The 115,343-nt window shown below is 43.9% G+C and carries 90 protein-coding genes and 2 rRNA genes (2 of these 92 only partly in view); 44 read left to right on the top strand and 48 right to left on the bottom strand.

Annotated features, from left to right (window positions below):
• A protein-coding gene (locus COR50_RS09090) for a 5'-nucleotidase, lipoprotein e(P4) family (protein ID WP_098196157.1) crosses the window boundary here: on the bottom strand, positions 1 to 115 show its beginning. 701 nt of this gene lie to the left of the window's left edge; 115 of the gene's 816 nt are visible here — the first part of the coding sequence; it begins with the start codon at positions 113 to 115; its stop codon lies off the left edge, out of view.
• An 82-nt stretch (positions 116 to 197) separates the two neighbouring features.
• On the opposite strand from COR50_RS09090, the gene dprA reads away from it, so the two are divergent.
• The 8 genes from dprA to COR50_RS22290 all read left to right on the top strand — a co-directional run bounded on the left by dprA (position 198) and on the right by COR50_RS22290 (position 11,314).
• Positions 198 to 1,298 carry a DNA-processing protein DprA gene (gene dprA / locus COR50_RS09085; protein ID WP_098193696.1) on the top strand — a complete coding sequence of 367 codons (1,101 nt, stop codon included), beginning with the start codon at positions 198 to 200 and terminating at the stop codon, positions 1,296 to 1,298.
• 113 nt (positions 1,299 to 1,411) lie between these two features.
• Positions 1,412 to 2,887, top strand: coding sequence for an IMP dehydrogenase (gene guaB / locus COR50_RS09080; protein ID WP_098193695.1), 1,476 nt, complete (start codon positions 1,412 to 1,414; stop codon positions 2,885 to 2,887).
• A gap of 110 nt (positions 2,888 to 2,997) precedes the next feature.
• Positions 2,998 to 4,617: an apolipoprotein N-acyltransferase gene (gene lnt, locus COR50_RS09075; protein ID WP_098193694.1), complete on the top strand. Its 1,620-nt coding sequence runs from the start codon at positions 2,998 to 3,000 to the stop codon at positions 4,615 to 4,617.
• Positions 4,610 to 5,419, top strand: a complete 810-nt coding sequence (locus COR50_RS09070) for an alpha/beta fold hydrolase (RefSeq protein ID WP_098193693.1) — start codon at positions 4,610 to 4,612, stop codon at positions 5,417 to 5,419. Before lnt ends, COR50_RS09070 begins: the two co-directional genes overlap by 8 nt.
• Positions 5,420 to 5,440: 21 nt before the next feature.
• Positions 5,441 to 8,023: a PKD domain-containing protein gene (locus COR50_RS09065; RefSeq protein WP_157760711.1), complete on the top strand. Its 2,583-nt coding sequence runs from the start codon at positions 5,441 to 5,443 to the stop codon at positions 8,021 to 8,023.
• A 125-nt stretch (positions 8,024 to 8,148) separates the two neighbouring features.
• Entirely contained in the window at positions 8,149 to 10,080 is a 1,932-nt protein-coding gene (locus COR50_RS09060) for a T9SS type B sorting domain-containing protein (RefSeq protein ID WP_098193691.1), read from the top strand.
• 63 nt (positions 10,081 to 10,143) lie between these two features.
• On the top strand, positions 10,144 to 10,908 hold the full coding sequence (locus COR50_RS09055) for an SDR family NAD(P)-dependent oxidoreductase (protein WP_098193690.1): 765 nt from the start codon (positions 10,144 to 10,146) through the stop codon (positions 10,906 to 10,908).
• Between the two features lie 250 nt (positions 10,909 to 11,158).
• Positions 11,159 to 11,314: a hypothetical protein gene (locus COR50_RS22290; protein ID WP_157760709.1), complete on the top strand. Its 156-nt coding sequence runs from the start codon at positions 11,159 to 11,161 to the stop codon at positions 11,312 to 11,314.
• 287 nt (positions 11,315 to 11,601) lie between these two features.
• Here the strand turns inward: COR50_RS22290 and sov are convergent, their stop codons facing one another.
• The gene (sov, locus tag COR50_RS09050; RefSeq protein WP_098193689.1) at positions 11,602 to 18,843 is read right to left on the bottom strand and encodes a T9SS outer membrane translocon Sov/SprA; all 7,242 of its coding nucleotides are present in this window, start codon (positions 18,841 to 18,843) and stop codon (positions 11,602 to 11,604) included.
• A gap of 47 nt (positions 18,844 to 18,890) precedes the next feature.
• Positions 18,891 to 19,517 (bottom strand): Holliday junction branch migration protein RuvA, encoded by a 627-nt coding sequence (gene ruvA, locus COR50_RS09045; protein ID WP_232516322.1) that lies wholly within the window; start codon positions 19,515 to 19,517, stop codon positions 18,891 to 18,893.
• Between the two features lie 148 nt (positions 19,518 to 19,665).
• On the opposite strand from ruvA, the gene COR50_RS09040 reads away from it, so the two are divergent.
• A complete protein-coding gene (locus COR50_RS09040) occupies positions 19,666 to 20,670 on the top strand; it encodes a beta-ketoacyl-ACP synthase III (RefSeq protein WP_098193688.1) in 1,005 nt (334 codons plus the stop codon).
• Between the two features lie 66 nt (positions 20,671 to 20,736).
• Here COR50_RS09040 and COR50_RS09035 read toward each other — a convergent pair whose 3' ends face one another.
• A complete protein-coding gene (locus COR50_RS09035) occupies positions 20,737 to 21,009 on the bottom strand; it encodes a hypothetical protein (RefSeq protein ID WP_098193687.1) in 273 nt (90 codons plus the stop codon).
• A gap of 547 nt (positions 21,010 to 21,556) precedes the next feature.
• Between COR50_RS09035 and COR50_RS09030 the strand changes: the two genes are divergently transcribed.
• Positions 21,557 to 22,897 (top strand): TIGR00341 family protein, encoded by a 1,341-nt coding sequence (locus COR50_RS09030; RefSeq protein WP_098193686.1) that lies wholly within the window; start codon positions 21,557 to 21,559, stop codon positions 22,895 to 22,897.
• Positions 22,898 to 22,975: 78 nt separating this feature from the next.
• Here the strand turns inward: COR50_RS09030 and COR50_RS09025 are convergent, their stop codons facing one another.
• Together COR50_RS09025 and COR50_RS09020 are read right to left on the bottom strand one after the other, a co-directional pair.
• Positions 22,976 to 23,671, bottom strand: coding sequence for an NUDIX hydrolase (locus COR50_RS09025; protein ID WP_098193685.1), 696 nt, complete (start codon positions 23,669 to 23,671; stop codon positions 22,976 to 22,978).
• Positions 23,672 to 23,737: 66 nt separating this feature from the next.
• Positions 23,738 to 24,235, bottom strand: coding sequence for a DinB family protein (locus tag COR50_RS09020; RefSeq protein WP_098193684.1), 498 nt, complete (start codon positions 24,233 to 24,235; stop codon positions 23,738 to 23,740).
• Between the two features lie 110 nt (positions 24,236 to 24,345).
• On the opposite strand from COR50_RS09020, the gene COR50_RS09015 reads away from it, so the two are divergent.
• Both COR50_RS09015 and COR50_RS09010 read left to right on the top strand, forming a co-directional pair.
• On the top strand, positions 24,346 to 25,566 hold the full coding sequence (locus COR50_RS09015) for a trans-sulfuration enzyme family protein (protein ID WP_098193683.1): 1,221 nt from the start codon (positions 24,346 to 24,348) through the stop codon (positions 25,564 to 25,566).
• Between the two features lie 5 nt (positions 25,567 to 25,571).
• Positions 25,572 to 26,030, top strand: coding sequence for a GNAT family N-acetyltransferase (locus tag COR50_RS09010; protein WP_098193682.1), 459 nt, complete (start codon positions 25,572 to 25,574; stop codon positions 26,028 to 26,030).
• 59 nt (positions 26,031 to 26,089) lie between these two features.
• On the opposite strand, the gene COR50_RS09005 is transcribed toward COR50_RS09010, so the two are convergent.
• Together COR50_RS09005 and mqnB are read right to left on the bottom strand one after the other, a co-directional pair.
• Positions 26,090 to 26,881 (bottom strand): 1,4-dihydroxy-6-naphthoate synthase, encoded by a 792-nt coding sequence (locus COR50_RS09005; protein WP_098193681.1) that lies wholly within the window; start codon positions 26,879 to 26,881, stop codon positions 26,090 to 26,092.
• A 44-nt stretch (positions 26,882 to 26,925) separates the two neighbouring features.
• Positions 26,926 to 27,603, bottom strand: coding sequence for a futalosine hydrolase (mqnB, locus tag COR50_RS09000; RefSeq protein WP_098193680.1), 678 nt, complete (start codon positions 27,601 to 27,603; stop codon positions 26,926 to 26,928).
• A 125-nt stretch (positions 27,604 to 27,728) separates the two neighbouring features.
• On the opposite strand from mqnB, the gene COR50_RS08995 reads away from it, so the two are divergent.
• The 4 genes from COR50_RS08995 to COR50_RS08980 all read left to right on the top strand — a co-directional run bounded on the left by COR50_RS08995 (position 27,729) and on the right by COR50_RS08980 (position 30,415).
• Positions 27,729 to 28,142 (top strand): 6-pyruvoyl trahydropterin synthase family protein, encoded by a 414-nt coding sequence (locus COR50_RS08995; protein ID WP_098193679.1) that lies wholly within the window; start codon positions 27,729 to 27,731, stop codon positions 28,140 to 28,142.
• 66 nt (positions 28,143 to 28,208) lie between these two features.
• Positions 28,209 to 28,805, top strand: coding sequence for a GTP cyclohydrolase I FolE (gene folE / locus COR50_RS08990; protein WP_098193678.1), 597 nt, complete (start codon positions 28,209 to 28,211; stop codon positions 28,803 to 28,805).
• 211 nt (positions 28,806 to 29,016) lie between these two features.
• Entirely contained in the window at positions 29,017 to 29,907 is an 891-nt protein-coding gene (fabD, locus tag COR50_RS08985) for an ACP S-malonyltransferase (RefSeq protein ID WP_098193677.1), read from the top strand.
• Positions 29,908 to 29,995: 88 nt separating this feature from the next.
• Positions 29,996 to 30,415, top strand: a complete 420-nt coding sequence (locus tag COR50_RS08980) for a hypothetical protein (protein ID WP_098193676.1) — start codon at positions 29,996 to 29,998, stop codon at positions 30,413 to 30,415.
• Positions 30,416 to 30,423: 8 nt separating this feature from the next.
• Here the strand turns inward: COR50_RS08980 and COR50_RS08975 are convergent, their stop codons facing one another.
• From COR50_RS08975 to COR50_RS08935, 9 genes are all read right to left on the bottom strand, one after another.
• Positions 30,424 to 31,752 (bottom strand): cryptochrome/photolyase family protein, encoded by a 1,329-nt coding sequence (locus COR50_RS08975; RefSeq protein ID WP_098193675.1) that lies wholly within the window; start codon positions 31,750 to 31,752, stop codon positions 30,424 to 30,426.
• A 17-nt stretch (positions 31,753 to 31,769) separates the two neighbouring features.
• Positions 31,770 to 32,600 (bottom strand): aminotransferase class IV, encoded by an 831-nt coding sequence (locus COR50_RS08970; protein ID WP_098193674.1) that lies wholly within the window; start codon positions 32,598 to 32,600, stop codon positions 31,770 to 31,772.
• Positions 32,601 to 32,666: 66 nt separating this feature from the next.
• Positions 32,667 to 33,323, bottom strand: coding sequence for a 3-oxoacid CoA-transferase subunit B (locus COR50_RS08965; RefSeq protein ID WP_098193673.1), 657 nt, complete (start codon positions 33,321 to 33,323; stop codon positions 32,667 to 32,669).
• Positions 33,324 to 33,327: 4 nt separating this feature from the next.
• A complete protein-coding gene (locus COR50_RS08960) occupies positions 33,328 to 34,020 on the bottom strand; it encodes a CoA transferase subunit A (protein WP_098193672.1) in 693 nt (230 codons plus the stop codon).
• A gap of 162 nt (positions 34,021 to 34,182) precedes the next feature.
• Entirely contained in the window at positions 34,183 to 34,830 is a 648-nt protein-coding gene (locus tag COR50_RS08955; protein WP_098193671.1) for a DUF4296 domain-containing protein, read from the bottom strand.
• Positions 34,831 to 34,881: 51 nt separating this feature from the next.
• Complete coding sequence (gene porD / locus COR50_RS08950; protein WP_232516321.1) at positions 34,882 to 35,835, bottom strand: type IX secretion system protein PorD; 954 nt, start codon at positions 35,833 to 35,835, stop codon at positions 34,882 to 34,884.
• Positions 35,825 to 37,042 (bottom strand): bifunctional phosphopantothenoylcysteine decarboxylase/phosphopantothenate--cysteine ligase CoaBC, encoded by a 1,218-nt coding sequence (gene coaBC, locus COR50_RS08945; RefSeq protein WP_098193669.1) that lies wholly within the window; start codon positions 37,040 to 37,042, stop codon positions 35,825 to 35,827. The genes porD and coaBC overlap by 11 nt, the downstream gene beginning before the upstream one ends.
• Positions 37,043 to 37,111: 69 nt before the next feature.
• Positions 37,112 to 37,453: a DNA-directed RNA polymerase subunit omega gene (locus COR50_RS08940; protein ID WP_098193668.1), complete on the bottom strand. Its 342-nt coding sequence runs from the start codon at positions 37,451 to 37,453 to the stop codon at positions 37,112 to 37,114.
• A complete protein-coding gene (locus COR50_RS08935) occupies positions 37,422 to 38,255 on the bottom strand; it encodes an outer membrane protein assembly factor BamD (protein WP_098193667.1) in 834 nt (277 codons plus the stop codon). Before COR50_RS08935 ends, COR50_RS08940 begins: the two co-directional genes overlap by 32 nt.
• A gap of 412 nt (positions 38,256 to 38,667) precedes the next feature.
• Between COR50_RS08935 and mraZ the strand changes: the two genes are divergently transcribed.
• From mraZ to ftsZ, 14 genes are all read left to right on the top strand, one after another.
• A complete protein-coding gene (mraZ, locus tag COR50_RS08930) occupies positions 38,668 to 39,135 on the top strand; it encodes a division/cell wall cluster transcriptional repressor MraZ (RefSeq protein WP_098193666.1) in 468 nt (155 codons plus the stop codon).
• A 13-nt stretch (positions 39,136 to 39,148) separates the two neighbouring features.
• Positions 39,149 to 40,057, top strand: coding sequence for a 16S rRNA (cytosine(1402)-N(4))-methyltransferase RsmH (rsmH, locus tag COR50_RS08925; protein ID WP_098193665.1), 909 nt, complete (start codon positions 39,149 to 39,151; stop codon positions 40,055 to 40,057).
• Positions 40,058 to 40,164: 107 nt separating this feature from the next.
• A complete protein-coding gene (locus COR50_RS08920) occupies positions 40,165 to 40,521 on the top strand; it encodes an FtsL-like putative cell division protein (protein WP_232516320.1) in 357 nt (118 codons plus the stop codon).
• Between the two features lie 147 nt (positions 40,522 to 40,668).
• On the top strand, positions 40,669 to 42,771 hold the full coding sequence (locus COR50_RS08915) for a penicillin-binding protein (RefSeq protein WP_098193664.1): 2,103 nt from the start codon (positions 40,669 to 40,671) through the stop codon (positions 42,769 to 42,771).
• Positions 42,771 to 44,237 (top strand): UDP-N-acetylmuramoyl-L-alanyl-D-glutamate--2,6-diaminopimelate ligase, encoded by a 1,467-nt coding sequence (locus COR50_RS08910; protein WP_098193663.1) that lies wholly within the window; start codon positions 42,771 to 42,773, stop codon positions 44,235 to 44,237. Before COR50_RS08915 ends, COR50_RS08910 begins: the two co-directional genes overlap by 1 nt.
• Before the next feature lie 23 nt (positions 44,238 to 44,260).
• Positions 44,261 to 45,511, top strand: a complete 1,251-nt coding sequence (mraY, locus tag COR50_RS08905) for a phospho-N-acetylmuramoyl-pentapeptide-transferase (RefSeq protein ID WP_098193662.1) — start codon at positions 44,261 to 44,263, stop codon at positions 45,509 to 45,511.
• Between the two features lie 21 nt (positions 45,512 to 45,532).
• Entirely contained in the window at positions 45,533 to 46,909 is a 1,377-nt protein-coding gene (murD, locus tag COR50_RS08900) for a UDP-N-acetylmuramoyl-L-alanine--D-glutamate ligase (RefSeq protein WP_098193661.1), read from the top strand.
• A gap of 21 nt (positions 46,910 to 46,930) precedes the next feature.
• Positions 46,931 to 48,136, top strand: a complete 1,206-nt coding sequence (locus tag COR50_RS08895; RefSeq protein ID WP_098193660.1) for an FtsW/RodA/SpoVE family cell cycle protein — start codon at positions 46,931 to 46,933, stop codon at positions 48,134 to 48,136.
• A gap of 101 nt (positions 48,137 to 48,237) precedes the next feature.
• Entirely contained in the window at positions 48,238 to 48,468 is a 231-nt protein-coding gene (locus COR50_RS22285; RefSeq protein ID WP_157760707.1) for a hypothetical protein, read from the top strand.
• Positions 48,459 to 49,556 (top strand): undecaprenyldiphospho-muramoylpentapeptide beta-N-acetylglucosaminyltransferase, encoded by a 1,098-nt coding sequence (gene murG, locus COR50_RS08890; RefSeq protein WP_098193659.1) that lies wholly within the window; start codon positions 48,459 to 48,461, stop codon positions 49,554 to 49,556. The genes COR50_RS22285 and murG overlap by 10 nt, the downstream gene beginning before the upstream one ends.
• Positions 49,537 to 50,940 (top strand): UDP-N-acetylmuramate--L-alanine ligase, encoded by a 1,404-nt coding sequence (murC, locus tag COR50_RS08885; RefSeq protein WP_232516319.1) that lies wholly within the window; start codon positions 49,537 to 49,539, stop codon positions 50,938 to 50,940. The genes murG and murC overlap by 20 nt, the downstream gene beginning before the upstream one ends.
• 2 nt (positions 50,941 to 50,942) lie before the next feature.
• Positions 50,943 to 51,923, top strand: coding sequence for a cell division protein FtsQ/DivIB (locus COR50_RS08880; protein WP_098193658.1), 981 nt, complete (start codon positions 50,943 to 50,945; stop codon positions 51,921 to 51,923).
• A 33-nt stretch (positions 51,924 to 51,956) separates the two neighbouring features.
• Entirely contained in the window at positions 51,957 to 53,369 is a 1,413-nt protein-coding gene (ftsA, locus tag COR50_RS08875) for a cell division protein FtsA (protein ID WP_098193657.1), read from the top strand.
• Between the two features lie 225 nt (positions 53,370 to 53,594).
• Complete coding sequence (gene ftsZ / locus COR50_RS08870; protein WP_098193656.1) at positions 53,595 to 55,322, top strand: cell division protein FtsZ; 1,728 nt, start codon at positions 53,595 to 53,597, stop codon at positions 55,320 to 55,322.
• Positions 55,323 to 55,457: 135 nt separating this feature from the next.
• Here ftsZ and COR50_RS08865 read toward each other — a convergent pair whose 3' ends face one another.
• The 3 genes from COR50_RS08865 to COR50_RS08855 form a co-directional block, all read right to left on the bottom strand.
• A complete protein-coding gene (locus COR50_RS08865; protein ID WP_098193655.1) occupies positions 55,458 to 57,221 on the bottom strand; it encodes a DUF4091 domain-containing protein in 1,764 nt (587 codons plus the stop codon).
• A 159-nt stretch (positions 57,222 to 57,380) separates the two neighbouring features.
• Positions 57,381 to 59,342 carry a KUP/HAK/KT family potassium transporter gene (locus COR50_RS08860; RefSeq protein WP_198405814.1) on the bottom strand — a complete coding sequence of 654 codons (1,962 nt, stop codon included), beginning with the start codon at positions 59,340 to 59,342 and terminating at the stop codon, positions 57,381 to 57,383.
• 207 nt (positions 59,343 to 59,549) lie between these two features.
• On the bottom strand, positions 59,550 to 61,094 hold the full coding sequence (locus COR50_RS08855; RefSeq protein ID WP_098193653.1) for an OmpA family protein: 1,545 nt from the start codon (positions 61,092 to 61,094) through the stop codon (positions 59,550 to 59,552).
• 260 nt (positions 61,095 to 61,354) lie between these two features.
• Here COR50_RS08855 and COR50_RS08845 point away from each other — a divergent pair, with 260 nt between their 5' ends.
• Positions 61,355 to 62,320 carry a polyprenyl synthetase family protein gene (locus tag COR50_RS08845; protein WP_198405813.1) on the top strand — a complete coding sequence of 322 codons (966 nt, stop codon included), beginning with the start codon at positions 61,355 to 61,357 and terminating at the stop codon, positions 62,318 to 62,320.
• A 29-nt stretch (positions 62,321 to 62,349) separates the two neighbouring features.
• Positions 62,350 to 64,059: a single-stranded-DNA-specific exonuclease RecJ gene (gene recJ, locus COR50_RS08840; protein ID WP_098193650.1), complete on the top strand. Its 1,710-nt coding sequence runs from the start codon at positions 62,350 to 62,352 to the stop codon at positions 64,057 to 64,059.
• Positions 64,060 to 64,085: 26 nt separating this feature from the next.
• On the opposite strand, the gene COR50_RS08835 is transcribed toward recJ, so the two are convergent.
• The 3 genes from COR50_RS08835 to htpG form a co-directional block, all read right to left on the bottom strand.
• Positions 64,086 to 64,871, bottom strand: a complete 786-nt coding sequence (locus COR50_RS08835; RefSeq protein ID WP_098193649.1) for a carboxylesterase family protein — start codon at positions 64,869 to 64,871, stop codon at positions 64,086 to 64,088.
• A gap of 58 nt (positions 64,872 to 64,929) precedes the next feature.
• Complete coding sequence (locus COR50_RS08830) at positions 64,930 to 65,748, bottom strand: carboxylesterase family protein (protein ID WP_198405812.1); 819 nt, start codon at positions 65,746 to 65,748, stop codon at positions 64,930 to 64,932.
• A 290-nt stretch (positions 65,749 to 66,038) separates the two neighbouring features.
• On the bottom strand, positions 66,039 to 67,871 hold the full coding sequence (gene htpG / locus COR50_RS08825) for a molecular chaperone HtpG (protein WP_098193648.1): 1,833 nt from the start codon (positions 67,869 to 67,871) through the stop codon (positions 66,039 to 66,041).
• 326 nt (positions 67,872 to 68,197) lie between these two features.
• Between htpG and rpsF the strand changes: the two genes are divergently transcribed.
• The 4 genes from rpsF (at position 68,198) to COR50_RS08805 (ending at position 70,637) form a co-directional block, all read left to right on the top strand.
• Positions 68,198 to 68,554 carry a 30S ribosomal protein S6 gene (rpsF, locus tag COR50_RS08820; RefSeq protein ID WP_232516318.1) on the top strand — a complete coding sequence of 119 codons (357 nt, stop codon included), beginning with the start codon at positions 68,198 to 68,200 and terminating at the stop codon, positions 68,552 to 68,554.
• 4 nt (positions 68,555 to 68,558) lie between these two features.
• Positions 68,559 to 68,825 carry a 30S ribosomal protein S18 gene (rpsR, locus tag COR50_RS08815; RefSeq protein ID WP_095841341.1) on the top strand — a complete coding sequence of 89 codons (267 nt, stop codon included), beginning with the start codon at positions 68,559 to 68,561 and terminating at the stop codon, positions 68,823 to 68,825.
• Between the two features lie 6 nt (positions 68,826 to 68,831).
• Positions 68,832 to 69,278 (top strand): 50S ribosomal protein L9, encoded by a 447-nt coding sequence (gene rplI / locus COR50_RS08810; RefSeq protein ID WP_098193647.1) that lies wholly within the window; start codon positions 68,832 to 68,834, stop codon positions 69,276 to 69,278.
• A 174-nt stretch (positions 69,279 to 69,452) separates the two neighbouring features.
• Complete coding sequence (locus COR50_RS08805) at positions 69,453 to 70,637, top strand: hypothetical protein (RefSeq protein ID WP_098193646.1); 1,185 nt, start codon at positions 69,453 to 69,455, stop codon at positions 70,635 to 70,637.
• Positions 70,638 to 70,710: 73 nt separating this feature from the next.
• Here the strand turns inward: COR50_RS08805 and COR50_RS08800 are convergent, their stop codons facing one another.
• The 20 genes from COR50_RS08800 to COR50_RS08705 all read right to left on the bottom strand — a co-directional run bounded on the left by COR50_RS08800 (position 70,711) and on the right by COR50_RS08705 (position 91,816).
• Positions 70,711 to 71,985, bottom strand: a complete 1,275-nt coding sequence (locus COR50_RS08800) for an ABC transporter permease (RefSeq protein WP_098193645.1) — start codon at positions 71,983 to 71,985, stop codon at positions 70,711 to 70,713.
• 285 nt (positions 71,986 to 72,270) lie between these two features.
• Entirely contained in the window at positions 72,271 to 73,650 is a 1,380-nt protein-coding gene (locus COR50_RS08795; protein WP_098193644.1) for an NADH-quinone oxidoreductase subunit N, read from the bottom strand.
• Between the two features lie 67 nt (positions 73,651 to 73,717).
• A complete protein-coding gene (locus COR50_RS08790) occupies positions 73,718 to 75,148 on the bottom strand; it encodes a complex I subunit 4 family protein (RefSeq protein WP_098193643.1) in 1,431 nt (476 codons plus the stop codon).
• A gap of 39 nt (positions 75,149 to 75,187) precedes the next feature.
• On the bottom strand, positions 75,188 to 77,086 hold the full coding sequence (gene nuoL / locus COR50_RS08785; RefSeq protein WP_098193642.1) for an NADH-quinone oxidoreductase subunit L: 1,899 nt from the start codon (positions 77,084 to 77,086) through the stop codon (positions 75,188 to 75,190).
• 53 nt (positions 77,087 to 77,139) lie between these two features.
• A complete protein-coding gene (nuoK, locus tag COR50_RS08780) occupies positions 77,140 to 77,457 on the bottom strand; it encodes an NADH-quinone oxidoreductase subunit NuoK (RefSeq protein ID WP_098193641.1) in 318 nt (105 codons plus the stop codon).
• A 22-nt stretch (positions 77,458 to 77,479) separates the two neighbouring features.
• Complete coding sequence (locus COR50_RS08775) at positions 77,480 to 77,974, bottom strand: NADH-quinone oxidoreductase subunit J family protein (protein ID WP_098193640.1); 495 nt, start codon at positions 77,972 to 77,974, stop codon at positions 77,480 to 77,482.
• Positions 77,975 to 78,021: 47 nt separating this feature from the next.
• Positions 78,022 to 78,546, bottom strand: coding sequence for an NADH-quinone oxidoreductase subunit NuoI (gene nuoI / locus COR50_RS08770; RefSeq protein ID WP_098193639.1), 525 nt, complete (start codon positions 78,544 to 78,546; stop codon positions 78,022 to 78,024).
• Between the two features lie 45 nt (positions 78,547 to 78,591).
• Positions 78,592 to 78,939, bottom strand: a complete 348-nt coding sequence (locus tag COR50_RS08765) for a cupin domain-containing protein (RefSeq protein WP_098193638.1) — start codon at positions 78,937 to 78,939, stop codon at positions 78,592 to 78,594.
• Positions 78,940 to 78,943: 4 nt separating this feature from the next.
• Positions 78,944 to 79,996, bottom strand: coding sequence for an NADH-quinone oxidoreductase subunit NuoH (nuoH, locus tag COR50_RS08760; protein WP_232516317.1), 1,053 nt, complete (start codon positions 79,994 to 79,996; stop codon positions 78,944 to 78,946).
• A gap of 15 nt (positions 79,997 to 80,011) precedes the next feature.
• Positions 80,012 to 81,109: a 2Fe-2S iron-sulfur cluster-binding protein gene (locus tag COR50_RS08755; RefSeq protein WP_098193637.1), complete on the bottom strand. Its 1,098-nt coding sequence runs from the start codon at positions 81,107 to 81,109 to the stop codon at positions 80,012 to 80,014.
• 82 nt (positions 81,110 to 81,191) lie between these two features.
• Positions 81,192 to 82,553 (bottom strand): NADH-quinone oxidoreductase subunit NuoF, encoded by a 1,362-nt coding sequence (gene nuoF, locus COR50_RS08750; protein ID WP_098193636.1) that lies wholly within the window; start codon positions 82,551 to 82,553, stop codon positions 81,192 to 81,194.
• A gap of 132 nt (positions 82,554 to 82,685) precedes the next feature.
• A complete protein-coding gene (locus COR50_RS08745; protein WP_098193635.1) occupies positions 82,686 to 83,180 on the bottom strand; it encodes an NADH-quinone oxidoreductase subunit NuoE family protein in 495 nt (164 codons plus the stop codon).
• 49 nt (positions 83,181 to 83,229) lie between these two features.
• Positions 83,230 to 84,447, bottom strand: a complete 1,218-nt coding sequence (locus COR50_RS08740; RefSeq protein WP_098193634.1) for an NADH-quinone oxidoreductase subunit D — start codon at positions 84,445 to 84,447, stop codon at positions 83,230 to 83,232.
• A gap of 85 nt (positions 84,448 to 84,532) precedes the next feature.
• A complete protein-coding gene (locus COR50_RS08735; RefSeq protein WP_098193633.1) occupies positions 84,533 to 85,063 on the bottom strand; it encodes an NADH-quinone oxidoreductase subunit C in 531 nt (176 codons plus the stop codon).
• An 83-nt stretch (positions 85,064 to 85,146) separates the two neighbouring features.
• Complete coding sequence (locus tag COR50_RS08730) at positions 85,147 to 85,710, bottom strand: NADH-quinone oxidoreductase subunit B (protein ID WP_098193632.1); 564 nt, start codon at positions 85,708 to 85,710, stop codon at positions 85,147 to 85,149.
• 200 nt (positions 85,711 to 85,910) lie between these two features.
• Complete coding sequence (locus tag COR50_RS08725; protein WP_098196150.1) at positions 85,911 to 86,306, bottom strand: NADH-quinone oxidoreductase subunit A; 396 nt, start codon at positions 86,304 to 86,306, stop codon at positions 85,911 to 85,913.
• A 502-nt stretch (positions 86,307 to 86,808) separates the two neighbouring features.
• Positions 86,809 to 88,530: a tetratricopeptide repeat protein gene (locus COR50_RS08720; RefSeq protein WP_157760705.1), complete on the bottom strand. Its 1,722-nt coding sequence runs from the start codon at positions 88,528 to 88,530 to the stop codon at positions 86,809 to 86,811.
• A gap of 335 nt (positions 88,531 to 88,865) precedes the next feature.
• A complete protein-coding gene (locus tag COR50_RS08715; RefSeq protein ID WP_098193630.1) occupies positions 88,866 to 90,599 on the bottom strand; it encodes a tetratricopeptide repeat protein in 1,734 nt (577 codons plus the stop codon).
• Positions 90,600 to 90,648: 49 nt separating this feature from the next.
• Complete coding sequence (locus COR50_RS08710; protein WP_157760703.1) at positions 90,649 to 91,560, bottom strand: PstS family phosphate ABC transporter substrate-binding protein; 912 nt, start codon at positions 91,558 to 91,560, stop codon at positions 90,649 to 90,651.
• A gap of 10 nt (positions 91,561 to 91,570) precedes the next feature.
• A complete protein-coding gene (locus COR50_RS08705) occupies positions 91,571 to 91,816 on the bottom strand; it encodes a hypothetical protein (protein WP_157760701.1) in 246 nt (81 codons plus the stop codon).
• Positions 91,817 to 92,203: 387 nt separating this feature from the next.
• Here COR50_RS08705 and COR50_RS08700 point away from each other — a divergent pair, with 387 nt between their 5' ends.
• Positions 92,204 to 92,644 carry a low molecular weight protein-tyrosine-phosphatase gene (locus COR50_RS08700; RefSeq protein ID WP_098193627.1) on the top strand — a complete coding sequence of 147 codons (441 nt, stop codon included), beginning with the start codon at positions 92,204 to 92,206 and terminating at the stop codon, positions 92,642 to 92,644.
• A 56-nt stretch (positions 92,645 to 92,700) separates the two neighbouring features.
• Positions 92,701 to 94,050: a histidine--tRNA ligase gene (gene hisS / locus COR50_RS08695; protein ID WP_098193626.1), complete on the top strand. Its 1,350-nt coding sequence runs from the start codon at positions 92,701 to 92,703 to the stop codon at positions 94,048 to 94,050.
• A gap of 1,174 nt (positions 94,051 to 95,224) precedes the next feature.
• Here the strand turns inward: hisS and COR50_RS08690 are convergent.
• The 3 genes from COR50_RS08690 to COR50_RS08680 all read right to left on the bottom strand — a co-directional run bounded on the left by COR50_RS08690 (position 95,225) and on the right by COR50_RS08680 (position 98,878).
• Complete coding sequence (locus COR50_RS08690) at positions 95,225 to 95,695, bottom strand: YdeI/OmpD-associated family protein (RefSeq protein WP_098193625.1); 471 nt, start codon at positions 95,693 to 95,695, stop codon at positions 95,225 to 95,227.
• A 12-nt stretch (positions 95,696 to 95,707) separates the two neighbouring features.
• Positions 95,708 to 97,522, bottom strand: coding sequence for a M2 family metallopeptidase (locus COR50_RS08685; protein WP_098193624.1), 1,815 nt, complete (start codon positions 97,520 to 97,522; stop codon positions 95,708 to 95,710).
• Positions 97,523 to 97,621: 99 nt separating this feature from the next.
• A complete protein-coding gene (locus COR50_RS08680) occupies positions 97,622 to 98,878 on the bottom strand; it encodes a hypothetical protein (RefSeq protein WP_098193623.1) in 1,257 nt (418 codons plus the stop codon).
• A gap of 379 nt (positions 98,879 to 99,257) precedes the next feature.
• Here COR50_RS08680 and COR50_RS08675 point away from each other — a divergent pair, with 379 nt between their 5' ends.
• The 6 genes from COR50_RS08675 to COR50_RS08650 all read left to right on the top strand — a co-directional run bounded on the left by COR50_RS08675 (position 99,258) and on the right by COR50_RS08650 (position 111,856).
• A complete protein-coding gene (locus tag COR50_RS08675) occupies positions 99,258 to 102,539 on the top strand; it encodes a SusC/RagA family TonB-linked outer membrane protein (RefSeq protein WP_098193622.1) in 3,282 nt (1,093 codons plus the stop codon).
• 18 nt (positions 102,540 to 102,557) lie between these two features.
• Positions 102,558 to 104,384 (top strand): RagB/SusD family nutrient uptake outer membrane protein, encoded by a 1,827-nt coding sequence (locus COR50_RS08670; protein ID WP_098193621.1) that lies wholly within the window; start codon positions 102,558 to 102,560, stop codon positions 104,382 to 104,384.
• Positions 104,385 to 104,405: 21 nt separating this feature from the next.
• Entirely contained in the window at positions 104,406 to 107,225 is a 2,820-nt protein-coding gene (locus tag COR50_RS08665; RefSeq protein ID WP_098193620.1) for a SusC/RagA family TonB-linked outer membrane protein, read from the top strand.
• 28 nt (positions 107,226 to 107,253) lie between these two features.
• Positions 107,254 to 108,954 carry a RagB/SusD family nutrient uptake outer membrane protein gene (locus COR50_RS08660; RefSeq protein ID WP_098193619.1) on the top strand — a complete coding sequence of 567 codons (1,701 nt, stop codon included), beginning with the start codon at positions 107,254 to 107,256 and terminating at the stop codon, positions 108,952 to 108,954.
• Positions 108,955 to 109,287: 333 nt separating this feature from the next.
• Entirely contained in the window at positions 109,288 to 111,054 is a 1,767-nt protein-coding gene (locus COR50_RS08655; RefSeq protein ID WP_098193618.1) for a glycoside hydrolase family 9 protein, read from the top strand.
• Positions 111,055 to 111,067: 13 nt separating this feature from the next.
• Positions 111,068 to 111,856, top strand: a complete 789-nt coding sequence (locus COR50_RS08650) for a ThuA domain-containing protein (RefSeq protein WP_098193617.1) — start codon at positions 111,068 to 111,070, stop codon at positions 111,854 to 111,856.
• 1,355 nt (positions 111,857 to 113,211) lie between these two features.
• Here COR50_RS08650 and rrf read toward each other — a convergent pair.
• Both rrf and COR50_RS08640 read right to left on the bottom strand, forming a co-directional pair.
• A 5S ribosomal RNA gene (rrf, locus tag COR50_RS08645) occupies positions 113,212 to 113,323 on the bottom strand.
• Between the two features lie 139 nt (positions 113,324 to 113,462).
• Positions 113,463 to 115,343: ribosomal RNA gene (locus COR50_RS08640) — 23S ribosomal RNA — on the bottom strand; it runs 1,011 nt beyond the window's last position.

Raw genomic sequence — 115,343 nt, 5'->3', positions numbered from 1 at the left:
CGGGTAACAGCAAATACGGTTGCTCCGGGGAAGATGAATCACGGCTAACATGTTGCGATGTTTTACACGCACTCAAAATACAGATGAGTATGATAAAAATGTTCAAGCGTTTCATAAGCGAAAAAAATGAAATAAAATGCCCGGTAAAAGTCGTTAGAAAAAAGTAAATTGATGAATAATATTTTGTTAACCCGAACATGCAAGAAGAATTACTTTTCCAGGTAGCACTCACCATGATACCTCAAATTGGGAATGCCATTGGAAGGGAGTTATTAGAACATGTTGGCGCAGCCAGCGACATCTTCAAACTCTCCAGGCGTAAATTAGAACTAATTCCGAGCGTGGGCCCCATTAGGGCGCAGATAATTAAATCCTTCCAGGATTTTGAACGTGTGGAGCAGGAATTAAAGTTCATAGAAAAATATAACGTTCAAACATTGTGGTTGCAGGATGCGGCTTATCCGCAAAAGTTAAGTCATTGCAACGATGCTCCCCTAATGCTGTATTTTAAAGGAAATGCAGATTTGAACCGGGAGCGCATCATCAGTATCGTTGGAACACGCCATCCTTCAGCTTACGGGCTTCAATTATGCCGAGACCTGGTTACAGATCTGAATGATAAAAACGTAATGATCATTAGCGGATTAGCTTACGGGATCGATATCGCGGCGCACAGGACCTGCTTAAAAACCGGCATACCTACTATCGGCGTTTTGGGGCATGGCTTGGATCGAATTTATCCACAAATACACCTGCCGGAAGCAAGGGAAATGTTACAACATGGCGGCCTGTTAACCGACTTCCCCAGCAGGACGGAACCCGGGCGCCAGCATTTCCCGAGAAGAAACCGTATCGTTGCCGGGCTGTCATCGGCCACAATAGTGATCGAATCCGGTGAAAAGGGCGGCTCCATGATAACGGCCAGGCTTGCATTTGATTACAACAGGGATGTTTTCGCATTCCCCGGGCGTGTTAACGACCCGGCATCCCGGGGATGCTTGCAACTGGTGCAATCACAAAAGGCAGCCCTCGTCAAAAATGCACAAGATATTCTCGAAGCTTTGGGTTGGGAAGACAACAGGCTTAGAACCTACACGCCGCAAAGATCGATCTTCCCGTCCCTGGGGAATGATGAGGTAATAATTTTCAATCTATTACAAAATCATAAAATTTTGCATATCGATGATATTACCCGCGAATCGGGTTTCAATACAGGCAAGGCGAACGGGATACTGTTGGGATTGGAGCTGCAATCGGTCATAAGAACCTTACCGGGAAAGATGTATGAATTGTTATAAAATCATTATGAGAATAGAAATATGATACTCCCGTGAAAGATGAATTTTATTATTCCCATAATTAAGCGTACATTTGCGTGCAATTATTTTTTAACTGAATCAATAATTGCAACATGCCTGCGGGAAAATCCAAACCGAAATTTGTAGCGGATGGCCTCACCTTTGATGACGTACTGATTGTACCGGCTTATTCGGAAGTTCTACCAAGAGAGGTAAATACTGCCACTCAACTTACCAAAAACATACGTATTAACATACCTATGGTATCTGCCGCGATGGATACTGTAACGGAAGCTGAATTGGCAATTGCCCTAGCCCGTGAAGGGGGCGTTGGTATTCTGCATAAAAGCATGAGTATCGAAAGGCAAGCCGAAATGGTACGTAAAGTGAAGCGTAGCGAAAATGGCTTAATCCTCGACCCACTCACACTGCCTGCCGATTCTACCATCGGCCACGCATTGAAAGTGATGAAGGAAAATAAAATCGGCGGTATTCCAATCGTCAGCAAAGACAACAAGCTTGTTGGTATCCTGACCAACCGTGATCTCCGCTTCGAAAAAAACACGAAACGCTCGATCAGCGAGGTAATGACCAAGGAAAACTTGATTACCGCACCAGAGGGAACCGACCTTAAAAAAGCTGAAAAAATCCTCCAACAATATAAAATCGAAAAATTACCTGTCGTTAGTAAGCAAGGTAAATTGGTCGGTTTAATTACTTACCGCGATATCATCCAACTCAAAAGCTACCCTAATGCAGCTAAAGACGGTTATGGTCGCTTACTGGCAGGCGCCGCTCTAGGTATCACCAACGATATCCTGGAAAGGGCGCAAGCTTTGATCAACGTTGGGGTGGATGTAGTATCGCTGGATAGCTCACACGGCCATTCCAAGGGCGTAGTAGAAGCGTTGAAAAAATTAAAGAAAGCATTTCCAAAATTAGAAGTGATAGCCGGGAACGTGGCAACAGCCGAAGGCGCACTTGCCTTGTACCAAGCCGGGGCCGATGCCGTTAAAGTAGGAGTAGGACCTGGTTCCATCTGTACTACCCGCATCGTTACAGGTGCAGGTTTCCCACAATTATCCGCTATCATGGATGCTTCCGCAGCATTGAAGAAAACCGGGGTTCCGGTGATTGCAGATGGCGGCATCCGCTATACAGGCGATATGGTGAAAGCCTTAGTGGCCGGCGCTTCCGCTGTAATGGCAGGTTCTATCTTCGCAGGTGTCGAAGAAAGTCCGGGAGAAACGATCATTTACGAAGGACGTAAGTTCAAATCATACCGGGGGATGGGTTCTATCGAAGCGATGACAGAAGGTAGTAAAGACCGTTATTTCCAGGACCAGGAAGATGATATTAAGAAATTGGTTCCAGAAGGGATCGTGGGACGTGTTCCTTATAAAGGAACCTTGAGCGAAGTGATACAGCAATTCACAGGCGGTTTACGCGCCGGTATGGGATTGAGCGGATCTAAAGACATGAAAGCATTACAAAATGCTCAATTCGTGAAAATCACCGCTGCCACCGTACGCGAAAACCATCCTCACGATGTAGTCATAACAAAAGAAGCACCGAACTACAGCAGGTAGTAATATACCCGCTGTTGTTCCAGTAAAAAATAACTTCCCGCACGGTTAACACCGCTGCGGGATTTTTTTTCAAATCAAAAGGCTATTTTTGATACCTATAGCAGCGCCTTATGAAGACAAGCATACCAAGCAAGATTCAATATTTACTGTTAAGCATTTTATCGGGATTATTACTCTGGGCATCTTGGCCAACCTCCCCGCTTACCTTCTTGATATTCATCGCCTTTATCCCGATCATTATCTTGGCAGAAAGGATAGAAAAGGTGGCAACGTACGCCCTGCTAACCTTTTTATCTTTACTGGTTTGGAACGTAGGTACCACCTGGTGGGTTGGCAATACCCCCGTTCCGGCTAGCGGCGTGTTTGCGAATATTTTCAATAGCATGCTAATGTTGTTCCCTTTGCTAGCCTTCCGCGGAACATTGCACCGTTTCGGGAAACCCGTTGGATATTTAAGCCTGGTGGTATACTGGCTCACCTTCGAGCATATTCATTATAATTGGGAACTAAGTTGGCCTTGGCTTACAGTTGGAAATGTGTTCGCGATGCATCCCAATTGGATCCAGTGGTATGAATACACGGGAAGCAGCGGGGGAACGCTTTGGGTTTTGCTAGTGAATATATTGATATATAGGGCTGTATTATACGCTTTTACCGATCAAAAAGTGAAAAAGAAACTCCTGCAATTTATAGTACCCGCAGCCATTATATCTATACCGATTTTACTGGGCCCTTCCTTGAGATTCATCGGTACATTCATATTAAAAGCTAGAAGTATCGAAGTTGTAATAGTGCAACCTAATATCGATCCGTACGATGAGAAGTTTGATGCGGGGAGCTCGTTAGAACAATTAAATCACCTGCTGGAACTTACATCGCGAAAAATCACATCGAATACCAGGTATATAATTTGGCCTGAAACTGCCTTATTTACGACTAGCGTCCAGGAAAACCGCATAAATCAAACACTGGAATTACGTAGTATCAGGAACTTTTTACAATCATATCCCGATGCTACAATCATTACCGGTGCAGTTACCTATAAATTTTATACTGCCGGTGAGGAAATACCTTCAACCAGCAGGGTAACTGAAAACGGGGATCATTACGATGTATTTAATTCCGCGCTACAAATCGATACTTCGCAGGCCGTTCAAATATATCATAAATCGAAGCTGGTTCCCGGTGTAGAGCTAATCCCGTACTTAAGATATTTTAGTTTTTTAAAAGACCTGGCCTTAGATTTTGGCGGCATTACCGGTAGTTATGGTAGAAACGGCGGCGTACCTTTTTTTTCCAACCCTAAATATGATATAAACACCTTGCCTTTAATTTGCTATGAATCTGTATATAGCGAATATGTGGCGGAAACGGTAAGAAAAGGCCCTAATTTCATTGCAATTATCACCAATGACGGTTGGTGGGGAGATACGCAAGGCTACAAGCAGCACTTGCAATACGCGAGGATACGTGCGATCGAAACGCGGAGGTGGATCGCGCGGAGCGCCAACACGGGCAGTTCCGCATTTATCAGCCCATCCGGTGCAATTATCGACCCTCAACCATATTGGCAAGCCAGCGTTATTAGTTATAACCTGAAAACACTTCCATTTCAAACATTTTATGTGAAATATGGAGACTATCTAGCCAAAATTAGCGTTCTTATAACTTTAGCTTTGTTGGTTTATAGCATCGTCCATAGAATTATACAAAGGAGAAAACATGTATAAAACGATAACCTACCAAGATCATCATACAGGCGCCTATTTAGTAGAGGGAACAGGTCCGACCGTCGTCTTGCTACATGGATTTGCAGAAGATAATAGTGTTTGGCAATATCAAATTGATTATCTTAGTAACAGGAATAAGTTAATTGTACCGAATTTCCCGGGAACCGGAAATGCCGATCTAAACGCCGAACAACTCAGCATCGAAGGTATGGCGGATTATATCAACACCATCCTTGAATTTGAAAACGAGGAACAGGTAATCATGATCGGCCATTCTATGGGAGGATACGTAAGCTTAGCCTTTGCAGAGAAATATCCTTCCAAGCTGAAAGGTTTCGGGCTATTTCATTCATCAGCATTAGCAGATACCCCGGAAAAGGTAAGCGCCAGGGAAAAATCCATCCGGATGATACGGGAGTATGGTAATGAAGCCTTTATAAAACAAGCGATCCCCAATATGTTCGGGGAAAATTATAAAAAAGAATACCCGGATTTATTAGCAGAATATATCCGTAGAGCCAATGGTATAGCAACGGAAACTTTAATTGCTTATTATGAAGCAATGATTCATAGGCCAGGTAGAACCAAAATCTTGCAGGAAACTACCGTACCGGTACTATTCATCATAGGAACAGATGATAACGCGGTTCCCCTAGATGTCATAACCCCTCAAACATCTTTGCCGATGGTTAGTAGCATCCACGTATTACAAGGGGTAGGTCATATGGGCTTATGGGAGGATTTCGAAGAGAGCAACTTCCAGTTGCAAGCATTTATAGACTTTTGTATGAGCCGGTCTTGAGAGCAGCATAAGTATGTGACCGTGAAAAAATTATTATTAATCCTGATATTGACACTCGTAGCCCTCCCGCTATGGGCCGATCACGTGGTCGGTGGGGAGATGGTATACCGTTTCATCAGTTCCTCCGGGGGAAATACAACTTACCTCGTTCAATTAAAATTATTTATCCGCTGCGATGCCGAAACGGGACAAATAGATGGCTCCGCTCCTATTTCGGCAATAGATATGGATAATGGCAGTGAATACACTACCGAATCTGCCAAGTTAAGAAGTAACATAATAATCGATAATAGTAATTCAGAAATTGATCCCTGTATAATTTCTCCACCAAAAATTTGTTATAGGATATGTACCTATGAAACAAGGATAACTCTTCCGGATAATGTTCGGGGCTATACGTTAGCCTATCAAAGATGTTGTCGCCGGGCAGGTTTGACTAATATCATTTCTATGGGTAATACCGTGGGGGGTACTTATTCGGCGTTCATCCCCGCAAATTCTTATGAGAATAACAGCCCATTTTTCGACAAAGAGAAAGTAGTCATCATGTGTTCGGGCAAACCCTTTACATATGATTACCATGCCGCCGACCCTGATGGTGATTCCCTAGTATATAAATTCGTTCCTGCCTATACGGGAGGTAGTGCCAATGTGCCGAGTCCTGATCCAGCTTCGAACCCTCCCTATTATTCAGTTCAATACCAATTCCCATTTTCAGCGGCTCAGCCACTGGGGAGGCGGGTGAAAATAGATTCCTCTACAGGACTTATCTCGGGAGATGCGCCTACCAGCGGACTTTACATAGTAACTGTTGCCGCGGAAGAATATAGGAACGGCATAAAACTAGGTGAACACCGCAAAGAGCTGATGCTTTCGGTAACTAATTGTGTGAAACAAGTAGTGGCAGCAGTACCGGTTAATTATCCAGACTTTTACAATTGCAAAAGTTATACGATTGATATACCGAACCTAAGCACCCCGGACAAAACTTATTACTGGAATTTCGGTGATGGAGATACACTTGTTACAAACGAGGGAGATATCATTCAACATACTTACGCGGATACAGGAGTTTATAAAGTTGTTTTAAAAGTAGATCCGATCAGTAATTGTAGCGATAGCACTACTTTTAACATCATCGTATTTCCGGAAAACCAATTCGATATTACTACATCCGGCCTATGCCTTACGAAGCCTACCAATTTCCAATTAAATGCTTCTATCGCGTATGGAGCCATTGATAGTTTAGCCTGGAATTTCGGAGATGGAGGCACGTCCGATCAAATTAATCCAATCTACCAATATAACAATAGTGGGAATTACAATGTATCAGTGTTTACCCAAACAACGAAAGGCTGCAAGGAAATGGTCCGAACGAGTGCAAATATTTACAATAAACCACCGTTGACAGCTTCGGCAGACACCGTTCTTTGTAAAACCAATTCATTACAAGTATCAGCAAATAGTAATGTTAGCGGAACATATTTCTGGTCCCCAAATTATGCTATTTCTGACCTGTCGATTAACAACCCCATTATAACACCATTAGAAGACACGACTTATACCGTAACTTTCACGGACGATATCGGTTGCGTGGCAACTAAGGACATTTTCATTGATGTCCGAGATACCTTATTGATATCAGCGGGTCTAGATTCATTGATTTGTACTGGAGATCCAATTAATTTGCACGGTGTTTCGGATGGTCCCTACGGATATGTTTGGAAGGATTTAAATACCCAAAATACGGTCAGTAACTCCCTGGAAACAATAATTACACCTACCAGTAATACAAATTATGAACTTACTGCGATGCTGGGTACCTGTAGAACAGTCGATACGGTCTCGTTTAGCTTGATAGATCCGCCCCGCGCCTTTGCCGGCCTCGATACCAGTATATGCTACGGAACCGTAGCTCATTTAAATGCCAGCGGGGGCGCTTTTTACCAATGGCAACCAGCGGATCAGGTCGCGAATGCAAACCTACCTAATACGATCACGGCACCGGTGGCGACTACGAATTTTACCGTTAGTGTTACGGATACTTTGGGTTGTCCTAAAGCGGTTCTTGATTCCGTTTTGGTAACCGTTATCCCCCCCGTGGAAGCATTTGCAGGAAATGATACGATTATCATCCGCGGCCAGCCTTTCCAATTAAACGCTACCGGGGGCACATATTACAGTTGGAGCCCAATAAACGGATTAAGCGACCCCAATATTGCAAACCCTTTTACAACCATCAACCAAGATTTTACATATACCGTTACGGCTTATACGCCGGAGGGATGTAATGGCAGCGATGATATTTTCATCCGCTTTATTACCGGACCCGATATGTATGTACCCACCGCTTTCTCACCTAACGGCGATGGCAGAAACGATGTTTTCCGTCCCGTGCCCGTTGGTATTACCCAACTGAAATATTTCCGCGTTTTTGACCGCTGGGGAAAACTCGTTTTCGAAACCAATGCTTATATGCAAGGTTGGGATGGATTCGTTGGAGGCAAAAAAGCCGATGCCGCAACTTACACCTGGTTAGCAGAAGGATTGGATATCAATGGAAAAACAATCCAAAGGAAAGGGTACGTAGTACTTTTACGCTAATACGCAACTATTTTGCAGCCTATCTTTTTACATTCACAAATGAACAATCACTATCAATATTGCATTTTATATGGTAGAACATTTATCGTAATTCTTTTATAGAACAGTAACCATAAATTACCCCGATGATTAAATGTTTCATATTAATCATAGGCTGTTGTTGTATCTTTTCAATTGCTTCAGCATACCATATAATTGGAGGGGAAATCTATTACCGGGCGCTAGGCATTAATCCTGCTACCAATAAAATTAAATACGTAATCACATTAAAACTTTACCGGGATGGTGATTTTGTATGCGGCACCCGGCAAGGATGCCTAGACATCTTTGAAGACCCGATTCCCATCTATATTTTCCGATCTAATGGATCTTTGCAGGAGGGCCCATTATTATTTAATATCAAAGAACGATACCCCTTAAGAGACACGCTAAAAAATCCTTGCTTAGCAGCACAAACAATCTATCTAGAAGTTGCCTATTACCGCGATACTGTTGAATTAGCGGCTATTCCGGGAGGCTATTACATTACCTACCAAAGATGTTGCAGGGGAGAAAATATTGTTAATATTATGAACTCTGCATTTGAAGGTTCCAATTTCCATGCTTTTATCCCGGGAACAGAATCCCGCCCCGGGAACAGCAGCGCCGTCTTTGTAAAAGATGAAGCTTTAGTTATTTGTTCAGGCATGCCCCTGAAATACACTTATACAGCAACCGACATAGACGGAGATAGCCTTGTTTATAATTTATGCGATGCGAAATCCGGGGGCACGGATAGGGTTTCAGAAGCGCAAACCGTGTACCCGCCACCATTTTCAGAAACGGTAAGATACGTGTCCCCCTATTCCGGGGAAAACCCGATGGGAGGCGATCCGCAGATAACAATTTCAACTGAAGGTATTATAACCGGAACACCTACACGAAGTGGAAGGTACGTAGTATCGGTTTGTGTAAGCGAGTATGATCGTGCAACTAAAAAGCTGATCGCGACGCATGCAAAAGATATCCTGATAACCGTTTTTAATTGTGCTACAGAAATCAAGGCAGGCATTAACGATGTTTTGCAGAACTGCCTGGACACGACTAGCATGGTGATCCCGATCGCTAATTACAGCAATGCCGGTTATACTTCAACATACCATTGGACATTCAGCGACGGGACAGATACTATCACTAACAACAAGAATGTATTCTTCCATACCTTGCCCGATACCGGTAGGTATACTTATTCACTAGTAGTAAACCGGGGCTTACCTTGTACGGATAGCACCAGCGGCGTGATCTATAATTACCCGGGGTTACGCGCAGGCTTCACGCTTTCGGGGGCATGTGCCGGGAAACCTGTTTATTTCGTTGATACTTCTTCGTATAAATACGGCATTATTACTTCTAATACTTGGAACCTGGACACGGACCCCCCTACCGTATTTACCGATTCGAAGAATTTTTCGATTATATACCCCGACCAAAATACCTATACCGTTTCCTTGACCCTCGAAACAAATAATGGATGTACGGAGATGGTTAGCCAATCATTTGATATATTCAAAGTAGAGGCTTTCGCGGGAAACGACACGATTTTAAGTTTCGGGCAAAGCATGCAATTAAACGGAACCGGGGGAGATTTTTACTCCTGGTATCCTAGTTCGGGTTTGAGTCAAACTAATATTGCCAATCCCACGCAATTTAATAACAACCAGGACATTACCTATGAATTGCTAGTGCAAAATAAGGCCGGTTGCGAAGATCGCGATACGATCAATATTAAGTATTATGCAGGTCCTGAAATATATGTGCCCACCGCGTTTACCCCGAATGGTGACGGCCAAAATGATATTTTCAGGTTTATACCAGTAGGCATCGTGGAATATAAATTCTTCAGGATATTTAACCGCTGGGGACAGGAGGTTTATTCTTCCGTAGACTTTAGAAAAGGTTGGGATGGCCGCATCAACGGCAACCTTGCTAATTCGGATACCTATGTTTGGGTTGTTGAAGGGAAAGATCTCAATGGGAATAGTGTATTACGTAAAGGTACCGTAACTTTATTGCGTTAAACATTATTATTAACACGAGTGAATTGTACCTGTACCCACGGTACAAGAAAATCATTATATCATATGAAAGGAATTATATTTATCACCGGAGCTACGGCAGGTTTCGGAGAAGCAATGGCAAGGAAATTTGCATCCGAAGGTTATGATCTGATCATTACCGGGAGAAGGGAAGAACGGTTGGAACAAGTACAAAAAGAATTGATTGAGCAGTACGGGATTAAAGTCCTACCCCTCATCTTCGATGTAAGGAACAAGGAAGCCGTTAACACTATCATCCCCATGATTCCCGAAGCATGGCAAAACATCGATGTATTAATAAACAATGCCGGTTTAGCATTGGATTTCTCCACGATCGATGAAGGGAATATGGATGATTGGGATACGATGATCGATACGAATGTAAAAGGTTTATTGTACGTTTCCCGGAATGTCATCCCCTGGATGAAAGCTAGGAAAAAGGGACACATTATCAATATTGGCAGTACGGCCGCGAAGCATGTTTACCAGAAAGGAAACGTGTACTGTGCTACCAAACATGCCGTGGATGCACTTTCACAGGCAATGAGAATAGACCTGTTGCCCTATCATATCAAGGTAACAGCGATCCATCCCGGTGCCGCGGAAACCGAGTTTTCCTTGGTTCGATTTAAAGGTGATGCCGGCAAAGCAGCAAATGTTTACAAGGGCTTCGAACCCTTGCATGCTGAAGACGTAGCACAGGTTGCATATTTCTGTACCACCCTACCGCCCCATGTTTGTATCAATGATTTGGTGATAACACCGACGCAGCAAGCCAACGCTTATTATACATATAAAGAAACAGATTAAAACGCCATGCAGGCTAGGAAAAGGTAAATTCGAAAAAAAATTTCATTTGCTTTTATAAGTTATAAAAAATACTTATATTTGTTTACCTGTATATTTGTCTTGAGATCAACCTATGAAAATATCTTTAGATCAAATTGATTTTCAAGACTTTAGCACAATCGCATTTAATAGATTACCAGACATTTATTCAATGATGATTGATGAGGGGGGAATGATTTTGCCTATTTAATCCTTTAAACCATATCGCCCTATGCTTACATTTGTTACTATTTACTTAGTTCGATTGTACTATCCTAGGTTAAAAGCGCAACAAAAGACTTACAACCGCCAAACGCGTAAGAACAATTACGGCAACTGGGCCGTAAAGCAGCATTGGCAAGGAGAAAGCAGTTATGCACTGGCATGAAATTATTAAGGCTAACAAAAAAATGTTAGCCTTTTTTATTGCCTATAAATTCACTAGAAACTACACGCAGCATAAAATTCCCTCGGCACAAGAGTGCGACGCAACGGACGTTTAATAGAAATCCTAGGGCCGGGGAAATAATTATTATTTACAGAATGAAACGGAATCGTATTAAAAAATCGGGATTCCTGAACCGCCAGCATTGCCAGCATTGCCAGCCCGGGGTCGCGACCCCGGGCTAACAATTCGCGGTCCCGGGCTAACAATTCGCGATCCGGGTTCGATAATTATTGCGCCAGCATGAATCGCAGCGTCAATCCACCGCGCGTCGTTGTTATTGGATAAGACGTGGATATTACAGGTATCGATTGTTTCCGTTCATAGAAAAATCTCAAATTCAGCCGGTTGTTCACCACGTAATCTATAGATGGCGATATTCCAATTACTTTTTGCCCGCTGGTCGGTATGACGATATCTGCATCCAGTTTATTATTAACCGTTTTATCGTCCCGGAAACTCATGTCGAGCCTGATATTCAGATCATTTACAGCCGATTGCCCGTTTTTCCCTAAACTGAATGGTAGTTTAAACCCTCTCAACCTGTATCCACCCCCAATGATGAACTCGTCTGAGCGGATCTCGCTCAGTTGATAATCGATCAAACTCAAACTTAAGGTGCGGCTTTTGCGGTATTCAAACTTGAGATCCAGCGTATTGGTGAAGGTCATATTCAGGCCTATCAAGGGTTCAAAACCTTCGCTGATCGTAATATTTGGAACAATGAAATAAGGGTAATAATTGCCTGAAATCGTATCCACGAATGATGGCCAACCTGCTAGGATCGGATCTTCAAAATATAGGGAGCTATTATATGAACTCATGGACAATGAATTACGATAACCGTGGGTGATCGTGAAATTCGTTAAGAAATCGCGGAATGGCGCGATCCTAGCCAAACCGTTATAGGTCACTTTCCAGTTCGGTAACGGGAAGTAATTACGGAACGGGTTGCTCTTAATCGAGGAATTATCCTGGTTCAATAAGCCAATATCTTTAGGATCTTTACCGGAATACGCTGCCAAGAATGCTGGTATCAACACATCTTGCGCATAACGGCTATACCCGTACCGGTATGTCGGATCTTTTGGATTCTGCGATGGTACAGGATTGTTGGGATCATTGTTATAAGGGTTCTCGTTTGCCAAACGTTCGGAAATGACTTGCCTGTAGGACTCGAAATCCTTGAAAGTCTTCGACATGCCTTGTTCTGCATCTATTTTATCGAAAATCGTTTTGACTGATATATATGTTATTTCGAATCCCCCTGCATCATATGGGTTTAGGTGGGTAAACCCTGTATCCCCTGCATTTTTAAATAACTCGCTATGCGTTTTTGTAAATGATTTTACCAAGTTTAAATCGATCCGCAAATCACGGGCAGGTTCAAAAAATGCCTGCACATCCAAGCGTTGCGTGAACTGTTGTTGGAATTGCAAGTTAAATGTAGAATCAGGTGTGATTAATCCCTTTTGTGCGAATCCATCTAACCATTTTTTACCGGGTTGCTGCCCGAAAACAAATCCCAAGCCAGGTTCCATAGAGGCCCAGTTCATACCTAAGGCTTTCACGCTGTCTATATATCCCGGCAGCCTGGTTCCTCCATTTTCCGTATAGTTGATTGTAACGCGTTTCAGGGAAAGGATCGGTTTTAAAAGTATCTTCAAATAAGTAGGCACACCGTCAACATCCGTATCCACCTTTACATTGGTAGTTTTACTATTATTACTTAATCCCGGTGGCGGCTGGCTGGTTTGATAACTGCTGGAGCCCAGCACCCGCCTTAAGAACTTGGATTTGTTATACAAGTCATTAAATTTCAATTCTGCTTGGAATGTTTTCTGCTGTGTATTTTCGATAGCATTTCCCAGGTACAAAGCCAAGCGGGATGCGCCGATCCAGCGATAATCCGCATTGTAAACGAATGTGGCATTCGTCCAATCTAATATCGGCAGCTTGGAAGTCGGCAAGTTATAAGTGAGCGTAGCTGTTTGATAATAATTTGTTACCCTGCCGCCTTTAAAGAAATTACTACGTACGGTATCGCGCTTTGCCCCAGTAATTCTGCCGTTCGGTTCGTCGATACGGGCATTAGTAAGCGCGTTCAATTCGAATAATAAGCTCCTGGTCAACTCCCATTTCATGCCGTAATACCTATCGAACGTAAAGTATTTATCATAGGTTTCCGGTAATTTATATTCACTATCACCGATATTCCTAACCTGCGTAACGCCGAATTGCCGGATAATATCTGCCCTGAACGATAATAACGTGGGGGCGTAATTAAAATTAAAATCACGTATCAGCGCCAACCAAGAGGTTTTGGATTTGATCATCTTCCGGAAAGGTTCGATGAAATGCGTTCGCCCGGAATAAGTATACCCTAAACCGAACCGGTGTTTCGTTAACTGGTCATTCTCGATTAAAGGGTTGTGCCTGTTAATTTGACTGAACGAATAAGAAACATCGAAGTTCTCGATATCCCATAGGTTCGTTTTCGTCTTCCCCGTGCTCATCTTCCTGACATTGGTAAAGTTCAGGCTCGTGATCGACGTAAAATCTTGCGCTTGCCTGCGGATAGAATCTTTTTCATCCTTATTCCTAGCCAGGTGCAACTTATCTTTCAGCTTGATATCTAAATCGTAAGGATCATATTCCGGCGTGCTTGTAGTTTGTGAATAACCTGCATAAACCGGGATCGTGATGCCGGCTTTTTTAGGAAGTAATTTACCGAAGTCAAGGTTGGTCGCCACATCATATTGCAGGTAATTGTCGCGGAACCTTTCATTCACCCTTTGATCAATATTACCGAAACCGGCAGTGTGCATATTTCCTGAAACCGTTAATGTACCAAGATCTGCCAACTGCATATCTAACCTTGCCAAGGCGGCATATCCACCTTTTTCGTCCAAACCTGTCAAACGCATCTCGTTAAACCACAACTCCGTACATTTCGGCATACCGTCATCCTTGGGATTTAAAACACCGATCATCACGTTACGTAGTTCCCCCAGGCTAGGGTTACCCACTACCGTGATAAAGTTATTGCCGTCTTGTTCCGTGTAAGGTGTTAATGGTGATGCGCCGGCCAAATTACGTTTCTGTTTTAATTGGCTGAATTTTTCCAACGCCACGTTCAATTCGTTCTGGCTCGGCCATATCGTCAAGGCATCGGAAGTATACCAAGGTGTTACTGTTAATGGAATTTCGTACTCGTAATAGTTATCCGTAAAATCACTTCCCAAGCGGATGATCGCATGTAACTGGCCGTCTTTCAATGAAGTTTGGCTATTTACGGCTTCCGCGTGGATAAACATTTCTAAACGGGAGAATTGCCTCAGGTCGAGCGTGCTTGATTTATACAAAGCCCTCGATTCCCCATCTTGCAGGTTGCAGACTTGCAGGGAGAGTGCCTGTTCGTTTAACAAGATATTGGTATTGTTGGCGCTCAATGTATTTTGGCGGATGATACCCGGTGGCACCACGTAAGGTACCGGCTGCCTCTTGGCATTTTCTTCGATATTTACTGCCGAAACGTTAAAAGTAGTGTTCTGATCCACCGGTGTTGGATCACCTTGTTTCAACTCGTACAAGTAACGGCGCCATTGGTTTCTTACCAACTCCAATTTCGCGAAGCGCAGTACCACGGAATCTTCAAAATCCGTTAGGAACATACGCATGAAACGGATGGATTTAAAATCCGGGATATTGCCAATCTTGCGATCGTAGTTCGAGATCGGTATTTTGAATTGATACCAAGTTTCGGTTCCCTCGCTATTATTTGGAAGTTTTACCGTTGTAACGACTTTATCTACTAAATAATTTGTCCCAACTTGCATGTTAGGCGTTAATTTCACGCGGTATTGGAAATATTCTTCCGCTTCGTTCATCGTGTTATCCCGGTTGAGATCTTCTGACTCCGGATAGTTGGTGGCTGCGGAAGAGAATTGGTCATTCCCAGTAGAAACCGGGGAGTTACCTTCAGGATTATTGATCCTTTTATAACGCTCCAGGATGGTTTTCTTCTCAGCATCATAATCGGATCCGCGGTAATAATGGTAATCATCATTCGAAGGATCTCTCAATGCCTGCTGAACTACCGGTGAACTGGATCCGAAACGCCCGATCAAGGATTGGATATAACCATCGCGATAGCTAACCTCATCTTCTGTTCTCAAACCGTCGTAACCCACATCCTGGTATTGGCGGATGTTCGGATCATTATCGAATGCTTGGGTAATTTGTTGCTGGAATTTAGGAATCCGTCCCCATTGGGATGTATCGATCTTGTTTGCTTCCTTGTTAGGATCTGGTAAGCCGTTTTCAAAAAATTTACGGGAATCTTTCAATACATCTTCCGAAACATTACCCAGGTTGATGTACAACTCACCGCCCCGGCTACTGGGATTCATGATAAAAGGATCTTGCACCCAAAACTCGATAAATTCGATGTTCGCCGTTTCAAAATCACTATTATCCAATGCCCTCATGATACCACCCCAACGTTGGCGCGGGAATCTTAACTTTCCGTTCGACAATACGCTGTCGCTATGATCGAAGTTATAGGGTCCCCTTTCAGTGGGATAATAAGCCAAGTCCAGGGTACTTAATTGGCTTTGACCGAAATCCGTGGACCTGTTCGGGAATACGTCTTTCTGGTAAACGAGGCGCACCCTTGGATCCGATTGTTCATCCGGGGTAATATTGCTAGGTAAATTGGGAGATCGCGGGATTTGCAATGTGGGTTCAATGATATACCATGCCAGCAAGGCCCTATTTTTGCCGTAGGATAGATCATTGGTTGCTTCAGCTTCCGGGAACAAAACGGCGCCATTTTCGTTGGTAGCATCTTTAGGGGTGGAAGCTAACGCCCAGCTGGTTGCGGGAAATTTCAGGTCATAACCATTGCTGGTTCCTTCAAAATCATCAATATAAACCTGTCCGGATTTACTCCCGGCAGCATTTACCAATTTACTATGGCCGGGGAACAAACGGGCTACCTCCCCGGTAAAATTTACGATGGAAGGAGTTGTGGTACTGTAATTCGGTAATTTATCGAGCCAACGTGTAAGTCGCTTCCATTCGGAATTATAGTTGATATCGAAACCGAGAACCGTATTTTTAATGGGGTCATCCCCGTAATTTACTTTCTGGTAATAAGGTCGCTCACTCAGCCTGACAACCGTTCCACCCAAGCTCAATTTTTCATTGACCAAGTAATCGAAACGCGTCCCCATATAGTTCCTTACCTGCACCCCGAAATTCGCATTATTCTCAAACGAAACGTTGACAGGTACGCCGGAACTCAATACGCCCGCATTAATAATTTTCAATTGCCCCAGGTTATAATCGATAACATAGTCAATATTTTCCCTCAGTTGCTGCCCGCCCGCCGTAACGGTTACCGATCCCGGGGGAATATTAAATCCGCCCAGCATAATTTCAGACGAGTTAGAAGATTTAAAAGAACCGCGCATAACGTAACGGTTCAACTGCGGGAACTGCTGTGCCACCACTTTAATAGAGTCGTACAGCTCGTTGTACATATATTTATTCTCCAGGACGGGATCCCCGCCAAATGCCTTTTGAACCCCTTGCGCAAAAGGTTCGAGCATCGGGAACATGACCCTACCGGTTTGAGAATTTATCGTGTAACCCTCTACATAATCAAAAACACCATCCGGTTGCGGGTCGTTTTGATTATTCAAACGATCCAGGTTGAGGATGGATATGATGGGCATACCTTCGTAAGAGCCAACGGCATCCGGGATGTAACGCTTATCGCTCGGAGCGCGCTCTTCGGACCCCGGATCTTTATACATCACATCCAGTTTAAAATCTTGGCGGTTTAATTGGTAAGCGCCCGTAGCGTAGATGTTTTTCATCATCAAGTCCCAGATGGGTAAGTTGGGTCTTGCAGAGGTAGCTTTCAATAACTTGAGGAACAATATCTTCTGGTTGGCGGCATTATTTTGATCGGGGGGCACATCTTGCGAAAATTCACCTACCTTGTACACCCTGCCGTTGTACGTATATTCATAGGCCACGGCCAATACTTCATCGGGCTGAAGCTGTTGTACCAGCGAGATGAAGCCGAGTTGCTTGTTGACAGTATATTGAGTAGAATCTAATTTCCTTGCGAAAGTTTTTTCAAAGTCCTGGACAGGTTGCAGCCCCATTGCTTGCAAGCGGCTGATCACGGTTGCGGTATTTCTTGCGCCGGCATCACCTGCTAAACGGCTGTAGAGATCATTCGAGCCATTATCAGGCAATTTTGAACCGGTTAGCGGGTTAATATTGTTATTGAACGGATCATACTCCGCAAGATCCATTAAACCAACGATATCGCGCGTATTGGTAGTTGCCCCGGTTTTATTGGTAACCCAAACTTCGATCCTCGTAATATTAGCCAATGAGCGGATAACGGGTAAATTACTCATGGAATAATTAAACGTATCCCTAAAGAACTGCCCCAGTAAGAAGTGGCGATTATCTTCATATTGATCGGCGGTGATGGCAAAAGTTTGTGTTTGCGCTCCCCCGCTAAGCGTCAGGTTTTGCTTTTGGCTTTTCTGGTTAGAGAGTACGCTAGTTACGGTTAAACGGCCGAATTGCAATTGGGTTTTAATACCGAATAATGATTGTACGCCGGAAATCAACGTAGTACGCAAAGGGAAACTCACGTTCCCCGCTTCAATCTTCTTAATTATTTCATCATCATAACCGGTATATTCCAGTTTCACCTGGTTTTCGAAATCGAAAGTGGCTTGTGTATTGTAATTTGTAGTAAGTTTTAATTTATCCCCGATCCGGCCCACGACGTTCATGTTGATATCCATGTTAAAATCGAAGCCGCCGTTTTTACGGGCCCTTTCCACGAGCACGGGGTTTTTAATATTTTGCCCTTGGTATCCAAAGGTTAAACCCAAGCTACCGGTTGGTTTAATATCTACCTTGGTCCCCCCGAAAACACGGTCAAAAACCTTCCCATCCCCTGTAAGCAGGGGAGTGTTGCCCTTTTGGTTGAGTGCGCCGATGGTGGCCGCCCTTTTTTGCCAATAATCCTTTTCGGATTGTTCGGCCTGGAGGCGGTAAAATTCACCGAAACTGAGTAGCGTTGGCTGCCTATAGTACTGGTTACCAATTCTCTCCTTAACAGTATACGTTTTAGTTACAGGATCGTATTCGACCGTTTTGGTAATAATGGAAGGATCTTTCAGATCTATTGCATTCTTCACCGGGTCTGTCACACCTGTACCTCTCCTGTCTTGGATGGGAAATTTCAAGCTATCCTTGGTAGAGTCCTTCCCGGTCGTATCCACGGTAGCTAGAAAAAAATTGGAGTCCTCACGGACCATTTCCGTTCTATTTCTATAGGTATCGATCGTTCTGTTCCTGGCCGCCGATTCAACAATAATAAAAGATACAACGCCTACTATAGCAAAAGCACCATAGTTAATCTTTTTTGCCAAGCGTAAATAGGTTTTATAGAGGTCAGTATTTAGTTTTAGTTAAAAAGTTACAAACTCTTCAGTGCTTTCTTGATTAAATCTTCCAAGTCATTCAACAATCCGGGATCCGCTTTCAACACCTTCCGTATAGCCTGTTCTGCCATGTTCCTGGCAATACCAAGAGTAACTAAGGCATTTAACGCATCTTCTTCGGTTGTATTGTTCGGGGTAGCAGATAAATGTACTGTTTCGGGTTGAACACGTTTCATCTTATCTTTTAATTCCAAAATGACCCTTTTCGCTGTTTTTGCGCCGATCCCTTTCACTCCTTCCAGCATTTTCTCGTTCTCCATTAATATAGCTCTTTGAATATCAGCTGGTTGCAAAGAAGAAAGCATCATCCTTGCCGTGCTGGCACCGATGCCGGATACGCCGATTAGGTGTAAGAACATCTGCTTTTCAGCTTCCTCAAAAAAGCCATACAATGTATGAGCATCCTCTTTAATATGTAAGTAAGTCAATAATTTGCAAGTTTCCAAATGTTGGATCTTGGAATAAGTATTTAAACTTATCTGCACTTCGTATCCCAATCCCTGGATATCGATATACACCAATGCCGGGGTTTTATAGGTAAGTTTGCCTTCGAGGTAAGCTATCATAAATCGGTTGAAATCATCTATTAATGCGGCAAACATACATAAAAAGTATGATTGAATAGCAGCTTTCCCAAGATGAATAAAATACGTTCCAACGGCAATTTAACAAATTCACCCAGGAATCATTTTAGGAATTAATGGTTTATATCGTATTTTTACGCCCATTTTAATATAACATCTTAGCTATATGAGTAAAATTACGGCCGCCATTACAGCGGTAGGTGGCTATGTTCCCGATTACGTATTGACCAATGAAATATTAACGACCATGGTGGATACTTCCGATGAATGGATTACCACTAGGACGGGTATTAAGGAAAGACGGATCTTGAAAGGTGAAAACATGGGAACATCCGAACTCTGCGTTCCCGTAGCCTTGGAAATTTGCAAGAAAAGAGGAATTGCACCTACCGATATCGATCTTTTAATCGTAGCTACCGTTACCCCGGATATGTTGTTCCCTTCCACGGCCAACGTCGTGACGGACAAAATAGGGGCTAGCAATGCTTTCGGATTCGATATCAGCGCTGCTTGTTCGGGTTTCTTGTATGCTTTGGATACCGGCGCCCGTTTTATTGAAGCTGGCCGCTATAAAAAAGTAATGGTCATAGGTGCTGATAAGATGAGCTCTATTATCGATTATTCCGACCGTACTACTTGTATCATTTTCGGTGATGGCGCAGGTGGCGTGCTGCTGGAGCCGAACGAAGAAGGATACGGCTTAGTCGATAGTGAACTTAAAAGCGATGGCCACGGCCGGGAATATTTACATATGAAAGCGGGTGGTTCTGCCAAACCAGCATCCGCTGAAACGGTAGCTAACCGGGAACATTACGTTTACCAAGAAGGTAAAATGGTGTTTAAGTATGCCGTTGCAAATATGTCTGCCGCCGCTACCGAGATCATGCGCCGCAATAATCTGACTGCCGACAATATCGCGTACCTTGTACCGCATCAAGCCAATCTCAGGATCATTAGCGCTACTGCTAACGCGATGGGTTTGACGGAAGATAAGATCATGATCAACATCCAACGCTTTGGTAATACTACTGCCGGTACGATCCCTTTATGTTTATGGGAATGGGAAAAGCAGTTGAAAAAAGGAGATAACCTAGTATTAGCTGCCTTCGGTGGTGGTTTTACCTGGGGAGCTTCTTACATCAAGTGGGCTTACGATGGGGATAAAGTTTAATAACGTGTTTTCGAAATAATTAATACTATCGAGGCTGGTTTTTAAGACCAGCCTTTTTCTTTTTCATCATGAAAACAATGGTGTTTCCCTTTCATTTACATAGCCTTCATCTTTATAAAACGCGAATAAATCCATCCCGCAAAAAGGGCAATACCGGATGTTCATAAGGGTTATATCCGTATCGGTTGCATGGTAACCTGCTGTAAAATAAAAACGGTAAACCCTGGATTTATCAAACTGCAAAACGGTATCTGCAATAACAATACGAAAGTTCAGCCCGATTTCCCTTGCAACTTCATGACGAACTTGCAGGCGGGTACAACAAAATTTTTTTTGCATGATTAAAGAAAGTATGTGAAATTAATAGTAAATGATGCCCTGCCCATTACTAGAATACCTATCAAGCATACAACTCATGTAAAATTTGGGATAATTGATAAAATTACGTGAACCGGGTACATCATTTCTCATCCTGGTTTTGAACAATTCACAAGAAATAAGTATAGGGTATTAGCAATTCGTATTTTTCCACATCAGTGTATTATTCAACTATAAACAGAAAGTTGCGCCGTTACATCGGTACATACAAGATCAACATACCTCCGTTTTCTTTCCATTTAAATTATTAGCATTCCGCACTTGGGGTCATTAATTTTATTGCCGGGTATAGCTTTCCCCAGTAGCTGTATTAAGCTTCTTACAAGAAAATTCTATTAAATTAAATCCTTACATTCCAACTAATACTTAAAAATACATCATTGGATAATGTTAGGCTATGGTTAAAAATGATTATTTCGAAACCAGTTTTTTCCGGGAGATGTAAAGAAACTTTATCTAATAAATTGGCTATAAACTACTTATATTTGAAATACCATTATTTAAATGCATGAATAGATTTTTAGTTGGTCTGCGCGACCTGTTTAACCTCCATACAGATAAAGAACGTGATGCCAAAACAATTGAAAGCATTGAAAAAAACGTCTCTTTTAAAGGTGCCAATGCCTGGATCTTGGCTTTCGCGATCCTAATTGCATCGATAGGATTAAATATTAATTCTACCGCGGTCGTGATAGGAGCCATGTTAATCTCCCCGTTAATGGGGCCGATCATGGGCGCCGGGCTTTCTTTAGGGATCAATGATTTCGAACTTTTTAAACGTTCGCTTATCAACCTGCTGTTCACGACGGTAATCAGTTTGATCACCTCTACCTTGTATTTCGTGATTACCCCGATAGATGCAGCGCAGTCAGAATTATTAGCACGCACCTTCCCTACCATCTACGATGTTTTAATCGCCTTCCTGGGAGGATTAGCCGGTATCGTGGCAGCCACCCGCATGGAAAAGGGCAATGCCATTCCCGGCGTTGCTATTGCTACCGCCTTGATGCCACCTTTATGTACGGCAGGATATGGCCTGGCAACATCGCAATGGTTGTTTTTCTTAGGTGCTTTTTACCTGTACCTGATCAATTGCGTGTTTATTTGCCTAGCCACTTTATTAATTGTTAAATACCTGAAATTCAGAAAGAAGGAATATGTTGATGAAGAACAGGGGAGAAAAGTGCGCCGTATCATCTCCATCATAGTAACGGTCATGTTGATACCCAGCATATATTTGGCTTACACGCTCGTTATCGAAAATAGGTACCGGGAAAATGCCGCCAAATACCTGGAAGAAACCTTTGAAGAAAATGATCACCCCATTTTATACAAAAAAATCAATTACCGCTCAGATCCGAAAACAATAGAAGTAGCCGTATTAAATAAAGTTTACACACCGGAAGAAATACAGGCCAACGAGAAACGTATGCTCAAATACGGTTTAAAGGGCACCAAGCTCGTCATGAGGCAAAGCGATGATACCGCTTTCGATGCAAATGCATTTAAAGCGAGTATCCTGCAAGAATTCCTCAAAAGGGATAAAACAGAACCGCTCAGCGCACAGGAACAAGCCCTCTTAAAAGTTGCTCCCGCCGCGGTTGCGAACCTTTACCCTACTAACAATATCGCCAGTGAAGCCAATGCCCTATTTTCAGAAGTTAAGCATTTATCGATCGCGGATCATATCAACTTCGGGGCAGACAGTACCATGAAACCCGATACCTTGACCGTTGTAACAGTAGGTATTGATAAACAAATGCCTAAAAAGCAGCAAGTACAGTTGGAAGCCTGGCTGCAAAAAAGGATTCAACACAAATGTGTCGTGTGGTTCCGGTTAGAACAATAGTAGGCATCATCAAGGAATTAAAAAAGGAACTTCAATTGCTGAAGTTCCTTTTTTAATGACAAATTTTCTTATATCCATTTACATCGTAAAACCGAAGCCTGTCTTCATCAGTTGCTCATACTTCGCCTCGTCAAACTTGTACAGGTGAGCTCCTTTTTTTGAAGAGCTTTTATCTTTTTCATCCAGCTTCTCCAAGATATTCATAGCTAAAATCTTTTTACGGAAGTTGCGTTTATCCAATTCCCTTTGATAGATTTCCTCGTAAAGGTTCCTTAACTGCGGCAAAGTAAATTTCTCTGGCAACAGTTCAAAACCAACCGGGTAAGTATGTGCCTTATCGCGTAACTTGTCGAGGGCATGTTGCAACATTACACTATGATCGAAGATCAATGGTGGAATTTGATGCAAACTCAACCAATGCGCACCATGGTCATTCGCCAAGATACGATCATGTTCCTTGATCCGGATCAGCGCATAATACGTAACGGAGATAACGCGGGCGCCGGTATCACGGTTCACGTCGCCGTAAGTATGCAATTGATCCATATAAATATGATCCATACCCGTAGTTTGCTTCAATACGCGGGCCGCAGCTTCATCGGTACTTTCGTTATCCTGCACAAATCCTCCAACGAGTGACCAAGCGCCAGCCATCGGGTCAACTTTACGTTTCATGATCAATAGCTTCAATTTACCATCTTCAAAACCGAAGATGATACAATCTACAGCAACGAGGTGCTTAGGGGCGTTTTCATAAAAGGAATGTATACTCATACTGCTAGGTTAATTTCCAGGATTCACAAGATAGGCTATACTTTTTAAACTTTTTTAAGAATGCTGCTATATTTTGGCCGTCCTGGCAAATAATACATAATCTGTCCCCGGAATTTTTTGTATCCCTACCTGCCGCATCATTGTGACCAATTGACCGCGATGGTATGCTCCATGACTAAAAACCTGCTGTAAAGTGGTTATTACCCCCAATTTAAAATAACGCTGCTCCCGGTCGTAATAACCATAGGTATGTTCTAATTTTGCTTGACTGGCGGCCTCAATAAAACTAACATAGCGGCCCGATTGTTCAACCCAAGCCTTTACCGCATCTTCAAAAGTGCCATCATAGCCAATTTGCGGATATATAACGGGATCTGCCAACTGTATCCTTTGATACCAAACCGATTCCCCGTTCCAAAGATGGTATACCGTGAGCCGGATCGTATCAAAACTACTTACCAGCGTTTGATCCAATTGATCTTGACTTAACTGTAGCAGCGTTTTCGCTATTCTTTGGTTAGCCCATTCGTTATGCCGGGCCTGGTTCAATAATAATTCTTTCATATAGCATGCTCATTTGAATTACTTAAAATCGTCTAAGTACTAGCAAAAATAACTATCTGCATGATTTTTTTTCGTACTTTGCCAGGTCTACTTCGTAAATACTGGATATCATGGATCATAAAATTATTACAGGGTTTAGCTCGGCGTGTATCCATGCGGGGCATAAACAAGACCCGATGTATTCGCATCTTACCCCCATTTATGCTTCTTCAACTTTCGTGTATGATACTGCCGAACAAGGGATGTTGCGCTTTGAAGGTAAAGAGGAAGGATATATTTATTCACGTTGGGGCAATCCTAACTTCACGGAGGCAGAACTGAAAATCTCTGCCTTGGAAGCTTTCGGATTGACGGGTGATAATGGCAAACCGCTCGAATTGAAAGGCATCCTGCACGCTTCGGGTATGGCGGCATTGACCACTTTATTCCTCGGGACGTTAAAAGCCGGGGATAAAATCATCACGCATTTTTCGCTATATGGCGGTACGGAAGAGCTGTTCCAGAAAATATTGCCGGGCTTGGGCATTGAAGCCGTGATCGTAGATATGCATAATCTTAAGGAAACGGAAGATGCGATCAAGGCACATCCCGATGCCAAGATGATGTACCTGGAAACACCTGCTAATCCAACCCTGCAATGTGTTGACTTGGAAGAGTTGATCAGTATTGCCAGGGAGCACAAGTTGATAACCGCTGTAGATAATACTTTTGCTACACCGTATTTACAGCAACCTTTCGCTTTCGGCGCCGATTTCGTATTCCATTCCACAACGAAATACCTGAACGGTCATGGTACGGCTATCGGCGGCATCATAATAGGGAAAGATATCCAGTTGATGGAAGGGAAGATGATGAAAACTCACCGTCTACTTGGCGGTAATAGCAATCCTTTCGATGCATACCTATTAACGCAAGGCATTAAAACCCTCGAAGTGCGTATGGAAAGACATTGTCATAACGCGATGGAAGTCGCCAATTTCCTGGAATCGCACCCGGCGGTAAGCAAGGTAAATTACCTCGGTTTATCTTCCCACCCCGATTTCGCTATTGCTTCCAAGCAGATGAAACATCCGGGGGCAATGATGAGCTTCGAATTAAAAGGGGGACTAGAAGCGGGAAAACAATTTATCAACAGGCTAAAAATGTGCACGAAGGCCGTTTCACTGGGAACCTGTGATACACTCGTAAGCCATCCTGCCTCGATGACCCATTACGGCGTTCCTAAAGCTACCCGCGAACAATACGGCATCACGGACGGCTTAATCCGCATGAGCGTTGGCATGGAATCGATTACTGATATTATTAATGATTTAGATCAAGCATTGCAATAATTGATATGGGAAATGAAAATATTCAAATCCGCCGGGCTGTAAAGGAAGATTGCCCCAGGCTGATGGAACTAGTACAGGAACTGGCTGATTACGAGAAAGCGCCGGGTGAAGTTACCGTGAAGCTTTCGCATTTTGAAGAAGCGGGTTTTGGAGAACATCCCGTTTGGTGGGCGTTCGTGGCCGAAGCCCGGGGACAAGTAATCGGCTTCGCGCTTTACTACATCCGTTTTTCAACATGGAAAGGCAGTAGGATGTACTTGGAAGATATTATCGTTACCGAGAAATGGCGAGGAAATGGGGTAGGAAAATTATTGTTCGATCAATTAATTATCGAAGCTAAAGAAAAACATCTCAGCGGAATCTCTTGGCAAGTACTGGAATGGAATCAACCTGCTATAAATTTTTATAAAAAATACAAGGCTAGCTTCGATCCGGAATGGGTCAATTGCTCGATTCAATTGTAAAGTACCGGCAGCTTGCCCAAGTATACCCTGGCAAGCTGCCGGTACCTTTCTTTATAATGCTATGGAACTAATGCTTGCTGCAAGCGTGCAACCGCCCGTCGACCTTCTTCCCCTAAATCCAAGCTGAATTTATTGACATACAGATCAATATGTTGCCGCATCACCCCCTCTTCCATCTCCTGCGCGTGCGATTTCACGTATCCCGATAATACCGGGTATGATTCGTAAGCTTTCTGAAGGCTGCGGTGAATCAATTGATCTATTTTTGCCTTGGTATCCGCCGGCAAAGATTTCTTAATGAAAATTCCACCTAAAGGGATCGGGTGGCCGGTGGTTTTCTCCCAAAAATCGCCCAGGTCAACAATTTTCACTAAACCCTTTTGTTGATAAGTAAACCTATTTTCATGAATGATAACACCGGCAACTACTTCCCCGCTCAATACGGCCTGTTCTATTTCAGAGAATAACATTACCTTTTTATGCTTGGCTTGCGGGTACGCGATGGAAAATAGCAAGTTGGCCGTCGTATTCTCACCGGGGATAGCGATAAGCCCATCCGTGATTTGTTGTTCTGCCAGGGGGCCTTTCGCTATTAGCAAAGGGCCACATCCCCTACCTAATGCACTACCGCTGTTCAACAGTTCATATTGATCAGCCACCTTCAAACCCATGGCAAAACTGAGCTTGGTAATATCTAGTTTACCTTGCGCGGCCCATTGGTTCAAAGTTTCCACGTCTTCCAAGCTGGTTTCAAAGCTAAAATCCTGTTGTTCAACCTGTTGATTCACCAGGGCATCAAAAATGAACGTATCATTTGGGCAAGGAGAAAAACCTAAAGTCAATTGCTGCATCCTATCTACTATTTTTAATATCGTAATTACAAATTTGCAAGATTTCAGGATAACCTTAAATTATCCAGCATATTTACCAGCTCGTGGTTAAGATTCTTGATAGCCAGGGCGATCTTCCACTTGCTTTTGTCCCTCACCTCCACATAATTAGAAATGCTGCGCAATTGCAGGTATGGAACATTTTCCAGGTTACAAACATAGTGCAAAGCGGCGCCTTCCATGCTTTCAATATCCGGGGCATATACATTCGTCAACCTCTCAATCGTTGATTTTGAACCACTTACAAGATTTACAGTAACGCCCTTCGCCTGGCGGAATTGTGGGAAGAAGTTATTGGAAGTATTTACAATCGCGTTACCGGTAAAAGGGGCCTCATTCTCCTTCATCAAGCCGATATCAAACATATCCCTAATAACATCATTATCCTCGGCACCTAAATCACCCAAATGTTCTACCGTAACTTGCACGACCTCCCCCAATTCCCAAGATTTGTGAAAGCAACCCGCGATACCGGCCTGGATAACGAAACCCGGCTTTTCTACCGCGAATTTCTTCCCCAGTTGGTAGGCTGTGCTCATCATCCCGATGCCCGTTACTTGTACTTCTAGTTGATGACCCTTATATGAAAAAAGCTTATTATCAAGCTTTTGCGCCACTTCTTCTAGGTGTAACAGGAAAGGTTGTATTTCCAGGATGGTTGCAGCCGTCAGCAAAATTTTCATGTTGTAAACTTACGCAATGTAGGTGATTGGAATGCCTGTAGATTGTAAAACATTCAATAAGAAAGGCTCAAAAACTGGACTAGTCAAATAGATGCCGTATTTTTGCGAAAATTTTGAGTTAAACAATGATTTATTTAACACGCGTGGAGCATTTTAATGCCGCCCACAAGTTGAGTAATCCTTCTTGGAGCAAAGAGGAAAATCAGAATGTCTTCGGAAAATGTGCCAACGAAAATTGGCATGGTCATAATTACGAGCTGCATGTTACCGTGAAAGGGGAACCCCATCCTGAAACCGGCTTCGTTTTCAATGCTAAAACATTGGGAACCCTTATTAACGATGTGATCATCGAAAAGGTGGATCACCGCAACTTGAATGTAGACGTAGACTTCATGGCCGGAAAATTCACTTCCGCCGAAAACTTTGCTATCGCGATATGGGAGCAACTGGAAAAGCATTTGCCCGCAGGAGCCACATTGCATTGCATCAAACTATTCGAAACTCCTAAGATTTACGTGGAATACTTCGGCGGTAAATAAAACCTTTAGGGGCGCTTGCACGTAGATGAATAGGACTTGTTTATTGGATGAACAAAAATTACCGTGATGGCATATAAGAAAATTGAATCATACGACGAGGCAGTCACCGGCGGCTTAATGGAAAGTTACCGTAAAAGTATCGAGTTACTGGGTGAAAACCCGGATCGTGAAGGCTTGGAGAAGACCCCTGAAAGGGTAGCAAAAGCAATGCAGTTCCTAACGCAAGGGTATCAACAGGATGCCCGCGCCATCTTGAACTCGGCCAAGTTCAAGGAGTCCTATAGCGAGATGGTAATCGTGAAAGATATCGAGCTTTATTCCTTGTGCGAACATCATATGTTGCCATTTTTTGGTAAGGCACACGTAGCTTACATCCCCAACGGCCATATTACGGGCTTGAGCAAAATTGCCCGCGTAGTAGATGTTTATGCCCGTAGGTTACAGGTGCAGGAAAGGATGACGCATGAAATTTTGGAAGCTATCCAGGAGTCATTACAACCCCAGGGAGTAGCCGTGGTTATAGAAGCGCAACACCTCTGCATGATGATGCGCGGTGTTCAAAAACAAAACTCCGTTACCACCACTTCCGCCTTCTCCGGCCAATTTGAAGATGGTAGAACGCGCGAAGAATTTTTGAAACTGATCCGTAACAAGTTAAGTTGACTGTAAAAAAATATTGATGAAAGGCAGCCTGCAATCCGGGTTGCCTTTTTCTTTTAAGTAAACAAACATATAATATTTTATAATTCATTTTCCCGTTTTCATCCGAATTTGCTGGTTTAACCAGGACAATTATATTTGCAGTTTAATTTTGAATGCATTAAAACAATAGTTAATAGGAATTAACTATTGAATATAAACCAATAAGAACGCTATGAAGCATGCATATGTATTTCCCGGGCAGGGTTCACAATTCCCTGGTATGGGTAAAAACCTGTATGAGACAAACGAATCTGCCAAATCTTTATTCGAAAAAGCCAATGAAATATTAGGCTTCCGTATCTCGGATATCATGTTTACCGGGACAGATGAGGATTTGAAACAAACGAAAGTAACACAGCCCGCGGTTTTTTTGCATGCTGTAATTGCTTTCTTATCCTTACCCGGCGCTCAACCGGAAATGGTAGCAGGTCATTCCCTAGGTGAATTTTCAGCCCTGGTCGCGAATAAAACCCTCGGTTTTGAAGACGCGCTGAAACTAGTGGCCATCCGCGCAAACGCCATGCAGAAGGCATGCGAGTTAAATCCTTCAACTATGGCTGCTATCCTAGGTTTAGCTGATGAAAAGGTCGAGGAAATTTGTGCGGGCATCACGGATGAAATTGTTGTTCCGGCGAATTATAATTGCCCCGGGCAATTGGTAATTTCCGGTTCAAACGCGGGTATCGATATCGCTTGCGAACAAATGAAGGCTGCCGGCGCGAAACGCGCGCTCAAACTGCCGGTAGGCGGAGCTTTTCACAGCCCGTTAATGGAGCCTGCACGCGCAGAATTACAAGCTGCCATTGAAGCCACGGCATTTAATACGCCGATCTGCCCCGTTTACCAAAACGTGGTAGCAAAAGCTATTACAGATCCTGCCGAGATTAAAGCCAACTTGATCGCACAATTAACCGGACCCGTAAGATGGACCCAATCAGTTCAAGCCATGATTGCCGATGGCGCAACTCAATTTACTGAGGTAGGTCCAGGCAAAGTATTACAAGGATTAGTAAATAAGATTGATAAATCCGTTGCTACCGATGGTTTCACGGGAGATCTTTAATAAAAGATAATGGAAAGGCAGGAGAAATCCTGCCTTTTTAATGTAACAAATTCTATAAATTCACGTTTATCTTAGTAAACCTCCTTCTATGTTATCCTTGAAAAGAATTATTCCCATATTTCTTATAATAACATTACTCGTTGCCTGTGGCAAGAAGGAGGAAGGGTTACAACCACCTCGATTCGTTTATGTCGAATCTACCCTTCAGCTTGATACGATGATATTTCAAGATCCCAATCCTTTCGTACCGGTGAACGGGGAAAAACCGTTTTTATTATATTCAGCGCCGGGATTAAATTCCGGCACCCCGTTTGTGCCGAGGGGATATCTTTACAAGTTGGTAGATAGCAGCATTACGATGAGAATGTTGGGTGGCGGCGAAGATGATCCGCAAACTTATTATTTCGCCACAGATTCGGCAGCAACTACTATTATTATTCAAAACTATTACGATCGTCCCGAACTGAATACCCAGTTCTTGGAGTTCAACAAAATTTCTTTGAAGTAACGTGCCCTTTATTGATCTTCATTTAGTGCTTTCTTGTATACCTCCAAAGCACGTTTCCTGGCAAAATCATGCGCTACGATAGGCTGTGGATAATCAAAGCTATCTAACTCCGGTACCCATTTCTTGACATATTCCAACTTGGGATCGAATTTTTGCGTCTGCAATGCCGGGTTAAACACCCTGAAATAAGGCGCTGCATCGCATCCGCTGCCCGCGGCCCATTGCCAACCGCCATTGTTTGCAGCCAGGTCATAGTCCATCAATTTTTCAGCGAAATATGCCTCTCCCCATCGCCAGTCAATCAATAAGTGCTTACTCAAAAAACTGGCTACAATCATTCTTACACGGTTGTGCATATAGCCCGTAGTATTCAACTCGCGCATACCTGCATCAACAATCGGGTAACCTGTTTGCCCTGTTTTCCAAGCATCGAATTCTTTTTCATTATTGCGCCAAGGAATATGATCGTATGCTGGCTTAAATGCATGACCTACAACATGGGGAAAATGCCATAAAATCATTTGATAAAAATCGCGCCATATCAACTCGTTGAGATAAGTTTCGTTGTCCCTTAGGGCTTCCCGCGCTAAAGCACGGATGCTGATCGTTCCAAACCTCAAGTGTAGGCTTAAACGGCTAGTTCCGGCAATTGCTGGAGTATCGCGGGTTTTATCATAATTTTTAATTATTGCAGAAGGGATTTTCGGCCATTCAAATTTATAAGCATCGCTATTAAATCCTAGCTTTTGCAAACCCGGGATTGCTAACGCTTCCTGTTGATAAAAATGGGTAAAGTAGCTACTTGTTGGATAAGATTTTATATAAAAGTCGTTCAGCCCTGCCTTCCATTTTTTACTGTAAGGTGTAAATACTGTATAAGGCCTTCCATCATCTTTCAATATTTCCTCTTTTTCAAAGATGACCTGGTCTTTCCAAGAATGGAACGCGATGCCTTTCAATGCTAACAGTTTTGCCACTTCGCTGTCGCGCTCCCGGGCGTAAGGTTCATAATCATTTGCAGTATGAACAGCAACAACCTTGTACTTGTTACTATAATGCTCGAAAGCTTCGCGGGGCGTGCCGTGAAAAACATCCAGGCTAGCGCCGTGGTTGGATAATTGTTCTTGCAACTTTAAAAGTACGGCATGTATAAACGCGACCCTTTTATCATCTTTCGATGGTAAATCATCTAAAATATTTGTATCAAAAATAAAGACCGGTTGTACAGGTATTCCTTGCTGTAGGGCATGGTATAAAGCGGCATTATCCTCCAGCCTTAAATCCCTTCGTAACCACCAAATATTTACCCTTTGCTTAGTTTGTCGAGATGAAGTCATATTATTTCAAGAATATGCTATAACAATTTTTCTTGTAAGTGTTCGTGTAATATAGCAGCCGTAGCATTTCCATAACTGCTGTCGCGGAAGCGGTCTACCCAGCGAATCCCGAATACCGCGTTGCTTAAAAAAATTTCATCCGCATTTTCAAGATCTGCAACTGCTAATGGTTTTTCAACCATTTCGAATGGATAATCATCATTTAATAAATGTTTCCTCATTACACCGCAAACGCCACCCTCACTGAGTGGCGGCGTATAAATGACACCTTTCTTTACAATGAATATATTCGCAATCGTAGTATCGGCCACCCTTTCATAATGGTTCAATAAAAGAGCTTCATTACATGAATGTTGCTTGGCATATTGCGAAGCTAAAATATAAGGTAGGCAGTTATTGGATTTGATATTGGCTAAACTATCAGTAGATTTATGTATGCCCGGGCAAATATCTAAAGACCAACCTATATCGTTCAATTCCAGAATGGTGGGTGAAAGTTCCCAAGATTGAATAATAAAATGAGGTGTATTTTCTTCGGAAGCATACAATCCCCCTCCTCCCCTAAATACTGTCAAACGCACTCTTGCCAAACCGGACACATCATTTATTGAACATAGTTCGGTGATCAAGTTAGCCAAATACGTCTTTGTAAAATAGGGCGGAATCTCGATATGCAATAATCCCAAGCTGGCAAATAGACGTTCGAAATGCAAGTCAGCCAATAGGATTTGTCCCTGGTAAACACGCATCGTTTCAAAACATCCATCACCATACCTAAAGGAGCGATTTTCCGCTGTCAACACTGGCTTGTCGGCCGCCAGGAAGGCTCCATTGTAACACAGTTGCATACTTAACAAGGTACGATTTTAAACAGAGCTGTACCATATAAAACAATTAACGGGGGCTAAGGTTCACTAGATCTGCATTTCCGGCACTACTGCCGGCACTACTAATTTACCCGCTGTTTTAGACTGAATCTCTTCGACGCTTACGCCGGGTGCGCGTTCGAGCAATATAAATCCATCCGGCCCCACTTCTAATACGGCTAATTCCGTTACGATTTTCTTAACGCAGCGAACGCCTGTTAAGGGCAGGGTGCAAGCGGGTAATAATTTGCTTTCGCCTTTCGGGTTGGTATGCATCATCGCAACGATGATATTTTTAGCCGAAGCCACCAAATCCATCGCGCCGCCCATTCCTTTCACCATTTTACCTGGAATTTTCCAATTGGCGATATCTCCATTATCCGAGACTTCCATCGCGCCCAATACGGTGAGGTCCACTTTCCCGGCGCGGATCATCCCGAAACTTTCGGAAGAATCGAAGAAAACGCCGCCCGGCAAAACGGTAACGGTTTCTTTTCCGGCATTAATAAGATCAGCGTCGATCTCATCTTCGGTGGGATAAGGTCCCATGCCGAGCATCCCGTTTTCAGATTGCAGCATTACCGAGATACCTTGGGGAATAAAATTGGCCACCAGTGTAGGGATACCGATGCCCAGGTTGATATACATACCATCTTTCAATTCTTGCGCGATTCTTTTTGCTATTCCAAATTTATCGAGAGCCATAGGATTACATTTTTACGGTTTTTCTTTCAATTCTTTTTTCATATGCCGCACCTTGGAAAATCCGGTGAACGTATATGCCGGGCACGTGGATTTCATCAGGATCAAGCATACCGGGCTCTACGAGTTCTTCCACTTCTACAACGGTGATGTTTCCGGCTTTGGCCATGGAAGTGCTGAAGTTCCTGGTTGTTTTTCGAAAAACTAAGTTACCCATCGTATCGCCTTTCCATGCTTTTACCAATGCAAAATCCGCATGCAATGCTAATTCCATCAGGTAATGCTTCCCGTCGAATACACGCAGCTCTTTGCCCTCGGCAACTTCTGTACCGTAACCTGCCGGTGTAAAAAAAGCAGGAATACCCATGCCCGCCATCTGTATGCGGGTGGCCAACGTTCCTTGCGGGATAAGATCTACTTCTAGCTCCCCTGACAACAATTGCTTTTCAAACGTCGCGTTTTCACCAACATAAGAAGACATCATCTTCTTTACTTGGCGAGTTTGCAACAGCAAACCCAATCCAAAATCATCGACGCCGGCATTATTTGAAATACAAGTAAGGTTCTTGACCCTTTTTCTAACCAGGGCAGCAATCAAATTTTCAGGGATACCACAGAGTCCGAAACCACCCAGCATCAAGGTTGCATTATCTTGAATATCATGGATAGCAGCATCTGCATTCGCAACTACTTTATTCATAATGGGAATTTTATTAAAAATTAGGTGCACATTTAGAACGCACCAGGTTGTTTTGGTCATCGAATTTAGGTCAAAAAGAGGACTTAACCACAAATCCACGACCGAATTTGCAGATCGAAAGATGCCTCGTAACCCGCGCGATCAAAATAAAATACTTGATCATTACTGCACCTTGATGCCCTTGGAAGAATCGGGGGAAATATGCGGCTTGGCCTTCAGGCCTTTCTTAATTGAATCCGCTTTCGCTTTTGCCATTTTCCTACTGGCAGCTACAATGGAATCACTCACCTTCTTGATCGAATCGGCCCGGTGTTGATACATAGCTTTATTTAACGAGTCCCTGTATTTATTAAAGATAGAATCGGCATTGATCTTTTCACCGTAAATATTCTTGATAGAATCCAAGCTCTTATTACGCGCGGCTTCAACCGAGTCTTGTATTTGCTTTAACCTGCGTTGTTCGAGGGTATCTGCTTCCACTTTCATCCTCTTTACCCTTGCCTCCATGCTGTCGTACATAATTTTCAACTTATCAGCATGCGATTCGTAATAACTGTAACTATCCATAAATTCCTTTACGGAGACTTTGTGCAACTGTAGTATTTGTAGATAACTTTCCTTCAATTGTTGCTCCCGGGCGGAATCTGTATGCGCTAGGAATGCATTTGGCATCTCGCGGGAGAACACGTCGGCAAAGTTCATATCCATCAGGATTTGGGTCATTTTTTCCTGTTCAATCACACCCTTCGGCACCTTGCCGGCTTCACCGCAAGCCGTTAGTATCAAGAGGAGAAAAATTATTTTACGCATAGATTTCAAAAATACTACGATCGATTCAATTTGCAGTAGATCGTACGAAATTTAATTCGTGATGATGTTATTATTCGTAGCGCTTTTCAGTGCTTGGTAACGCTGCGCATTCGGGACATCGATCGCGCTCAATATCTCCACGGCACGGGCCTTCTCTTGCGGCGGCGCTTTAGCGTAAATTTTTTGTAGTTCATCTGCTTTACTACGGAAAAACATCTGTAGTAAAATATTATTCGGATTATCGTTATACAATGCCTGCATCAGGTTTAAGCAGTTCATAATTGCGGCGCGGCCCTTTATCAAATCTTCAGACATATTGTCTAACCCCATCCGGTGATATTGGTACATCACTTCATGGAACCTGCTAAAGCGGGCATTGAGTAAGTTATCCTGCAACCAGTAGCGGTTGTTATTACCCTCAAATGCTTTCCAACCGCTAACGTCCTTCCCTTCCGGTGCATTATTGACGATATTTTGCGCTTTCCTGAAAAACACATCTCCACCGCGGGGAGAAAAGGAATCATAATCTAAACCCAGTACCAGGTATGCATAATACGCGAAAATAGCGGTTAGGTTCGATACCATCGGATCATTAGCTACCACGCGGTTATCACTAAATTCCAGCGGCTGGTATTCGATGTATTTAAAGGCAACATCGCCGTCTTGTGTATTGAGCAAACTGGTCAGGTAGCCGGAATTATATACCGGCCTGGTAGCCTGCACGGTTAGCGTGGCCTTGTATTGGTTGGAACCGAGATCTTGCGTGATATTCAGCATAAAATTGCATTCTATCTTCTCGGCCGTGGTAAACACATCATCCGACCATTTCCTGTTATTAAGAAATTCCTTTAGGGCGGCCTGTAAGGTTGTAAATATTTTTTTATCGGTGGAAGCGCTGATCTGGTTGGCCACCACGCTAACATTGGCACGGAGTTCTTGCGCTGTGCTTACGTGCGACAAGCAGCAAAACATACCGGTAAATAGGATCAAAAGTTTACGCAACATGTTGTTCATCGATTATAGTCGATACGATTTCTTGGGCAACGGCCTGTTTCGATTGCAAGGGCAGATCTATTTCCCGGCCGTCTTTCCGGATGATTGTTACCTTGTTGGTATCGTGATTAAATCCGGCACCTTCATCGCGCAAAGAATTAAGAACGATGAGGTCCAGGTTTTTATCCTTCAGCTTCTTTAACGCAAATTCCTTTTCATTATTGGTTTCCAAGGAAAACCCGATCAAGATTTGCCCTGCTTTCTTCATGCCACCCAATGTTTTAAGTATATCTTGGGTTTTCTCCATTTCTAGTTGCAAACCATCCACCGCTGCCGTTTTCTTAATCTTGTTTTCAGCTACGGTTGCGGGTCTATAATCGGCAACCGCGGCGGCCAATACGGCTATATTTACTTCATTGAAGCCCGCCATGCAAGCATCATACATTTGCGCGGCAGTCTGAACGGGAATTACTTCGATGCCAGGCATTTGCGTGGACAGCTTCGTTGGCCCCAAAACCAATTGTACTTGGGCTCCTTGCATGGCAAGCGCTTCCGCGATGGCTATTCCCATCTTCCCGCTGGAATGGTTACTGATAAACCGAACGGGATCGAGCGGCTCCATGGTCGGCCCGGCAGTAACTAGCACTTTTTTCCCGGCCAGGGCGCCGTTCCGGGCATTTGCCGCAATAAAAAAGTTGATTAAATATTGGAATATTTCTTCCGGTTCGGCCATCCTTCCTTCACCGATCAGGCCGCTGGCAAGTTCCCCTTTTGCCACGGGCAACTGGATATTTCCGTAACCCCGCAGTTTCTCCACGTTGGCAGCCGTAGCGGGATGATGCCACATATCTTCATCCATCGCCGGGGCAAACATCACCGGGCAGGTGGCGGATAGGTAAACGGCAAGTAATAAATTATCGCAAATCCCCTGTGCCATCTTGGCCAGCGTATTTGCGGAAGCAGGGGCCACCAGCATCACGTCAGCCCATCTGCCGAGCATGACATGGTTACTCCAGCTATTATTCTCACTGATGTTCAAGCCCACTTCCTGTTTAGATAGGGTGGCCATGGTAAGCGGGGTAATAAACTGTGCCGCGGCTCCGGTCATGATAACCTTCACTTCCGCGCCGGCTTTCACCAGGAGGCGCACAAGGGTAGCCGACTTGTAAGCCGCGATACTCCCCGATACAGCTAAAATAATTTTCTTTCCCTGTAACATAATAAAATAAAAGCGGCAGAATAGTTCTGCCGCTATGAAGTTAATATATTTATTATTTAGTCCAGGTAATTAACTGAACAAGTCGTCATCATTTTTACGGAAATAAATCTTGTTATCCAGGAATTCGTGTGTAGCCTGGATAGCGGAGTTAGCCATTCTTTCGTAGAAACGGGAGATTTCGATCTGCTCCTTGTTCTCATGTACTTCTTCCAAGTTATCAGTATGGCTGGCGAACTCTTCCAATTTAGAATGCAATTCTTCCTTCACGGAAATATTGATCTGGTTAGCCCTTTTCGCGATAATGGCAATAGACTCGTACAAGTTACCGGTTCTATTTTTAATATCGGTCGTATTGCGTGTTTCAACCCAAGGGTTCAAACTACTGGTTAGAGATCTCTTTATTTTGCTCATTTTCGAGGGATTTAATGTTATTTACTGCTAAGTTATAATATTTTTCTGCATCATTCTTCAGCGAACTTTGCGGGTAGCGATCCAAGAACTCCTTGTATTCGCTCACGACCCGGTCGTACCTTTCGTGCTGCTTGGTAAAGATGCTATTTTTCGCGTATAAATAGTAAGCCTTGATAGCCAAGTATTTATATTGATCACTTTTTTCAGAATCGGGATAGTTGCGCATCAAGTTTGTGAAAGCAACCCCTGCCGCCTTGTAATGACCGATGTTGTAATACAGCTCGCAGGCATTGAACTCTTTCAGTTCCAGCTTTTTACGGAGCATTTCAATAACCAGGCTCGCTTCGGCAGACTTATCCGAGTTGGGATAAGTGTCGATGAAAGTCTGCATGGCAGCGATGGCCTTAATGGTGTTCGTTTGATCCAAAGAGGCTTTGGGTGACAATTTATAATAACTATACGCTTGCATATAATCAATTTCCATGGCCCTGGGGCTGCTTGGAAAAGCTTCCAAATAGTTTTTGAAATGGAAGGTTGCCTGCATATAATCTTTCAGGTAATAAGAGCAATACGCGTAATTATAATATAATTGCTCGAATTTATCCGTCCCTTTAAATACCGGGATGAGCTCATCATACAATGTCTGAGCCATATTGTACTTTTTCTTTTCGTACATTTTATTGGCATAGGCCAATTTCTGCTCTACATTGTTTGTCTTTTCAATCTTCCGCAACTCCTTGTTGCAAGCTGTTGTACTAAAAACTATTGCCGCTAGGCATCCTATAATGAGAATATTCCGCATAAAAAGAATCGCAAAGTTACGAATTAAATGTAAATATAAGCCAGTAGACCATTAGCAGTCGTTAAAATTTTGCAAAAACGCCTTGAAACTCAATGTTTCGCCCCTTGAAATAAACCCGTGATAGGCGGTAACTAATAAGGATGCCGGGGAATCGGTAAAATATCCCGACGAATAGGTGCAAACACCCGTCGAAACTATTATCCACACGAAATAAACATAAATACACAGTTATAAACATTTTATCTACATCAAAAACCAACTTTCCCACACAAACTTTAGGAAAAGGGCTACTGTGGCTTTATTTCCAATCAAAAAACACTGTGGAAAAAATTTATAATCCAATTTTTCGTTAAAAAGTGGGAAAAAGTGTTATTTTGTGTTAGAAAATGGAAAAACAGTACATTTCTCAAGCATGACGGGTTTTCTAGGAGAATACGAAGCAACGCTGGATGCAAAAGGACGCTTCCTGTTGCCTGCTGGTTTAAAAAAGCAGGTTCCAGAAACTGCGCTCAACCAGTTCGTAATCAACCGTGGCTTTGAGAAATGTTTGACATTGTATCCCATGAACGAGTGGCAGCCGATTTTTGAGAAGATCAGTGCATTAAATGACTTTAATCCGAAAGTTAGGGAATTCAGGCGTTACTTTCTCAACGGTGCAACAATAGTAGAATTGGATAGCGCCGGGAGATTACTGATCCCGAAAAATTTAATGCCGCACGCGGGACTGGAAAAAGACATCGTGCTGGCTGCTGCGAGTAAGAAAATCGAGATCTGGGATAAAGTGAAGTATCAACAGTTCTTTGAAAATTTCTCACCAGAAGCCTTCAGTAGCCTGGCACAACAGGTAATGGGCGGCGAAGACGATTTGCCGTCTATTTAAAAATTTGAAGATTATGGGAGTACCGGGATATCATTTACCTGTTTTATTGCACGAGGTGATCGACCTGCTGCAAATCAATCCTGCCGGCACCTACGTGGATGCCACATTCGGGGGAGGCGGCCATTCCAGGGCCATCCTCGAAAAACTCGGAGAAAACGGCAGGCTACTCGTTTTTGACCAAGACGAAGATGCTTATCGAAACAGGATCGAAGATGACAGGGTAACGTTCGTACAACAGAATTTTAAACATCTGCAACGTTTCCTGAAACTATATAAAGCCATCCCGGTAGATGGCATCCTGGCAGATCTCGGCGTATCGTCTTACCAGTTCGATACCGCTGAAAGGGGCTTCAGTACCCGTTTTGATGGTGACCTGGACATGCGGATGGACCGTAGAACCAGCTTGACCGCGGCGGATATCCTGAAATCCTATTCTGAAAAACGGTTACAATACCTGTTCCAGGAATACGGGGAAGTGACCAATGCCAAAACATTGGCCCAAACGATCGTTTCCATGAGAAAAGCACACTCACTGCGGAGTATCAACGAGTTTAAAGCGATGATACAACCCGTGGTGAAAGGGAATCCCGCCAAGTACCTGGCCCAGGTATTCCAAGCGCTTAGGATTGAAGTGAATGATGAACTCGGTGTGCTGAAAGATTTGCTTCAGCAAGCTACGGAAGTGTTAAAGCCGGGCGGACGGTTAGCCATCATCACCTTTCATTCCCTGGAAGACAGGCTGGTGAAAAATTATATGAAAAACGGCTATTTCGAACCGCAAGAAGATCATCCATTTAGTATGGAAACACCCCCAAAGATTTTTAAAGTGGTTACCAAGAAACCGGTAACTGCCGGGCAAGATGAGTTGAAAAATAACTCCCGGTCGAGAAGTGCAAAGCTAAGGGTAGCTGAAAAACTGTAAGCATTATACCCGTCTTTGCTCCTTCCTATCCTTCCTCCCTATCCTTATGTTGAATTTGATTGCGTATTGCTATTCGAAAATGACAAAAACAAGTTATCAATATAAAAGTGTCGCAAGAAGAGTTACATACCGTACAACAAGAAGCAAGCCAGGAGGAAGCTCCGAAAAAAGGTTGGCACCTGCGGATTAACTACCGTTTCTTCGTTCAGAACATGCCTTTTCTACTGTTTCTCGCGGCACTGGCACTCGTATATATCGCTAACAGTCACCTGGCTGAAAAGAAAATTAGAAGGATCAACAAATTGGGCAAAGAAGTGAAAGAATTGAAGTGGGAATACTTGAACGTGAAAAGCAAACTGATGTTCCAAAGCAAGATGAGTGAAGTGAGCAAAGCCGTGGAACCCCTTGGATTAAAAGAGTTGAGTACCCCACCTCAAAAAATTATTATCAAGGAAGAACCTTAACAGTTCCATCCATCAATTTTAAATGCTAACCTAACAAACTGAATTCGTTGATACATCCCCGTGATGCTGGCAAGTGATTGTAAGAAAACCCGCGCATCACCAATGATGGTTCAACCTCAAACATAAAAATGACTAACCCGGTAAACGTTGGAGATTAAAAAAGATATACTATGGCGCGTGTACCTCTGTGTTATTGGCATGGGTTTATTCGCTATTGCTATATTGGCTAAAGTGTTCGTCATTCAAAACGTTCAAGGAGCCAAGTGGAGAAGTCTTGCCGATAGCATGCAAACCCAGTATATCACCCTCGATGCAGACCGTGGTACCATTTACTCCGAAGAAGGCAGGATGCTCTCAACTTCTATCCCCTATTTCGATATCCGGGTAGACTTTGCCGCAGACGGCCTAAGGGAAAATAATGGAAAAATATTTTCTGAAAATGTGGATAGCCTCGCTATCGCTTTAAATAAATTATTTCAAGATCGATCTATAAAGTCTTATAAAAACATCTTGGAAAAAGGATACCGGAATAAAAGCCGGTATTTCTTGTTGAAAAGGGATATCACTTTCGAACAGTACCAGCAAATCCGGGAATTCCCGATGTTCAGGCTGGGAAAGAATAAAGGCGGCATGATCACCGAAACGAAAAATAAACGGATCAACCCTTTTCAATTATTAGCTAATAGAACCATCGGTTTATATAGGGACAACGCTCAAAATGTAGGATTAGAACGCACTTATAACCAGGAACTGAGCGGTGTTACCGGTAAAAGGCTGATGAGGCGCATCGCAGGGGGCACTTTCGTACCGATGGATGGTTTCGATATTGAACCTGAAAATGGTAAAGATGTCGTTACAACAATAGATGTAAATATGCAGGATATCGCGGAATCCGCACTGATGAAAATGATGGTGGAAAATGAATGCGAACACGGTACCTGTATCTTGATGGAAGTTAAAACCGGTAAAATTAAAGCTATTGCCAACCTCGGTAGGCAACCGGACGGAAGCTACTGGGAAGATTTTAACTATGCCTTGCAAGTGGGGGAACCGGGTTCCACATTCAAATTGGCCACGATGATTTCCCTGCTCGAAGATCATTACGTGACCCCGCAGGATCATGTAGATCTGAATTACGGTAGGTGGCAAATCGGTCGCAGGACCGTTTACGATTCTGAACCGCACCATTTAACGGATGTAACCGTAAAACATGCTTTTGAAAGAAGCTCCAACGTGGCCATGGCTAAGTTGGTGTATCAATATTATAAGGCCGATCCCAATAAATTCGTCGACCATCTGAAAAAACTGAAGCTCGATGAAATTACAGGGATCGATCTCGTTGGTGAAGGTCACCCGATTATCAAAACGACCGCTTCAAAAACATGGAGCGCCACCAGCTTGCCTTGGATGGCTTTCGGCTACGAAGTGGGACAGTCGCCCCTTCAAACTTGCATGTTATACAATGCCGTGGCAAACAATGGTAAAATGATGCGGCCTTACCTTGTAAATGCCGTGATGGAATATGGTAAAACGGTTAAGTACTATGAGCCACAAGTGATGCTAGATAGTATATGCAGTCGTACCACTTTAAGGCAATTGCAAGATATGCTGGTCGGTGTAGTAAATAACGGTACGGGTAAAACCTTGGCAAGCCCTTATTACGCCATCGCGGGGAAAACAGGTACGGCGCTCGTAGCAAATGGTAAAAGAGGTTACGCGGACAAGATTTATCAATCTTCTTTCGCGGGATATTTCCCGGCAGAGAACCCGCAGTTTACCTGCGTGGTTGTTATCAAGAATAAAGCCCATGCCAAGAAGTTTTACGGGGCTTCTGTTGCGGGGCCGGTGTTTAAGGAAGTGGCAGATAAATTATTTGCCATCGCCGTAGATAAGCACCAACCGATGCAAGGAAATGAACAAATCGATACCCTGCTGGCAGTTAAAAGCGGTCAAGGTAGCGATTGGACATATATAATGAATACGCTGCAATTACCCTGGCAAGGCATGCTGTCTAGAAAGAACTGGGTAAATGCAGATATTGAAGATCATAGGTTTTCTTTCCAACCCATGGCCCTACAACACGGCTACGTACCGAATGTTAAAGGGATGGGCTTGAAAGATGCCCTTTTCTTGTTGGAGAACGCGGGTTTAAAAGTGCAGGTGAAAGGATCAGGAAAAGTAGTAAACCAATCATTAGCCGGTGGTACTGCCATCGCTGATAATAAAACAATTGTAATAGAACTGAGTTGATGCGTGATTTAAGGGACATATTATATAATGTGCAAATCGTGGCGGTTCATGGGAATAACAATATTTCCGTGAACAAGATCAGCATGGATTCCAGGCAAATAGCCGCCGGGGACCTGTTCATTGCCGTGAAAGGCGTGGCGCATGATGGGCACCAGTATATTGGGAAAGCTATTGAACAAGGCGCCACCGCTATTGTTTGCCAAGAACTGCCTGCCGGTGTACCCGCAAATGTATGCTTGGTGCAAGTGGCAGACAGCGCGTTGGCTTGTGGCGTGATAGCGGATAATTACTATGGTAATCCATCTGGGAAATTACAATTGGTTGGTGTTACGGGAACAAATGGTAAGACCACCATCGCGACCCTGCTGTTCCGCCTGTTCAGGCAACTGGGTTACCGGTGCGGTTTGTTATCAACCGTTCAAAACCAGGTCGATGATGCAGTGATCCCTGCAACGCATACAACACCCGATGCCATCAACCTGAACCAGTTGTTGGCACATATGGTAGAAGAGGGTTGCCAATATGCATTTATCGAGGTAAGCTCCCACGCGATACACCAACAGAGGATCGCGGGATTGAAGTTCGCGGGAGGCATTTTCAGCAACATCACCCATGATCATTTGGATTATCATAAAACCTTCGATGAATATATCCGGGTAAAGAAATCATTCTTTGATCATTTACCTAAAACAGCTTTCGCATTGACTAACCTTGATGATAAACGGGGAAACGTGATGCTGCAAAATACCAAGGCGCGGAAAGCAACCTATAGCTTGCGCACCTTGGCGGATTTCAAGGGGAAGATATTGGAAAATGGATTGACGGGCTTGTTTATGCAAATCGATAACCAGGAAGTGCATTTCAGGTTGATCGGTGAGTTTAATGCATACAACCTCTTGGCAGTTTACGGCGCTGCCGTTTTACTTGGCCAAGATAAGGTGGATGTACTACGCGAGATGAGCAACTTGCAAGGCGCGGAGGGACGGTTTGATTATATCGTTTCCGATCATGAAAAGATCATCGGTATCGTGGATTATGCCCATACTCCCGATGCACTGCTCAACGTGTTGGCAACGATCAAGAACTTGCGCCAAGGACATGAGAATATCATCACGGTAGTAGGATGCGGCGGCGATAGAGACAAGACAAAACGTCCTATCATGGCCGAAGTAGCAGCTGAGCATAGCAACAAAGCCATCTTTACTTCGGATAACCCGCGTTCTGAAGACCCGATGGAGATTATCCGCGAGATGGAAGCCGGTGTGCCAGTGAATTTGAGGAAAAAAGTAATATCGATTTCCGATAGGAAAGAAGCGATCAAAACGGCTTGCAGTTTAGCGGGAAAAGACGATATCATCTTGGTAGCCGGGAAAGGGCATGAAAAATACCAAGACATACACGGTGTAAAACATCCTTTTGATGATAAGCAAGTCTTACAGGAAATGTTTTCACTTTTAGAAAAGTAAAATTGACAGCGTAACAATTATATATGCTTTATTATTTATTTAATTATTTAAAAGAACAATTCAACTTCAGCGGTGCTGGACTTTTCCAGTTCATCACGTTCCGTGTTACGATGGCATTGCTGTTATCGCTGGTCATTTCCTTATTACTCGGTAAAAGGATCGTGCGATTCTTGCAGAAAAAGCAAATCGGTGAGGTGATTCGCACCCTGGGTTTACAGGGAGAGAATTTGAAAAAGGGTACTCCCACCATGGGAGGTTTAATCATATTGGCAGCTATTATCCTCCCGACAATACTATTTGCAAGAATCGAAAATGTTTATATCATCTTGATCCTTTTGAGTACCGTTTGGCTCGGCTTGATCGGGTTTATCGATGATTACATCAAGGTATTTAAGAAGAATAAAGAGGGCTTGGCGGGAAAATTTAAAATATTGGGCCAAGTAGGCTTGGGATTGATCGTTGGTAGTACGCTTTATTTTAATGATAACGTGGTGATCTCCCGCGAAATCATGAACGGTAAAAACCTGGAACCACATGAACAAGTGGTACAAAACCATGTAGAGCGGGAAACGAAAGGGCACCGTTTCGTGGACGTGAAAACACCTATTACAACGATCCCATTTGTAAAAAACCACGAGTTTAACTATTCAAAGCTGATCTCCTGGATACCCGGAGCCGAGAAATATACTTATATCATTTACATATTGATCGTGATATTCATTATTACTGCCGTATCCAACGGGGCCAACCTTACGGACGGGCTAGATGGCTTAGCCACGGGCGTCTCGGCGGTGATCGGCGTCTGCCTCGGGATATTCGCCTATGTATCGGGTAATATCCAGTTTGCAGAATACCTGAATATCATGTACATACCGAACCTTGGAGAGCTGTCCATATTTATCGCCGCATTCGTGGGCGCATGCGTCGGATTTCTTTGGTACAACGCCTACCCTGCGCAGGTATTCATGGGCGACACCGGAAGTTTGGCACTGGGGGGCATCATCGCATCATTGGCGATCATAATTAGGAAAGAATTGTTGTTGCCGATTATTTGCGGCGTATTCTTCGTGGAGAGTTTAAGCGTGATGTTGCAAGTTGGGTATTTCAAGTATACGAAGAAGAAATATGGTGAGGGCCGGAGGTTATTCAAGATGTCGCCGTTGCATCACCATTACCAGAAGTTAGGTTATCATGAAAGTAAAATATCGGTTAGGTTTTGGATCGTGACGATCATGTGCGCTGTATTTTCCATAGCCACATTGAAAATCCGTTAATAAAAAGAACATAAAAATAATTTGAACCAGTCGACGACATATCAAGATTCATCATCTAGGAAACTCGTAATTCTCGGGGCCGCGGAAAGCGGTATCGGTGCAGCCTTGTTGGCAAAACAGCAGGGTTACGAGGTATTCGTGTCCGACGGGGGAACGATCAAGGATATCTACAAGCAGGAATTGGCTATTCACCAAATTCCCTTTGAAGAGTCTCAACATTCGATGAACCTCGTATTGGCAGCAGATGAGATCGTGAAAAGTCCCGGCATCCCTGAAAAGGCGGAGATCATGAAACAGGTCCGCGCCAAGGGCATTCAGGTTATTTCCGAAATAGAGTTTGCATATCGTTATAGCAAAAACAGCAAGATTATTGCCATCACGGGAAGTAATGGAAAAAGCACCACAACTGCGCTTACGTATGATATATTCAAACGTGCAGGGCTGGATGTGGCCATGGTAGGAAACATTGGAGTTAGTTATGCCAAGCAGGTGGCAACCGCACCTACTGAGTATTATGTAATTGAAATAAGCAGTTTTCAGCTAGACGATATCATCGAGTTTAAACCGCATGTAGCCATCTTGTTAAACATTACCCCCGATCACCTCGACCGGTATGATTATAAGATGGAAAATTATGCGGCATCAAAATTCCGTATCGCGATGAATCAAACAGGGGGCGATTATTTCGTCTACTGCCAGGATGATCCCGTGATTATGGAACACCTGGAAACTAAACCCATTATTTCAAAATTAATACCGTTTACTATTATGGAACCACTGAAAGAAGGCGGCTATATAGAGAACGATCAATTGAACATTCAGTTGAACGATGGTATGGGCAGTGAAATCGTATCGATGTACGATTTAGCATTGAAAGGAAAACACAATTTATATAACTCGATGGCCGCAGGCATCGCGGGAAGAACAATGAATATTAGGAACGAGAAAGTCCGCGAAAGCTTGGTGAATTTCAAGAGCTTAGAACACCGTATGGAATACGTTTCCACGGTGCGTGGGGTAGCATTTATCAATGACAGCAAAGCAACCAATGTCAATTCGCTTTGGTTTGCATTAGAAAGCATGGAAACATCCGTCGTATTAATCATGGGCGGTGTGGATAAAGGAAACGATTATAGTGCCGTAGTGGAATTAGTAAGGGAAAAAGTGAAAGCGATCGTTTGTATCGGGATCGACAATACCCCTATCCACAACGCGTTGGAAAAATATGTTCCAACTATGGTCGATACCCTCTCCATGCAAGAGGCGGTGAATACTGCTTTCAAATTAGCATCGAAAGCAGATGTGGTGTTATTATCGCCGGCTTGCGCCAGCTTCGATCTCTTCAAAAATTATGAAGACAGGGGCAGGCAGTTCAAGGAGGCAGTGAAGGAACTTTAATTAACATTAAAACAGGAGTTCGTGAACAAGCTATTACGCAAAACCCAGGGAGATAAAGTCATCTGGTCGGTAGTCATCTTTCTATCGGTTGTAAGCTTGCTCGCGGTATATAGCTCCATTGGCTCTTTGGCATACAGGCGTTATAATGGCAATACGGAGTTTATTTTGATTAAGCAACTGGTGGTATTATCGCTAGGTTTATTAATCATCTATTTCGCGCACCGTGTAAACTACACTATTTATTCAAGGGTAGCGCAGATAGGGTTTATACTTTGTATCCCGTTATTGATGTACACCTTGTTATTCGGCTCCAATGTAAACGATGCCAGCAGGTGGATCAAGATACCGATCATCAACCTCACCTTCCAAACTTCAGATATAGCGAAGTTGGTGTTGTTCATGTACGTATCCAGGATGTTGTCTAAAAGACAGGAAGTTATCACTGACTTTAAAAAAGGTTTTCTGCCGATCATTATTCCGGTTGGAATCGTGTGTATGTTGATCATGCCTGCAAATATGAGTACCGCATTGTTACTAGGTGCAAGTTGTATGTTGCTGTGTTTTATAGGTAGGGTACCGATCAAGTATTTAGCATCTATGTTGGTAGCAGGTGTTTTCCTCGTGATATTGTTATTCGCCATAGCTAAATTCACCGGTTATGAAGGCAGGGTTCAAACATGGATTAATAGGATAGAGAGTTTTTTCCAAGCCGATGATCATTCCGATATGCCTTACCAGGTTCAGCAGGCGAATATCGCGATTGCAGGCGGAGGCGTTTTAGGAAAGGGGCCGGGCAATAGCACGGCAAAAAACTTGTTGCCGCACCCCTATTCCGATTATATCTATTCCATTATAATCGAAGAATACGGGATGTTTGGCGCCTTTTTAATATTGATGGCATATTTCATCTTGTTGTTAAGGAGTATCAGGATATTTAAAAGATGTCCTTATGCATTTGGGGCGTTTCTATCGTTGGGTTTGAGCTTTACATTGGTCATACAAGCATTGGCGCATATGGCTGTAAATGTAAATCTATTCCCGGTAACAGGTTTAACATTGCCCTTGGTAAGTATGGGCGGTTCGAGCGTGATCTTCACTAGCTTGGCCATCGGGATTATCCTGAGTGTGTCCAGGCATGTAGAAAACGTGAATAACCCGGGCGGTATAAATAATGTTGAGGGAGAAATCCCCCAACCAAAAACCGACCAGGTACCACAGGCGGTTTAAACAAACCAGCCTGGTTCAACAGGCCGACCCAGCAGTTCGATGCAACAGGTCGGTCCAGCAGTTCGGTTCAGCAGATTGATCCAGCAGATTGATCCAGCAGATTGATCCAGCAGATTGATCCAGCAGTACGGTTCAACAGGTTGGTCCAGCGGTTCGATGCAACAGATCGATGCAACAGGTTGGTCCAGCAGTACGATGCAACAGGTTGGTCCAGCAGGTCGATGCAACAGATCGATGCAACAGGTTGGTCCAGCAGGTTGGGCTCGCGAGCCCAACCAACCAGCGATCCCGGGCAATTAATGATCCCGGTCAAACAAAAACAATGGCAATAAAAGCAATCATAGCAGGAGGAGGTACAGGGGGACATATTTTCCCTGCCATAGCGATTGCAAATGCAATCAAGAAAATTGATCCTGCCGCCGACATACTATTTGTTGGGGCACTCGGGAAAATGGAGATGGAAAAAGTGCCTCAAGCAGGATACCCGATAGAAGGGTTGGAAATCGTAGGGTTCAATAGGAGTAACATCTTTAAGAACCTATTACTACCCTTCAAGCTATTGAAATCTTTGAATCATGCGAAGAAGATCATTCAAAAATTTCAGCCAAATATTGCCGTGGGTGTAGGCGGTTATGCCAGCTTTCCTATACTGCGAAAAGCGCAGAAAATGGGCATCCCCACCGTCATTCAAGAACAGAATTCTTATGCCGGTAAAAGCAATAAAATATTAGGAAAGAAAGCGCGGAAAATTTGCGTGGCATATGATGGGATGGAACAATTTTTCCCGGCGGCCAACATAATTCAAACTGGTAACCCGGTGAGAAGTAATATCACGGAAAGCGCCGTTAGCTTGGAAGATGCGTTGGCGTACTTCAACCTCGTTCCCGGGAAGAAAACCGTGTTCGTTGTAGGAGGCAGCTTGGGAGCTAAGTCGATTAACGAAGCCATATTGCCGCATTTGGCAAGTTTTGTAGCAAAAGATATCCAGCTGGTATGGCAAACGGGGAAATTGTTTTACGAAACAGCGGTAGCCGCCGCCAAGTCATACAGCTCACATGTGAAGGTATATGACTTTATCAACGTGATGGACTTTGCATATAAAGCTGCGGATGTGATCGTTTCTAGGGCAGGTGCATTAGCCATCGCTGAAATATGCGTGGTGAAAAAGCCCGTGATCTTCGTACCGTACCCGTACGCAGCCGAAGATCATCAAACAAAAAACGCGATGAACCTTGTTGACAAAAAAGCCGCCATCATGATCCCGGATCAAATGGCAGCACAGCAATTGGTCAACGAATTGTTCAGCCTGTTGCAAAACAAGGCCTTAATGGAGCAGATGGAAACAAACATTGCACCGCTGGGAAATAAGCATGCAGACATGCAAATAGCCCAAATAGTTATTGAACAAGCAAAAAAATAAAATCCACCCCGGTGGAAAAGGATATATGAAGTTGGATTCGTTACATAGGGTTTATTTTGTCGGGATCGGTGGTATCGGTATGAGTGCGATTGCCCGCTACTTTAACCAGAAAGGGATTAAAGTAAGTGGTTATGATCGCACGGAAACCGCTTTAACGAAACAACTTTCGGCTGAAGGAATGGAGATACACTATGCAGATGATGTGCAATTGATAGATTCCAAGGCGGATCTCGTGGTATATACTCCGGCGATCCCGGCAGATCATAAAGAATTGAACTATTACCGGGAGCAAGGTTACGAAGTTGTAAAACGTAGCGATGTGCTGCAAGAAATAACCCGCAACTTGTTTTCGATAACAGTTGCCGGTACGCATGGGAAAACGACCGTATCAACGATGATCGCGCAGATACTGAGGCACAGCGGTTACGGGTGTAATGCTTTCCTGGGTGGTATCAGCGTGAATTATGAAAGTAACTTTTGGGGCGATGAAAGAGCTGTAGCCGTGATTGAAGCGGATGAATACGATCGTTCATTCTTGAAATTAAGTCCGGATATCGCTTTATTAACATCAATCGATGCAGATCATTTAGATATCTACGGAACGAAAGAATCCATCGAGGAGGCTTTCATCCAGTACTGTCACAACATCAAGCCAAATGGAACTTTACTAGTCAAATACGGCTTGCATCGCGATGAAGATTTAAAGGCTGAAAACAAGTTGCATTACAGCTTACAGAATGATATGGCCGATAGTTACGCCACCAATATCAGGATGGATAACGGGGGATATGAATTCGATGTTATGCAACAAGATTGGATGATCGACAACTTGAAATTGAACATCGGGGGAATGCATAATGTAGAAAATGCAGTTGCAGCGATAACAGTGGCACATTTATTGGGAATAAGCAACGACAAAATTCGCGCGGCAGTGGCAGCGTTTAAAGGTATCAAGAGAAGGTTTGAATACTTGGTGAAGAATGAAAAAGCTGTATATATAGATGATTATGCACATCATCCGGAAGAATTAAAAAGTTTGATCAACAGCGCGATAACATTATTCAAAGGAAAAAGATGCACGGTAATATTTCAACCGCATTTGTTTTCCAGGACAAGAGATTTCGCAGATGAATTTGCCGACAGTTTATCCCTTGCAGATGAAGTAATATTATTACCCATCTACCCGGCCAGGGAATTACCGATACCGGGCATAAGCAGCAAGACGATAGCCAGCAAAATGAAAGATACGGATGTAAAGATCATGGAGCGGGACGAAGTACCCCGCTGGATTGCAGAACACCCGGTAGAATTGTTGATTACTGCCGGTGCGGGAAATGTTGATTTACTCAGAGAACCATTACAAGAAATTGTAAGTAAACAATAAAAATGATGGCTACCAAAACTAAAACATCACTAAAACGCCTGGGACGCTTCCTACTGTGGACAGCGGTATTTGCAGGATTTGTAGTGTTGTTGGTAGCAGCGGGAAAAGAAAAAAATGATGCGAAATGTAAAGATATCAAGATTAGTTTCAAGGCGGAAAAATCAAAAGTATTCCTCGAAACAGCTGATATCAAAGCTCTCATCATCCATAATAAAAGAGACAACCCGGTTGGGAAAGCCAGCAGGGAAATTAACATATTGGCGATAGAAAAAACCGTGGAAAAAGAGCCTTGGGTTAAAGATGCCGAGATTTACATCGATAATAACCAAGTATTGCATATCGATTTGACGCAACGCGAACCCGTGGCAAGGGTCTTTACATTCAACGGCAACAGTTTTTATTTCGATCCCGGTGGAGAGCGGATCCCGGCATCACCGAAATTTTCGGTGAAAGTACCCGTGTTCACGAACTACCCGACGGATAGTCAACGTAAGTTGAGTAAAGCTGATAGCACCCTCACCTGCCAACTTATTGATATAGCAAGTTATATCGTGGCAGATACGTTTTGGAATGCACAGGTTGAGCAAGTGAATATTACCCCGGACCGGGAGTTTGAGATCATCCCGAAATTGGGTGAGCATGTTATAGAGTTCGGAGAGGGTACACAGGTCGACAATAAATTTAAAAAACTATTGGTTTTCTATAAGGAAGCCTTGAATAAAGTGGGTTGGAATACTTATTCCAGGATTAACATCGCGTACCAAAACGAGGTATATGCCGTTAAAAAAGATGCAAAAACGGCGCTCGTACCTACCGATAGTACTGCAACACCCCGGGTGGAAGAAGATCCTTCCATGAGGGTACAAGGCAGGCCGGTAGTTGCCGGTGAAACGAATCCTCCTAAAAGGAACCCGAATAATAAGACTGCCGGGAATAAAGGGCGATCGCAACAGCCGCGCGCCATTTATACCGGGCAACATTAATAACATGAAACGCAACAAAAAAACATATACACCATGAATCAGGAAGCTCCTATCATTGTAGGTCTCGATATAGGCACTACGAAGATTGCTGCGATTGCAGGACGGAAGAATGAATTCGGGAAATTGGAAATCCTGGGATTCGGGAAGGCCCCATCGTTCGGTGTGCAACACGGGATGGTATTGAACATCGATCAAACCATCAAAGCGATCCGCCAAGCCTTGGAAAATTGCTATGCCTCTAACCCCGACCTCGAAATAAACGAGGTTTACGTGGGCATTGCCGGCCACCACATCAAAAGTCTGCAAACACGCGGCGATATCGTACGTAGTGATACCGAAGCCGAGATATCCCCAAACGACATCGATCAGCTTATTAACGATCAATACAAAACGGTGATCCCGGCAAGCGACCAGATCATCGATGTAATACCCCAGCAATATATCGTGGATAGCTTGCAGAACATCACTTACCCCATCGGTATGTCCGGTGTTAAAGTGGGTGCTAACTTCCACATTATCACGGGTGATAAAAACGCGATACGTAACATCAACAGGAGTGTTGAAAAGTCAGGTTTGCGGATCAAGGATCTCGTGTTGCAACCGTTAGCTTCTGCCGCTGCCGTAATGTGCGATATGGATTTCGAAGCGGGGGTAGCTATCGTGGATATCGGTGGCGGCACAACCGATTTGGCCGTGTTCTACGAAGGTATCCTGAAACATACGGCCGTAATTCCTTATGGTGGGGAAAACATTACGAACGATATCAAGAACGGTCTCGGCGTGTTGAAAACACAGGCAGAACAAATGAAAGTGCAATTCGGTTATGCGTTGGCCGATGAAGCGAAAAGTAATGCCTACATCACGATTCCCGGGTTGCGTGGTCAAGGACCGAAAGAAATTTCCGTAAAGAACCTGGCACATATCATCCAGGCTAGGATGAGCGAAATCATGGATTTCGTAGTGTATCACCTCAAGCAAATCGGTATGGATAACAAGATGTTGAATGGTGGCATCATCCTCACCGGCGGCGGTTCACAATTGAAACACCTGATTCAATTAACTGAATATACTACCGGCGTAAGCGCCCGCATCGGTTTCCCGAACGAGCACCTTGCTACCGGGCATATCGATGAATTGACGAAACCGATGTACTCGACTTGTATCGGCTTGATCTTGAAAGGTTATAACGATTGGGAAAACGATCGTAGGGCACTAGATGAAAATTATGTTAAAATTAAAACGAGCTTCATCTCTAAAGAACAGGCTAGCCGCGAGGTTAACATCGAAGAATCAGAAGAAATTGAAACTGGCGTAGAGGCTCCAACGGAGCAGGAAATTCTCGAAAGGAAAGCCAAGGAAAGAAGCGCTTCTCTAAAAGGATTCTTGGACAGGATGAAAACAAAGATCATCGATATGTTCACCGAAGAAGAAGACGCTAAATTATAATATAGTTGATTGTTGATACTGGTTGGGTATAACATTTTGAGATAAACGAGAACTTACTAAAATGAAAGCTAACTGTAATACTATAAAAATTAATACCAGTGATCAGCAAATCTCCAGGATGAATTGTGGATCGGTTAAAACAATACATAATTATTTAATTATTCAATCAGTATCTAATAAACACAACAATAATCAAACTACTAACCCATTTAAAGAGAAAGAGTCATGATACATTTTGATCTTCCCAAAGAAAAATCCTCGATCATCAAGGTCATCGGCATTGGTGGTGGTGGAAGCAATGCGGTCAACCACATGTTTGATCAACGTATCGATGGTGTTAACTTCATCATCTGTAATACGGACGCGCAAGCTATTGCTAACAGCCCCGTACCTAACAAGGTACAATTAGGCCCGCATCTTACCCAAGGACTCGGAGCCGGCGCTAATCCTGAAATTGGTAAACAGGCGACAGAAGAGTCGTTTGAAGAAATAAAAAAGATATTGGAAGTCAACACTAAAATGGCTTTCATCACTGCCGGTATGGGTGGTGGCACCGGAACAGGTGGCGCCCCTATCATCGCGCGTATTTGTAAAGAACTCGGTATTCTAACCGTAGGTATCGTTACAACCCCTTTCTCTTATGAAGGTAAGAAGAGGATGTTGCAAGCGGAAGAAGGTATCAACCGCTTGAAAGATTTCGTAGATACTTTATTGATTATCTCCAACGATAAATTGCGTCAAAAATTTGGCGACCTTAAATTCAAGGCCGCTTTTGAAAAAGCTGATAACGTTTTAGCTACAGCAGCGAAATGTATCACCGACGTAATCAACTCTACCGGCCAGATCAACGTCGATTTTGCGGATGTATGCACCGTAATGCGTAACGGTGGTGTAGCCATCCTAGGCGCCGCTGTTGCAGAAGGAGAAGATCGCGCCCAAAAAGCCATCGAGGAAGCATTGACTTCCCCGTTGTTGAATGATAACGATATCCGTGGTGCTAAATGGATCTTGTTAAATATCTCTTCTTCCGAAGGTGAATTTGAACACACCCTGGATGAAATGGATATTATCCAAGCTTATGTTCAAAGCCAAGCCGGTGAAGATTGCGATGTGATCCTTGGTGTAGGTTACGATACTGCGCTGGATCGCAAACTCGGTGTAACAATTATTGCTACTGGCTTCGAACAAAAGCCCATCCAGCAAGAACGCCAAGCCTCCAACGATGAAACTGTTTCCAGCAATACAAGTGCAGAACAGCCCAAGATCGTGATGGAATTAGGTCGCGAAGGAGATGAAAAGAAAATGCATGAAAAAAATGCCCTCGCTGCCAAGGAAGATACGGATGCTATGAGCCCTAAATTAGTTGAGCCCGTAGTAACACACCCCTTATCTCCTACACAGTTTACGGCACAACCTCCTGCTCCTAAACAAGAAGAAAAAGAAACCATGCCGCTCTATATGGAGCGGACTGAAAATAACCCGGTGGCGTCTAACACGAACTCCAATGTGAATAACGTGAACGTCATTCAACCTAATGCAAATGCCGGTAATGCGGCCGGGGGCTATGCTTCCCGCCCAACCAACATCTACATAGAGCCGAATGCTCCGGGTGAAGATGTCCCGGAAATGAAAATGGTTATCCGCGACGAAGCCAATCCTTCGGCAGATGACTTGGCGCACCGCATGGCCATGGAAGAACTGGAAGAGCAGAAGAAGAAACAAGCTGAACGCATCGCTAAATTGCGTAGCATCAGCTTCAATGTGAAAAACATGGATTCTAACATGGAAATAGAAAGTATACCGGCGTATATCCGTAGGAATGTAAACCTTGATAACGGCGCCGGCTCTGCTGAAAACTTCTATTCCGGTTATTCTGTATCTGATAACGGCACGGACAATCCTGCTGAAATCAATACAATCAACACTTTTTTAGATGGGAAAAAGCCAGATTGACGACCCAATAATCATAAATTGGAACGTTTGATTGTTTTTTAGTTGTGTTAAAAAAAATCCTCTGAGTCTTCAGAGGATTTTTTATTTGCATCAGGATAAATTCAGATTGCCTAAACTGGTCAATTTTGAAATATTCTATTCAAGCCCGGCTAAGCCTTTTTTAGCTTTTTCCAGCATCCTGGCGGCGCTAACATTCGGAAGATCTTTAATATTGAATGGGGCTAATAATGCTTCTAATTGAGCCAATTTCTCCCCATTTTTCTCTTTTTTAAACAGTTTCTTTAAGATTTGAATCTTTTCATAGTCCTGGATACCTTCCCTTAACCTTTCAAACCGGATCGAGGTCCTGGTACCCGGGTATACGAAATAGCAATCCCCGGCGGCCCAAGTCCTGAAACGGGAATCTTGCATAGGGTTTTCTACCCAGTTATTGTAGGCCCATCTCAAGTAGCCATTATACCCTTTGGCAGCAGAATACCAGGGCAGCCATGCCGCTTCCGCAGGTGGTGAAAAGGTAAAAGTATTTGGATAACCTTCGGTGCAACAAGTATAATTTGTTGTAGGCCAACCTTTTGCTAATCTTTTCTCAATATCGGCACGATCCATCAATTGACCGGAAGCGATACAATAATCATACACTTCATCGATCAGTTCCTTATGCAAGGTACCGGCCAAGGAAACCTTCCAGGTTTTATCTACTTCGTGCACCAGCTTCATTACGGCCAACATATCTTCCATCTTCCTTTCATCCATGGAAATGTTAGTAATATCAAACCAGCCTTTTGCTTTCAAATGCTTCGCGAAGCTAGATAACATGGGCTTCCAATGGGTGTTAAATTCTTTCGTACCCGGCTGGGCCACAATAAATGTATCTTTCGCGATCGATTCATCGTAATAATAGAATTTCAGGTTCCAGGGGATCATGCTGTAGCAATTGATCTGTTTCTTAATCCCGCATTCCATCATGAAATTTACCCATTTGTCAAAGCGGCTGAAATCATACAGCCAGGAACCATCTTTCTTTTTTGTCCACCTTACGGTGCTACCGAAAATATCTTGTGTTTGGCTGTTCCAAGGATCGTGTATGATGGCGGCAGTTATCACTTTTTGCCCCGCATCAGCCAACATCTTGAAATAAGGTTTCATCGCGTCAAAATGTTCCTTGCTCCAGGGCTTTACTTCGTATAACCTGGCAATAGCTTCGGGGCTTTGCCACAAATCCAGGTGGAAAGTCCACTGGTCGGGAGAAGGCAATGTATGCTCACTCACCACGATACTATAATTTACGAAAGAAGGGTAATATTTACGTTCCCCGGTCTTTATCCTTAAACTACCGTGATATATTCCCGGCTTCGTATTTCCAGGTACATCAATGCTTAACCAAATTGGTTGCGTCTTATTAGCCCGTACCCTGGTGCTGGGCGCATAATCGATGGCATCAGCCACTAACGAAGAATCGAACTTCGTTTTATCCGGACGGTGACCGCAACCACCACCATTTTCATTCAGCTCATCTGTCATCACGTACCTTAAAAAGCCAACCTTTATATTTTCTGTCGGGATACTATCCCCGGATCCTGTTTTGAGTCCACCTGGCATAACCGACAATTCGAGCAGCGGTTCAGTTCCCCAGATTAACAATTGGGTATGCACCCTTTCCCCTCTCCAGGCATGTGCCTGCCAATCATTTTTCAAGATTTTTGGAGGAATTGATTTTGGATAACGGATATCCGGGGAGCCAAAACTTACGTAAGTCCCGGAATTTAATGTATCCCAAGCCTCGCTATCCGGGCGATATGGATCGGGAAGTTCACTGTAACTTGGAAATTTGGCATCTTGAGAAATGGCGGCGTGAGTAAATGCCAAGCAGCAAATCATGCCAATGAATTTTTTCAACATGGAAGATAGGATTAAATGAACTCTAAAAATAAGCGTAGATTATACAATTTGCAAATTCTTTCTAAAGTATCTAGGGGTAATCTTTAAAGAGTGTTTCCATCATAAAAAAACACCGCACAATATTTGCGCGGTGCTAATAGATATTTGAATATAAACAAGTTAAGAATTTCTATAGGTGACCCTTTTCAATTGCAAGTTAGTTACAGGGGCAACCACGAGCGGGAATTTCTCGATGGTCACATAACTGGAATCCAGGCCGAAACCGCGCTCTTCAGAAAGACTGATTTTCTTAAGCATGAAATAAAGCCTCATGATAAGCCTTTCATGTATAGGCAGATCATTATCATGGGAAAGGAATTTTTCCATCACGATGAATTGGAAATCACCTACAACATTGTTTTTACTAAGCGATTCGTAGCGGCTGGTAATATTTACTTCCTTGTTTTTCACCATATCTTCTACCACCATGCGGAACATCAGGTTGATTCTTTGTTCCACCCTGAAACCCAGTCTAAATTCCACGCGGATAACTTCATTAGGGATAACCGTTTGCACGGAATACTCGCTCAGGTAAGGTTCATCAACAACATCAACATGAACAAACCAATATATATCGGCCCGTTTCGGCTTTTTATTCAATACGGAGTATATGATTTTATGCTCGATTTCCTTCGGATTATCAGCGCTACTCATATATACCAGGTGCGTTGCGAATTTAGGGATCGTCGTATCATTACTCAGTTCTTGCAAAATGGGTAGATAATCTTCCAGCTTTACAAACTCCACGTAACGATTCTTGATCTTACGGCTTTTAAACCATACGAACATTACCAGGAATAGTACACCGCCTACGATCACCGTTACATAACCACCGTGTGTAAATTTCGTCAGGTTGGCAAACAGGAAGGAGAATTCCATGGTCAGATAAACCGCCAGGTAAACCCAAATCCATATGAGCTTCGTTCGCCGCGTATAGAGGTAAAGTGCAAAAAGACAGGAGGTCATCAACATACATATGGTAATTGAAAGCCCATATGCCGCCTCCATCTTTGATGATTCTTGGAAGATGAGTACGATGGCCGTACATCCAACGAATAACATCAGGTTGATACCCGGAATATATAATTGGCCGCGTAATTCGGTCGGGTAATTAATTTTAAGCTTAGGCCATAGGTTTAGGCGCATTGCCTCGGAAATAAGGGTAAATGAGCCGGAAATGAGCGCCTGGCTCGCAATAACAGCAGCTAAAGTGGCTATAATAACTCCAAAAATCACGAACCACTCCGGCATAATCATAAAAAAGGGGTTAGATCCCTTTTCGAGCATCATCCCCCTGCGGGTCAACAACCAGGCTCCTTGACCTAAGTAATTGAGAATCAGGCTCGCTTTTACAAAAATCCAAGAAATCCGGATATTTCCCCGCCCCACGTGGCCAAGATCGGAGTAAAGAGCTTCAGCCCCCGTAGTACAAAGGAACACGGCCCCGAGGATCAGGAACCCACTTTTATAGGTCGTTAGTAATTGAATGCCGTAATAAGGGTTAAAAGCTTTCAAAACGGAGACATCATCCACGATATGGGTTATCCCCAAAACGGCTAGCATACTGAACCAGATGAGCATTACCGGCCCAAATAGCTTCCCGATACTATTTGTACCGAATTGCTGCATGAAAAACAGGAAGCCTATGATCAGTACAACGATTTTGACGATCGTTAATTGGTCCAAATCGCGGAATACGGGCAAGGTACGGAGCCCTTCAATCGCGGAAGTAACGGTAATTGGAGGGGTAATAATACCGTCGGCTAAGAGGGCTGCACCACCGATCATGCCGATAATCACTGCCCATTTAGCATGCCTTCTTACCAGGGCATAAAGCGAAAAAATACCACCTTCCCCTTTATTATCTGCCCTCAAGGTCAAGATAACATACTTTACGGTGGTTTGCAGGGTCAATGTCCAAATGATACAGGAGATTCCACCGATGATCAATGATTCATCAATAAAATTATCGCCTATAATAGCTTTGAATACATAAAGAGGGGATGTCCCGATATCACCGTATATGATCCCTAAAGCAACGATTAAGCCTGCTAAGGATACCTTGTGTAAGTTTTTTCCCACGCTAAGAACTATAAATGAAAAAATCCAGGGTCAAATTTAGTAGGATTGAATGAGAAAACCACGCGAATCCGCTTATAATTAAAATCTATTTCAAATTATTAATACGCCTGTGTGCATAAACCGGGTTTTCATTTCAATATAAAATCAAAAAGCCTCCCGGAAATACGGGAGGCTTTTTTGAATTATATACTAGTCAGTAGGCTTGTATTAGTTAGCAGGAGCTAAATCTACAGTACCAGACTCACCAGGAGTGTTTTGTTTGATGAAGCGACCGCGATCGATACCTTGTTTTTCAACTAAGTAGTCGATAACTGCATCTTGTCTTCTTGCGCTTAAGTCAACACCACCTTTTTTACCTTTTGCACCTGCGTGGCCAGTAACCAACACGTTACAAGAAGGATTAGAACGAAGTGTAGATGCTACGCTAGAAAGGATAGCTTCGTTTTCGCTAGAGATCTTAGTGCTGCTACCTTTGAATGAAACGCTAGGGAACATCAAAGAAGAACAAGCTGGTTTGATATCTTTACAGCATTCTGGATCTGGGCATTTACCAACACCGTCAGCATCAACAGGGAAGCAGTAAGTAGGAGTGATCAATTGCTTGTCTTTGTAGTCAGGAACACCATCACCATCAGTATCACGGGCAACACCGTTCACGTCAACCGGAGCACCAGCTGGAGTGTTTGGTTCGCGGTCAAACTGATCAGTAACACCGTCACCATCAGCATCAGGTAAAACTGGAGCTGGCAGTTTCATGCGGCGTGGGCTGTTCAACTCGCTGTAAGCGAAGTCCAATGGGTTAACCCACCAAAGTGGCTCAACACGTTTAGTTTTGTTACCAAGGTTGAAGTTGAAGCGTACGTTAGTGTAGTAGAAGAAATCTTTACTACCATCGTAAGCACCAGCAGTATAACCATCGAAGTAGTCATCGAATGGCAATGTCAATTTCTCTTCCACAGCGATGTTGAAGCGAGGAGAGATTTTGAAAGCCAAACCGGTACCTACGTTCAATGCATGACGTAACAATTGGTTGTCATCGCGACGACCGATTTGTACGCGGTTGCCTTGAGAAGGAGCGTTTTGTTCGTAATCGTTGTCTTGTAAATCGCGGATATCTTTAATGATATCTTTCATTTTACCACTGAAGTTAATTCCGCTGTAGTCATAACCAGCACCATTACCGTTCAATGCATCAACGTCTACATCAGCCAACAAAAGGCTGTAACCAGCTAATACATACCAGTTAACTTTAGGTTGTTGCTTATAGAACATGATGTTAGTCAAGTTCGCAATAACGTCTAAAGATAATGCGTGCGTAGCAGTTTTGAAGTTCGGAACGATTTTACCACCGTTTGCAGCGGCAGTAGAAGCCCAAGGATTACCATTAGCAACAATGCTATTTTTCAATTTGTAATCTTGACCGTAAGTATAAGAACCGGTATATTCTGCTCTTAAAGAGAAAGTGTGCCCCAAAGCTTTTCTCAAGGAGATACCACCTCCGAAACCAGGACGGCCATGAACGTCACTTTTCAACATCATAAGACCACCGTGGAAACCAAGTTCCCACATATCTCTCGGTTTAGCGGGGTAGATCGATTGGTTGTTTTTAAAACTGCTGAATTGCGCCATTTTAGATGCAGAAACTTTTGAGGAATCTAGGGCATCATATGAGGGCTGAACTTGCGCAAAACCAGTAGATGCTGTTAGAAGACTCATAGCACCTGCCAGTAGTAAGTACTTTTTGCTTGCCATAATTGTTTTTTTATTTAAAAACTGTTAAAAATTTACTATTAACTCGTTTTTTACCAAGCAAAGGTAAAAAGCAGAAATGAATATACAAATTTTTCTTACGATTTTATTTTCATTGATAAGTCCTTCAATACTAGAGCTTATACAAAAGCATCATTATTTGATGGGAATATCAATTTTAACAGATTATATACAAATTCAAGGCCAAATTGTTAAAATCTGGTATTTTAATTTTAGCTTAGCAATCCTTTTGCATAGATACAATGGATGAAATTAAACAACTGATCAGTAAGGAATTGCGTGATTTCGAGGTGAAATTTGCGGATGCGGTAAAGAGCCATGTGCCCCTGCTAGACAGGATTATGCACTATATCGTTAAAAGAAAAGGTAAGCAAATCAGGCCCATGTTCGTGATGCTTTCTGCCAAGTTATTTAACCCGCAACTCGAAGAAGGTACCTACCGGGCTGCTGCCTTGGTAGAACTGCTTCATACTGCCACCCTCGTGCACGACGACGTTGTCGATGACGCCTATGAAAGAAGGGGTTTCTTCTCTATTAATGCCCTCTGGAAAAATAAAATTGCCGTTTTAGTGGGCGACTACCTCCTTTCTAAAGGTCTTTTGTTATCTTTAAATAATAAGGATTTCCGAACCTTACAAATCCTGTCTGAAGCCGTTAAAGAAATGAGCGAAGGGGAATTGCTCCAGATAGAGAAAACCCGGAAACTAGATATACAAGAAGATATATATTTCGAAATTATCAGGAGAAAAACGGCTTCCCTACTGGCTTCTGCTTGTGCCGCAGGGTCTTGGAGCGCCACGGAAAATGAAGATACCACCCGCCAAATGCACCTCTTCGGGGAAAAAGTTGGCGTAGCATTCCAAATTAAAGATGATCTCTTCGATTATGGAAGCGCTAACGTCGGCAAGCCGACCGGTATCGATATCAGGGAGAAAAAAATGACTTTACCACTTATTTACACGTTACAACATGTAAATAAAGATATTCGCCGCCAAATTATCAATATCGTGAAAAACCATAACACCGATAAAGATAAGGTGGCCGAAGTCATCCGAATCGTTCAAGAAAATGGAGGCATCCAGTATGCGCAGGAAAAAATGCTGCAATACAGGGATGACGCCTTAAATATATTACACCAGTTCCCACAAAATGATGTGCGGAATGGACTGGAACAGCTGGTAAGGTATACTACCGACCGCGAGTTCTAAAGGATTGATGACTATTGTATGCGTGCTCAATGGACAAAACCTGGAAATTAAAGCCTTGCCCGGTACCGGCTGAGCAACAGCTCTATAAATTATTGCACAACCACGTCCCGCTTTTATTATGCCGACTGTTAACGCAGCGGGGCATATCACGCTATGAAGAGGCCCAACAGTTCTTTTTCCCTTCCTTGGAACATTTACATGATCCCTGGTTGATGAAAGACATGGATAAAGCTGTTAACCGTATCGTGGATGCTATCAGCCACGGGGAAAAAATCCTCGTTTACGGCGATTATGACGTGGATGGCACTACGGCTGTTGCCACCGTGTATTCATTCTTGTTGGAACAATACAACAAGATCGATTTTTACGTGCCTAACCGCGACAAAGAAGGCTACGGCATCTCCATGCAAGGGATCGAATACGCGAAAAATAATGACTTCGACCTCGTTATCGCGCTGGATTGCGGTATCCGCGCTACCAACCTAATATCTATTGCCAAGGAACAAGGCATCGAGTTCATCGTCTGCGATCACCACTTGCCCGGTGAAGAACTCCCCCCGGCTGTGGCAATTTTAAATCCCAAGCAGGAAGGTTGTCCTTACCCATATAAAGATTTAAGCGCCTGTGGAATCGGTTTTAAATTAGTGAGCGCCCTCGCTTTGCGTAGGGGAACACCTGCGGCTGAAGTATTACCTTACTTAACATTGGTAGCCACTAGCATAGCGGCTGATATCGTTCCTATGAATGGCGAAAACCGGGTTATGACCCACTTCGGCTTAAAATATATCAACGAAAATCCACAACCGGGAATCAAGGCATTGATCGAGTTAAGCCAAGTAAAAACAAGCCTCACGACCTCTAACCTGGTGTTCATGATCGCTCCAAGGGTAAACGCAGCAGGCAGGATGGGCGATGCCCGTAAGGCCGTGCAACTATTCCTTGAAAAAGACGCGGGGAAGGCCAAAAACTTGGCACAATCCCTCCACGAGGAAAACGGCGATCGTAAAATAGTGGATCTGCATATTACGACGGAAGCTATTAACCTGATAAAAGACGATGAAGAGAACGGTTCGAAAAAGGCTACCGTTCTTTATCAACCACATTGGCACAAGGGTGTAGTAGGGATCGTTGCTTCCCGGCTCATCGACAAGCATTATTACAAGCCAACGGTTATCCTTACGCAATCTAACGATGTTGTTGCAGGCTCGGCGCGATCCGTGATTGGCTTTAACGTGTACGATGCTATTCACCAATGCCGTGACTTGCTGGAGAACTACGGCGGGCATTTTTACGCGGCAGGTATGACGATGAAAGTGGAAAACGTGGAGGCATTCAAGAGTCGCTTCGAGGAAGTCGTTGCCTCAACCATTACCGAGGAGATGCTTACACCGCAAATTATTATAGATACAGAGATTCAATTACAGGACATTACACCCCATTTTTATAAAAAGCTGAAAATGTTCGAACCATTCGGCCCGGAGAATATGAGACCGCTTTTCGTTGCAAGGAATGTCAAAGATGCCGGCTATTCAAAAATAGTAAAGGATGAACATCTAAAACTAACCGTGAAACAGGACCAGGGACCTATTTTTGGGGGCATCGGGTTTTATATGAAAGATAAATTCCCACTCATTTCCGGCGGAAAACTTTTCGATATTGCATTTACGATAGAAGAAAATGATTGGAATGGGAACGTTAGCCTGCAATTGAAAGTAGTTGATATACAGGCTGCCCAATAATACAGGAAAATTAATAACCGGATAAACTATTTATGTTGTTTCAGTAACCAGGTAAATAAGTCTGATTCGTAATAAGCTTTTCCCCAAGCATTATGCCCACCCCTGGCAGATTCCGTATATAAGACTTTCTTGTTGCCGCAATCCCTAACCGCTTGTACTAGTTGGCGGGTTGCCCGTACAGGGACCGTATCATCATCTTCGTTATGGAATGCCCAAATTGGCATCGTCGCTAAGGCACAGGCATTTCCCGTTTTACCATAGCCACAAATTGGTACGATGGCCGCAAACTTTCCGGGGCTATCCATTCCCCATGTCCAGGTCCCGTGTCCTCCCATGCTCAAACCGGTAAGGTATATTCTTGATAGATCAACTTTATACAAACTTATTATTTCTTCATACAAGATATTCAAGCTGTTAATATCCCAATAATTTATGGCCGATTTGGCCAACGGGGCAATCATAATAAATGGAAATTGCTGCCTATGTTTTAACATATGCGGTAGTCCCATATCCCTGACCTTGTTGATATCTTCACCCCGCTCCCCTTTTCCGTGGAGAAAAAAGATGACAGGCCAATGGTAATTCCGCATCTTCCGATCGTTATAGTTTGCTGGGAGGAACAATAGGTATTCTTCAACGTAAGGACCGGCTTTCCTTATTTTATGAACACTGAAGCCTGTTGGTACTTTTAAACCTGTTTCGTCTTGCGGGACACCCGTATGAAAATTGGAATTGGCATAAGAAGGAACTATGTATATTAAAGCTATACAAAGCGCTATGGCATACCGGATCATCGTATCAACTAACTTCATAAAAAAACCGGGAAAGCTTTATGGAAAGCAATCCCGGCTTAAATATACAGGTAAATTTTTACTTTTTATTTGAAAGTAACCAAGAGTATAATTCAGGATTATTATAGGCTGCCGTCCAGGCATTATGCCCACCGGTAGCATTTTCAGTGTACTTAACATTATCATTTCCACAATCTCTCATGGCCTTTACCAACTTGCGGGATTCATCTACAGAAACCTGGGGATCATCCGCATTATGAAATACCCATGCAGGCATTGCGGCCAAGGGGCAATTCGCGGCTACATCGCCACCGCCACAGATAGGTACAATAGCAGAAAAGAGCTGCGGCGAAACCTGCGCCCAACTCCAAACACCATACCCACCCATACTCAAACCGGTAAGATAAATTTGGGATGGATCTACATTATAATCCTTTAATATTTGATCGTACAAAACCCTCAAGCTTGGAACATCCCACCAAGTATCAGCTTTACATTGCGGAGTAACTAGTATAAAACCAAAGTCCGAAGCATTTTCTGCATACTTTGGCAGATCCAATTTCTTAACGAGTTCCAAATTGTCGCCCCGCTCACCTTGCCCGTGTAAGAAAATAATCAAAGGGAAATTTTTACGGGGCTCGGCGTTGTAATTCTTAGGTAAAAACAGGACAAACTCGTCAAGCCCGCCCTTAGCATTTCGAACTTGTTGGGCAGTAATACCTACAGAACGGGTAGTTGTATCCTTACCCCCAGTTGGAGGATTTGGCCCGGGCGGATCCACCGAAGGATTATCTTTGCTACAACTAGACATTGACATGATGGCTGGAACAAACAGTACAGCAATAATAATAAATAAGATCCCCTTCATCTTCGGGGTCCCTGCATTAAGACGAAGCATATAGTTAGATATTGAGTATAAAATCAAACAATCGGCTGCAAAAATAACGGCTAAGGACAAAAAACTAGTAACACTTTAATGTCAACCACACAAAAAAACCGCCTTGCAGTAGCAAGGCGGCCCGATAAAATCCGGATCAAACTAGCTGAACCCTTATTAAATCTGCTTTCTTTTATAACTATAAAATCCGCTAAAATGAAAACAATTCGATATGATTTAACTTAAACTTATTATCAATAACCAAAAGAAATCAAATCCGTGACCATCCCTTAATCTGGAAAAATCCGTTATTATTTTTGTTCTCCAGCCATCAATTCCACGCTTCTATTCACGAAAGCAGTTAGGTCCGCCCCGGTCAACAAATTCTGAGAAAGCAGCGCTAAATCCGCTAAATTTCGCACCAACTTTTCTTGTTTCTCCTTGTTCACCTGGGCTAAAATTTCCTGGTATATCGGGTGATTAGCATTCACTGTCATCGTGATTTCATCCGGCATATTCGCATACCAGCTAGCGGCGGAACCACCAACGGCAGCCATATCTTTCATCCGGCGCATAAATTCGGAGCGGGTTACGATAACCGGCAATGTATCGGCGCTCAAACCTTTCAAGTTAACCTTGATATTAGGTTGGGGTAACTGCGATTGGAACAAAGCTTCCAAGCTCTGTTCTTGCTCCCCGGTTAGCACGCTATCTTTTTTCTCTTCTACATCGATGAGGTTATCCGCAATATCAGCATCAACACGGGTAAATTGTACATTTTCCCATTTCGACTCTATGGTGTTGATAAACGCGGCATCAACGATTGTTTCCAACTTCACGACTTTAAAGCCTTTTGCTTTAGCCGCCTGGATGTATGTATCTTGCTGAACTGGCGCCGTAGCATATATCACAACTTGCTTGCCTTCCTTGTTGGTTTGCAGGGCAAGGGTAGCTTGTTTGTATTCTTCGATGGTATAAAATGTTCCGCCATCCACATCTTCCATGATATGAAATTTGTTTGCTTTCTCCAGGAACTTATCATCCGTCATCATCCCGTACTTAACAAATAAGCCGATACTTTCCCATTTTTCCTCGAAAGACTTGCGGTCGTTGCGGAACATCTCATCCAGCTTATCCGCCACTTTCTTGGTGATGTGGGCATTAATCTTCCTCACATTCGGATCTCCTTGCAGGTAGCTGCGGCTCACGTTCAGCGGGATATCGGGAGAATCGATCACACCATGTAATAACATCAGGAATTCCGGCACGATATCCTTCACCTCGTCTGTAACATACACTTGGTTACTGTATAGGTTTATCTTATCCTTTTGTATCTCGTAGGTTTTCGTGATTTTAGGGAAATATAAAATCCCCGTCAGGCTGAATGGAAAATCTACGTTCAGGTGGATCCAGAATAAAGGCGGTTCAGAGAACGGGTATAATTCTTTATAAAAATTTTGATAATCTTCATCCGTCAGATCAGATGGTTTCTTGGTCCAGGCAGGGTTCGTGATATTGATCTGTTCACCGTTGAACATGATCGGCACAGGTAAGAAGCGGCAAAATTTACGTAAAATAGCGCCGATGCGGGCTTCATCTAAGAACTCTTCGCTTTCTTCATTGATATGCATCACGATATCCGTACCGCGGCTATCCTTCTCTATATCTTCCAGGGTAAATTCCGGGCTTCCGTCACATTCCCACCTCACGGCCTGCGCGCCGGGCTTCCATGATTTTGTAAGGATTTCTACAGCATTACTTACCATGAAAGAAGAATAAAAGCCCAAACCGAAATGCCCGATGATGTTAGCGCCTTCGCTTTGACCTTTATATTTCTTAAGGAATTCTTCGGCGCCAGAAAAAGCTACCTGGTTGATATATTTATCTACTTCCCCGGCGGTCATACCGATGCCGTGGTCGCTGATGGTGATTGTTTTCTTCTCGTTGTCCAATTTAACCTCGATGGCTAAATCGCCCAATTCATCTTTAAATTCGCCAACACCGGCCAAGGTTTTCAATTTTTGGGTAGCGTCCACCGCGTTGCTGACAAGTTCGCGGATAAATATCTCGTGATCAGAGTATAAAAATTTCTTGATAATGGGGAAAATATTCTCCGTTTGAACACGTATAGCACCTTTCTGCATATGAAAATTGAATTTTTTATGCAAGTGGAGTCAAAGGTTATGCCATCGGAATCATGGCTGTCAAGATGACACTTGCATTACAAAAAGGTCATACCTTTGCTATAAGTCATTGGTATTGAATAAAGTTTTAAGCTACCGGGAACTAATCGGCATTATGACAAATCATATATTTAATACATTAATAATCAATCAATTGATCCAATCCTTTCCATTCTTTGAGAAATCCCGTGAAAATTCCAGGAAAAACTGTGTAGTCGCAGTATTTATTCAAAAAAAGCACCTATCTTTGCAGTCCTAAAATTTAAAACAAAAAAACAGGGAATTTTATGTTGAAGAACTACGAATTGATGGTGATCTTTACCCCTGTGCTATCTGAGGATGATTTTAAAGCAGCTCAGAAAAAGTTCGTTGATTTCATTAATGAAAACGGCGGGCAAGTTACGCACGAGAATCCCTGGGGATTAAGATCACTGGCGTACCCTATCCAAAAAAAGACTACAGGAATGTATGTTGTTTTGGAATTTAGTGCGCCATCCGACCTCAATGAGAAGCTGAAAATTCAGCTAAATCGCGATGAAAATGTATTGCGTTACATGGTTACTTCTTTGGATAAGTACGCGGTTGAGTACAACGCTAAGAAAAGAGGTGCTTTGAATGCTGAACCTAAAACCACAGAAGCTTAAAGTTATGGCAGTAAAACAAGAAATTAAATACTTAACCGCCGTTAAAACTGAAAAGCGCCAGAAGAAATACTGCCGCTTTAAGAAAATGGGCATCAAGTATGTAGATTACAAAGACGCCGAGTTTCTGAAAAAATTCTTGAACGAGCAAGGTAAAATGTTACCTCGCCGTATCACAGGTAACTCATTGAAATTTCAGCGCAAAGTAGCTCAAGCTATTAAGAAAGCGCGTCAAATGGCGTTATTGCCGTATGTTACTGACCTTTTAAAGTAAGAAACAATGCAAGTAATCTTAATACAAGACGTTGATAATTTGGGCCAGAAGGATGAACTGGTTACCGTGAAGAACGGTTATGCCAGGAACTTCCTGATCCCTCAAAAATTTGCTGTAGAAGCCAGCAAAACCAACTTGAAGTTGTTGGAAGAGCGCCTGAAAGTGAAGAAAGTGAAAGAAGAGAAAATGATGGCTGAAATCGCGCAAGTGGTTGAAGTGTTGAAAGCATCTCCAGTGAAAATTGGCGCTAAAACCGGTACTTCCGGTAAAATCTTCGGTAGTGTTACAGGTGTGCAAATCGCCCGCGCTATTAAAGAACAAAAAGGTTATGAAATCGACCGCCGTCGTATCATTATCCTTGACGATGTAAAAGAACTAGGTAGCTATAAAGCGAAAATCGATTTCGGTAAAGGCAATGAAGCTGAACTGGAATTTGAAGTAGTAGCTGAATAATCTCCTTTTCATAGCATTTTTAAGCCCATCATTTTTGAAATGATGGGCTTTTTTATTTCGATCCCGATCCTTATCTTTAATTTATAATGTAACCCGGTATTAATTTTATTAACCTAACTATTGATAATCATAACTTTACAAAGCAGCTCTAATCCCTAAACTATACTTTTTACTATGAAAAAGATTTTTCTATGCCTCTTATTAAGCATTCACTATTGCTTAATGTACGGTCAATCATTACCTAATATCTACCCTGACACATCGAATGTAGGGCTGGGCACCTTAACACCTGCTGCAAGGCTTCATGTAAACAACAAAGCAGGAACATATACTATTGCAAAGTTTACAATAGACGGCGTTTCTCCAAATGTTGGACATATTGATTTGGGAAACGCAACAGGGACAATTGGAACATTCATTCCTAATCTCATCGCCAGATCTTATTTCCCTACGCCTAGACCTGTAGGGATGATAATAACTTCATTCATTCCAGATATAGACCCCTGGAGTACAACAGATTCAACATTTGCGGCTTTTAATGTAGATTCTAGAAGTCAAGATCAAAATAACAAAACGCTTAATCTTGCCAATGTATTTGCGGTTAAAAATAATACCAAGCCATTGCTTATGATGAAAGCCAATGGTAATACCGGTATAAATATGCTTAACCCCATAGCGCCATTACATGTTAGCTCTACCAATGGTGGATCAGTCGCCAAATTTTCATATAATCATGTAAGTACTAATAGCCAAGCATATATTGAATTTGCAAATTCAACAAGCGCACCAGGACAATATATTCCATTAATTAGAGGTCAATCGCTAACACCAAGTGACAGACCCTTCGGTATTATTATCCAGGGAATGGCGCAGGATATTAAGCCTAATGGTAACGAACCGAATGCTGCGGCAGTTATGATTGATGGCAGGTCAAAACAATGGACAACATTGCAAAACAATAATGTACTTTCTGTTTGTAACCTAGGAGCTCCTCTCATGATTATGCAGGCCAACGGCAACATGCTCCTAGGTACCACGCAAGACTCCCCCCACAAACTCACCGTAGAAGGCTCAGTCGGTGCCAGGAAGGTGGTCGTAAAACAAGATGCTTGGGCGGATTTTGTTTTCGATGATGATTATGATTTATTACCCATCTCGGAATTAGCTGCTTTCATTCAAAAAAACAAACACCTTCCCGGCATTCCTACAACAAAAGAGGTCGAAGAAAACGGCCAGGATATCGGGGAGATGAATAAACTACTATTACAAAAAGTGGAAGAATTAACCTTGTATATGCTTGAACTGAAGAAAGAAAATGACGCGTTAAAAGAAAGGGTGCAGAAACTGGAGAAACAATAAAAATTATCTATCAATAGGAAAGGCTGCGTAATTGCAGCCTTTCATTTATTAGAATTTCTAAATTTCGATTTGTTTACTCGTACCTTAATGCTACGATAGGATCTAACCTGGAAGCCTTAATTGCCGGGAATATCCCTGAACATAACCCTACCAATGCACATAGCGTAATCCCTAAAAACATCCACATCCAGGGTACGATAAAGCTAGCTTTCAATAAAATTGACACGATATTCCCGATCAAAATCCCGAAAATAACCCCGAGTACTCCCCCGGAAACACTGATAATAATCGCTTCAAATAGAAATTGTGTCCTGATTATGGACTTCGTTGCCCCCATGGCTTTACTCACACCGATCTCCCTGGTGCGTTCAGCTACGGATACCAGCATGATGTTCATCAGGCCGATAGCAGAACCCAACAATGTAATAAATGCTATCCCCGCGGCTGCAAATGTCACGTAAGCCAAACTATTAAACAGCATTTGGGCAATACTATCATTTTTCGTGATATAAAAATTATCTTCCTCATCAATGGTAAGATTGCGGATTATCCTTAGCAATCCCGTAGCCTCACCGATACCGGCATCGATCTGCTTGGCATCGTTTACTGATACGCTGATGCTATAGCTCACATTCGGCCGGTTAAATACCCTGCGTACATTCGATACCGTTGTCAGCACGGTATTATCGGCGCTAAACATATTGTTGGAGCCTTTGCTGGCCAACACGCCGATCACGCGGTAACGTACATTCCCCAAGCGGATAGCGCTGTTTAAAACATTCTTCATCTGGTCACCGAAGAGTTTCTTAGCTACATCCTGACCGATGATGGCAACATTCCTACTCGATTCCAGGTCCACGGCATTAAAATCGCGTCCCATCTGCAAATCGTAACCGGCATACTTTAAATAGTTTTCATCGCCGCCGATTACCGGGATATTAGGATTCGTTTTTTTACTGTCATGATAAACGGTCACAGAACCGGGGCGGTACCAAACGCTCACTATTGCAGGAAATACGAAACGATCTTTAAATTCCATCGCTTCACGGTAAGTAATATACTTGTTCCGGTTAGATGTTTTTACTTTCTTTTTCTTGCTGGAGCCTTTCTTCGCCTCATTTCTACCCCCTCCAATGCGGATGTTCAATTCCCGGTTGCGGATCATGAAACCGTTGGCTCCCATACTTGCAAAGCTGTCGAAAATCCCGTTCTTCAAACTTTCAATACCGGTATTAATACCAACCAATGCCGTGATACCAACACCGATGATGGTTATCGTCAATAATGAACGCAAACGGTTTGCGGTCACAGATCGTAATGCTAGGAGGAAAATATCACGGAACTTCATAAACAAAATACAGGTATACCTTAAAGTTAATTAAAAAAGGGAATTTATAAGATAATAAGGATGAATGGCTGTATAAAATGTTCTGTTTTGTAGCCTATAAGATTGCATATCAATATATTACCTATAAACATACAAATTATCAGCATGCCGGGACTGCCACTTAAAATATCCATGTGGCTTTTCTTCAAATCCGGGAAGGCGCAAATTAACTCTTGGAAAGAATAAAAAAAGCCGCTTCATAATAGAAACGGCTTTAGGAGTATAATAATTAAAATCGATCCGGAATTATTGAATACAGTTCAATAACAAACTTGGGAAGATACCCAGGGCTAAAATGATTAAGGCAACTATGCCTAATGCAAACTTAAATCCGCCGGTAACGCCCTCAACATCGTTATCACCTTGTTTGAAATACATCGCTATGATGATCCTGAAATAGTAATAAACACTGATTGCGGCACATAATACGGCAATAATCACCAACCATAACAATCCTCCTTGCTGAATAGCTGCTGCCAATACCAGGTATTTAGCGAAGAAACCTGCCGTGATAGGAATACCTGCTAATGACAATAAAAAGATCGTCATCGTCAACGCGACGAAAGGTTGTTTTTTTGCCAAACCGTTAAATCCATCGAAAGTATAATCTTTCATTTTCAAAAGCACTGCAAATATGCCGATCGTAGCTACGCTGTATGCCAGGGCATAAAACAAGATGCCTTGTACTGCTGCTTTATTTAACGCGATCACCGCGAATAACATGAAACCTGCTTGCGCGATGCTCGAATAAGCCAACATCCGCTTCACGCTCCATTGGAACACCGCGGTTAGGTTACCGATGATTAATGTGGCGGCGGTGATGATGGCTAATACTAATTGCCAATGCTGACTTAAATTGCCACCTGCGAAGCTCACATGGAACAACCTCAAAAATGCCACGAATGCCGCTGCTTTTACAATGGTTGCCATGAAGGCAGTAAATACGGTGGGAGAACCATCATACACATCCGGCGTCCAGAAATGAAATGGCGCTGCCGAAACTTTAAACGCTAATGAAAATCCCACCAAGGTAATACCCGTTAAAGCCAAGGGATGAACCTCGCCGCTTCCCAAGCCTAGCTGCTCGATATTGAAAGTGCCATTCGCGCCGAAGATCAAGCAAATACCCATCAACAATACACCGGTGGAGAATGAACCCATCAATAAATATTTCAAAGCGGCTTCATTACTCTTCAGGTTACGCTTATCAGCTCCTGCCAAGATATATTGCGGGATAGAAATAATTTCAATGGCCAGGAATAACATCAACAGGTTACTGAAAGCTCCCGTGATCGTTACACCTACCATGATAAAGAAAATCAATGCCGAATAATCAGCCACATGCTCCCCAACTTTCTCGATGGCGCTACCGCATAGCAAGAAATAAATAAATAAACTTCCAAATGCGATCGCATTAAATAAAGTGGAAAATTGGCTTACTTCCAACATGCCCTGTACGTCGATGGTATGCCCGTCTGCAATGGACATGATATCGAAGCAATTGGCCACAAATGCTATCAATGCACCCACAATAGCAAAGTATTTTATTTGCTGCTTGTTCTTTACAAACAACCCGGTAAACATAAGGACCACTCCAAGTAAAGCCGTAGTAATTAATGCGTTCATATTATCGTGTTACAAAAATCTGATAGAATGCTATGTATCCGTGCGCGGGGCACGAAACGGTTTAATATTAATTCAACAGGGATACCGTGGTTTGATGCACGATATCTAATACCGGCTGCGGGTAAACGCCCAATACGAAGATGATCGCAACAACAATCACCAAGGCGAATGTTTCCCCGGCGCTCAAGTCGGTAAACTGCTTGGTCAACGAATTGGATTCCCCGAAAATCACCTTCTGGATCATCCTCAACATGTACACTGCTGCCAAGATGATTCCCAAACCCGCGATTGCCATGAACCAGTAATTATATTGGAACAAACCGCTAAACATCAAAAACTCTCCCACGAAACCATTCGTTAACGGTAAAGCGATATTTGCCAAGCTGATAATGACCAAGAAGATACTCATCTTGGGCGCATAGGTGGCCAAACCACCCATCTCGCTCATATCCTTGATCTTCAAACGGTTCTCGATCACTTCCACGATCATCCATAAACCGATGATGTTAATACCGTGGTTAAACATTTGCAACATCACACCATCCAAACTTTGATTATTATGTGCAAAGATCGCGGCGCTCATCAAACCGATGTGCGCGATGGATGAATACGCGATCATCTTCTTGATATTACTTTGTAAAATCGCGATGCAAGAGGCATACACGATACCGATGATCGACAATACGATCGCTACCTCTGCCCACATGCTCGCTCCCTGCGGTAAAACGGGCCACAACCAACGCAACAAACCGAATAAACCCATCTTTACCATGATACCTGAAAGTACCATCGTTACCGGGGTCGGGGATTGATCGTAAGTATCGGGCTGCCAGGTATGGAACGGGAAGATCGGCATCTTGATAGCGAAGGCTATGAAGAATAACCAGAATAACCACGCTTGCTCGCTCGGCAATAAAGATAAACTTGTAAAGGTGCTATAGCTAAAAGAATGATCCGGCGTTTGGAAATACAGGTAGATCAAACCTACCAGCATCAATAATGAACCGGCAAATGTATAGATGAAGAATTTAAAGGTAACCGGGATTCTCCTTTCGCCGCCCCATGTAGAGCAAAGGAAGTAAACAGGTATCAATGCTAATTCCCAGAATACGTAGAACAACAAGGCATCGTAAGCGGTAAATACACCCATCAAACCTGCCTGTGCCAATAAAAGCAACCCGTAAAAACTACCCGGGTTTTCGTATGATTTATTATAACTGATCATAAAGATCAGCGGATAAGAAATAGCTGTCAATAAACACAACACCAAAGCCATCCCATCTAGGCCCACGCTGAAGTTGCTCCCTAGTTGGGGAATCCAGCTCGCGGTAAATTGCAAGGCTTCGGGAGCCGTTTTAAACTGGCAACATGCCAAGGCTGTTACTGCCAGGGTGGCTAGTGTAGAGATGATGCCCAGCACCTTGCTACCGGATCCTTTCAGACCAAATGAAACCAGGCCCGTTACTAAAGGAATCAATATTAATAAAACTGTCAACATAATTTTAAGTACGCTTATATCTGTAGATTCCGCTTTCTATTAAATAAACAAACTGATCAACAACAACACGATCATACCTATTACCATGGCAAATACGTAAAAACCTACCTGCCCATTCTGTAATAAGCGAACCTGGTTGCTGCCCCATTGTACCCCTTTACCGATTCCGTTCACCAGGGCATCGATACCGGATTTCTCGATACCGTCTTGGAAGAATTTAGACAGGGAAAATAACGGTCTAACGATGATCGCATCATACAACTCATCCACTTTCCATTTATCTTCCAGGAATTTCGCGAAGCCGGTGTTTTCTTGTCCCTGGTCTTTCCATGCGGCATATTTCCCTTTAGCCCAGAAAATCATCGCGATTACCAGCACGCTGGAAATTCCCATCAATATCCATTCTAATGAATGGCTCAAATGATGCTCCTGCGCGTATGGTGCGGACGGTGCAAATACGGGTGATAAATATTCTGCCAACAAGTGCTTCGTTCCAAATACTTCAGGCAATCCAATATAACCGCCGATAACACTCAAAATTGCCAATATAATCAAGGGTAGCGTGATCGCTACCGGGCTTTCATGTAAATGATGTTCCTGTTCTTGCGTACCACGGAAACTACCGCTGAAGGTCATGTAGTACAAGCGGAACATATAGAAGGCGGTCATCAAGGCGCCGAACAATCCTACTGCCCAAAGGATCGGGCTGGAGGCAAACGTATTTGCCAGGATTTCATCTTTCGAGAAGAATCCCGAGAAACCGGGTATCCCTGCAATGGCCAAGCAACCGATCAAGAACGTAATGTTGGTTGTTGGCATATATTTCTTCAAGCCACCCATCTTGCGGATATCTTGCTCGCCACCCATCGCGTGGATCACGGAACCTGAGCCCAAGAATAATAACGCTTTGAAGAAGGCATGTGTCATTACGTGAAACACTGCCGCGGTATATGCTCCTACGCCCAAAGCAAGGAACATATATCCTAGCTGGCTCACGGTTGAGTAAGCCAACACTTTCTTAATATCGTTTTGTTTCAAGGCAATGCTGGCTGCCATAACTGCTGTAGCGGCGCCGATAATAGCTACCACCATCTGGATGCTCGGTGCCAAGGTATAAATCACGTTGCTACGCGCTACCATGTAAATACCGGCCGTTACCATCGTTGCGGCGTGGATCAATGCCGATACGGGGGTAGGCCCCGCCATCGCGTCCGGCAACCAGGTATATAAAGGTATCTGTGCCGATTTACCCATCGCTCCAATGAACAACAACATCGCGATGGCAATCAGTACAGGGGAGTTATTTCCCAAGCCAGGAACCTGGGCGAATACATTGCCGAATGTTACCGTTCCGAACTGGGTAATCATCAGGAAGATGCCTAATAAAAATCCCAGGTCACCGATACGGTTCATGATAAAGGCTTTGTTCGCTGCCTTGTTGAATTCCGGGTTCTTGAACCAGAAACCGATCAACAGGTAAGAACATAGACCTACACCTTCCCAACCGATAAACATCATCACGTAGTTACCACCCAATACGAGCAGCAACATCGAGAACACGAACAGGTTGAGATAAGCGAAATAACGGGCAAAGCCTTCGTTTGTTTCGTCGTGCATGTAAGCCGTAGAGTAAATATGGATCAGCGAACCGACGCCCGTGATAATCAGTAAGAATAATGCGCTCAACTGGTCCACCTGGAAGGAGAACGGCACCGTGAAGGCACCCACCTTGATGAAATCGAACAGGTGAACGATTTGGGAAGTAAAACCTTCGGTCTTCACTTCCATGAAAATAAGTAAGCTAATTACAAAACCGGCAAGCACGGTACCACTGCCAATAAAACCTACAAGTCCTTTGGATAAACGCTTCCTGAGCAAACCATTGACCAGGAATCCTAACAACGGTAATAATGGTACCAGCCAAACGAGATTTATCATTGATCTTCTATTAGAATTGTTGCTTGATAATATTTTTTTGGAAAGCCCGAGTATTAATTCTTCAACCTACTCAGCAAATTGATATCCACGGAATGCGTATTCCGGTACATCATCACGATCACGGCCAAGCCGATGACCACTTCCGCGGCGGCTACTACCATGATAAAGAATACGAAGATTTGCGCCGAGGCGGCATCCACTTTCCCGGCTTCGGCCCACATTTTTGAAAAGGCTACCAGCAACAGGTTTACTGCATTCAACATCAACTCGATACACATGAAGATGATGATGGCATTACGGCGCATCAAAACTCCCATGATCCCTATACAGAATAATGCAATGCTCAGGAAAATATAGTATTGAATAGGCATTTGCTATATTATTTTTAGTGGATTAATCTTTTTTACCAATCACCACGGCACCGATCATCGCACTTAAAAACAGTACGCTCGCGATTTCAAATGGCACCACGTATTTTGAGAATAAGGTTTTACCCAGGTTCTTGATCAAACCGATCTCGGTAGCTTCGGGTTGCAAGCTGGGCATACTGGCATCGCGCAAGGCTGCCACGATCACGAACAACAACATACCACCGCTCAGTACCCCTGCATACTTCAACCAGTTACGTTTCTGCGGTTCTATATCGGCATTCAAGTTCATCAACATGATCACGAACAGGAACAATACCATGATGGCTCCTGCATACACGATCAGGTTTACCACCGCTAAAAATTGCGCGTTCAACAACAGGTAATGACCGGAAATTGCCACGAAGGTTACAATCAGGCTCAATACACTATTGACCGGGCTTTTACTCAAAATAACGCCCAATGCCCCGGCAATCGCCATGGCGGAAAGCAAAATGAAAAATATTAATTGAAGATCCATTCCCTTCTAATGTTTAGATATATACGCTGTTACAGGTATTGTTTGGTTTATCCTTGTGTTTTTGTCGTCTCCACCGGGTGTTTAGGATCCGGTATCAACAAATCGTCTTTACCATATATAAATCCGGAACGTTGGTAATGTGATGGCGGGAATGTTTCCGTTAAATAAATCGCCTGCTTAGGACAAGCTTCCTCGCAAAATCCACAGAAAATGCAACGCAACATGTTAATCTCGTAACGCGCAGCATATTTTTCCTCGCGGTACAGGTGCTCTTCCCCGGGCTTACGCTCTGCTGCTTCCATCGTGATGGCTTCGGCAGGACAAGCCACGGCACATAAACCGCAAGCGGTACACCTTTCACGTCCATCCTCATCACGGTTCAGGATATGCAGCCCACGGAATACCGGTGAGAACTTACGCTTCTCTTCCGGGAAACTCACGGTCACTTTCTTCTTGAAAAGGTGTTTCATGGTAATTCCTAATCCCTTGGCGATTGCCGGGATATACATCTTTTCCATGAATGTCATAGGTCTCCTGTCAACTAATGACGCCCTACCAGTTAAATGTTGCATACGGCAAATTTTATATGTTGCTTCACCTCTCGCTGAAGCGCTATTTTACAATGTTTCGCAGTTAATTCTATCCCCGCGGGTAGCCGGTGCCGATGTTACGATAAATTCAATCGCCACCCCGCTCTCATTCAGGATACGGTGTTTCAAACCGGGCATGATCCTGATGCCTTCCCCGGCTTTCACTACCGTGCTCTCTCCCGCTATCTCGAACCTCGCTTCCCCGCTTAACATATAAAAGAACTGCTGCGCTTGCTGATGGTAATGTAATTGTTCCGACGTACCCGGGGGCATCTTTTCACGGATAATCGACAAACTGTCGCTCTCTACCATCCTCCAACCTTCGCATCCATCTCCCCAAAAATAATGGGGTACATCTGCAAGCGTCTTCTTCATATCCTTATTGTCTCCACAGGATGAATGCTCCCGTGAGTAACATGTTGATCAATGATAATGGTATCAACACTTTCCATCCCAAATCCATCAACTGGTCATAACGGAAACGCGGCAATGTCCAACGCACCCACATGAAGAAGAAGATGAAGATAAAGGTCTTGATAAATAATGCCCCTACTCCTAATAACGTGATCACGTTCGGGCTGAATGGCAAACTATCCATACCAGGGAAGGAGTATCCGCCGAAGTACAATGTTGCCATCAGGGCAGAACTTACAAACATGTTGATATATTCCGCGAACAGGAAGAAACCCAGCTTCATGGAAGAATATTCCAAGTGGTATCCACCGTTCAGTTCGTTTTCCGCTTCCGGTAAATCGAATGGCGCACGGTTACATTCTGCAAAGGCGCAAATCAGGAAAATGATGAAACCCAGGGGTTGCGCTACCACGTTCCAACTTAAGATGCCGGGACGTTGTTGCTCCACGATCTCTTTCAAGCTCAGGGTACCCGTTACCATCAATAAGGCAATCAAGGCAAGCCCCATCGCCAACTCGTAAGAAATGATTTGCGAAGCGCCGCGGATAGCTGCCAACAAGGAATACTTGTTGTTGGATGCCCAGCCACCCAGCATGATTCCGTAAACACCGAAACTCACGATCGCGAAGATATACAGCACGCCGATGTTCACATCCGCTACTTGCAGCGATACGCTGTAATCCCCGAAATGCAAAGTATCTCCCCAAGGAATAACGGCGCCGGTCATACAAGCTACCAACATCGCCAAGGATGGCCCCAAGATAAACAGGAACCTGTTAGAATTTGCCGGGATGATCTCTTCTTTAAAGAATAATTTACCACCATCGGCCAAAGGTTGCAACAAACCCAATGGACCCGCCCTACTCGGCCCGCGACGATCTTGTATCCAGGCAGCTACTTTACGTTCTGCCCATGTTTCATACATCGCGATGAGCAAGGAAATTCCCAATATCGCGGAAATCAGCAATATTTTTTCCAGGATAAAAGCCCATTCTATGTTGAGATTCAATAACATCATTTTCTTAGTAGCTAATTATTTTACACTGTTGCTTTTGTCAAAATCATCGGAATGCGCCGGGCCTTCAATCTTGCTCAAATCTACATCTTGCCTGTTGACCTGGCTCACGCTGTGGATATCCATCAACAGTTTCGGTTGGCGGCCATCCATTACCTTCGGTAAAGTTTCCTTCGGCTCCTTTACGCCCACGTAGTGACCTTGCGAAATCACGCTTTGGCGGTCAATCTTCCTCGGTCCCTCGATCGTCCAATCGCTCGCTTCTTTCTTATCAAACCGGCAGGTATCACAGATAAACTCTTCTACTTCACCGTATTTATCTTTACGTGCCGTTACGCGGAACACTTCGTTACCACGCAACCACAACGCTACTTTACCGCTACATTTATCGCAATTCCTATGGGCATCTACCGGTTTCAAAAACCATACGCGGTTCTTGAAGCGGAATGTTTTGTCGGTCAATGCGCCTACCGGGCACACGTCGATCACGTTCCCGATAAAATCATTGTCCAGGTTTTGCTGAATGTAAGTGCTGATCTCGGAAACATCACCGCGACCTAAAATCCCGTGTTGACGTTTCTCCGTTAATTGATCGGCAGTATATACACAACGGTAGCATAAGATGCAACGTGTCATATGCAGTTGAATCTTATCCCCGATGTCAATCTTTTCAAAAGTCCTGCGACCGAACTCGTAACGGGTAGTATCCACACCGTGTTCATAGCTGAGGTCTTGCAGGTGGCATTCACCGGCCTGGTCACAAACCGGGCAATCCAAGGGGTGATTGAGCAACAGGAACTCCACTACGCCCTTACGTGCATCCACTACTTCGGGAGAGGTAATGTTAGCCACTTCCATCCCGTCCATCACGGTGGTACGGCAACTGGCTACCAACTTCGGCATCGGCCTTGGATCGGCATCGCTGCCTTTCGTTACTTTCACCAAGCAGGTACGGCATTTACCGCCGCTGCCTTGCAATTTGGAATAGTAACACATGGCCGGTGGCACGATGTCTCCCCCTATTTTCCGCGCGGCATTCAGGATGGTAGTACCCGGTTCCACTTCCACGGAAATGTTGTCGATCTTAACCTTGAATAATTTTTTCTCTTCAGACATTGTTATAACAACTTAGCAATTCCATTGTACCGGGTACTGGTTGCAACAATACAACCGGGCAGGCGGCACAAGAAAAATATTTTTAAACGGTAGCTTCCGGCACCGGTAACGGATCGGCATAATGTGCCAGTCCGAAGCTGCGCAGCTGCGCTTCTTCGGGATGCGTTACGTGCCATTCAAACTCATCGCGGAAATGGCGGATCGCGGCGGCTACCGGCCAAGCGGCGGCGTCACCCAGCGGGCAAATCGTATTCCCCTCGATCCTGCGTTGAATATCCCACAACAAGTCAATATCTTCTAAGGTTCCTTTACCTGTTTCTATCTTCTTCAATACTTTCTCCATCCACCCGGTTCCTTCGCGGCAAGGGCTACATTGCCCGCAGCTCTCGTGATGGTAGAAACGCGCCAGGGTCATCGTATGACGAACCACGCATTGATCTTCATCCAACACGATGAACCCGCCGGAGCCCATCATCGTACCGGTTGCAAAACCGCCATCGCTCAAACTCTCGTAAGTCATCATGCGGGCCTCGCCCTTAGCTGTTTTCAACAGTAAGTTAGCCGGTACAATCGGAACGGAAGATCCTCCGGGGATACATGCCTTGAGGCGTTTCCCGTTCGGGATGCCGCCGCAGTATTCCTCGGAATAGATAAACTCTTCCACGGAGATGTTCATCTCGATTTCATACACCCCCGGTTTATTGATATTACCGCAGGCAGAAATCAACTTGGTACCGGTAGATTTGCCGGTGCCGTATTTCGCATATTCTTCACCACCGATGTTGATGATCGGCACAACGGTAGCTAGTGTTTCCACGTTATTGACCACGGTTGGGCATTGGTACAAACCCTTCACCGCCGGGAATGGCGGTTTGATACGGGGGTTACCACGTTTCCCTTCCAATGATTCGATCAGGGCCGTTTCTTCACCGCAGATATATGCACCTGCACCACGCTGCACGTAAATCTCCAGGTCGAAGCCTGTTCCCTGTATATTTTTACCCAACCATCCGGCTTCCTTGGCTTCGCTGATAGCTTGTTCCAAGATATCCGGGATCCAGGCATATTCCCCGCGGATGTAAATATAGGTGGTGTTGGCGCCCAGCGCGAAGCTGGAAATCAACAAACCTTCGATCAACAAGTGCGGGATAAATTCCATCAGGTAGCGGTCTTTAAACGTACCTGGTTCCGATTCATCCGCGTTACATACGAGGTAACGGGGCACACCTTCCGGCTTAGCCAGGAAGCTCCATTTCAAACCGGTAGGGAAACCCGCACCACCACGGCCACGCAAGCCACTTTTCTTCACTTCTTCCACCACCTGGTCGGGGCTCATGTTCTTCAACACTTTCTCCGCGGCAGCATATCCACCGTTGTCACGGTACGTCTTGTAATACCTGATTCCTTCTATATGAGCTTTGTCGAGTAATAATTTACGTCCCATTGTCGAGCGTTTTTCATTCGGGCGGCGCCCTATGCTTGTCTGTTTTATATTTATTGAACCGGCTTCCGTATCTCTCTTCACCATCCTTGCGTCGCACACTGCATCTGCAAGATCGCTACCCGGCAGCCATGATTAATTGCCTTGCGCAGCTTTACATTCCGCGATGATGGCATCCACCTTCGCAGGTGTTAAGTGTTCGCGGAAATGCTTGCCCAATTGCATCATCGGGGCATAACCGCAAGCGCCGAGGCATTCCACTGTTTTTAAAGTAAACAGGCCATCATGCGTGGTTTCCCCTACGCCGATACCGAGCTTATCCTTGATATAAGAAATGATCTGGTCTGACCCGTTCAACATGCAAGGACCGGTTTGGCAAACTTCGAAAACGTATTTACCAACGGGTTTCAGGTTAAACATACTGTAAAAGGTCGCTACTTCGTATACTTCGATCGACTCCAGTTGCAACAGCGAGGCCACGTAATCCATCGTATCTGCGCTCAGCCAGCCGTCAAATTCTTCCTGCGCCAGGTGCAATACGGGTATCAATGCGCTCTTTTGACGCCCCTCTGGGTACCGCGCGATGATTTCTTTTACTTTTTGCAGTTTCTCTTCCGAAAATTGAGCCACAGCTATATGATATTTTGTTCGTTAATGCTTTAAAATTTCTATTCCGTGCTTACGCATCCAGTTCTCCCGCGATCAGGTTCAAGCTACTCATGCAAAGGATCGCATCACTCAGCATGCTGCCCTTAATCAGTTCGGGATATGCCTGGTAATAAATGAAGCAGGGACGGCGGAAATGCAAACGGTACGGGGAGCGACCGCCATCGCTGATCAGGTAAAAACCTAGTTCACCATTGGCGCCTTCCACGGCGTTGTACAGTTCTCCCGGTAAAATTTCCGTTTCACCCATCACGATCTTGAAGTGATAGATCAAGGCTTCCATCTTGGTATAAACATCATCTTTCTCGGGAAGGTAGTAAGCCGGTACATCGGCATGGAAAACATCACCCGGTAAATCCTTCAGCTTTTCCATCGCTTGCCTAATGATGCTGATGCTTTGCCACATCTCCGCGTTACGCACCAGGAACCTGTCGTATGTATCTCCCGTAGTACCTACCGGGATCGAGAATTCAAAATCTTGGTAAGAAGAATATGGGTTGGCGATGCGTACATCGTAATCCACGCCGGCCGCCCTCAAGTTGGGGCCTGTGAAACCGTAGTTCAGGGCGCGTTCCGCACTAATCGGGCCAACGCCTTGCGTTCTTTCCATGAAGATCCTGTTGCGGGTAAAGAGGGTTTCAAATTCTTTCAACACGGCAGGATATTCATCTAAAAACTTCTGGATTTTTTGGAAGGCAACACCGGTAAAATTCCTTTCGAAACCACCGATACGGCCAATATTAGTCGTGAGGCGGGAGCCGCACACTTCCTCGTAAATTTCATAAATCAACTCGCGGTACTGCATCACGTACAAGAAACCGGAGAAAGCGCCGCTATCAACACCCACAACGGAGTTACAGATCAGGTGATCCGCGATACGGGCCAGCTCCATCACGATCACGCGGAGGTAATCCACCCTTTTGGGTACCTCGATGCCGAGCAATTTCTCCACGGTAAGATGCCAACCGAGGTTGTTGATAGGAGCAGAACAATAGTTAAGACGATCCGTTAACGGCGTAACCTGGTAATAAGGCCTGCGCTCGGCTAATTTTTCAAAGGCACGGTGAATATATCCCACGGTGGAAACGGCGGAAACTACGCGTTCGCCATCCATCTCGAGCACGTTTTGAAACACCCCGTGCGTAGCAGGGTGCGTAGGACCCAGGTTGAGCGTGTTCGTGGTCTTCTCGATGGAGCCTTCCGGCAGGTTTATATTTGGCTGCTCTAACATATCCTTCCTTATTAGATTGAACCGGGTTTGCGCCCGGGTAATAATTACATGATTATTTCATTTCACTTGTCACTATCGCGCGGGATCAGGGATGTACGATATCATCCTTACCACCGCGACCGAACATTTCATCATCTTTATCAATTCGGGTTTGATCTTCCAACGGGAACTCCTTACGCATCGGGAAGTAATCCATTTCAGGAACATTCAGGATACGGATCAGGTTCGGGTGCCCCACGAAGTCAATACCGAAGAAATCGTAAGTTTCGCGTTCCATCCAGTTGGCAGATTCATACAGGCGTGTAGCTGTAAAGATTTTCGGATCCTTGATGGAAGTAAACACTTTAAAACGGAGCCTAACATTATCGATCATGTTATGCAGGTGATATACCACGGCCAGCTCTTCGCCTACCCTGTCCGGGTAATGCACGGCAGTAATATCCGTCAAAAAGCGGAAGCGCAAAGTTTCATCATCAAAAAGGAACTGCAACACTTTCAGGTTAAGATCCTTCGGGGCATGGAAACTCATCATCCCGAAAGATTCCTCGAAGGTATTCACATCAGTTCCGAATTTCGCTTCCAGCGCGTTTTTTATTTGCTCGTTTGTCAAAGACATTTACGATAATCTATTTTCGAATTAAATAAGCCTAATTACAATGATCCCGTTGCACTAAAAAAGAAAAACTCTTAGCGGTAGTATTATTGAATACCGTAAGAGTTCATCAGTTCCTTGTATTTATCGGAGTGCCTTCTACGCAAACTTTCGTTGTGTACTAAATCCTGGATACGCATAAAACCGTCGATAATACCTTCCGGTCTCGGCGGGCAACCCGGTACGTACACATCCACGGGAATCACCTGGTCGATACCTTGTAACACCGAGTAAGTATCAAAAATACCGCCGCTGCTCGCGCAAGCACCCACGGCCATTACCCAACGGGGTTCAGCCATTTGGATATACACCTGGCGTAAAACCGGCGCCATTTTTTTAGAAATTGTACCCATTACCATCAACAAATCACATTGACGGGGTGTAAAACCCATCCTCTCGGAACCGAAACGGGCAATATCGTATGTTGCTGCCATCGTGGCCATGAACTCGATACCGCAGCAAGAAGTTGCGAATGGCAAAGGCCAGATCGAGTTTTTACGGGCCAGGCCGATCGCTTTATCAAAACTGGTAGCGTAAAATCCCTCTCCAGAATAACCTTCCGGGATATCCACCACCTTTACTTTTTCATTAAATTGAACCGGACGTGTCATCTTTCCTAAAATTAATTCGGTTAAAAAGAATTTTCTCAAACACCACGGCATACCATTTAACCGGTACGCGCTACTACAAAGTTCCTTACTTTCCTGGTACTATACTAATAAGAGCGGGATTAAAAGGGAAAAATTAACGTTCTACCTACAAAATCAGCCCCTTACCAGTATCATATATAATATCGTGTTATACGAATCGGTTAATCTTCCCATTGCAGGGCGCCTTTCTTCACGATATAGATGAAGCCTAACACGAAGAAAGCAACGAACATCACCACGGCTAGGAAACCTTCCCAACCCAGTTCCCTGAAATTCACGGCGTAAGGGTAGAAAAAGATCACTTCCACGTCAAATAATACGAAAAGGATAGCCACGAGAAAGTATTTAATGGCTACAGGGCGGCGGGCATTTCCATGCTGCTCGATACCGCTCTCGAAGTTGACGAGCTTGTCGCTCGTTTTACGTTTAGGACCTAAAAAGTGCGTCCCTAACATCGTTAGTCCAACAAATCCGACGGCCGCGACCAGTTGCAACAAGATAGGCAAGTAACTGATCGGGGCGTTGTTAGCAGACAAAAGTTCAGTGGCTATTAACATAAGCTTCCCAGTAATAAGTTCTCCGAATGCGCAAAAATACTTCATGTGAGGGAAAATACAAATCGATGACGCATTAAAATCTTATGAAAATTTACTATATATAAGACCCGGCAGACGGATTTGTATATACCCTTTCTTTTTCATGTTTCAGATACAGTAGGCTACAATCGGGCATGGGCGAGCTTCAACAAAGATTACCCATATAAGTTGAAACAAATAAATCCTTCATTTGGTTGAAAACTTGTACACTCCAGGAGTATCAAAATTTTTTTAAGAAGTTGAAAATAATTTCCAATCCTTTCAATAATTTTTGAAAGTTTTGGTTAAAATGGAGAGAAATTAGCAGGAATTTTGAAAATAAAGATCTTCATAAAGCCTACTCTATTAGTAGGGTAGATAGATGTATGTACGACAAAAAGTCAGTAGGCTAAATACAAAAAAAGCGCCCGGCAATCATCTTAAAAAGATATTTACCGGGCGCCGGTTTAGTTAAATAAGAGGTTTATTTATTCGACTGTGATTTCTGCTCGCTCATGATACCTTTAATCTGGAGCATCGCTTCATTTTGCGGGTCAATCGGCGCCAGTTTATCCATGTAAACCTTCATTTGCGCTTCATCCTTGATATTATAATAATATACCATTATATATGTATACGCCTTGATCAAACCGGCTTTATTCTTCTCCGTATCCCCTTCGGCCATACTGATATATTTCTCGAAATAAGGTTTCGCAACCCCGCTTTTTGCTTCTGTATCCTTACCTGCATTTGCCATACCGCGCCAGTAATGACCGGTAGTAATATCCGGGTATTTCTCGGCCAACATGGCAAAAGCGGTATCCGCCCTATTTAACAAGTTGGTATCGATCGTTTCACCGGCGGCAGCGCGGTAATAACTCAAACCCACGTTATAATAATCTAAAGCCGATGGCGGCGTATTCTTCTTCGTTTTATAGTTTACCAGTTTTTGGTACCATTCCCCGGCTTTCGTAAACACGCGGGCATTCGTATAAGCTTTAGCCACTTCCTCGATACGGTCGGCATCCAGGGTAGTATCGCTTTCCGCGAATTTTTCGAGGTACATCAAGGCCTTTTGTTCATTGGCAGCTTGGGTGGTAGAATCCGTTGTTTTTACATGACCATATACTTCGCTGAGTATCTTGTAATCCAGCGGTTCCAATTTATCCTCACCTACCGAAGCCACGTACTTGTCCAATACCTCCTGTGCCTTCGCAGCATCACCTTTCTGTAAGTAAGCATCCGCGATGAGGCGGTTTAACTTGGCTTTATACGAATCGTTGGCGATGCTCATCAGGCTTTGAGCCTTGGTAATGGCGCCATCATAATCTTTGTCGAAAAACATGATAGAAGCCAGGTAATACTCGTTCTTAATCCTGTCGGAAGGGTCGGCAGTTTCCAAGTATTTCTGCAAATATTGCTTGGCTTTACCGAGGTCGAACTGGCTTTTTTTCTGTGTAAAGTAAAATTGATATAATTCGTAGTAAGCAGGGGAATATTTCGGATCCACCTCCGTGGAATGGGCAAAATCATTCACCGCTTGCTGCAACAGGTTAGCGTTGTAATTTACCAGGCCCTGCTTCATGATGGCCTCGGCATACTTAGGATCCATTTCCAGGGCCTTTTCGTACGCGTTAATCGCCCTGCCGCCATATTCACCACCTAGGTAGCGGTACGCATCCCCCAGCTCCACTTGATCCTGGACCGTAGGTTCGTACTGATCTCTTTTCTTCACGTAAGAATTATCGAAGAGTTTCTCCATCACGGCCAATGCATATTTACGATCGCCTCCCTTGGTTTCGGTGTTGGCATCGGCAACGGCGCGGGACACTTCCCCATTTTTATTGTTAGTCGCGGTAAGTGCAGCTTCAAATTTCTGCCGGGCAGCAGCGCTATTCCCTTCTACCAGGTCGATACGCCCCAGGCCGACCATGATTAAAGGATCGTTAGGAACGGCCGCGCTTCCTTTTTGCAAGGTTGCTTTTGCCCCGGCCTCATCTTCCAATCCTAATTGAGACATGGCGGCATAATAATAAGCTCTTCCATCGGTTGGTTTCGAGGAAATAACCTGTTCAAATACCTGTTTGGCAGATTGGTAATTGCCATAATACATTTGTTTGAACCCATCATCCATCGATTGCGCCATTACGCCGGTCATCGCGAAAATCAGCCCAGCTACTATTGACAAGGTTTTTCTATACATCATGAGCTTCCTGTTTTTGGGTGTATTAAAATTTTATAATATGATAAGTGTGTTTGTTTGGAGTATCATGCCCGGCATACATTTAAATTAAAACATATTTCTTGATGTTGAAATGCAGCCTGCAAGTTTTAAATAACATTAAAAAATAATGCCAAAAAATGGTAAAGAATTCAAAAATCTTCCGGTTTAGGGATGTATTTATGGGGAAATCTTACCAATGGGTATATTACAATTTAAGGTATAAAAGGGTTTATTCCTAGACTGAAAACGTTAAAATTGGGGCAAAAAAAAGTGCATCCCGGGCGGGATGCACTTTCAAAATATGGTAATATATATAATTATTTACCTTGTGTTTGTGCCGAGGCTCCTTTAGAAGAATCCGCGGATTTTGCCCCGGCAGCAGCAGCTGCATCAGCATTCGCCACGATTTCTTTCACCTGTGCCACGGTACCGTCGTTTGGATCGATCTTCAAGATCTTATCCATGTAAACTTGCATGTTGTCTTTATCATCGGTTTGATAATTGTACAACATCAGGTAAGTGTATGCTTTCAACAGCAGGCGCTTGTTCTTATCGAACTCGGGTTCAGCCATTTCAACATATTTTTCGAAAGCCGGTTTAGCGCCATCGGTTTTAGCTTCCGGATCGGTAGCGAAGTGCGCCATACCTAACCAGTAGAAACCTTTATCCTGCGTAGGATATTTCTCTGTAAAGGCTTTCCAAGTGACTTGGGCGTCTTCATATTTACCTCCGTAAATTTCGTAGATACCTTTGAAGAAATGATCTTCGATAGCCCTGTTGTTATCTTTAAATTCCAACAATTTACCATACCACTCGGCAGCTTTCGCGTAGTTACGTTGATCTTTAAACAAGGTAGCTACTTCGCGGTAGCGATCTAAATCAGCAGAATCGCTTAAAGCGTATTTCTCCAAGTACTGGGAAGCCTTGTTGGTATAGTCGGCGTTAGTTGCAGAATCGGCAGATTCCAGTTTACCGTAGATGGCAGCCAACAATTTGTAGTCGTTTGTCTCCAAATTCTCTTCGCCTACGGCAGCAACACGTGCATCCATATATTTTTTAGCGTTCAGGGAATCGCCTTTTTGCAGGTAAGCATCCCCTACCAAGCGTTGAATTTTGCTTTTGTAAGTATCATTTGCTTCCGGCAACAAAGTTTCCGCTTTAGCGATCGCGCCATCATAATCCTTATCGTAGAACATGATGGAAGCCAGGTAGTAGTTGTTTTTCACCTTATCGGTTTGATCAGCTACATCCAGGTACTTCTGCAAGTAAGTTTTAGCGTTCTCAAGGGAGAATTGACGTGGTTTCGGCGTGTAATAGAATTGGTACAATTCGAAGAAAGCCGGGGCATAGTTCGGATCCACTTCACCGGCCCTTGCCATATCGGATACGGCGTTTTCCAACAAGTTGGCATTGTAGTTTACCAAGCCTTGTTTCAAGATTGCTTCCGCATTCTTAGGCTCCAATTCCGTAGCGCTTTCGTAAGCAGTGATGGCTTTACCACCATTTTCACCACCGAGGTAGCGGTATGCATCCCCTAACTCGATATAATCTGCCGCGGTAGCCGTGTATTGATGCTTTCTTTTACGGCCTTCGTTATTCAGTAATTGTTGCATTACGCTTAAAGCATAACCCCTATCACCGCCTTTTACTTCGGTGTTGGCATCAGCGATAGCGCGTGCTACGTCACCGTCACGTCCTTCTGTAGCAGTGCTAGCAGATTCAAATTTTAGTTTGGCAGCGTCCACTTTGCCGTTGATCAAATCAATACGACCCATACCGACGGTTAATAATGGAGAGTTAGGAACTGCTGCCAGACCTTTCGTGAATGCTGCAGCTGCTGCGGAAGTATTTTCCAGGCCAAGTTCGGAAATACCTAAATAGTAATAGGCTTTTTCTTCTGTTGGTTTAGCTGCAATTACTTTCTCAAAGTCTTGTTTAGCGGCGTGGTATTTGCCATAGTACAAATCCTTCAAACCATCTTCCACAGACTGTGCCATGGCACCGTTAGCGATGCAAAGCATTGCAACCAGAATACTGTTCCTTCTGTTCATGAGCAACCAGGTTTTTTAATTGTGTATGTGTTTTATTACGTTAGCATAGTTATTTCAAGTTGGCATCCCTGAAAACGATGTTCAGGCGAGCCGGGAATAGCTTGAACCGGCCGATTAATTTCTGGCCTTCCTCGCTGGCTAAAAAGTTGGTAAATCCATGCCCTAAGCCTTGATGTGGTTCTTTGAGCACGTAATTCATAGCCCTTGTTAGCGGATACGATTTCGTTGCTATATAAACTTGATATGGCTTTACGAAGTCTACGTTATCATCTGCACGCAAACTGCATACGGTAACTTGATTAGCAAACTCCACCACGTTTACATCGCGGGTATCGGAAATCCAGTTGACACCGATGACACCGATCGCGTTTTTATTTTTGGTTACGTAATCCACTACTTCCGGATTCGTTTTAGCTGCCATCGTGCTGGATGGAAGCGGTTTTCCCATGTTAATGGAATCTTTGATATACCTCACGGTACTGGAATTCGGATTATCAAATACCAGTTGATAATCCTTGTCGTAAGTACCGTTCATGATAGCCCTAACTTGGTCCATGGTAAGGGAAGAATCCGGGTTATCATGGTTGATGATGAGCGCCAAAGCATCAGTAGCCAAAGTAAGGCTGCGAGGCGTAATTTTCAACTCATCTTTAAAATATTTTTTTTCTTCTTCGTTGAGATCCCTGGTAACGATTACCATGCGGGTACTGTCTTCGAAAAGATCTTTAAAGCAATCTACTTCCGGTTTGTACTCGGCGATGATCTTGGCTTTCGGATAAATAGATTCAAAAACTTTGATCTCGGCTTCGATTAATGGCTGATACGTTTCATCTACCGAAATGTGGATCGTTCCACTGGTGGTCGTATCTAATTGCTTGTTGGATGATGGCCCGCAAGCTGTAACTGTAGTTGCAATAGCGAGGCCTACCAGGATCCTGTTAAAAAGGGACGTCTTAAACATTTTCATACCATTAATTACTTTCTTCGTGAGAAAAAATACCTTTTAATCCCCTGTAAACGCGGAATAATCCATAGCCTCCCAAAACAATTGTCAATATAATTTTCGCCGTTTCCGAGATATCGAATGAAGCGTTAAACAATTGTTGTCCATACATCACGTAGACTGCAAATAAAATAAAAATTATACCTCTGATCAATTCTCCCATCGGTCGATACCGTACATTGGTACGTTTGCTTGTTGAATTTGTCGATGCCATAATTCGCTGAGAAATTACAATTATACAAAAAAAAGTTTTGAAGTCAGCAACACAAATCTGTCAATATTCGATTAAACTTTCATGTTATCGCAGGTTTCGCGGCATCACGGCCAACCGGAATCTTAGCCCTGTCATCCTCTAAAACCCTTTACCATCCAGCTAATTCTTTATTTTCCAGGTATTTATGTTTACCATTTTATTTCCCTATCCGGGCGTCAATAATAAGATGCGGGCGGAAAAAATTTCCATATTATTTTTTCCCGTTTTTTGTTAAATACTTGCTATTGGCTGCCTTCAGTGTATTTCCCCGGCAGCCGGTTAGTGAATAATCTAAAAAATGGCTAGGTTTGCGAGCCGGAATGCCTGCCGGTTAAAAATGAGTGTATTATGAAGATTTTAATGGTTTGCTTGGGAAATATTTGCAGGTCCCCCCTGGCGGAAGGGATCATGCGCCACCTCGCGGAGAATACTGGCCTCGATTGGACGATAGATTCTGCCGGCACGGCGAACTACCACGTTGGCGACCCGCCCGACCGGCGCTCGGTAAAAGTGGCTCAAAAACACGGGATAGATATCTCGCATTTAAGGGGCAGACAATTTAATGCAGCCGATTTTGAACAGTTTGATATTATTTTTGTGATGGATGTCAATAATTACCGGGATGTGATCGGCAAAGCGAAATCTGCCAAGGATAAAGATAAGGTGGCACTCATGATGCCCGATCAATCGCCCGTTCCCGACCCCTGGTATGATGATGCGCTTTTTGAACCGGTGTACGAAATGCTTTACAATGCTTGTTCAGAGCGGCTGGAACGATTGAATGCATAGCAGGATAATTACATATCAATAATAAACAATAGAAAAAATATAATACACGATATACAATGGTAAAACCTAGTATTCCAAAAGGTACCCGTGATTTTGGTCCGGCGGTGGTGAGGAAAAGAAATTATATCTTTCAAACGATCCGCGGCGTATTTGAACTGTATGGCTTCCAACCATTGGAAACCCCTGCCATGGAGAATTTGACGACTTTGAACGGAAAATATGGCGAAGAAGGCGATAAATTGATCTTCAAGATATTGGATAACGGCGACATCCTAGGGAGGGCTCAACAAGCGAAAGATAGCCGGGAACTGGGTTACCTGCTCTGTGAGAAAGCCCTTAAGTATGATCTCACGATCCCCTTTGCCCGTTACGTGGTGATGAACCAGCATGAGATCGCCTTTCCCTTCCGCAGGTACCAGATTCAGCCTGTTTGGCGGGGCGACCGTCCTGCAAAGGGCCGTTACCGCGAATTTTACCAATGCGATGCCGATATCATTGGCAGTAATTCATTGATGAACGAAGTAGAATTGTTGAAAATCTATGATACCGTTTTTACCAAGCTCGGCATGGAAGGTTATCAAATCAAGGTCAACAACCGCAAAATATTGGCGGGTTTGGCAGAGTTGGTTGGTAAATCTGACCTGTTGACCGATATCACCATTTCTATAGATAAATTGGATAAGATCGGCGCAGGTGGCGTAACGAACGAATTGCTTAACCGCGGGCTGAGCGAGGCTGATATCAAAATCATCCTGGACTTTATTGCAATAACCGGAACCAATAAAGAAATATTGGACCAGTTAAGAAAAGTGTTCGAACCATCTGAAACCGGACTGAAAGGTGTGGAAGAATTATCCGCTGTAATCAATAACCCATATACCCAGTTTAATACGGAACCGATCATCGATTTGACATTAGCGCGTGGATTAAACTATTACACCGGGATGATTATCGAGGTAAAAGCCCCGGAAACCGTGAAGATGGGCAGCATCGGCGGCGGCGGTCGTTATGATGACCTGACGGGTTTGTTTGGCTTGCCCGGCGTTTCAGGGATCGGTATTTCCTTCGGTGTAGACAGAATATACGATGTGCTGGAAGAATTGCAACTATTCCCGGCCACGGCCCAGCAATCAACCCAGGTAATTTTCCTGAATACGGGCGATGAGAATGCCGGGATCGCATTTCAATACATGATGCAATTGCGGGAAAGCGGCATCTCGTCCGAAATATACCCGGAAAGTAGCAAACTGGACAAGCAGATGAAGTATGCCAACAAGCGGGAAATTCCATACGTAGCTATCATCGGGGATTCTGAACGGGAATCCGGCAAGTTGAGTTTGAAGAATTTGAATACGGGAGAGCAACAATTATTAAGCCTACAAGAATTGTTGGAATATAATTTTTAAGAGTATCAATAAACTGATAAGATCGGCTCCAGCCAAAAGTTGGGGCCGATTTTTTTTATCTGAAAGCTATTGATGCCTGGAGCGCCTTATAAAAAACATTCCGCTGCGCATTCTTACCACTGGGCGTATTTCTCTTTTGCATGCGGTACTTGGAACTAATATTATGTCATTAATAAAAATTTATACCTCTTTCGTAATAAACCTGGTTATTACAAGTTAATATCCATAAAATTGGCCACCGTTAGAGAACGGCGGCATAGATAAGATGCTGAGAAAATTGGTCAAAAATTATGGCTAAGCAGCTAATCACCGGGATGGCTGCAAGTTATGAAAGGTAGCAGCGTGGGGGGGAAACAGTTTCCGCGAAAAGAAACCGGAAGGAAACGACCAGCAGCCATTCCCGGTAACAGCAATTTTTTTCGCATGGGCCGGTTTACTCCTATCGCTTTACAGGTATAAAGGATATAGGCATTTATCAACCAACAGGCATAGGGTTCAGGATAAACGGTAGTAGTATCCGGCCTTTTGCGAATAAGGGAAACCGGGTACCTAGCATGCCGGCGAAATAATGGGGCTATACCCCGTACCGCTGGTAGCTTTTACGGTGGCTCCAGCGATCGAATCGGTTAAATGGCAATTCCGATCAGCTAGGTAACCCGGTTAAATATGCTTCGTGCTAATTTCTTATCATTTGTTTAAAGATATTTTTCTTGATAATGAGAAACAGGATGCAGTATATACATGGCTTTTAGGGTTTACAAAACAAGGGAATGCAACTGTATATTCGTGTCTTTAATGGCAACAAGCTTTTCTTGTTACGCTAGATCAACCGCTGTATTCCTGCCATCCTGTTGTTTCACATTATCCGGGGTTAACAATTCATGATCCTTAAGATCATGGGGTCAATATTCGGCTTTGTTCAATTAATATTTATATTATTTAGTTTACATCGTTTCATTTTCTTACAAGTGTGTTCCGTTCCTTGTATGATGTAAAATTAGGTACTCGTTACGCACTGGATATGCGTAGCCAAAAATTGAAATTTTTATATTGAAATTTTCATGTTGGAGTGATGAAAACGGCTTATTACAGGGAAGCCTTTATAAAGTTCCTACAACCATTGTTACAAGAACTTTATAAAGGCTTCTTTATACTTTGTAAATAATTATTTCCGTTATTTATGTAATAATCTCCTGCTTAGTTTTTCCAAGGATTTCACCATCCGCTCAACTTGAACTTCGCTCGAATCTGTTTCGAAAATCCAATCCAGGTAAGCTTGTTGCCCAGCTTTATTTAAGCTATTATAAAACTCTTTTGCCCCGGGTTCATCGTCCAAGCAATCAAAAAAGTCCTGGTACTTTGCTACAGGCGCCTCGGCAGAAAACAAAACCAACATAACCTTGTCACCCGCTTCTTTACCGATGCTTTTACGTATCCCGGCATTGATCGGCAGGAAAAGATCCCCGCCTTTCATTGGCATTAGATGTGCCAGTTCAAAATTGTAGGCATCGATAGAGCCGCTGACTTTACGCACACCGAATGCCTTGTTGTTTCCACGGATGTTCTTTGGTAGCAGTATATATGTCCAACCGCCTTTCCCTTCAAACCGCTGCAATTGCATATTTCCTTCAAATAAGGGCTCCATTTTCTCCTCCTGTTAAAAATTTATTTGTTCCGGCAACGTGTATTCTCTCCCGGCATTCACCTTCTTCAAATAGCCCATTAACGGCTCAAAGTAATTCATCATTGCTTGCGCACTCATATCCTGTTGTATCGTGGATCGCATCAAATCACGCCAATCGATACTGGCTCCCGGGGACATGACCTTTTTCAAGAAATCACCCACGCCTTTATTGCCCCAATAATTCGTAGCATGGGGATCTTGCTTAAGGATATTTTTAGCTATGTACTCGTGGAATTGAAATACTAAAATATTCGCGATAGAATAATCATAATATTGCGCGGCATCGTCATTGATATGCGTTTTCGTGGCGGCATCGCAATATGTTTCATCCCGTTCAACGGGCGGTACGATGCCTTGGTATTTTTTTACTAGTTCCCACCAAGCTTTATTATATTCATCTTCAGGCAGGTTTTTAGCATACAATTGATATTCAAATTCCGTCATCACACCACTTCCCCACGGAATATGAACAATATAATCCAAGGCTTCCTGTAACAGTTTCAAAGTATCGTTGGTTTTCAAATCGGCAGCAACTAATCCCCTGCCCGCCAAGAACGGTTTTTGCAAGGATGCCAAACCCATCATCGTACCGAAGGCTTCATGGAAACCGCGATTAGCACCGTTTCTCAATACGTAAGGCACATCTGGATTACTGTAGGATAAGAAATAAAATATATGCCCAAATTCATGCAAAACAGTGCTCCAGTAACCGGTTGTAGGTGTGATACTTTGTAAAGATCTCACATCTTTATCCAAATCAATATGCCAAGCAGAAGCATGGTTGTTCTTTGTAAAAGGAGAATCGGCAGGTACCGGGTATAAACTACTTTTAGCCCAAAAACTTCCTGGCAAGGCATCGAAACCGATACTTTGATAAAAAGCTTCCCCTTCTTTTGCCATCCAGGTTACGCCTTTTTCCTGCAATACTTTATCAATGTTCAAGCCTTCTACGTTCACCAATTGGGTCCAATCTTGTCCCCAACGGTTAGGTAACCAATCTGCCGGGATGTATTCAGGCACCGGTTGATGGTATTTATTAGCTAGCTCGTACCTAGCCCAAGTATGTAATTCGCGGTACAGTGGCCACACTTCCTTGATAAACCGGTGGGTGAGATCTAAAATTTCGTCTTGATCCATGCCGTATTCTTTCGCATTATAATCGAAGAAATTTTTATAGCCCAAGGTTTGAACACTTTTGTTCCTTAAAAATTGTAAAGAATCCAAGCCTTCTTTCAACACTTTTCCAACTTCTTTGCTGGCCAACCACGCTTTTCTCCGCTTTGAAAGATCGGGAGATGTTTCCAATATTTCATCGATCTCTCCTGTTGTTACAGTTTTTTGATCTATAGTATATTTAAAACCGTACAATAAGCCGGTTTGCGCGTTTTGCGCCTGGATTTTCCGGGGTACGATATCGCCTGCTACCGCCGGGCTGGCGCCTGCATAAAAGAGTATCGTTTCAAATTCCCTCTCTTGCAAAGGCGTTAACTTATCTTTTAAACCCAAGTATTTCTTGGCCGAATCTATATTTTCCTTGCTCCCGGTAAAAGCCGCGTAAGCTTCATCGGCTTCCCCCGCCAATTTCTCGGAAGTAGTATCGCCGGGAACAATACGGGTATTGAGTTGCCATTGCGCTAATTGCGATGCCTTTGAAAGCTCCTGGTACCGTTGATTATATTGATCTAAAAAAATTTGCGCTTGAACTTGTTCTGTTGATTTTCCCGTTTGTTTTGGTTGACATGCAGCAAAGATGACTGCCATGCTAAGAAAAAGCATAAGAATTTTCATAGTAAGAACTGATTTCTTCAAATATAAAACATTCTGACCAGGCTATGGCCATTTTAGCTATAGGAATCAAGAGAAAGAATATGCTAACTACGTTATAATCTACAGGTTACCCGGGAATGTAACACCGGTATCTTTTGTCAATATAAATCCATCACTGGGTTGTGCAGGTATAATACTCCGTTCATCTAACAGGGGAATCAAACTGGAATCTGTTAAGGTTTCCAATCTTTGATTTCTAAGGTAAAATGATTCCACCTTATTATCGTCTTTAGCCCATTCGATAATCTTACAATTGCAACTACCATTTTCTAAGCCGTTCATGATCTCCTTGATAGTCCCCCCTTTACCTACCTTTGTATATACTTCCCTGATACCGATCACCTGGTTATGCACCCCTACATCGTAATTCCAACTGGCAGAAATTACGTTGGCCGTTTTCCTGTTAGAAGTGATGTACATCAATGAATGCTTTGGGTATTCTATGCCGCCTGTAGGATTGAGTAAGAACGAGTGGATAGACAATATGCCCGGCGCTTCAAACTGCATATAGCCGGAATGATCAAAATTGGCATCGTATCTTTTGAATGTAAAATATCCATCATCATACTTCACATCTAATATACTCGGCACTACTACATGATAACGGTACGGTTGTGTAATCCTTGCCTGTGGCGAGCCTGAATAACATAGCCAAATCCCTTCAATAGCTGCAACTTCTTCGTTTGTAGGTTGGTAAGGCAGTATGTTAAAGTCGTTTTTTATTTTGGCCCATTCACGTTTCTGAGAAAATAAATAACCGAATGTTCCCGCGACCGTGATTAAGCAAATACTTAAGGCGAATAGCAGCAAGCGTCTTTGTTGTAATAATATCTTATGATCAGGTTTATCATTAACGGCATCTCGTAAAGGCTTTGACGCGGTTTCGTCTCCCGGTACCAAGTGCTCCTCATGCTTCGACTCACCCGATTCCAATAAACCCGGATCGAGTGGATTTTTTTCAAAGCCTACCCTTCCGACGCCATATAAATAAATATAGCAAGCATCCACGAGGAAAGGTCTCGGCCTTGAAACAATTTGATTGTAATAGGCGTCTTTAATTTGATTACCCGTAATGTCGTATTTCCGCTGGGGATAAGTTAATTGCCTGGGGTTGTAATCAGGTTCGTAAAATTGATGCTGCCAATGCTCTTGATTCCTTGGTAATTCATTACTGATCTCGCTTAATTTGAACGCTACTTCCTCGTAATTTTTCCGGTTCGAATTCCTAATAATCGTTTGCCCCCTTTCCAATTCAAACTTTTCTAGCACCCTGGTCAGTAGAAATACAATTTCTTCTTTTCCAGTTTTACATTTCATATTAAAAATTGATTTTCAAATTATTATAACATTTCTGGAATTTATGCAATCGTTTGCATACGTTTCGAAAATAGAACAATATATTCGGAAATAATTCAGGAGAACATAATATTAGAAAACATCAAATTGGCATCATAATTTACCCGCCTGCTGTCAAATAAATACATGCCATTATTCGACAGTTATTATCATTACTAAAAGCATATAAAATCGTCCACGTTGTGAAGAAGGTCGCCCCTTTCCTCTCCTTATGCCCATATACCGGGCAGCAAGTTTTTTACTGGGTGCCGCCTTAAAGTATAAATAATTGTAAAAAATACATGTATTAGATTTTATCAAAATTTTCTTAGTCAACCAAAATTTCACAGACATCTGCGTTATGAAAAATTCCAAATTTCTACGCTGCTTGCTCTTATTATTTCTAATAAGTGCGACGGCAGCACAGGTTCATGCACAAACGAGGGTCATCAGCGGGAATGTAAAAGACGATAAAAACACCCCCTTGCCAGGTGTTACCGTCAAGCTGAAAGATTCTAATACCGGTGCAGCTACGGATACAAAGGGTAACTTTTCATTCCCCGTCCCGGAAAATGCTGAAACGCTCGTTGTTACCTTCATCGGTTATGAAAAACAAGAGGTCAGTATCAAGGGCAAATCTTCCGTAAATATTGTACTGCTTCCCAACTCCGTTGACCTCAACGATTTTGTAGTCGTAGGTTTCGGTCAGCAAAAGAAGGAATCCGTTACGGGCGCCATCTCCCAAATGAGTGCAAAGGAGTTAGTGCAATCGCCCGTTTCTAATCTTAGCAATGCTTTGGCAGGGCGACTATCCGGTCTTACCGCGATTCAAGCTTCCGGCAAACCCGGTGCTGATGCGGCCACTTTATACGTCCGTGGTGTCGGAACTTACACCGGCAATACAGGGCCGCTGATTATGGTGGATGGAGTTGCCCGGGATACTTACAACGACATCGATCCTAACGAGATCGAAACGCTTAGTATCCTTAAAGATGCCTCTGCCACCGCCGTCTACGGTGTGCGCGGCGCCAACGGCGTAATATTGATTACTACCAAGAGAGGAAAACTCGGCGCCCCTAAAATCAGCGCCAGCGCACAAACAGCGGTTAGTTCTTTTGCCAGGATGCCCGATTTCGTAAACTCTTACGAGTATGCAACTTTGCAAAATGAACTTGCCTACCAATCTTATTGGATCAACCATGCCAATGATGCCGACATCACTTCTTGGGCTGACTTCGTTCAAAAGAGGGACGAAAACTGGCAAAAAGAAGCCGTTCTTTTATTTTCAGAAGAAGATCTGAAATACTATGCCAATGCCAACAAACCTAAATTGGAAAACGGTCAACCGAATCCATATTATGATCCATATTTTCACCCGGATCAAAATTGGAAAGACCAGGTATTTAAGAAATATGCGCCGCAAAGTCAATTTAATGCCAATGTAAGCGGTGGAACCAACTCGTTGAAATATTTCGTTTCATTCGGGTACCTGAACCAAAAAGGATTATTTAAAACGGACTACCTACCCTTTTCCGATGAGATGGACTTCACCAAAAACAGGTACAACCTCCGCGGTAATTTCGATTTCGATGTGAATAAAGATTTCAGAATTTCCGTTGATATAGGAACGCAATTCGTTGATATCACGGGTATGGACAATGACAGTTATACCTGGGAAAAAAGGATACTCTGGTCAACGCCCCTCGGATCGCCGGGTATGGTAGACGGGAAATTCGTCTTGCCTTTTACCAACCAGAACCAGCAACTCAATCCCTTATACGCGATCGCGGCATCGAACAACTATAACATCACCAAGAACAGTACACTTAATTCCACTATTAAAGCGGTGTACAAGCTTGATTTCATTACGCAGGGATTATCTATCGGTGGCCGCATTGCTTACGATAGTTACTTCTCCAGCCGTTCCGGCGGTAAATCGTACCCACTGTTATACGGTATCCGCGAGAATCCTAATGGCGACAGGCTCGATCCTATCCTGGTACAACTCAACGAGGTGACTCCTTCCGAAAGATGGAGCGATTGGTACAATGGCAAATGGCGTAAAGTATACGGGGAGGTTTCCATGAATTATGCCCGCTCTTTCGGCAAACATAATGTAACGGGATTATTGCTCTACAATGCGGAAAAACGCCACGATCCTAATTATGTACCCGATCTTCCGCATGCCTACATCGGTATGGCAGGAAGGGTAACTTACAATTTCGATGGCCGGTACCTGGCAGAATTTAATATGGGCTATAACGGTTCTGAAAACTTTCCAGAAGGAAAACGCTTCGGCTTCTTGCCTGCCTTTTCTGCCGGGTGGGTGGCCAGCAACGAAAGCTTTTTCCCTAAAAACGATTACATCACTTACTTAAAAATCCGGGGATCCATCGGTAAAGTTGGGAACGATAATATCAAGATACCGGGTACCAATACCGATGCAAGGTATTTGTACTTGCCCGATACATGGTCTTATACCGGTGGTTACAACTTCGGTACACTCAATGATCGCAACTGGGTACAAGGTGCGCAGGAAAGCGTGCTGGGAAACCCGAACGTAACCTGGGAAACTGCCACGAAGTCCAACATCGGGGCCGAGCTGAGACTCTTCCGCGACCGCTTAACCGTTACTTACGATCACTTTAATGAAAAAAGGATCAACATTCTTTCCTACAAGGGAACAGTGCCCGAAATCGTGGCAGCAACATTGCCACCGTATAATTTAGGAATTGTGAAAAACTGGGGAAACGAATTGGAAGTGGGTTATAACAGCAAACCGGGAAAATTTACTTACTGGTTAAAAGGTAACATCTCCAATACCAAGAACGAGATCGTGTTCATGGACGAGCCTATCGTACCGGGATTAGAATACCAAGCAGCGACCGGCAAACCCATCAACCAGGGTTCTTATTTACAAGCAGAAGGTTTATACACTTCCTGGGGCGATTTATACGAGTTAGACGGATCCGGGAACCCGATCCTCTCTAGCCCGCTACCTGCCTTGGACAAGTCCGGCAAACCCTATACCAATGCTAACGGCGAAACGGTTTATCAAAAAGACCTGGGCTATGCCGGTGTGCCTTTACAACCCGGCGAAGTGAAGCTGATCGATGTAAATGAAGATGGCGTCGTAAATGAGAAAGACTTCGTTCGCTCCGGTTATACTTCCATCCCCCGCGTTACCTATGGTATTTCGTTCGGTTTCAGCTATAAGGGCTTTGACTTCTCTGCTTTATTGCAAGGCGTCGGCGGTGTTGCCAAGTACGCTATGGCCAACCAGCTACACTTCAACAAGCAAGAGTCATTATTCGAAGTGGATTTACACCGTTTCACGGAAGAACGTTACCAGAACGGTGACCCGATCGACTTCCCCATCGCTGCTTACAACAAGCAAGGGGCAAGAAATACTTTCTTCCTGATCAATACATCGTATACTAGGCTGAAGAACATGGAAATAGGTTACACCTTACAACCGAAAGCCTTTAAAAAAATAGGTATCGGCTATGCCCGCTTTTACCTCAATGGCTATAACCTGCTGACCTGGTCGCCCAACAAGATTTGGGGTGATCCGGAAAACCTGAATTTCATCGGTTACCCGCTTACGCGCGTGTATAACATCGGGTTAAATGTCAATTTCTAATCTCTTAAGTACGAAAACATGAAAAGAACATACTTATTCATATTGTTGTGCGCGGCGATAACCGGAAGCATATCCGTTTCCAGTTGTAGTAAGGATTTCCTTGAGAAACCCAAGGGAGGCGCCGTTACTACCGATACGATCTTTCATACGGTAAAACAGGCCAACTACGCTATTGCCCAAATGTATAACCTCTGTATCAAAGGTTATTTTCCCGGCAATAACCCCGGTAATTGTCGCCCTGAATCAATCACTGACCAACTATATATTTTACACCCGGCATATTCTTGGGCAGCCGCTACCATTAACACCGGCACCTATGTTACCGGTAACATGAGCCCATCCGGTACCTGCGATCCCAGTTTCTCAGATCATTACCGCGGTATTCGCCAAGCTAACTTGGTATTTCAAAATGTAGATCTAGTTGTTGACGGGGATGAAAACTGGAAAAAAGATGTACGTGGCCAAGCGCTTTTCTGTAGGGCGATGCAGCATTACGAGTTATTCCGTTACTACGCGGGCATACCTATTGTCTCCACCCCTTTGGATGGAACTGCGAACTTACAAATCCCCCGCGCCTCGGTGGCTTCCGTGGTAGATAGCATCGTTAGCTGGTGCGATCAAGCGGCTGGTATGTTACCCCCTACCAGGCCTTCCACCGACTACGGTAAGGTGACTAAATTGGCTGCCCTGGCATTAAAATCTCGGGTATTATTATATGCAGCCAGTCCCAAGTATAACACCCCGGATGATATGAAAAGTATCATCTCCGCAGCTCGGTATAACGATGCCCGCGATTCGGTTTTATGCTATCCCAATTATGATAAAGAACGTTGGAACCGCGCTGCGCAAGCCGCGAAAGATGTATTGAATCATGCCGGGGAAGCGGGAGTTTCGCTTTATAATACGGGAACACCTTTAACTACGGGAGAAACCTATGCTACCCTCGGCGATTATGAATCCGTATACAACGTTTACGCTAACCAGGAGCTGATCCTTGTCAATACAGAGAATCAAGCGCCCGCCACGCCAAATGCATTCGAATGGGATCGTTATATGTCTTCTAAACTGCGTCTTGCCAGCTGGGGTGTTAAGAACAATGTGCCGATCGAGTTCATGCAGCTATACGAAAAAAGGGATGGCAGCAAGTTCACCCTGGATCCAAGCGGGGATGACTTCCCGGCTTACATTCAATCCTTGAACCTCGATCCCCGCTTCTACCAATCAATCGCTTACGATGGCATGTATTATAACAGCAACCGCGGTGTACTCGCTTATTATAAGGCAGGCGATGGTTATACTGCCGGTAAATTGTCCAGCAGCGATGCCGGGCCGGATGGTTATGCCATGGAAGTGTACAAGTTCGTGGCGCGTATCAACAATATGGATGATGCACATTTTGCTTGGCCGGTATTCAGGTTAGCCGAGTTCTATCTCAATTACGCGGAAGCGATCAATGAATACAGCGGACCCAATGGCGAAGCAGAACAATACCTCAACTTGATCAGGGCCAGGGCAGGCATGCCGGATAAGCATCCCGCGGGTATACAAGCTTTCAGGGAAGCCGTTCAAAATGAACGTACGATCGAGTTGGCATATGAAGGTCACCGCTATAATGATCTGAACCGTTGGCTCACCGCGCATCAAGTGCTCAACAAGCAATTCCGGGGTATCGCTACCACGGCTAAAAGGATCAATAATACTTTGAAACGTTCTTGGGAAATCGTTCCATTCATTAACCGCGTGTATCCTACGCGCTATTATTACGTGCCCTTCCCATATGCTGAAGTTAGTAAAAACTACCTCGGCGATGGTCAAGGTTGGGATGGTCAAAATCCAGGATGGTAATCATTAAACAACTGAACAGACATGAAAAGAATATATATTCCTCTTGTTGCGGTCGCCTTCCTGGTTAACATGCAGGCTAAGGCTCAAACCGCGAAAGATTCTACTAAAAATACAGCAGTCATCGATTACGGCTTCCGTAGCGAAAAGTCATGGCGTACTACCGGCGCTACGTTCACTATTACAGGAGATGATTTAGCGCGTACAACTTCGGGTAACTTACTCAATACCTTGCAAGCCCGTATGCCCGGGCTTACCGTTGTGACAGGCTCCGGGGAACCCGGTTATGATAATCCCACATTCTACGTTCGCGGGCAAAGTAGTTGGAACATCGCGGGCAATCGCTTGCTGGTATTGCTCGATGGTTACCCCGTAGAGCTAAATGCCATCGGCGCATTATCGCCTTACGAAATTGAAACGGTGACCTTGATGAAAGATGCTGCCGCCACATCTATCTACGGATTAGAAAGCGGGGCAGGCGTACTCAGCATCAGTACTAAAAAGGGTACACTTAATTCCAAGATACAGATCGCGGCAAACGGCCGGTACGGGATTTTAACCCCGATGGAATTACCCAAGGTCATGAATGCTTACGATTATACCCGCCTTTATAACCAGGCCTTACAAAATGATAATCTACCAATCAAATACCTTGCCCCGGAATTATATCAATCCGGAAATGATCCCGTGCATCCCAACGTGGATTGGTACGATGAGTTATTGAAAAAAACATCGACCATACAGGATTACAACATCACTTTCAGGGGCGGTACAGACAAAGCCCGCTACTTCGTATTAATGAGTTATACTAATTTCGAAGGATTGTATAAGAATGCTGTGGCCATCGATAAAGATTTCGGTACCAATGCTAAATATACCAAGTTGAACTTACGCGCCAATGCCGATATTCAATTGAGTAAAAGCCTGTCTATCGGGGTGAATTTAAGCGGTATCACTGAAGACAAGAATACGCCGAACGGCTTTACCGCTTCCACGGTATTCAACAATTTGCAACGTATCCCGGCCGCGGCATTCCCCGTTAAAAATCCAAATGGTACCTGGGGGAACAGTTCCGTGTATAACTTCAACCCCGTACAGCTTTTACAGCAGAACGGCATCTACAATTCCCACACCCGCAACCTGCAAACAGCGATCAACGCCACCGAAAAATTGGATGCGATCGTAAAAGGCCTGGCCCTGGTGGGCGGGGTATCATTCAACAACCAATACGTGGGCGTGTATCAAAAAGGCTTTACCGTGCCTTCCTTTGAAATATTGAAAGATGCACAAGATCAAGCTATCCTCGATGGTAACGGTGATATAACTTATCGAACCATCGGTTCCAGCAGCCAATCTATTAATGATGGCGGGAACCAACATTGGAACAGGACATCGGTGCAAGTCGGCTTAACTTATGATAAGGCATATGGTAAAAATACTTTGAATGGTATTTTACAAGCTCGCCGCCAAAGTTTCAACCACGACGGGCAGGTTTACCAAGTGCGTTCCCAAGGCTTACTCGCCGCGGTAACTTACGATTATGCTAAAACATACATCGTGGATATTTCCGCCTCTTACAACGGCTCTGCCGATTTTGCCGAAGGGCAGCGTTACGGTTTATTCCCGGCCATCGGCCTTGGTTGGATATTATCAAACGAAGCATTTTTACAAAATAACAAGATCATCAATTTCCTTAAAGTGCGCGGTTCCTATGGCATTACCGGGAACATGAATGAAGATGCCCGCTTCCTATTCGAACAATGGGGTGTCAACTCCGGCAGCTACATCCTCGGCACTAATAATACGAGCCGTGGCGGAAGAACCGAAGGAGCATTACCCAATAATTCATTTACCTGGGAAGAGAAAAAAAGTTTTAACCTCGGTTTTGATGTAACCGCTTGGAACAAACTAAATTTTACCGCCGACGTGTTCCAAGAAAAACGTAATAATATCCTCGACGGAACCAGCGGCATCCCCGCATACACGGGCTTTACTTTTCAAAGGTTAAACACGGGAAGCGTCACTAACAGGGGCTTCGAGCTTTCAGCGACCTTCCATGACAAAGTCCGCGCTTTTGAATATTACCTCGGCGCAACGGCTGCTTTTGCCAGGAATAAAATCGACCAACGTACCGACATTCCCCAACCACACGAATACCTTTATCAAAAAGGTTACCGCATCGGGCAAATGCGCGGGCTTATCAACGATGGATTCTACCAGGAAACCGATTTCGATGCGAACGGCAACTTGCTCCCGGGCATCGTAAAGTCATCCTTCGGTGTAGTAAAACCCGGCGATCTTAAGTTCAAAGACCAGGATGGCAACGGTATTGTCAACATGTATGATATCATCCCGGTCAATTACGCCAAATTACCCGAAATGACAATGTCATTCAACCTGGGATTCAAATTCAAAGGTTTCGATTTCGATGCATTCATTCAATCGGTTACCAACCGCACGGTGAGCTTGCTTAACGATGCTTACGATTATACGCATCCTTTCGTCAATAACAACAACATTACCATCTTCTCCAGCAACAGTTGGACACCGGCTACGGCAAATACCGCTACCACGCCAAGGTTATCTACGCTCAGTAATGATAACAACAACGTGCAATCCGACTTCTGGATGCGGAACGGTAATTTCCTGAAGCTGCGCAGCGTAGAACTCGGGTACACTTTCCCACAAAAGGGTTTCCTACGTAAAATCGATGCAGTCCGTGTTTTTGTTATCGGCAACAACCTGCTCACCCGGGATAAGTTAGATAACCTGGAAGCCGAAAGATTGTCCATGGGATACCCATTGATGAAATCTGTAAGCTTCGGATTGAATGTGAAACTCTAGTCTCCTGATCATTTGAAATTACAAGGAAATGAAAAAACTAAATTTTATCATAGCTGCATGTGTCATTGGCTCTTTCAGCGCTTGCCAGAAAGATTTCCTGGATGTTAAGAAAGTCGAAGCCAATGTTCCGGTAGACATGCTTTACTCCAATTATTCGTACCTGCAACAAGTGCTATGGTACACGTACGGGTTCCTGCCCAACGGTTTCGATCGCTTCAATATGGAAGGCGCTACAGACAATGCCGAATGTACCAACGTAACCGATCGCGTGCAGGATTTTAATTACGGCATCTGGAATCAATACAGTAATCCCGACGATAACTGGGATCGCAACTACAGGGCTATCAGGCAGGTCAACCTGTTTATTCAAAATAAGGACATGGTCGATATATCGTATATCAAAGATCGTATCACTTCAACAGATAGCACCGCATATTGGAATGCCCGCGACAATGTCAAGTTCATGGAAGGGGAAATGTATTTCCTAAAAGCATTCTTCTATTTCGAACTCGTAAAACGTTACGGTGGCGTACCCATTATCGATAACGCGTTGGATTTTGAAGATAAAAGCTCTTGGCAAAACATCCCGAGGAACAGTGTAGATGAATGCGTAAAATATATTGCTACTCTTTGTGATAAAGCCGCGGCAATTATCCCTGTAAACCTTTCGGGTTATTCCTGGTACGAAGCCGGCCGCGCAACACACGGTGCCATACTGGCCCTGAAATCGCGCGTGCTGCTATACGCCGCCAGCGATCTTTACCAGGAAGCAGGTTCCACGGTTACATGGGCACAAGCTGCCGCGGCAGCTCATGATGTGATGGCCTTGAACCAATTCTCCCTCGATGGTAATTATAATAACCTTTTCGGTTCCAACAACACGACTTCCAAAGAAGTGATCTTCTACAGGAGATACGGTTCCCAAAACGGGCTGGAAATATCTAACTTCCCGATCCAGTTCGAGAACAGTAATGGCAACAGCTTAACGCCCAGCCAGAATTTTGTAGACGATTTTGAAGTCCTGGTAAAAGACGGTGATGGCAATACCATCGGAACCGAACCATTCGATTGGAATAACCCTGCACACGCCTCGAATCCGTATCAAAACCGGGATCCACGTTTAGGCATGAACGTTATCTACAACGGGAAGAGTTTCAAATCGCAAACAATCGAAACCTTCAGCGGCGGAAGCAGCGGTTTACCCAAGCAAAATGCGACCAAAACAGGTTACTACTTGCAGAAATATATCCAGGGCGGTATCGATCTTGTCAATAATACCAAGGCAAACCACTCCTGGGTCTATTTCCGCTATGCTGAAACCTTGTTGAACTTCGCGGAAGCGATGTTCCAAGCCTATGGTGCAGATGCTGATCCGCAAGGTTACGGTATGACGGCCTTGCAAGCGATCAACGCGGTGCGTCAAAGGAACGGTGTTAATCTTACCCCGCTGACGGCTGCGCAGCTCAATCTCAAAGCGATCATACATGAACGCAACGTGGAACTCGGTTTCGAAGATCACCGCTCCTGGGATGTGAGAAGGTGGAAGCTGGGCGAAACCTATTTAGCTACGCCCTTACGCAGAATAGAGATCACCAACAACAACGGCAACTTCAACTACGAAGTAAAAGATCTTGAACCACGCGTATTTGAAAACAAAATGTACTGGTACCCCATCCCGCAAGCGGAGATCACGGTCACCAACTGGACTCAAAATGCCGGCTGGGAATAATATTCCTGTAAAACATTTATACTCCAAAGGTTGTGACGTTTTACAACCTTTGGAGCTTTTAATAAAAGAAAAATTGATTTGGTTACCAACCTCAATACTCTATCTGGCTTTGCTTGCGTCGCACTCTTCAACAGTTGTCACGCTACGCAGCCATTCGTAATAATCGAGGGACAACCATAACATTAAAAAGTTACACTTCAACATAACAATCCGGACACTATGTTTACAATAAAAAGAATAACAGCAGCCATTTGTATTTTACTTATTCCCCTGCTCATCTTTAATCCGGTAAAAATATTTTTTAAAATCAATCATCTTCATAATTAATCGCTTATGTCGAAGTTGAAATGGGTAACCACCCTATTGCTCACAGGCATTGTAACCCAACAGGTATCATCTCAAATAAAGGTACTGAGCAACCAGGTTGCGTATAACGCGGGTACTTCAAAAATTGCCCTGGTAAGTAGCCGGGAAGCATTACCGCCAGGCACCAAGTTTACCCTTGTCAATGCCAAATCCAAAACTACTATCCTTAAAAGGGAAATTGAAGGCGCCGAACAAGTGCAGGATTGGGCAGATGGATATTGGTATAGCCGTGTTAATTTCTCGGACATTAATACCACCGGCACCTTTTATATCAGCATACAATTGGATGGAAAAGAATATCAATCCGCAGCATTTAATATCGGCACAAATGCATTAACTAAAATCGTAGCACCCGCTATTACCGGCTTTTTCCTCCATCAAAGAGCCAACTCAGCGGAAGAACTTTCTGCCGATAGCAACCTGCTTTTATTCGGCAGCAACAAAAGAGTTGATCTAAGGGGCGGATGGTGCGATGCTTCCGGCGATGTGAGTAAATATTTCTCGCACCTGGCTTATGCAAATTTCATGTCGCCGCAACAAATACCCATGGTGGATTGGGGCATGATTAACACGGTAGAACGCATCCCCGCCATACTCGCAGAGAGCAAGTCATTGCAAGCATTAACAGAAGAAGCTTTATACGGGGCAGATTACATCAAACGCTCCCTCTCTCCTGGAGGATATTTTTATATGACCGTATTCTCCTACTTCAGGAAAGATCCGCAAGAACGCCGGGTAGTAGGTTTATTAGCTGATAGTAAAACTACATCCGATTATCAATGTGCTTACCGGGAAGGTGGTGGTATAGCCATAGCGGCCTTAGCCAGGATTTCAACTTGGAAAAAAAATCGCGATTTTACTTCCGGCGAATATCTAGCGGCAGCAGAGAAGGCTTTTGTCCATTTGGAAGCCAATAACCTCAATTATGATGACGATGGGAAAGAAAACATTATCGATGACTATTGTGCGCTCATGGCAGCAACCGAATTATGGTTGGCTACAGGCAAAAACCTTTACAGGGACGCAGCCCGTAAACGTGCGAAAAACTTACACAATCGCCTCTCGCCAAGTGGCTATTTCATTGCAGATGATGGCATCCGTCCCTTTTGGCACGCTGCCGATGCGGGTTTGCCGATCATCGCATTAGCACGTTACCTGGATGCAGAAAAAGATGTAACATACCGTGAAACGGCGCTCAGCACTATCAAAAAATCGATTGATTATAACTTATCTATCACACAGCGGGTTACAAATCCATTTGGCTACCCCCGGCAGAGTTTTTTATTTGTAGGGAAACTTCAACATGGTTTCTTCATACCGCATGAAAATGAAACAGGTTGGTGGTGGCAAGGCGAAGACGCCCGTTTGGGTTCACTGGCAACTGCTATACTCGTTGGTGGGCGCCTGGTGTACCCCGACAATACAGCTTTAGGGGTAAAACCCGAACTTGCCCGCTACGCATCTAACCTGGTGAACTGGATATTGGGTTGTAATCCATATGATATGTGCATGATGTATGGTTATGGTAAAAATAATGTACCGTATATGGCATCCATGTATGGTCATGGCTCGGGGGAAGGAGGGATTTCAAACGGCATTACCGGGAAAAATCCAGATGGGTCGGGAATCGATTGGAAAGTGGAAGACAACGGTAATGAATGGCGTTGGAGCGAGCAATGGATTCCGCATAGCGGCTGGTTCTTACAAGCTGTTACCGCATTAGTTTCTAAATAATAACTTATTCAAGATGATAAAACTATTCCGCAATATTGGATTGATATCATTAATATTATTGATACAACATTCTTTGCAAGCGCAAAGATTTCCCAGGTTTAAAGTATTGGCCTTTTATAGTCGTAGCGTTGAAAAAGCGCATATCGAATTTGCCGATGATGCAATTAAATTCTTTAAAGACTTAACGGTTGGAAACGGTTTCGTATTTGATACAACCAGCAATATGGCAGACCTGGACGATGAGAAAATAAAAGATTACCAGCTCCTGGTGATGATCAACGATTTCCCACATAACGCCCAACAGCGTAAAGCATTCGAGCAATACATGGAACGTGGTGGTGGCTGGTTTGGCTTCCATGTGGCAGCTTATAACGATCGTACAACAAATTGGCCGTGGTTCGTAAATTTCCTCGGTGGAGCAATCTTTTATAGCAATAACTGGCCGCCCATGCCCGCAAAAATTCTCGTCGAAGACACTAGCCATGATGTTACCCGTGGACTTCCCCGCACGTTCATTGCCCCGATCAATGAATGGTATCAATGGAAACCGAGCCCCAGGGAAAATCCAGATGTAAAGATTTTAGCATCCTTGGCACAGGATAATTATCCATTAGGCTTAAAAGATATTTTAACTGGAGGCGATACCCCCATCGCCTGGACGAACACTAAATACAGGATGATCTACCTGAACATGGGGCATGGTTCCCATATTTTCACAGACGCAACCCAAAACAAGCTGATAATTGCAGCCTTACGTTGGGTAATAGCGAGCGATAAGAAAGGGAATGTATTCGAAAAATGATTGAACTGTATCAAGCTGAACGGGCCGCGAATTATTTCGCGGCTTTAATTTTTGGCATCATCGTATCAAAAGACTTCCTGTAGTCATCTTAGTTAGCACAAACGTCGCTGTATACATTTTCGTATCTTATACAAGTAATTTGTTAGTTCAGTAGCCTTCGGTAGTTTCGCTTTATACTGGATCAATTCGTCGTAGCATAGCTATCATCGATCACAAACTTAGCCCTAACATTCTACCCAGCTTAGAAAATGGCGCTCAATCAAAGGAAATCTTGTTGAATAAAGAAAAGCTATCATTGTTGTCCGAGTAAGAATGCTTTAAAGGTACTTGAATTCCTTACCTGGTCAAGGATATAAGCGGAGGATGATACATTCACCCCTCGCCAAGAGAACCGTGGAACTTCGCACCGTTGATAGCGAAGGGTAGCTGGGCGATACAGTAGTACAAAAGCTGGATCGAGCGATCAAATTGGCGGCCGTGATGGCCAATTTGTGCCCTTTTTTGGGTAAACAAAAAAGTACAAGAAACGAGCAGATGAACATTGAATCGAATTATTGAGGGATCAAATTGCTCCCCGGTTAAAATTTAGTCGGACAACAATGAAAAGCTATATTGAATAATATAATTATAATTAATGGTAAACATTTTCATTTTGCCAGCCACGTTGTTTAGTAGGTAATACGATTGCAAAATGTGTATCGTCACAGTATAAGTTTAAAATAATGTTGCCCACATTTTCCGAATCAGCAAAGTAGTTAATCACAAAATTTTGTCCTGTTATTCGTCTTTCAATAATTCTTCGCCAATTTCCTCTTCTGCTTGACTCAATTACCGTGGATTAAATAATACTTTATCCCCATAAATAACAATTTTGTTCTATTATCAAATAACAATTGCCATTTAGCCGATACCGATGAAACTGATTATGATATCGTTGATATTAGACAGCCGTACATAAAGTTGAACAGGAAACCCTGGTGTTAGTAATTAAAATAGTCTGATTAGTAGAGATATCTAATGTAAATGATTAAAATGAAGCAATGGTATAGTTATCCTTAGATCCACTATTGAGTCGCTGTTGTGTATTCTAAATTTCCTTCGACTCCCGGTTTTTAATAAATGATCGGGGTAATTCTTGATACCTACAAGGTTATAATAGCATTGTTTCCGTTCCATGGATTAGGGAAACGGGCCTCCCGGTTAAGGGTAGCGGGTTGAATAAAGACCGGGCAAGTCCACGCGGTACGGGGATGGGTCAAGGGTAATTACTATAAAGGGCTGTATAAAACCGGGCCCGCGGCCCCGGGGTGGTACGAAACAAAAAAGCCCCGGTCTAACGACCGGGGCCTCAATAAATATGGCGGCTACCTACTCTCCCGCATGGTTGTGCAGTACCATCGGCCATGGGGGGCTTAACTTCTCTGTTCGGGATGGGAAGAGGTGAACACCCCCGGCATAACCACCATAAGATCTTCTCGCTACCGCCGCGCACCCGGCGCGCGGCAACGTTACTAATAAGGTCATACTGGGAAAAAACGCGGGGCGGGATGCGCCCGGTATATCTACTTACCTTACCCGCCAACCTCGCGGCGGCGCGGTAATAATAAAGTTAAAGCTTACGGGCAATTAGTACTACTCGGCTGCGGTGTTACCACCCTTACACCTGTAGCCTATCAACGTCGTCGTCTCCGACGGCCCTTGAAAGTAAACTCATCTCGGGGTAAGTTTCACGCTTAGATGCTTTCAGCGTTTATCTTGACCGTACATAGCTACTCTGCACTGCACCTGGCGGCACAACAGATACACCAGCGGTACGTACGACCCGGTCCTCTCGTACTAAGGTCATATCCCCACAATTTACTAACGATCACAACAGATAGGGACCGAACTGTCTTGCGACGTTCTGAACCCAGTTCACGTGCCACTTTAATCGGCGAACAGCCGAACCCTTGGGACCTTCTCCAGCCCCAGGATGTGACGAACCGACATCGAGGTGCCAAACCTCACCGTCGATATGAGCTCTTGGGTGAGATCAGCCTGTTATCCCCGGAGTACCTTTTATCCTTTGAGCGACGGCCCTTCCATGCAGAACCGCCGGATCACTTTAGCCTGCTTTCGCACCTGCTCGGCTTGTATGCCCCACAGTCAAGCACCCTTATACTAATGCGCTCTGCGTACGATTACCAACCGTACTGAGGGTACCTTTGCGAGCCTCCGTTACCTTTTAGGAGGCGACCACCCCAGTCAAACTACCCACCAAACAATGTCTCCCGCTTGCGCGGGATTAGACTCTAAGTAACAGGAGGTTGGTATTTCAACGACGACTCCGCGCGCCCTGGCGAGCGCGCATCAAAGTCTCCCAACTATCCTACACACCTATTACCCAAAATCAATGTTAAGTTGTAGTGAAGGTTCACGGGGTCTTTCCGTCCCGTTGCGATTAACCGGCATCTTCACCGATACTACAATTTCACCGGGCTCGTGGTAGAGACAGTGTCCAACTCATTAGACCATTCGTGCAGGTCGGAACTTACCCGACAAGGAATTTCGCTACCTTAGGACCGTTATAGTTACGGCCGCCGTTTACTGGGGCTTCAGTCAGGAGCTTTGGGTTACCCCGAACACCCTTCCTTAACCTTCCAGCACCGGGCAGGTATCAGGCTCTATACGTCATCTTTCGATTTTGCAGGGCCCTGTGTTTTTGTTAAACAGTTGGTTGGACCATTTCACTGAGACCGCATCGCTGCGGTACGCCTTATCCCGAAGTTACAGCGTCAATTTGCCTAGTTCCTTTACCACGGATCACCCGAGCGCCTGAGGATACTCTCCTCGACTACCTGTGTCGGTTTACGGTACGGGCCGCCACGCAACTGGCCTTAGGGGGTTTTCTCGGGAGCATGGTTAGGGACGTTATCGGCTTGGCCGGGGCCTCGCCGTACTATCAGGTTCGCCAAGCCGCGCGGGTTTTCCTACGCGGCCTATAACTACACCCTTCAACGCAGTATTCCGTAACTGCGCAGTCCTTTCACTTCTCCGTTACCCCGTCGAATTGCGGGCGGGTGCCGGAATATTCACCGGCTTGCCATCAGCTTCGCCTCTCGGCTACGCCTAAGGACCCGACTAACCCTGATCCGATTAGCGTTGATCAGGAACCCTTAGTCTTGCGGCGGGGGGATTTTTCATCCCCCTTATCGTTACTTATGCCTACATTTTCTTTTCCGGCCGCTCCAGCATACCTCGCGGTACACCTTCGGCGCAGGCCGGAATGCTCCCCTACCGGTGGGCGGCTTATGCCGCGCCACCCTAGAGCTTCGGTTGCACGCTTGATGCCCGATCATTTTCCGTGCCCGGACCCTCGACCAGTGAGCTGTTACGCACTCTTTAAATGAATGGCTGCTTCCAAGCCAACATCCTGGCTGTCGTAGGATCCGGACCGCGTTTGTTCAACTTAGCGTACCATTGGGGACCTTAGCTGCTAGTCTGGGTT

The sequence above is a fragment of the Chitinophaga caeni genome (assembly GCF_002557795.1).
In the GTDB taxonomy this organism is placed as follows: domain Bacteria; phylum Bacteroidota; class Bacteroidia; order Chitinophagales; family Chitinophagaceae; genus Chitinophaga; species Chitinophaga caeni.
Note: the sequence above shows the minus strand (reverse complement) of the source record. Positions and strands in the feature narration are given on the sequence as shown.

Bases quoted from the DNA above. Each gene is read 5' to 3' on its own strand.
- dprA (WP_098193696.1), top strand. From the start codon at position 198: ATGCAAGAAGAATTACTTTTCCAGGTAGCACTCACCATGATACCTCAA.
- guaB (WP_098193695.1), top strand. From the start codon at position 1,412: ATGCCTGCGGGAAAATCCAAACCGAAATTTGTAGCGGATGGCCTCACC.
- lnt (WP_098193694.1), top strand. From the start codon at position 2,998: ATGAAGACAAGCATACCAAGCAAGATTCAATATTTACTGTTAAGCATT.
- COR50_RS09070 (WP_098193693.1), top strand. From the start codon at position 4,610: ATGTATAAAACGATAACCTACCAAGATCATCATACAGGCGCCTATTTA.
- COR50_RS09060 (WP_098193691.1), top strand. From the start codon at position 8,149: ATGATTAAATGTTTCATATTAATCATAGGCTGTTGTTGTATCTTTTCA.
- COR50_RS09055 (WP_098193690.1), top strand. From the start codon at position 10,144: ATGAAAGGAATTATATTTATCACCGGAGCTACGGCAGGTTTCGGAGAA.
- COR50_RS22290 (WP_157760709.1), top strand. From the start codon at position 11,159: ATGCTTACATTTGTTACTATTTACTTAGTTCGATTGTACTATCCTAGG.
- ruvA (WP_232516322.1), bottom strand. From the start codon at position 19,517: ATGTTTGCCGCATTAATAGATGATTTCAACCGATTTATGATAGCTTAC.
- COR50_RS09040 (WP_098193688.1), top strand. From the start codon at position 19,666: ATGAGTAAAATTACGGCCGCCATTACAGCGGTAGGTGGCTATGTTCCC.
- COR50_RS09035 (WP_098193687.1), bottom strand. From the start codon at position 21,009: ATGCAAAAAAAATTTTGTTGTACCCGCCTGCAAGTTCGTCATGAAGTT.
- COR50_RS09030 (WP_098193686.1), top strand. From the start codon at position 21,557: ATGAATAGATTTTTAGTTGGTCTGCGCGACCTGTTTAACCTCCATACA.
- COR50_RS09025 (WP_098193685.1), bottom strand. From the start codon at position 23,671: ATGAGTATACATTCCTTTTATGAAAACGCCCCTAAGCACCTCGTTGCT.
- COR50_RS09020 (WP_098193684.1), bottom strand. From the start codon at position 24,235: ATGAAAGAATTATTATTGAACCAGGCCCGGCATAACGAATGGGCTAAC.
- COR50_RS09015 (WP_098193683.1), top strand. From the start codon at position 24,346: ATGGATCATAAAATTATTACAGGGTTTAGCTCGGCGTGTATCCATGCG.
- COR50_RS09010 (WP_098193682.1), top strand. From the start codon at position 25,572: ATGGGAAATGAAAATATTCAAATCCGCCGGGCTGTAAAGGAAGATTGC.
- COR50_RS09005 (WP_098193681.1), bottom strand. From the start codon at position 26,881: ATGCAGCAATTGACTTTAGGTTTTTCTCCTTGCCCAAATGATACGTTC.
- mqnB (WP_098193680.1), bottom strand. From the start codon at position 27,603: ATGAAAATTTTGCTGACGGCTGCAACCATCCTGGAAATACAACCTTTC.
- COR50_RS08995 (WP_098193679.1), top strand. From the start codon at position 27,729: ATGATTTATTTAACACGCGTGGAGCATTTTAATGCCGCCCACAAGTTG.
- folE (WP_098193678.1), top strand. From the start codon at position 28,209: ATGGCATATAAGAAAATTGAATCATACGACGAGGCAGTCACCGGCGGC.
- fabD (WP_098193677.1), top strand. From the start codon at position 29,017: ATGAAGCATGCATATGTATTTCCCGGGCAGGGTTCACAATTCCCTGGT.
- COR50_RS08980 (WP_098193676.1), top strand. From the start codon at position 29,996: ATGTTATCCTTGAAAAGAATTATTCCCATATTTCTTATAATAACATTA.
- COR50_RS08975 (WP_098193675.1), bottom strand. From the start codon at position 31,752: ATGACTTCATCTCGACAAACTAAGCAAAGGGTAAATATTTGGTGGTTA.
- COR50_RS08970 (WP_098193674.1), bottom strand. From the start codon at position 32,600: ATGCAACTGTGTTACAATGGAGCCTTCCTGGCGGCCGACAAGCCAGTG.
- COR50_RS08965 (WP_098193673.1), bottom strand. From the start codon at position 33,323: ATGGCTCTCGATAAATTTGGAATAGCAAAAAGAATCGCGCAAGAATTG.
- COR50_RS08960 (WP_098193672.1), bottom strand. From the start codon at position 34,020: ATGAATAAAGTAGTTGCGAATGCAGATGCTGCTATCCATGATATTCAA.
- COR50_RS08955 (WP_098193671.1), bottom strand. From the start codon at position 34,830: ATGCGTAAAATAATTTTTCTCCTCTTGATACTAACGGCTTGCGGTGAA.
- porD (WP_232516321.1), bottom strand. From the start codon at position 35,835: ATGTTGCGTAAACTTTTGATCCTATTTACCGGTATGTTTTGCTGCTTG.
- coaBC (WP_098193669.1), bottom strand. From the start codon at position 37,042: ATGTTACAGGGAAAGAAAATTATTTTAGCTGTATCGGGGAGTATCGCG.
- COR50_RS08940 (WP_098193668.1), bottom strand. From the start codon at position 37,453: ATGAGCAAAATAAAGAGATCTCTAACCAGTAGTTTGAACCCTTGGGTT.
- COR50_RS08935 (WP_098193667.1), bottom strand. From the start codon at position 38,255: ATGCGGAATATTCTCATTATAGGATGCCTAGCGGCAATAGTTTTTAGT.
- mraZ (WP_098193666.1), top strand. From the start codon at position 38,668: ATGACGGGTTTTCTAGGAGAATACGAAGCAACGCTGGATGCAAAAGGA.
- rsmH (WP_098193665.1), top strand. From the start codon at position 39,149: ATGGGAGTACCGGGATATCATTTACCTGTTTTATTGCACGAGGTGATC.
- COR50_RS08910 (WP_098193663.1), top strand. From the start codon at position 42,771: ATGCGTGATTTAAGGGACATATTATATAATGTGCAAATCGTGGCGGTT.
- mraY (WP_098193662.1), top strand. From the start codon at position 44,261: ATGCTTTATTATTTATTTAATTATTTAAAAGAACAATTCAACTTCAGC.
- murG (WP_098193659.1), top strand. From the start codon at position 48,459: ATGGCAATAAAAGCAATCATAGCAGGAGGAGGTACAGGGGGACATATT.
- COR50_RS08880 (WP_098193658.1), top strand. From the start codon at position 50,943: ATGATGGCTACCAAAACTAAAACATCACTAAAACGCCTGGGACGCTTC.
- ftsA (WP_098193657.1), top strand. From the start codon at position 51,957: ATGAATCAGGAAGCTCCTATCATTGTAGGTCTCGATATAGGCACTACG.
- ftsZ (WP_098193656.1), top strand. From the start codon at position 53,595: ATGATACATTTTGATCTTCCCAAAGAAAAATCCTCGATCATCAAGGTC.
- COR50_RS08865 (WP_098193655.1), bottom strand. From the start codon at position 57,221: ATGTTGAAAAAATTCATTGGCATGATTTGCTGCTTGGCATTTACTCAC.
- COR50_RS08855 (WP_098193653.1), bottom strand. From the start codon at position 61,094: ATGGCAAGCAAAAAGTACTTACTACTGGCAGGTGCTATGAGTCTTCTA.
- COR50_RS08845 (WP_198405813.1), top strand. From the start codon at position 61,355: ATGGATGAAATTAAACAACTGATCAGTAAGGAATTGCGTGATTTCGAG.
- recJ (WP_098193650.1), top strand. From the start codon at position 62,350: ATGGACAAAACCTGGAAATTAAAGCCTTGCCCGGTACCGGCTGAGCAA.
- COR50_RS08835 (WP_098193649.1), bottom strand. From the start codon at position 64,871: ATGAAGTTAGTTGATACGATGATCCGGTATGCCATAGCGCTTTGTATA.
- COR50_RS08830 (WP_198405812.1), bottom strand. From the start codon at position 65,748: ATGCTTCGTCTTAATGCAGGGACCCCGAAGATGAAGGGGATCTTATTT.
- htpG (WP_098193648.1), bottom strand. From the start codon at position 67,871: ATGCAGAAAGGTGCTATACGTGTTCAAACGGAGAATATTTTCCCCATT.
- rpsF (WP_232516318.1), top strand. From the start codon at position 68,198: ATGTTGAAGAACTACGAATTGATGGTGATCTTTACCCCTGTGCTATCT.
- rpsR (WP_095841341.1), top strand. From the start codon at position 68,559: ATGGCAGTAAAACAAGAAATTAAATACTTAACCGCCGTTAAAACTGAA.
- rplI (WP_098193647.1), top strand. From the start codon at position 68,832: ATGCAAGTAATCTTAATACAAGACGTTGATAATTTGGGCCAGAAGGAT.
- COR50_RS08805 (WP_098193646.1), top strand. From the start codon at position 69,453: ATGAAAAAGATTTTTCTATGCCTCTTATTAAGCATTCACTATTGCTTA.
- COR50_RS08800 (WP_098193645.1), bottom strand. From the start codon at position 71,985: ATGAAGTTCCGTGATATTTTCCTCCTAGCATTACGATCTGTGACCGCA.
- COR50_RS08795 (WP_098193644.1), bottom strand. From the start codon at position 73,650: ATGAACGCATTAATTACTACGGCTTTACTTGGAGTGGTCCTTATGTTT.
- COR50_RS08790 (WP_098193643.1), bottom strand. From the start codon at position 75,148: ATGTTGACAGTTTTATTAATATTGATTCCTTTAGTAACGGGCCTGGTT.
- nuoL (WP_098193642.1), bottom strand. From the start codon at position 77,086: ATGATAAATCTCGTTTGGCTGGTACCATTATTACCGTTGTTAGGATTC.
- nuoK (WP_098193641.1), bottom strand. From the start codon at position 77,457: ATGCCTATTCAATACTATATTTTCCTGAGCATTGCATTATTCTGTATA.
- COR50_RS08775 (WP_098193640.1), bottom strand. From the start codon at position 77,974: ATGGATCTTCAATTAATATTTTTCATTTTGCTTTCCGCCATGGCGATT.
- nuoI (WP_098193639.1), bottom strand. From the start codon at position 78,546: ATGCAACATTTAACTGGTAGGGCGTCATTAGTTGACAGGAGACCTATG.
- COR50_RS08765 (WP_098193638.1), bottom strand. From the start codon at position 78,939: ATGAAGAAGACGCTTGCAGATGTACCCCATTATTTTTGGGGAGATGGA.
- nuoH (WP_232516317.1), bottom strand. From the start codon at position 79,996: ATGATGTTATTGAATCTCAACATAGAATGGGCTTTTATCCTGGAAAAA.
- COR50_RS08755 (WP_098193637.1), bottom strand. From the start codon at position 81,109: ATGTCTGAAGAGAAAAAATTATTCAAGGTTAAGATCGACAACATTTCC.
- nuoF (WP_098193636.1), bottom strand. From the start codon at position 82,553: ATGGGACGTAAATTATTACTCGACAAAGCTCATATAGAAGGAATCAGG.
- COR50_RS08740 (WP_098193634.1), bottom strand. From the start codon at position 84,447: ATGTTAGAGCAGCCAAATATAAACCTGCCGGAAGGCTCCATCGAGAAG.
- COR50_RS08735 (WP_098193633.1), bottom strand. From the start codon at position 85,063: ATGTCTTTGACAAACGAGCAAATAAAAAACGCGCTGGAAGCGAAATTC.
- COR50_RS08730 (WP_098193632.1), bottom strand. From the start codon at position 85,710: ATGACACGTCCGGTTCAATTTAATGAAAAAGTAAAGGTGGTGGATATC.
- COR50_RS08725 (WP_098196150.1), bottom strand. From the start codon at position 86,306: ATGTTAATAGCCACTGAACTTTTGTCTGCTAACAACGCCCCGATCAGT.
- COR50_RS08720 (WP_157760705.1), bottom strand. From the start codon at position 88,530: ATGATGTATAGAAAAACCTTGTCAATAGTAGCTGGGCTGATTTTCGCG.
- COR50_RS08715 (WP_098193630.1), bottom strand. From the start codon at position 90,599: ATGAACAGAAGGAACAGTATTCTGGTTGCAATGCTTTGCATCGCTAAC.
- COR50_RS08710 (WP_157760703.1), bottom strand. From the start codon at position 91,560: ATGTTTAAGACGTCCCTTTTTAACAGGATCCTGGTAGGCCTCGCTATT.
- COR50_RS08705 (WP_157760701.1), bottom strand. From the start codon at position 91,816: ATGGCATCGACAAATTCAACAAGCAAACGTACCAATGTACGGTATCGA.
- COR50_RS08700 (WP_098193627.1), top strand. From the start codon at position 92,204: ATGAAGATTTTAATGGTTTGCTTGGGAAATATTTGCAGGTCCCCCCTG.
- hisS (WP_098193626.1), top strand. From the start codon at position 92,701: ATGGTAAAACCTAGTATTCCAAAAGGTACCCGTGATTTTGGTCCGGCG.
- COR50_RS08690 (WP_098193625.1), bottom strand. From the start codon at position 95,695: ATGGAGCCCTTATTTGAAGGAAATATGCAATTGCAGCGGTTTGAAGGG.
- COR50_RS08685 (WP_098193624.1), bottom strand. From the start codon at position 97,522: ATGAAAATTCTTATGCTTTTTCTTAGCATGGCAGTCATCTTTGCTGCA.
- COR50_RS08680 (WP_098193623.1), bottom strand. From the start codon at position 98,878: ATGAAATGTAAAACTGGAAAAGAAGAAATTGTATTTCTACTGACCAGG.
- COR50_RS08675 (WP_098193622.1), top strand. From the start codon at position 99,258: ATGAAAAATTCCAAATTTCTACGCTGCTTGCTCTTATTATTTCTAATA.
- COR50_RS08670 (WP_098193621.1), top strand. From the start codon at position 102,558: ATGAAAAGAACATACTTATTCATATTGTTGTGCGCGGCGATAACCGGA.
- COR50_RS08665 (WP_098193620.1), top strand. From the start codon at position 104,406: ATGAAAAGAATATATATTCCTCTTGTTGCGGTCGCCTTCCTGGTTAAC.
- COR50_RS08660 (WP_098193619.1), top strand. From the start codon at position 107,254: ATGAAAAAACTAAATTTTATCATAGCTGCATGTGTCATTGGCTCTTTC.
- COR50_RS08655 (WP_098193618.1), top strand. From the start codon at position 109,288: ATGTCGAAGTTGAAATGGGTAACCACCCTATTGCTCACAGGCATTGTA.
- COR50_RS08650 (WP_098193617.1), top strand. From the start codon at position 111,068: ATGATAAAACTATTCCGCAATATTGGATTGATATCATTAATATTATTG.